This window comes from Streptomyces sp. CNP082, assembly GCF_059570535.1.
The window spans coordinates 57,340-146,319 of the sequence record NZ_JCANSZ010000013.1 but is presented as its reverse complement, the minus strand read 5'-3'; the positions used below and the strand labels follow the sequence as shown (position 1 = coordinate 146,319).

General features: G+C 72.4%; 90 protein-coding genes and 3 pseudogenes (1 of these 93 only partly in view). 44 read left to right on the top strand and 49 right to left on the bottom strand.

What is annotated here, in order from left to right:
• Positions 1 to 3 precede the first annotated feature (3 nt).
• From B124_RS14230 to B124_RS14205, 6 genes are read left to right on the top strand one after another with little or no spacing between them, the layout of a single operon-like run.
• Entirely contained in the window at positions 4 to 807 is an 804-nt protein-coding gene (locus B124_RS14230) for a class I SAM-dependent methyltransferase (RefSeq protein ID WP_496503176.1), read from the top strand.
• A 4-nt stretch (positions 808 to 811) separates the two neighbouring features.
• Positions 812 to 1,393: a hypothetical protein gene (locus tag B124_RS14225; protein WP_496503167.1), complete on the top strand. Its 582-nt coding sequence runs from the start codon at positions 812 to 814 to the stop codon at positions 1,391 to 1,393.
• The gene (locus tag B124_RS14220) at positions 1,390 to 2,703 is read left to right on the top strand and encodes an FAD-dependent monooxygenase (protein ID WP_496503166.1); all 1,314 of its coding nucleotides are present in this window, start codon (positions 1,390 to 1,392) and stop codon (positions 2,701 to 2,703) included. The genes B124_RS14225 and B124_RS14220 overlap by 4 nt, the downstream gene beginning before the upstream one ends.
• The gene (locus B124_RS14215; RefSeq protein ID WP_496503165.1) at positions 2,700 to 3,611 is read left to right on the top strand and encodes a UbiA family prenyltransferase; all 912 of its coding nucleotides are present in this window, start codon (positions 2,700 to 2,702) and stop codon (positions 3,609 to 3,611) included. The genes B124_RS14220 and B124_RS14215 overlap by 4 nt, the downstream gene beginning before the upstream one ends.
• Positions 3,612 to 3,664: 53 nt before the next feature.
• Positions 3,665 to 4,000, top strand: coding sequence for an ArsR/SmtB family transcription factor (locus B124_RS14210; protein ID WP_496503164.1), 336 nt, complete (start codon positions 3,665 to 3,667; stop codon positions 3,998 to 4,000).
• 2 nt (positions 4,001 to 4,002) lie between these two features.
• Positions 4,003 to 4,719 carry a cation efflux transmembrane domain-containing protein gene (locus B124_RS14205; protein ID WP_496503163.1) on the top strand — a complete coding sequence of 239 codons (717 nt, stop codon included), beginning with the start codon at positions 4,003 to 4,005 and terminating at the stop codon, positions 4,717 to 4,719.
• A 93-nt stretch (positions 4,720 to 4,812) separates the two neighbouring features.
• On the opposite strand, the gene B124_RS14200 is transcribed toward B124_RS14205, so the two are convergent.
• The 6 genes from B124_RS14200 to rpmB all read right to left on the bottom strand — a co-directional run bounded on the left by B124_RS14200 (position 4,813) and on the right by rpmB (position 8,890).
• Positions 4,813 to 5,277, bottom strand: a complete 465-nt coding sequence (locus tag B124_RS14200) for a hypothetical protein (protein ID WP_496503162.1) — start codon at positions 5,275 to 5,277, stop codon at positions 4,813 to 4,815.
• Between the two features lie 96 nt (positions 5,278 to 5,373).
• Positions 5,374 to 6,117, bottom strand: coding sequence for a Crp/Fnr family transcriptional regulator (locus B124_RS14195; protein ID WP_496503161.1), 744 nt, complete (start codon positions 6,115 to 6,117; stop codon positions 5,374 to 5,376).
• Between the two features lie 1,153 nt (positions 6,118 to 7,270).
• Entirely contained in the window at positions 7,271 to 8,131 is an 861-nt protein-coding gene (locus B124_RS14190; protein WP_496503160.1) for a class I SAM-dependent methyltransferase, read from the bottom strand.
• A 28-nt stretch (positions 8,132 to 8,159) separates the two neighbouring features.
• On the bottom strand, positions 8,160 to 8,336 hold the full coding sequence (gene rpmF, locus B124_RS14185) for a 50S ribosomal protein L32 (protein ID WP_496503159.1): 177 nt from the start codon (positions 8,334 to 8,336) through the stop codon (positions 8,160 to 8,162).
• Positions 8,337 to 8,348: 12 nt separating this feature from the next.
• Positions 8,349 to 8,654 carry a 30S ribosomal protein S14 gene (rpsN, locus tag B124_RS14180; RefSeq protein ID WP_496503158.1) on the bottom strand — a complete coding sequence of 102 codons (306 nt, stop codon included), beginning with the start codon at positions 8,652 to 8,654 and terminating at the stop codon, positions 8,349 to 8,351.
• Entirely contained in the window at positions 8,654 to 8,890 is a 237-nt protein-coding gene (gene rpmB / locus B124_RS14175; RefSeq protein WP_026277004.1) for a 50S ribosomal protein L28, read from the bottom strand. Before rpmB ends, rpsN begins: the two co-directional genes overlap by 1 nt.
• A gap of 88 nt (positions 8,891 to 8,978) precedes the next feature.
• Between rpmB and rpmG the strand changes: the two genes are divergently transcribed.
• The 4 genes from rpmG to B124_RS14155 all read left to right on the top strand — a co-directional run bounded on the left by rpmG (position 8,979) and on the right by B124_RS14155 (position 12,470).
• Positions 8,979 to 9,143, top strand: coding sequence for a 50S ribosomal protein L33 (rpmG, locus tag B124_RS14170; RefSeq protein ID WP_496503157.1), 165 nt, complete (start codon positions 8,979 to 8,981; stop codon positions 9,141 to 9,143).
• Positions 9,144 to 9,217: 74 nt separating this feature from the next.
• The gene (locus B124_RS14165; protein ID WP_496503156.1) at positions 9,218 to 9,472 is read left to right on the top strand and encodes a type B 50S ribosomal protein L31; all 255 of its coding nucleotides are present in this window, start codon (positions 9,218 to 9,220) and stop codon (positions 9,470 to 9,472) included.
• Positions 9,473 to 9,518: 46 nt separating this feature from the next.
• Positions 9,519 to 10,631 (top strand): CobW family GTP-binding protein, encoded by a 1,113-nt coding sequence (locus B124_RS14160; RefSeq protein ID WP_496503175.1) that lies wholly within the window; start codon positions 9,519 to 9,521, stop codon positions 10,629 to 10,631.
• A 633-nt stretch (positions 10,632 to 11,264) separates the two neighbouring features.
• Complete coding sequence (locus B124_RS14155) at positions 11,265 to 12,470, top strand: SMI1/KNR4 family protein (protein ID WP_496503155.1); 1,206 nt, start codon at positions 11,265 to 11,267, stop codon at positions 12,468 to 12,470.
• Positions 12,471 to 12,473: 3 nt separating this feature from the next.
• On the opposite strand, the gene B124_RS14150 is transcribed toward B124_RS14155, so the two are convergent.
• Entirely contained in the window at positions 12,474 to 12,674 is a 201-nt protein-coding gene (locus tag B124_RS14150) for a DUF305 domain-containing protein (RefSeq protein ID WP_496503154.1), read from the bottom strand.
• A gap of 370 nt (positions 12,675 to 13,044) precedes the next feature.
• Between B124_RS14150 and B124_RS14145 the strand changes: the two genes are divergently transcribed.
• The 3 genes from B124_RS14145 (at position 13,045) to B124_RS14135 (ending at position 15,888) form a co-directional block, all read left to right on the top strand.
• Positions 13,045 to 14,067, top strand: coding sequence for an arsenic resistance protein (locus tag B124_RS14145; RefSeq protein ID WP_496503153.1), 1,023 nt, complete (start codon positions 13,045 to 13,047; stop codon positions 14,065 to 14,067).
• Positions 14,068 to 14,183: 116 nt separating this feature from the next.
• The gene (locus B124_RS14140; RefSeq protein ID WP_496503152.1) at positions 14,184 to 14,621 is read left to right on the top strand and encodes an NfeD family protein; all 438 of its coding nucleotides are present in this window, start codon (positions 14,184 to 14,186) and stop codon (positions 14,619 to 14,621) included.
• Between the two features lie 100 nt (positions 14,622 to 14,721).
• On the top strand, positions 14,722 to 15,888 hold the full coding sequence (locus B124_RS14135) for an SPFH domain-containing protein (protein WP_496503151.1): 1,167 nt from the start codon (positions 14,722 to 14,724) through the stop codon (positions 15,886 to 15,888).
• A gap of 102 nt (positions 15,889 to 15,990) precedes the next feature.
• On the opposite strand, the gene B124_RS14130 is transcribed toward B124_RS14135, so the two are convergent.
• The 13 genes from B124_RS14130 to B124_RS14070 form a co-directional block, all read right to left on the bottom strand.
• Positions 15,991 to 16,140: a hypothetical protein gene (locus tag B124_RS14130; protein WP_496503174.1), complete on the bottom strand. Its 150-nt coding sequence runs from the start codon at positions 16,138 to 16,140 to the stop codon at positions 15,991 to 15,993.
• Between the two features lie 251 nt (positions 16,141 to 16,391).
• Entirely contained in the window at positions 16,392 to 17,465 is a 1,074-nt protein-coding gene (locus B124_RS14125) for an ABC transporter ATP-binding protein (protein WP_496503150.1), read from the bottom strand.
• A gap of 122 nt (positions 17,466 to 17,587) precedes the next feature.
• The gene (gene modB, locus B124_RS14120) at positions 17,588 to 18,442 is read right to left on the bottom strand and encodes a molybdate ABC transporter permease subunit (protein ID WP_496503149.1); all 855 of its coding nucleotides are present in this window, start codon (positions 18,440 to 18,442) and stop codon (positions 17,588 to 17,590) included.
• Positions 18,439 to 19,260 carry a molybdate ABC transporter substrate-binding protein gene (gene modA / locus B124_RS14115; RefSeq protein ID WP_496503148.1) on the bottom strand — a complete coding sequence of 274 codons (822 nt, stop codon included), beginning with the start codon at positions 19,258 to 19,260 and terminating at the stop codon, positions 18,439 to 18,441. The genes modB and modA overlap by 4 nt, the downstream gene beginning before the upstream one ends.
• Positions 19,261 to 19,277: 17 nt before the next feature.
• Positions 19,278 to 19,664 (bottom strand): TOBE domain-containing protein, encoded by a 387-nt coding sequence (locus B124_RS14110; RefSeq protein ID WP_496503147.1) that lies wholly within the window; start codon positions 19,662 to 19,664, stop codon positions 19,278 to 19,280.
• Between the two features lie 109 nt (positions 19,665 to 19,773).
• The gene (locus tag B124_RS14105; protein ID WP_496503146.1) at positions 19,774 to 21,417 is read right to left on the bottom strand and encodes a substrate-binding domain-containing protein; all 1,644 of its coding nucleotides are present in this window, start codon (positions 21,415 to 21,417) and stop codon (positions 19,774 to 19,776) included.
• 176 nt (positions 21,418 to 21,593) lie between these two features.
• Complete coding sequence (locus B124_RS14100; RefSeq protein WP_496503145.1) at positions 21,594 to 22,313, bottom strand: SDR family oxidoreductase; 720 nt, start codon at positions 22,311 to 22,313, stop codon at positions 21,594 to 21,596.
• Between the two features lie 10 nt (positions 22,314 to 22,323).
• Positions 22,324 to 23,145 carry a helix-turn-helix transcriptional regulator gene (locus B124_RS14095; protein ID WP_496503144.1) on the bottom strand — a complete coding sequence of 274 codons (822 nt, stop codon included), beginning with the start codon at positions 23,143 to 23,145 and terminating at the stop codon, positions 22,324 to 22,326.
• A 203-nt stretch (positions 23,146 to 23,348) separates the two neighbouring features.
• On the bottom strand, positions 23,349 to 23,822 hold the full coding sequence (gene haaN, locus B124_RS14090) for a cyclophane-containing RiPP N-acetyltransferase HaaN (protein WP_496503143.1): 474 nt from the start codon (positions 23,820 to 23,822) through the stop codon (positions 23,349 to 23,351).
• A 41-nt stretch (positions 23,823 to 23,863) separates the two neighbouring features.
• A complete protein-coding gene (locus B124_RS14085; protein ID WP_496503142.1) occupies positions 23,864 to 25,018 on the bottom strand; it encodes an FxsB family cyclophane-forming radical SAM/SPASM peptide maturase in 1,155 nt (384 codons plus the stop codon).
• Between the two features lie 13 nt (positions 25,019 to 25,031).
• The gene (gene haaA / locus B124_RS14080; RefSeq protein WP_496503141.1) at positions 25,032 to 25,229 is read right to left on the bottom strand and encodes a HaaA family cyclophane-containing RiPP peptide; all 198 of its coding nucleotides are present in this window, start codon (positions 25,227 to 25,229) and stop codon (positions 25,032 to 25,034) included.
• A 172-nt stretch (positions 25,230 to 25,401) separates the two neighbouring features.
• Positions 25,402 to 28,203, bottom strand: coding sequence for a cyclophane-containing RiPP biosynthesis TPR protein HaaT (gene haaT, locus B124_RS14075; RefSeq protein WP_496503140.1), 2,802 nt, complete (start codon positions 28,201 to 28,203; stop codon positions 25,402 to 25,404).
• Positions 28,204 to 28,386: 183 nt separating this feature from the next.
• Entirely contained in the window at positions 28,387 to 28,785 is a 399-nt protein-coding gene (locus B124_RS14070; protein WP_496503139.1) for an ATP-binding protein, read from the bottom strand.
• Between the two features lie 123 nt (positions 28,786 to 28,908).
• On the opposite strand from B124_RS14070, the gene B124_RS14065 reads away from it, so the two are divergent.
• The 4 genes from B124_RS14065 to B124_RS14050 all read left to right on the top strand — a co-directional run bounded on the left by B124_RS14065 (position 28,909) and on the right by B124_RS14050 (position 33,508).
• A complete protein-coding gene (locus B124_RS14065) occupies positions 28,909 to 29,757 on the top strand; it encodes a helix-turn-helix domain-containing protein (RefSeq protein ID WP_496503138.1) in 849 nt (282 codons plus the stop codon).
• Positions 29,732 to 29,944 (top strand): DUF397 domain-containing protein, encoded by a 213-nt coding sequence (locus B124_RS14060; RefSeq protein WP_496503137.1) that lies wholly within the window; start codon positions 29,732 to 29,734, stop codon positions 29,942 to 29,944. The genes B124_RS14065 and B124_RS14060 overlap by 26 nt, the downstream gene beginning before the upstream one ends.
• 183 nt (positions 29,945 to 30,127) lie before the next feature.
• Complete coding sequence (locus B124_RS14055) at positions 30,128 to 32,659, top strand: discoidin domain-containing protein (protein WP_496503136.1); 2,532 nt, start codon at positions 30,128 to 30,130, stop codon at positions 32,657 to 32,659.
• A gap of 267 nt (positions 32,660 to 32,926) precedes the next feature.
• A complete protein-coding gene (locus tag B124_RS14050; RefSeq protein WP_496503135.1) occupies positions 32,927 to 33,508 on the top strand; it encodes a Uma2 family endonuclease in 582 nt (193 codons plus the stop codon).
• Positions 33,509 to 33,573: 65 nt separating this feature from the next.
• Here the strand turns inward: B124_RS14050 and B124_RS14045 are convergent, their stop codons facing one another.
• On the bottom strand, positions 33,574 to 34,530 hold the full coding sequence (locus B124_RS14045; protein WP_496503134.1) for an NmrA/HSCARG family protein: 957 nt from the start codon (positions 34,528 to 34,530) through the stop codon (positions 33,574 to 33,576).
• 278 nt (positions 34,531 to 34,808) lie between these two features.
• On the opposite strand from B124_RS14045, the gene B124_RS14040 reads away from it, so the two are divergent.
• The 5 genes from B124_RS14040 to B124_RS14020 all read left to right on the top strand — a co-directional run bounded on the left by B124_RS14040 (position 34,809) and on the right by B124_RS14020 (position 39,237).
• A complete protein-coding gene (locus B124_RS14040; protein WP_369696871.1) occupies positions 34,809 to 35,057 on the top strand; it encodes an ArsR/SmtB family transcription factor in 249 nt (82 codons plus the stop codon).
• 250 nt (positions 35,058 to 35,307) lie between these two features.
• Complete coding sequence (locus B124_RS14035) at positions 35,308 to 35,886, top strand: hypothetical protein (protein ID WP_496503133.1); 579 nt, start codon at positions 35,308 to 35,310, stop codon at positions 35,884 to 35,886.
• Positions 35,887 to 35,943: 57 nt separating this feature from the next.
• Entirely contained in the window at positions 35,944 to 36,387 is a 444-nt protein-coding gene (locus B124_RS14030; protein ID WP_496503132.1) for a GNAT family N-acetyltransferase, read from the top strand.
• Positions 36,388 to 36,662: 275 nt separating this feature from the next.
• Positions 36,663 to 37,766, top strand: coding sequence for a hypothetical protein (locus tag B124_RS14025; protein WP_496503131.1), 1,104 nt, complete (start codon positions 36,663 to 36,665; stop codon positions 37,764 to 37,766).
• 271 nt (positions 37,767 to 38,037) lie between these two features.
• Positions 38,038 to 39,237: an acyl-CoA dehydrogenase family protein gene (locus tag B124_RS14020; protein ID WP_496503130.1), complete on the top strand. Its 1,200-nt coding sequence runs from the start codon at positions 38,038 to 38,040 to the stop codon at positions 39,235 to 39,237.
• A gap of 271 nt (positions 39,238 to 39,508) precedes the next feature.
• Here the strand turns inward: B124_RS14020 and B124_RS14015 are convergent, their stop codons facing one another.
• The 6 genes from B124_RS14015 to B124_RS13990 all read right to left on the bottom strand — a co-directional run bounded on the left by B124_RS14015 (position 39,509) and on the right by B124_RS13990 (position 45,548).
• Entirely contained in the window at positions 39,509 to 40,117 is a 609-nt protein-coding gene (locus B124_RS14015) for a GAF domain-containing protein (protein WP_496503129.1), read from the bottom strand.
• Positions 40,114 to 40,791 carry a GTP-binding protein gene (locus tag B124_RS14010; protein WP_496503128.1) on the bottom strand — a complete coding sequence of 226 codons (678 nt, stop codon included), beginning with the start codon at positions 40,789 to 40,791 and terminating at the stop codon, positions 40,114 to 40,116. The genes B124_RS14015 and B124_RS14010 overlap by 4 nt, the downstream gene beginning before the upstream one ends.
• Complete coding sequence (locus B124_RS14005) at positions 40,769 to 41,110, bottom strand: DUF742 domain-containing protein (protein ID WP_496503127.1); 342 nt, start codon at positions 41,108 to 41,110, stop codon at positions 40,769 to 40,771. The genes B124_RS14010 and B124_RS14005 overlap by 23 nt, the downstream gene beginning before the upstream one ends.
• A gap of 28 nt (positions 41,111 to 41,138) precedes the next feature.
• Positions 41,139 to 41,543 carry a roadblock/LC7 domain-containing protein gene (locus B124_RS14000; protein WP_496503126.1) on the bottom strand — a complete coding sequence of 135 codons (405 nt, stop codon included), beginning with the start codon at positions 41,541 to 41,543 and terminating at the stop codon, positions 41,139 to 41,141.
• Complete coding sequence (locus B124_RS13995; RefSeq protein ID WP_496503125.1) at positions 41,540 to 43,543, bottom strand: sensor histidine kinase; 2,004 nt, start codon at positions 43,541 to 43,543, stop codon at positions 41,540 to 41,542. The genes B124_RS14000 and B124_RS13995 overlap by 4 nt, the downstream gene beginning before the upstream one ends.
• A 247-nt stretch (positions 43,544 to 43,790) precedes the next feature.
• On the bottom strand, positions 43,791 to 45,548 hold the full coding sequence (locus B124_RS13990) for a hypothetical protein (RefSeq protein WP_496503124.1): 1,758 nt from the start codon (positions 45,546 to 45,548) through the stop codon (positions 43,791 to 43,793).
• A 207-nt stretch (positions 45,549 to 45,755) separates the two neighbouring features.
• Here B124_RS13990 and B124_RS13985 point away from each other — a divergent pair.
• Positions 45,756 to 45,983 (top strand): annotated as a pseudogene (locus tag B124_RS13985) (helix-turn-helix domain-containing protein); the annotation flags it as partial.
• Between the two features lie 159 nt (positions 45,984 to 46,142).
• The gene (locus tag B124_RS13980) at positions 46,143 to 47,603 is read left to right on the top strand and encodes an NsdA family TPR-like regulatory protein (protein ID WP_496503173.1); all 1,461 of its coding nucleotides are present in this window, start codon (positions 46,143 to 46,145) and stop codon (positions 47,601 to 47,603) included.
• A gap of 27 nt (positions 47,604 to 47,630) precedes the next feature.
• On the opposite strand, the gene B124_RS13975 is transcribed toward B124_RS13980, so the two are convergent.
• The gene (locus B124_RS13975; protein WP_496503123.1) at positions 47,631 to 48,875 is read right to left on the bottom strand and encodes an NAD(P)/FAD-dependent oxidoreductase; all 1,245 of its coding nucleotides are present in this window, start codon (positions 48,873 to 48,875) and stop codon (positions 47,631 to 47,633) included.
• Between the two features lie 188 nt (positions 48,876 to 49,063).
• On the opposite strand from B124_RS13975, the gene B124_RS13970 reads away from it, so the two are divergent.
• Positions 49,064 to 49,495, top strand: a complete 432-nt coding sequence (locus tag B124_RS13970; RefSeq protein WP_496503122.1) for a RidA family protein — start codon at positions 49,064 to 49,066, stop codon at positions 49,493 to 49,495.
• On the opposite strand, the gene B124_RS13965 is transcribed toward B124_RS13970, so the two are convergent.
• Positions 49,490 to 50,701, bottom strand: coding sequence for an MFS transporter (locus tag B124_RS13965; RefSeq protein ID WP_496503121.1), 1,212 nt, complete (start codon positions 50,699 to 50,701; stop codon positions 49,490 to 49,492). The genes B124_RS13970 and B124_RS13965 overlap by 6 nt on opposite strands.
• A 91-nt stretch (positions 50,702 to 50,792) precedes the next feature.
• Between B124_RS13965 and B124_RS13960 the strand changes: the two genes are divergently transcribed.
• Positions 50,793 to 51,419 (top strand): helix-turn-helix domain-containing protein, encoded by a 627-nt coding sequence (locus tag B124_RS13960; RefSeq protein WP_496503120.1) that lies wholly within the window; start codon positions 50,793 to 50,795, stop codon positions 51,417 to 51,419.
• Between the two features lie 27 nt (positions 51,420 to 51,446).
• Here the strand turns inward: B124_RS13960 and B124_RS13955 are convergent, their stop codons facing one another.
• A complete protein-coding gene (locus tag B124_RS13955; protein ID WP_496503119.1) occupies positions 51,447 to 52,004 on the bottom strand; it encodes a CGNR zinc finger domain-containing protein in 558 nt (185 codons plus the stop codon).
• A gap of 26 nt (positions 52,005 to 52,030) precedes the next feature.
• On the opposite strand from B124_RS13955, the gene B124_RS13950 reads away from it, so the two are divergent.
• Positions 52,031 to 53,290, top strand: coding sequence for an MFS transporter (locus B124_RS13950; protein ID WP_496503118.1), 1,260 nt, complete (start codon positions 52,031 to 52,033; stop codon positions 53,288 to 53,290).
• A gap of 75 nt (positions 53,291 to 53,365) precedes the next feature.
• Here the strand turns inward: B124_RS13950 and B124_RS13945 are convergent, their stop codons facing one another.
• Positions 53,366 to 54,007, bottom strand: a complete 642-nt coding sequence (locus B124_RS13945; protein ID WP_496503117.1) for a gamma carbonic anhydrase family protein — start codon at positions 54,005 to 54,007, stop codon at positions 53,366 to 53,368.
• Between the two features lie 209 nt (positions 54,008 to 54,216).
• Between B124_RS13945 and B124_RS13940 the strand changes: the two genes are divergently transcribed.
• The 4 genes and pseudogenes from B124_RS13940 to B124_RS13925 all read left to right on the top strand — a co-directional run bounded on the left by B124_RS13940 (position 54,217) and on the right by B124_RS13925 (position 58,271).
• Positions 54,217 to 54,720, top strand: a complete 504-nt coding sequence (locus B124_RS13940) for an MBL fold metallo-hydrolase (protein ID WP_496503116.1) — start codon at positions 54,217 to 54,219, stop codon at positions 54,718 to 54,720.
• Between the two features lie 358 nt (positions 54,721 to 55,078).
• Positions 55,079 to 55,510, top strand: coding sequence for a nuclear transport factor 2 family protein (locus tag B124_RS13935; RefSeq protein WP_496503115.1), 432 nt, complete (start codon positions 55,079 to 55,081; stop codon positions 55,508 to 55,510).
• 1,179 nt (positions 55,511 to 56,689) lie between these two features.
• Positions 56,690 to 56,836 (top strand): annotated as a pseudogene (locus tag B124_RS13930) (NF041680 family putative transposase); the annotation flags it as partial.
• A 106-nt stretch (positions 56,837 to 56,942) separates the two neighbouring features.
• Positions 56,943 to 58,271, top strand: coding sequence for an alkaline phosphatase family protein (locus B124_RS13925; protein WP_496503114.1), 1,329 nt, complete (start codon positions 56,943 to 56,945; stop codon positions 58,269 to 58,271).
• Between the two features lie 300 nt (positions 58,272 to 58,571).
• Here B124_RS13925 and B124_RS13920 read toward each other — a convergent pair whose 3' ends face one another.
• Positions 58,572 to 58,973 carry an ATP-binding protein gene (locus tag B124_RS13920; protein ID WP_496503113.1) on the bottom strand — a complete coding sequence of 134 codons (402 nt, stop codon included), beginning with the start codon at positions 58,971 to 58,973 and terminating at the stop codon, positions 58,572 to 58,574.
• 159 nt (positions 58,974 to 59,132) lie between these two features.
• Here B124_RS13920 and B124_RS13915 point away from each other — a divergent pair, with 159 nt between their 5' ends.
• From B124_RS13915 to B124_RS13905, 3 genes are all read left to right on the top strand, one after another.
• The gene (locus B124_RS13915) at positions 59,133 to 59,963 is read left to right on the top strand and encodes a Scr1 family TA system antitoxin-like transcriptional regulator (protein ID WP_496503112.1); all 831 of its coding nucleotides are present in this window, start codon (positions 59,133 to 59,135) and stop codon (positions 59,961 to 59,963) included.
• Entirely contained in the window at positions 59,960 to 60,181 is a 222-nt protein-coding gene (locus B124_RS13910; protein ID WP_496503111.1) for a DUF397 domain-containing protein, read from the top strand. Before B124_RS13915 ends, B124_RS13910 begins: the two co-directional genes overlap by 4 nt.
• Positions 60,182 to 60,417: 236 nt before the next feature.
• The gene (locus B124_RS13905) at positions 60,418 to 60,894 is read left to right on the top strand and encodes an SAM-dependent methyltransferase (protein ID WP_496503110.1); all 477 of its coding nucleotides are present in this window, start codon (positions 60,418 to 60,420) and stop codon (positions 60,892 to 60,894) included.
• Positions 60,895 to 61,003: 109 nt separating this feature from the next.
• On the opposite strand, the gene B124_RS13900 is transcribed toward B124_RS13905, so the two are convergent.
• The 3 genes from B124_RS13900 to B124_RS13890 form a co-directional block, all read right to left on the bottom strand.
• A complete protein-coding gene (locus tag B124_RS13900; RefSeq protein ID WP_496503109.1) occupies positions 61,004 to 62,161 on the bottom strand; it encodes a cytochrome P450 in 1,158 nt (385 codons plus the stop codon).
• A 1,096-nt stretch (positions 62,162 to 63,257) separates the two neighbouring features.
• A complete protein-coding gene (locus B124_RS13895) occupies positions 63,258 to 64,565 on the bottom strand; it encodes an MFS transporter (protein WP_496503108.1) in 1,308 nt (435 codons plus the stop codon).
• Complete coding sequence (locus tag B124_RS13890) at positions 64,546 to 65,166, bottom strand: mycothiol-dependent nitroreductase Rv2466c family protein (protein ID WP_496503107.1); 621 nt, start codon at positions 65,164 to 65,166, stop codon at positions 64,546 to 64,548. Before B124_RS13890 ends, B124_RS13895 begins: the two co-directional genes overlap by 20 nt.
• A 40-nt stretch (positions 65,167 to 65,206) precedes the next feature.
• On the opposite strand from B124_RS13890, the gene B124_RS13885 reads away from it, so the two are divergent.
• From B124_RS13885 to B124_RS13875, 3 genes and pseudogenes are all read left to right on the top strand, one after another.
• Positions 65,207 to 65,716: a MarR family winged helix-turn-helix transcriptional regulator gene (locus B124_RS13885; protein ID WP_496503106.1), complete on the top strand. Its 510-nt coding sequence runs from the start codon at positions 65,207 to 65,209 to the stop codon at positions 65,714 to 65,716.
• Between the two features lie 244 nt (positions 65,717 to 65,960).
• Entirely contained in the window at positions 65,961 to 66,167 is a 207-nt protein-coding gene (locus tag B124_RS13880) for a hypothetical protein (protein ID WP_496503105.1), read from the top strand.
• A gap of 1,918 nt (positions 66,168 to 68,085) precedes the next feature.
• Positions 68,086 to 69,789, top strand: a pseudogene (locus B124_RS13875) (ATP-binding SpoIIE family protein phosphatase); the annotation flags it as partial.
• A 90-nt stretch (positions 69,790 to 69,879) separates the two neighbouring features.
• On the opposite strand, the gene B124_RS13870 reads toward B124_RS13875, so the two are convergent.
• From B124_RS13870 to B124_RS13855, 4 genes are read right to left on the bottom strand one after another with little or no spacing between them, the layout of a single operon-like run.
• On the bottom strand, positions 69,880 to 70,413 hold the full coding sequence (locus B124_RS13870) for an FAD-dependent oxidoreductase (RefSeq protein ID WP_496503104.1): 534 nt from the start codon (positions 70,411 to 70,413) through the stop codon (positions 69,880 to 69,882).
• Entirely contained in the window at positions 70,403 to 71,209 is an 807-nt protein-coding gene (gene fabI / locus B124_RS13865; protein WP_496503103.1) for an enoyl-ACP reductase FabI, read from the bottom strand. The genes B124_RS13870 and fabI overlap by 11 nt, the downstream gene beginning before the upstream one ends.
• Before the next feature lie 8 nt (positions 71,210 to 71,217).
• Positions 71,218 to 71,781 (bottom strand): hypothetical protein, encoded by a 564-nt coding sequence (locus tag B124_RS13860; RefSeq protein WP_496503102.1) that lies wholly within the window; start codon positions 71,779 to 71,781, stop codon positions 71,218 to 71,220.
• A 48-nt stretch (positions 71,782 to 71,829) separates the two neighbouring features.
• Complete coding sequence (locus tag B124_RS13855) at positions 71,830 to 72,216, bottom strand: hypothetical protein (RefSeq protein WP_496503101.1); 387 nt, start codon at positions 72,214 to 72,216, stop codon at positions 71,830 to 71,832.
• A 315-nt stretch (positions 72,217 to 72,531) separates the two neighbouring features.
• On the opposite strand from B124_RS13855, the gene B124_RS13850 reads away from it, so the two are divergent.
• Together B124_RS13850 and B124_RS13845 are read left to right on the top strand one after the other, a co-directional pair.
• Positions 72,532 to 73,395, top strand: a complete 864-nt coding sequence (locus B124_RS13850) for a helix-turn-helix domain-containing protein (protein WP_496503100.1) — start codon at positions 72,532 to 72,534, stop codon at positions 73,393 to 73,395.
• 33 nt (positions 73,396 to 73,428) lie between these two features.
• On the top strand, positions 73,429 to 73,623 hold the full coding sequence (locus B124_RS13845; RefSeq protein WP_496503099.1) for a DUF397 domain-containing protein: 195 nt from the start codon (positions 73,429 to 73,431) through the stop codon (positions 73,621 to 73,623).
• Positions 73,624 to 73,832: 209 nt separating this feature from the next.
• Here B124_RS13845 and sigJ read toward each other — a convergent pair whose 3' ends face one another.
• Entirely contained in the window at positions 73,833 to 74,714 is an 882-nt protein-coding gene (gene sigJ / locus B124_RS13840) for an RNA polymerase sigma factor SigJ (RefSeq protein ID WP_496503098.1), read from the bottom strand.
• Between the two features lie 231 nt (positions 74,715 to 74,945).
• Positions 74,946 to 75,848, bottom strand: coding sequence for an NAD(P)-dependent oxidoreductase (locus B124_RS13835; RefSeq protein ID WP_496503097.1), 903 nt, complete (start codon positions 75,846 to 75,848; stop codon positions 74,946 to 74,948).
• Between the two features lie 59 nt (positions 75,849 to 75,907).
• On the opposite strand from B124_RS13835, the gene B124_RS13830 reads away from it, so the two are divergent.
• Positions 75,908 to 76,258 (top strand): winged helix-turn-helix transcriptional regulator, encoded by a 351-nt coding sequence (locus B124_RS13830; RefSeq protein ID WP_496503096.1) that lies wholly within the window; start codon positions 75,908 to 75,910, stop codon positions 76,256 to 76,258.
• A gap of 145 nt (positions 76,259 to 76,403) precedes the next feature.
• Here the strand turns inward: B124_RS13830 and B124_RS13825 are convergent, their stop codons facing one another.
• From B124_RS13825 to B124_RS13810, 4 genes are all read right to left on the bottom strand, one after another.
• Entirely contained in the window at positions 76,404 to 77,051 is a 648-nt protein-coding gene (locus B124_RS13825) for a hypothetical protein (RefSeq protein ID WP_496503095.1), read from the bottom strand.
• A gap of 169 nt (positions 77,052 to 77,220) precedes the next feature.
• Entirely contained in the window at positions 77,221 to 80,190 is a 2,970-nt protein-coding gene (locus tag B124_RS13820) for a helix-turn-helix transcriptional regulator (protein WP_496503094.1), read from the bottom strand.
• A gap of 382 nt (positions 80,191 to 80,572) precedes the next feature.
• Positions 80,573 to 81,523, bottom strand: coding sequence for a sigma-70 family RNA polymerase sigma factor family protein (locus B124_RS13815; protein WP_496503093.1), 951 nt, complete (start codon positions 81,521 to 81,523; stop codon positions 80,573 to 80,575).
• A gap of 141 nt (positions 81,524 to 81,664) precedes the next feature.
• A complete protein-coding gene (locus B124_RS13810; protein ID WP_496503092.1) occupies positions 81,665 to 82,300 on the bottom strand; it encodes a hemerythrin domain-containing protein in 636 nt (211 codons plus the stop codon).
• A 116-nt stretch (positions 82,301 to 82,416) separates the two neighbouring features.
• Between B124_RS13810 and B124_RS13805 the strand changes: the two genes are divergently transcribed.
• Together B124_RS13805 and B124_RS13800 are read left to right on the top strand one after the other, a co-directional pair.
• A complete protein-coding gene (locus B124_RS13805; protein ID WP_496503091.1) occupies positions 82,417 to 83,004 on the top strand; it encodes a short chain dehydrogenase in 588 nt (195 codons plus the stop codon).
• A gap of 43 nt (positions 83,005 to 83,047) precedes the next feature.
• Positions 83,048 to 84,001, top strand: a complete 954-nt coding sequence (locus B124_RS13800; protein ID WP_496503090.1) for an aminoglycoside phosphotransferase — start codon at positions 83,048 to 83,050, stop codon at positions 83,999 to 84,001.
• A 114-nt stretch (positions 84,002 to 84,115) separates the two neighbouring features.
• Here B124_RS13800 and B124_RS13795 read toward each other — a convergent pair whose 3' ends face one another.
• The gene (locus B124_RS13795) at positions 84,116 to 85,207 is read right to left on the bottom strand and encodes a methyltransferase domain-containing protein (protein WP_496503089.1); all 1,092 of its coding nucleotides are present in this window, start codon (positions 85,205 to 85,207) and stop codon (positions 84,116 to 84,118) included.
• Between the two features lie 281 nt (positions 85,208 to 85,488).
• A complete protein-coding gene (locus B124_RS13790) occupies positions 85,489 to 85,920 on the bottom strand; it encodes an ATP-binding protein (protein ID WP_496503088.1) in 432 nt (143 codons plus the stop codon).
• A gap of 353 nt (positions 85,921 to 86,273) precedes the next feature.
• Between B124_RS13790 and B124_RS13785 the strand changes: the two genes are divergently transcribed.
• Complete coding sequence (locus tag B124_RS13785; protein WP_496503087.1) at positions 86,274 to 86,828, top strand: NsdA family TPR-like regulatory protein; 555 nt, start codon at positions 86,274 to 86,276, stop codon at positions 86,826 to 86,828.
• 1 nt (position 86,829) lies between these two features.
• On the opposite strand, the gene cutA is transcribed toward B124_RS13785, so the two are convergent.
• Complete coding sequence (gene cutA / locus B124_RS13780; protein ID WP_496503086.1) at positions 86,830 to 87,171, bottom strand: divalent-cation tolerance protein CutA; 342 nt, start codon at positions 87,169 to 87,171, stop codon at positions 86,830 to 86,832.
• A gap of 606 nt (positions 87,172 to 87,777) precedes the next feature.
• On the opposite strand from cutA, the gene B124_RS13775 reads away from it, so the two are divergent.
• Positions 87,778 to 88,674 carry a thiopeptide-type bacteriocin biosynthesis protein gene (locus B124_RS13775; RefSeq protein WP_496503085.1) on the top strand — a complete coding sequence of 299 codons (897 nt, stop codon included), beginning with the start codon at positions 87,778 to 87,780 and terminating at the stop codon, positions 88,672 to 88,674.
• Between the two features lie 127 nt (positions 88,675 to 88,801).
• Here B124_RS13775 and B124_RS13770 read toward each other — a convergent pair whose 3' ends face one another.
• Positions 88,802 to 88,980, bottom strand: partial view of a glycoside hydrolase family 19 protein gene (locus tag B124_RS13770; protein WP_496503172.1) — the 3' end only. Its footprint extends 724 nt past the window's final position; only the last 179 of its 903 coding nucleotides appear in the window; its start codon lies beyond the right edge, outside the window — the gene reads right to left on this strand; it ends in the stop codon at positions 88,802 to 88,804.

The window sequence follows — 88,980 nt, the reverse complement described above, 5'->3', positions numbered from 1 at the left end:
CCCGTGAACCCGAACCCCCCGCCCCCCGGCCCCCCCTCCCCCCTCGTCATGCCCCGCGGCGGACCCGCCGCCTCCCGCTGGGACCGGCTCTACGAGACCGGCAAAGACGAGTACATCGACCGCCCCGACGCCCCTGCGAAAACCCGCCGCGTCCTGCGCGGTCTCGACCGGTTCCAGCGCCTCACCCTCGGCTACCGCACCTGCGCCCGCCTGACCGCCGCCCAGTTCGGCGGCACCCCGCAGCCCCGGGTCCTCGAACTCGGCGCCGGCTGCGGGCGCTTGGCGTACGGGATCCTCCGGGCCCACCCCACCGCCCTGGTCACCGCCAGCGACGTCAACCAGCGGGTCGTCGAGGAGCTGCGCGCCGGGCCGCTGGGCCGGCATCCGCGGGCCGGGTGCGCGGTGCTCGACGCCACCGCGATCGACGCCCCGGCCGGCGCGTACGACGTGGCGGTGATGGCGATGTCGCTGCACCACCTGCCGCCCGCCGGGGTGGTGGCGCTGCTGCGCGAGGGCACGCGGGTGGCGCGGACGCTGCTGCTCGTGGACGGGTGGCGGCATCCGCTGTGTCTGGCAGCGGTGCCCGTGATGTTCCTCACTGGCGGCCCGGCGCAGGCGCACGACGGGCTGATCAGTCTGCGCAAGGTCTACAGCGCCGCCGCCGTCCACGCCCTCGCGGGGATGTGCGGAGAGCCACTGCGGGTGCACACTCGGTTCGCACTGCCGGGGTACCTCGTCGTCACCGCAAGCCGGTCGTCGAGCGCCCCGGCAACTGCCGTTCCGTTCCGTACCCGCACCCGAAAGTGAGCTCATGCCCACGAAGACCCAGCTCCGCCCCGCAGCCCACGACGACGGCTTCGACGACCTCGGCCCCGACTCCGCCCGCTCGGCCATCGGCCGGTTCCGTGCCCCGCAGACGCGGATGCTGCTCAGCGGCGACGGCCTGACGACCACCCTCCTGGAGTCGTGGGCGGGAGCGCCGCTGCACGTCGGTGACGTGACGCTCAGGTTCGTACGGCCCGACGCTGCCCCGCACGGCGCCGCCGCTCTGCTCGGCGCCGAAGGCGACGTGCTCGTACGGCACTCGACGCTCACCGACAGCCGGGGCCGGCTGTGGTCGTGGAACCAGACCGTCGCGGCCCCGGCCGGCGACCCCGCGCTGCGGCGCTGCCTCACCGACGCCTCGGCGCCGCTGGGCCCGGCGCTGCGGGCGGCGGGCGCGGCGCTGACGCGGACCGTCGTACGCGCCGGGGTCACCCCGTGGCCGCCGGACCCGCGGGAGGCGGCGGCGTTCCGGACATACCGGCTGTGGTGCGGGGACGACGTGCTGGCCGCCATCCACGAGGTGTTCAACCCCGCCCACGTACCGGCGGATCTGCGGGAGACAGCATGAGCAGCACGAACGGCGGGAACGGCATGAGCAGCATGAACGGCATGAGCAGCGGGGCACGGGCACCGCGGCGGGTGCGTACGCAGGTCGCGATCGTCGGCGCGGGACCAGCCGGCCTGGTGCTGGCGAACGTCCTGTTACGAGCCGGCGTCGGCGTCGCCGTCGTGGAGCGCCGCTCGCGCGCCGAGTGCGAACGCCGCGCGCGGGCGGGCCTGGTGGAGCACCGGATCGTCGAGTACCTGCGCGCGCACGGCCTGGCCGACCGGCTGCTCGCGGAGGGCACCCGGCACGGCTGGTGCGACTTCCTGTGTACGGGCCGGCTGCTGCGCTTCGACTACGCCGCGCAGTCCGGGGGCGTACGGCACTGGGTGTACCCGCAGCAGCTCCTCGTCCGCGACCTCATCAACGCCCTCGACAAGGCGGGCCACACCCCGGAGTTCTCCCTTCCGGCGACCCGCGTGCACGTGGACGGCGCCGGCCGGGCGCGGGTGGAGTGCCCCGGTCTTGACGTCGACTGCGACTACGTCGTCGGCTGCGACGGCCCGCACGGCGTCACCCCGCAGGCGCTGCCCCCCGATGCCGTGCCGCGCGGCGAGCTGGACGAGAGGTACCCGTACGACTGGCTCACGCTCCTCGCGGAGGTCGACCGCGGGGTGCCGGGCGTGGTGTACGCCGTGCACGAGGACGGCTTCGCCGGCGTCATGCCGCGTACGTCCCGTATCGCCCGGTGCTATCTGGGGATCCCCGCCGGCGACGCCACCGCGCGCTGGACCCCGGCCCGCGCGCACGAGCGGCTGCGCACCCGGCTGGCGGGCGCGGGCGCGGCGGTGCCGCGGCTGGGGCGCATCGTGGAGACGGGCGTGCTGCGGATGCGCAGCAGCGTGCGGCAGCGCTTCCAGCACGGGCGGCTCTTCCTGGCGGGGGACGCGGCGCACGTGCTGACGCCCTCGGGGGCCAAGGGCATGAACCTCGCCGTCGCGGACGCCGCCGACCTGGCCGACGCGCTGATCCGCCGCTACCGGGACGGCGACGAGGCGCACCTGTCCGGCTACACGGACCGCCGGCTCCCCGAGGTGCTGCGCACCCGGGACCTGGCCGCCGGCTTCCTGGACCTGCTGCATCCGCAGGGGCACCACCCGGCCGACCGCCGGGCGGAGCTGGCCCGGCGGCTGGAGCGGATGCGGGAGCTGGCGGAACCGGGCGCCGCGGGGGCCGCGTTCGCGCACTGGTACGTCGGCGCGGGCCCCGACCTCCCCTTCCCCCACAGTCCGGCCGGTTCAGCCGGTCCAGCCCCCAGGGAGTCCACTCGATGAGTCTTGCGGTCCAGGCGCGGGCGTTGTACGGCTTCTCGCGCGGCAACCAGGCGCTGTTGAGCATCGCCCAGCCCCTGGTCGGCGCGCTGCTGGCCACCGACAACCCCGCGCCGGGCCGCCTGACCGCCGCCGTACTCGCCACCGCCGCGGCGTTCTTCGCGGTCTTCGCGGCGAACGACCTGTTCGACGCCCGTCTCGACCGGCGCAGCGCGGCGCTGGCCCACACCCGCGCGGCGCCGGACCTCGACAGCGCGGGCGGCCGGCACCCGCTGGCGCAGGGCAGGCTGCGCTTCGCGGCGGGGCTGGCGTGGGTGCTGCTGCTGGGCGGGGTCGCGCTGGCGGTGGCGGTGGCGCTGAGCTGGGTGTGCGCGGTTTTGTTCCTCTGCGCGGCGCTGCTGGAGGCGGTGTACTGCCGGCTGGCCACGGTCACGGCGTACAAGTTCCTGCTCAGCGGGGCGATGGTCGCAATCGGCGCGTGCGCGGGCTGGTTCGCCTTCTCCGACCGCATCGACCCGCTGCGGCTGGGGCTGCTGGCGGTGTGGATGGCGGCGTGGGAGATCGGCGGCCGGAACATCCCCAACGACCTGGCCGACGTGGACGAGGACACCCCGCTGGGCATCAAGACGGTGCCGATCGTCTACGGCCCCCGCACCGCCGCCCGCCTCGCGGCGGCCCTGCTCCTGACCACCGCGGCGGCGGCCTGCGCGCTGGCCGCCGCCGCGTGGCCGTCGTACGGCGCGGTGGGCCTGACCGTCACGGCCCTCACCGCGGTGCCCACCCTCGTCCTCCCGGCCGCACGCCTGCTGCGCCGCCCCGAAGGACCGACGGCGCTGGCGGTCTTCAACCGCGCGTCGTTCCACCCGCTGGGGGTGCTGGCGGCTTTCGCGGCAGGCGCGCTGACGCTCTGACCCGACTCAGTTCACCATTCCCTGAATCCAGGATCCTCTGTACTATCCTGAGGGTGCTGACCACCGCCACGGACATCGACGTGCTGGCCCGCTTCGGCCGCGCCCTCGCCGACCCCATCCGCTGCCGCGTCCTGCTCGCCCTGCGCGACGCGCCCGCGTACCCCGCCGAGTTGGCGGAGACGCTGGGCATCTCCCGCACCCGGCTCTCCAACCACCTGGCGTGCCTGCGCGACTGCGGGCTCGTCACCGTCTCGCCCGACGGCCGGCGGATGCGCTACGCCCTGGCCGACCCCCGCCTCGCCCACGCGCTGGACGACCTGCGCACCGCGGTCATCGCGGTCGCGAACGACCGGACCTGCCCGGACGCCGCCACGGAAGGGTGCTGCTGACGATGACCGCGAACGTTGCCCTCAGCCCGGGTCCGGTCCGGGCGGCCCTTCTCACCCGGCGGATACGGCTGCTGGTCGCGGCGACGATCGCGTACAACGTCGTCGAGGCCGCCGTGGCGCTGACCGCCGGGGCTCTCGCCTCCTCCGCCGCGCTGATCGGCTTCGGGCTGGACTCCGTCGTCGAGGTCTCGTCCGCCGCGGCCCTCGCCTGGCAGTTCTCCGCGTCCGACCCCGCCGCCCGGCAGGCCCGCGAGGGCCGGACGCTGCGGATCACCGCGGTGTCGTTCTTCGCCCTCGCCGCGTACGTCACCGCCGACGCCGTACGCACCCTGGCCGGCGGCGCCGAGGCGGAGCCGTCCGTACCCGGCATCGTGCTGGCCGCGCTGTCGCTGGCGCTCATGCCGTTCCTGTCCGCCGCGCAGCGCCGCGCGGGCCGCGAACTCGGCTCCGCCAGCGCCGTGGCCGACTCCAAGCAGACCCTGCTGTGCACGTACCTGTCGGCCGTCCTGCTGCTCGGCCTCGTCCTCAACGCGACCGCCGGCTGGGCCTTCGCCGACCCGGTCGCCGCCCTCGCCATCGCCGCCGTCGCCGTCAGGGAGGGCCGCAACGCCTGGCGCGGCGAAGCCTGCTGCACCGTCCCGCCCACCGCCGCCGACCCCGCCCCCGACGCCCCCGCCGCGGACGACTGCTGCGCCGCAGACCGGGGAGGCCGGGGATGACCGGGTGGGCGTGGGCCGCGCTCGGCCTGTACGCGGCGTGGGCCGCAAGTCGGCCTGAGACGGCCGGCGCAGGACGGGATGCTCCCGGCGGGGTCACGGCCTGCGGAGCGTACGGACCTGCTGCTGGGCGCTGCTCACCGCCGTGGAGAGCCGGGTGCGGGCCTGCTCCTGCTTCATCGCAGCCGCCATCAGCGCCGCCCTGGAGCCGGACAAGGGCGACGTGAGCGCCGTGCCGAGGTAGGCGTCGCAGTGGGCCACGATGTCCTGCAGTTCGGTGCGCAGCGCACCGGACTGCGGGGCACAGGTCTCTAGCAGGTTGCGCAGGGTGCGCAGGCGATCGAAGTCGGCGACCGTGCCGGGCTTCTGGGCGTACCGGCACAGCAACTCGCGGACGCCCTTGAGGTAGTCGTCGACATCGTCCAGGTCCTTGGCGGCGTCGTCCGTGCGCCGGGTCCTCCTGCTCCAGGCGAAGACCCGGCGGTTGTGGCGCGCGTTGACGACGCCGATGGTGCCGATCACGATGATGCTGCAGATCGCCACGGTGATGCTGAGGTTCATCGAACCCATCCGTTCGTCGGTGCACGCGGCCTCGGCTCCCCTGGGGACCGGAGCCGCGCGAGGGGGGTGATGGCGGGTGGCAGGGCCGGGAGGGGGCTACGGGGTGCGGGCCAGGCGCTCAAGGGCGCGCAGGTCGGTCACCACCAGCTCCCGGTACCCGCTGTCGACGGCCCGGTGGCCGGTCCGCAGGTGGCGCAGGGCGTTCTCGACCGTGGACGTGCCGAGGAGGAGGGCGCCGGAGATGTCGTCCTGCCGCAGCCCCTTGACCGTGATCCGGTCGGGATCGACGGGGTCCTTGGCGCCGGCGGTGCGGGCCAGGTGCACAAGGAGGGTGGTCACGCGGGCGAGGGGGGACCGGCGGGTCATGCCGTAGACCCGCTCGTCGCTGCGGCTGCGGTCCTCCAGGCTGCGCAGGAGCGCGAGTTGCATGGGCGGGTGCTGCTTGAGCAGGACGTTCACCCGCTGCGCGGTGCAGGGCATCACCCACGTGTTGCCGACGCAGACCGTCTTCACCTGCGACCGGGGCTCGATGAGCTTCGCCTCGCCCAGGAACTCCCCGGCGCCGCGGAATCGGGCGATCACATCCGCCCCCTCGCCCATCGGGTAGCGCTTCTGGAGGACGCAGCCGCCCAGCACGATGAAGCAGGTGCGGTCGTCCTCGCCGAGCGGGAGTCGGCAACCGGACTCGAAGGTACGGGCGTCCGGGCCCCATGCCTGTATCAGCAACGGCCATATGTCGCGCGGCAGGTGGTGGAGGAAGCTGCCCGGGGGCATGGGCTGACGCCCTGCGAGTATTTCGGTGGGGTTGAAGCCGTCGGTCTTCGACGGAAGCGAGCCCATCTCTACCCCTGGCCTCCCGGTTGAGCGGGAGCGCCGGCGCGGTCGCCGGCCGCCGCGGGAGCCGCGGCAGGGAGGTGGTGCGGTGGGCGGGGCGGCAGCGCAGTACGATGGCGCGCCCGCGGTACGCGGGTGGCCTGTGCTGCGACGCCGTCCGGGACGGCGCGGTTCAACGGTCCGGGCCTCCTTCTGTTCCAGAACGGGAAGTTGTGGTGGGTCCAGCACCTCCCACCGCGCCTGTCCGGTGGTGAGTCCGGCGTGCGGCGCGGCGACGAGCGAGGCCCCCACGTTACCCCGTTGAGGGGCGGACGGCGCAGCTACACCGGACCGATTCTGCGGCATCACGAAGATCCCCCACCGGTGGGGATTGAAATTCCATTCTGCGGGGTGCACCGGGTGCCACCAGTCGCGGATCATCGGCGGCCCATTGTTAACTCAACAAGGTTTCGAATATTACCGGTGTCCGGCATCCGGGATTTCCGGCAGGTAAACGCCGTCGGGCGATTACGCGCAAGCCGCCTCTTACGCACCGGAGGCCCCAGGGAACCACCCTGGAGCCTCCGGGAAGAGGTCTGGACCCACCAAGGCTCAGACCGAGTGCCTATTTAACACCACGACATGCAAGTGCAGCACCTCCACCCTCCCGTCCACCGAACGCTTCCCCCATGGAGAGGGCTTTCGGCACTCGGATCGGGCGCCGCGACGCACACTGAACGTAACGGGGGCCGCACCACACATCTGTCCACTTTGAACCTATTCGCCGTGGTTCACTTCCGCGAAAGACCGGGTGAACTCGCCGGCCCGACGCCGGAGCGTACGAGCGTGAGCACTCAGCAGATTCGATGCACAGTTGCACATGGCGACCCGCTCCTTCCCGGCAGGCACACAGCGCACGGGCACAAGCAGCGTTTCCCACGCCCCACGGCCGAGTCGCCACGGCGAAAGTCCGGCGGTCGAGAATGGCTGGAGAAGGGGCGGGAATTACCCTCCGGAAACTGACAGTCAATGCCAGAAGAGGTATGTCGACTATCCGTGAGGCAATGGCCCGCACATGCCCGCGCGCACCCTTTATCTGAGAGCCCGTCAGCCCCCGCGCCCGGGCGCCCGGGCACTGCATGCCGGACCCGGACGGCCCGGTTCGGCTGACCGCGGCGCCTCAGCCGTGACCGTGACTATGGTCACTCGGGTGCGGGAGCCGGATGAGGTTCATGCGGTACTCCTCGACCTGCGGGAGGCGTTGTCCGGCGAGTCCGGTGAGCATCTCCCGGTACGCCGCGGGCAGCTCCCGGCGCATCGGCGGCGGCAGGCTGGTGAGCGTGTGCGAGGCGAGGACCCGGGTGCCGGGGTGGCGGTCGGCCACCTCCGCCGGGTCTGCGCACGCCCACCGCATCCGGGCCTCGACTCTGCTCAGCGCGTCGTGCGTGTCCTGCGCGGCGAGGAAACCCGGGCCCGTGGTGTCCAAGGCCAGCAGGGAGCCGGGGAATCGGGTGGCGGCCAGGTCCAGCACCCGGTGCACCTCCGCCTCCGTGAGGAACGGCAGCACCGCCTCGGCGGCGAGGAAGTACGGGCCCTTGCCGCCCAGCGCGACCGCCTCGTCCGCCCAGGACCCGGCGGTCACCGACGCGGCGAGCGCCCTGCGGCGGCCGGTGTCGGCGAAGAGCGTGCTGCGCAGCGCGATCACGTCGGGCAGGTCGAACTCCAGCCAGCGCGCGGTGCCGTTGTCGACGCGCTCGAAGCGCGTGTTGAGTCCGGCGCCGATCTCGACCACGGTGCCGCCCGGGTGGACGGAGAGGAACTCCCGTACCCACCGGTCGAAAAGGGCGGTGCGCAGCACCGAGCCGACCAGGCTCGGCAGGTCGTCGAACCGGGCGAAGTCGTAGGAGAGCGAGGCGACGATCTCCTCGGCCCGCGGGTCCCGCAGGGCGGGTTCGGCCTTGCGGTTCTCCACGGCGCGTCCGTACAGCGGGATCAGCAGCGTCTCCTGGACCGTGCCCAGGTCCACCGGGTGCCGGGTCATCGGCGCCTCCTGCATGCGCGGCGGCGGGTCATCGCTGGTCCTCGAAGCGCAGCAGGCCGCGCTCGTAGGCCCGTAGCAGATGCCGCGGCACGCGGTGGGTGACACCGTCGACGGTCACGGGCACCAACTGGGGTGCTGCGGCCTGCCACTGCGCGCGGCGGTGGCGGGTGCGGCTGCGGGAGAGCTTGCGCTTGGGTACGGCCACGGCGTCTTCTCCTCACCAGCTCGACTTGCGGACGCCGGGCAGGTGCCCGGCGTGGGCGTGGGTGCGGACGTTGATGCGGGACAGGCCGAAGGTGCGCAGGTAGCCGCGGGGGCGGCCATCGACGCTGTCGCGGTTGCGTACGCGGGTGGGGCTGGCGTCGCGCGGCTGGGCCCGCAACTCGCGCTGCGCGGCCTCGCGTACGTCCGGCGGGGTGGTGGGCCTGCGGATGAGTTCCTTCAGCTCCGCGCGGCGGGCGGCGTAGCGGGCGACGACGGCCCGGCGCCGCTCGTTCTTCGCGATCTTGCTTGCCTTCGCCATCAGATCCGCTCCCCTCGCGCGCGCATCCGTGCCACCGCGCTCTCGATGCCCATGGCGTCGATGGCCTTGATGCCCTTGGCGCTCAGCGTCAGGCGGATGTGCCGGCCCTCGCTGGGCAGCCAGTAGCGCTTGCGCTGGATGTTGGGGTCGAAGCGCCTGCGGGTGCGGCGGTGGGAGTGGGAGATGCGGTTGCCGAAGCCGGGCGTGCGGCCGGTCATCTGGCATCGGGCCGACATGGGCGGTCCCTTTCGGTCGGGTGGGTCCTGCGGTCGCGAGTGGGAGCGTACATGAAAATGACAACCGTTACGATGTATACTGCCGGGCATGGCCAGCAACGAAGTCCGTCCCGTGATCAAACTCCGCTCCACCGCGGGCACGGGCTACACCTACGTCACCCGCAAGAACCGCCGGAACGACCCGGACCGGCTGCACCTGCGCAAGTACGACCCGGTCGCCCGCCGTCACGTGCTCTTCCGCGAAGAACGCTGACGGAACGCTGAATCGCTGAATCGCCGAAGAACGCCGAAGAACGCCGAAGAACGCTGAGAAAGGAGCCCGCCGAGATGAAGCCCGGCATCCACCCCTCCTACGGCCCCGTCGTCTTCCGCGACCGGGCCGCCGAGTTCGCCTTCCTCACCCGGTCCACCGCCACCAGCGAGCAGACCGTCACCTGGGCGGACGGCAACACCTACCCCGTCGTCGACGTGGAGGTCTCCTCCGCCAGCCACCCCTTCTACACCGGCCGCACGAAGGTGCTGGACACCGCCGGCCGGGTCGAGCGGTTCGAGCGCCGCTACGGACGCCACCAGGAGCGCTGAGGTGGCGGGAGAGCGGACGCCGCTGCCGGTGGTCGTCGTCGCCGGAATGCACCGGGAGGCGCGCACGGCGGCCGTCGAGACGCTGCTGCGCGCCGTGCCCGGCGCCGTCGCGGTCCACCACGACCTCGGCGGCACCGAGGACGGGCGGGTGCTGCGCACCGTCCGGGACGCGGCCGGGGTACGCGACCGGGGCCGCCCCCGCATGTCCGCGCCCTGCGGCTGCTGTGCGGTCCGCGACGACCTCGTACCCACACTCCTGTCACTGGCCGTCGGCGGCGCGTACCCGCTGGCGGTGGTCGAGCTGTGGGACTCGGTCGAGCCCCGCGCCATCGCCGAGCTGATCGCCGCCGGGCCGAAGGAGGCCGTCGAACTCACCGGCGTGCTCACCGCCGTCGACATCGACTCCCTGCTGCCGTTCCTCACCTGCTGCGAGGACCTGGCGGAACAGGGCCTGGCGGTGGCGCCAGAAGACCAGCGCACCACCGCCGACACCTTCGCCCGCCAACTGGAGTACGCGCCGCTGCTCGCCCTCACCTGCACCGGCGCCCCCGAACCTGCCGACCTCGCCCTGCTCGGCCAGCTCCACCACACCTCCCGGCGGCTGCCCGCCGGTTCGGCGGAGCTGGCCCGCGCGGCCCTGGCCGGCTTCGACGTCCACGCCGCCGCGGGGCGCCATCACCCCGCCTGCGCCCTGCTCCCGCAGGAGGCGGACGAGCACGGCGTGGCCACCTTCGTCTGGCGCCGCTCCCGCCCCCTGCACCCCGGCCGGCTGTACGCGGCCCTGGAGGACATCACCTGCGCCGCCGTACGCAGCCGGGGCCGGCTGTGGCTGGCCGACCGCCCGGACACGCTGCTGTCCTGGGACGCCACCGGCGGCGCGCTGTGCATCGAGCACGCCGGGCCCTGGCTGGCCGCGCTGCCGGAGGCCGCGTGGGAGCTGGAGCCCGCCGCCCGGCGGGTGGCCGCCGCCCTCGACTGGCACCCCGCACACGGCGACCGCGGCCAGTACCTCACCTTCACCGGCCCCGGCCTGGAGCGCGACGCACTGCGCCGGACACTCGACGCGTGCCTGCTCACCGACGCCGAGTACGCCACCGGGCAGGCCGCCTGGCGCACGCTGTCGACGGCGTTCGACGCCGTGCTGGGCACACCCGCCTGACCGGCCGCACAGCCCCGGCCCCCGTCCGCCCCCACCGGCCCCGCCGGCCCGGCCTCCCCTGCCGCGGGCGCGCGGGGGCCGGTCCGGCGGGACACCGGCGGCCGGGGGGGTCGCGGTGCTCGTCAGGCTGCGGTCGACGCCCGCCTTCCGGATACGTACCACCGGATACCGCGGGACACGGACCGCGCACTGACGCCCACGGACGCGCCCGTACGCCCTTCACGCCCACACTCGCCGCCGGCTGCGTGCTGCTGCCGCAGCTCGGCTCGGCGCGGCTGCGGCTGCGCGCGCCCCCGGCGTACGGCCCGACCCCCGCCCGGCCACCGGCCCCGGGCCGTCAGCCTGAACAACAAGAAGCACCTCTCCGCCACCGCGGTCATCGCCGCCGTCTTCGTCGCGGTCCTCGCCCTCGCCGCCGCCTTCCTGCCCGGCGACGACTCCCCCACCGGCGCCACGCCCGCCGCCGACCGTCCAGACACGCCGGCGTTCTTCCTCGGCGGCGAGAAGATCTCCAACCCGCAGACGTACGAGGACTTCGCCGCCGCCCTCGACGAAGCACTCGCCCGCTGACGGCTCCCGACCTGCCCGGACGGCAGAATCGGACGCGCAGCCGGCCCACGGAAGGCACGTCAATTGACAACAGGCATAAGCACGTACACCACCCCCTCCGCGGAGCGTCCGCCCGTCCCCGTACCCATCGACTGGGCGGCAGTCGAGGAGTGGCTCGGGCTGCGGCTGCCGGCCGACTACAAGCGCCTCGCCGACCGGTACGGGCCGCTGGACTTCGGTGAGTGGGTGTGGATCCACGTGCCGTCCGCCCAGGTGGGGGCCGAGGTGGGACGCCCCTTCGACTACGGCGAGTGGCTGCGCGTGACGCACCGGAAGGCGCGCATCGAGGCGCGGGAGCTGCCCGAGGCCGCGCGGCCCGTGCTCCACCCCGAGCCCGGTGGCCTGCTGGCCTGGGGCTGCACGCGGGGCAACGACGTACTGTTCTGGGACACCTCGGTCTCCGCCGACCCCGACGAGTGGACCGTGGTGGTACAGGGCTCGGGGGAGAGGCGGGGGGAGAGGCCGGGCCGGCGCTGGCACCCGTACGGCCTGACGCTCACCGGCTTCCTGCGCCACACCGTCCGCGGCGTCCGGGCACTCCCTTCCCACCCCAGCCCCCTCCCGGGCACCGTCGCCCGGACCGCCTTCCTGTTCGACGCCGGGCCGTGGACCCCGCCCGCGCATGTCCCGCCCCGGCTCACCGCGGCCGAGCGCCGGGTCGCGCTGGAGACCGGCACCGGGCTGAACGCGCTGCGGCTGCTGACGCCGCCGCCCGCGCGGCCGTACCTCGGCGACGGCACCTGGGCGGGGCTGTGGGCAGACCTGGGCATCCGGCTGCCCGGAGAGTATGTACGGCTGATGGACGAGTACGGCGCCGGCCAGTGGAGCGAGTGGCTGGATTTCCACACCCCCCTCAGGACCGGCGAGCTGCGCTTCCGTACGCACGTCGAGCAGGCCGCGGAGAGCTACCGGGAACTCAAGGCCGGCTTCCCGGAGCGGTATCCGCTGGCGGTCTGGCCCGAGCCCGGCGGCTTCCTCCCCTTCGCCTCCTCCATCGACGGCGACTACCTCGGCTGGCTCACCGAGGGCCCGGATCCCGGCACCTGGCCGCTGATCTTCTGGCCCCGGCAGACGGACCAGGGCCCGCCGCTGGCGGGCGGCCTGCTCGACACCCTCCTCGCCCTGCAGCGCGGCACGCTGGCCACGCCCGGGTTCGCCGGCCTGGACGAGGACGACGACCCGGTCGAGTACGCCACCTTCCAGCCGTGGGACGACAACGCGACCTGGTGAGCCCTACGGCCCCCTCGTGGCGCCGCGCTCCGCCAGCATGTCCTCCATCAGCCTGATCTCCGACTGCTGCCCGCGCAGCGTGGTCTCCGCCAGCCGCCGCACCACCGGCGTCCCGGCCACGGGCCGCGCCATCTGCGACATCTGCACCCCGCCCCGGTGGTGCGCGGTCATCAGCTTCAGGTACAGCACCTCCCCGGCGGGCACCCCCGGCCGCCTCACGTGCGCCTCACCGGTACAAACTCCCGGCAACACCCCCGCCAAACCAGACCAAATCACCCACCGACGCCGACTTTTGCCCAACGACACGCACCACTCGGGCCACGGGGCAGGACCCGAGGCCCGCACCACCACCTCGGCCTCGCCCGCCCGCCTCACCCACCGGCCCCGACAGCCGCCTCGACCCCGCAGCCCCACCGGCCCGGCAGCCGCCCGATCCCGCAGCCACGCCACCCCCGACAGACCCGACAGACCCGACAGACCCGACAGACCCGCAGCCACCCACCCCCGGCAGCCGCCCCACCCCCGTTACCGTCGAAAGCGCAACGTCGATCACCCCGCCCCCCAGGAGCACCCCATGGCGCAGTCGGACGGTCCCGTCGCTGCCATGGAGCGGCATCAGGTCGCCGTCTACCTCGGCGCCCTCGCCGCCGGCGGCGTCCTCGGGTGGGTCGTGCCCGGGGCCGGGACCGGGCTGGAGCGCGCCATCAGCCCCGTGCTCGCCGCGCTGCTCTACGTGACGTTCCTCCAGGTGCCCGCCGCCCAACTGCTCCGGTCCCTGCGCGCCGGGCGGTTCCTCGCCGCCGCGCTCGTCGTCAACTTCGTCGTCGTCCCGCTGGTCGTCGCGGCGGTGTTCGCGTTCCTCCCCGACGAGCGGGCCGTCCGCATCGGCGTCCTGCTCGTCCTGCTCACCCCCTGCGTCGACTACGTGATCGTCTTCAGCGGCCTCGCCGGCGCCAGCAGCCACCGGCTCCTCGCCGCCACCCCCCTGCTGCTCCTCGCGCAGATGGTCCTGCTGCCCGGCTACCTGTACCTCTTCATGGGCTCCGGCCTCGCCGACACCGTCGAAGCCGGGCCGTTCGTCGAGGCGTTCGCCGTCCTCATCGTGATCCCGCTCGCCCTCGCCTGGCTCACCCAGGCGTGGGCCGCCCGCCGCCCCGCCGGGCAGCGCGCCGCCCGCGCCGCGGGCACCGCGATGGTGCCGCTGATGGCCGCGACCCTGGCGACCGTCGTCGCCTCCCAGGTGCCCAAGCTCGACGGCAGCGAGGGCGACGTGGCCCGCGTGGTGCCGTTCTACGTGCTCTTCCTCGCCGTGATGGCCGTCGCCGGACTCGGCGTCGCCCGGCTGTTCCGCCTCGACGCCCCCGCCGGCCGCGCGATCGTCTTCACCGGCGCGACCCGCAACTCCCTCGTCGTCCTCCCCCTGGCCCTCGCGCTGCCCGACCGGCTGGCCGCCGCCGCGGTGGTGGTCGTCGCCCAGACCCTGGTCGAGGTCGTCGGCATGGTGATCTACGTACGCCTCATCCCCCGGCTGCTCCCCGACGCCGAACGCTCCGAACGCTCCGAACGCGCCGCACGCTCCGCACCCCCCGGCGCGTAACCGCCCGCCCCGTCCGCGTACCGCATCACGAATCCGCCACCTCGAACTCGCCTGTTCTGCCCGGCTTTTCGGGAGAGTAACTTGGAGGGCGAGTCCCCCCGAGGGAGGCTGACGCGATGCCGTGGATCGTCTGGCTGCTCGCCGCAGCGGCGCTCGGTGCCGCCGAGTTCTTCACGATGACGCTCGTCTTCGGGCTGCTCGCCGGCGCCGCGATGGTCGCCGCCGTGGTGGCCGGAGTGGGCGTCGGCGCGCTCGGGCAGTTCGTGGCGCTCGGGGCGGCGGCGGCAGCGGGGCTCGTCGTCGTACGTCCCGTCGCGCTGAAGCACATGGCGCAGACCCCGCTCGCCCGCGACGGCAGCGACGCGCTGCTCGGCAAGCGGGCCGAGGTCGTGCAGGAGGTCACCGCGACCCGGGGGCTGATCAAGCTCTCCGGCGAGGAGTGGTCCGCCCGCGCCTTCGACGAGACCACGGTGATCCCGGTGGGGGCGCTGGTGGAGGTCATGGAGATCGAAGGCGCGACCGCCGTCGTCTACCCCCGCGAGCTCCTTCCCTGAACCGCCGAACCGCCGAACCGCCGAACCGCCCGCCCCCGCCCCCGCCCCCGCTCCCGCCCCCGAATCCTGCTGAACCGCCGAACTGCCCAACGGAGGAAGTGTGGACCCGCTCGTCATCCCGATTCTCCTGGCGGCGCTGGCCGTCGTCTTCCTCGTGTCCTCCAGCGTGCGGGTCGTCCCCCAGGCCCGCCGCTACAACATCGAGCGCTTCGGCCGCTACCGCCGCACCCTCCAGCCCGGCCTGAACTTCGTCCTGCCGGTGGCCGACCGCGTCAACACCAAGCTGGACGTACGCGAGCAGGTGTACTCCTCCGACCCCAAGCCGGTGATCACCGAGGACAACCTGGTCGTCAACATCGACACGGTGCTCTACTACCAGATCACCGACCCGCGGAAGGCCGCGTACGAGGTCTCCGACTACCTCCAGGCCATCGACCAGCTCACCGTCACCACCCTGCGCAACGTCATCGGCGGCATGGACCTGGAGGAGACCCTCACCTCGCGCGAGGAGATCAACGCCCGGCTCCGTACCGTCCTCGACGACGCCACCGGCAAGTGGGGCATCCGGGTCAACCGCGTCGAGATCAAGGCCATCGACCCGCCGCACAGCATCAAGGAGGCGATGGAGAAGCAGATGCGGGCCGAGCGCGACAAGCGCGCGGCGATCCTGCACGCCGAGGGCGAGCGGCAGGCGAAGATCCTCACCGCGGAGGGGACGAAGCAGAAGGACATCCTGGAGGCGCAGGGCGCTCAGCAGGCCATGATCCTGCGGGCCGACGGCGAGGCGCAGGCCGTGGAGCGCGTCTTCCAGGCCGTCCACCGCAACAACGCCGACCCGAAGATCCTGGCGTACAAGTACCTGGAGACGCTGCCGCACCTGGCGAAGAGCGACAACAACACCTTCTGGGTGATCCCGGGCGAGCTGACCGAGGCGGTACGCACCGTCACCACCGCCTTCGGCGACAAGTCGGCACCCGGCCTGCCCCAGTCCGTACCGGCGAACGCAGCGGCGAACGAAGCGGCGAACGCAGCGGCGAACGCAGCGGCGGCGCAGGACGGGAGGCCGGCTGCGGTGGAAGCGGCCGGGAGCGGGGGCGGGACGCCGGAGCTGGAGAAGGCGCCGCAGCCCGCGCTCGACGCGGTGGCGGCGGCCGTGGAGGCGGCGAAGGTGGCCGAGTCGGCGGTGAGCGAGGCCAAGGCGGAGGCGGAGGCTGCGAGTTCGCCGCAGCCGCCGAAGGCGAACCGGAAGAAGCAGGCCGAGGGCTAGGCCGCCCAAGGCTAGGGCGCAGAAGACCTGGCCGCCGAAGGCTCGGTTGCCGAAGGCCAGGCCGCCGGGATCGCGGTGCGAGCGGCCGGCGGTGTCCCTGTGTCACCGGCCGGGGTCCGACAGCAGGCCGGCCAGGAAGAGGGTGAGGGAGCATTCGAGCGTGGCGGTGAAGGGCTCGCAGGGGGACGTGAGGTCCGGGTCGGCGTCGTAGACCGCGCGGACGGCAGGTGCCGGATGGCTGTGCGTCCACAGCGAGCCGGCGAGACCGGGAGTCTTTTACGGAGGAAGAGACCGCCGGTCCGTTCACCGGGAGCAGTGCCCGGCACACGGCACGGCGCTTCGGAAAGGAACGAAAATGACTCACCGAGTAGCTCTGGCCACCGGCGCCTCGCCCTCCTGACCGGCAACGGCCCCCAGTCCGTCGACGAGCAGGCCGCCCGCCTCGCCGGGATCGTCCGCGACCGGGCGGACCGCACCCGGCCGAGGCGGGCCCCGGGCCCGGTTCAGGCGGGGTAGGCGCGGGTCTGGGTCGCCTTGACGGACGCCCAGACCGCGGCGCCCGGGTGGAGGTCGAGTTCGGCGGCTGCGGCGGTGGTCAGGTCGGCGGCCAGGGGGAGTTCACCGGTGAGGTCGGCGCGGATCTGGTCGGCGTGGGTGTCGAGCCCCGCGACCGTACAGCGCCAGAGGTTGCGGGCGCTGGAGCCGGTCGGGCGGTCCCGGTGCAGGGTCACGGCGCTGGGCGGGAACGCGACGAAGACCGGCCCCGTGAGGTCGTCGGCGGTCGTGATCTCCGGGCCGCCGCCGAGGTCGACGGCGTGGCCGCGGGCCCGTCCCCGGTAGAGGTTGAGGCCCACCAGGCGGGCGATGTAGTCGGTACGGGGATGGCGGGCGACGTCCGCGGGGGCGCCCTCCTGCACGACGCGGCCGTCCTCGACGACCACGAGCCGGTCGGCCAGCACCATCGCGTCCAGCGGGTCGTGGGTGACGAGCACGGCGACGGCCTCGAAGCCGGCGAGGTGGCGGCGGAGCTGGGCGCGGACGTCGAGGCGGGTACGGGCGTCGAGGGCGGCCAGCGGCTCGTCGAGGAGCAGCAGCCGCGGGCGGGTGGCCAGGGCGCGGGCGAGGGCGACGCGCTGGGCCTGGCCGCCGGAGAGCCGGCGGGGCTTGGCGGCGGCGTGGCCGGCGAGGTCCATCCGCGACAGCCAGGCGGCGGCTTCGGCGCGGGCCTCGGCCTTGGTGGCGCCGTGGCAGCGGGGCCCGAAGGCGACGTTGTCCAGGGCGCTGAGGTGCGGGAAGAGCAGATAGTCCTGGAAGACGACCCCGACGGGGCGGTGCTCAGGTGGCGTACGGGCCAGGTCGGCGGCGTCGAGGCGCAGATGCCCGCCGGTGAGCGGGACGAGGCCGGCGAGGGCGCGCAGGGCGGTGGTCTTGCCGGCGCCGTTGGGGCCGAGGAGGGCGACGACGTCGCCGGGGCGGGCGGCGAGGGCGACGTCGAGGCGGAAGGTGCCGCGGTCGACGACGAGCCGGGCGTCGAGCCCTTCCTCTCCCGCGTCCGTACGCGCCGATCCCACGTCCATACGCGCCGATCCCGCCTCCGTACGCGCCGATCCCGCCTCCGTACCTGCCGATCCCCCGCCCGTACGCGCCCATCCCCCGCCCGTACGCACCGATCCCGCCTCCCTACCCGCCGATTCCCCGCTCACGCCGACGTCACCCACCGGTCCCGCAGCCCCGCCAGCACCGCCACCGACACCGCCAGCAGCACCAGGCTCAGCGCGATCGCCGCCGCCGGATCGCGCTGCAGCGCGAGATACACCGACAGCGGCATCGTCTGCGTACGCCCCGGGAAGTTGCCCGCGAACGTGATCGTGGCCCCGAACTCCCCCAGCGCCCGCGCCCACGCCAGCACCGCCCCGGCCGCGATACCGGGTGCGACGAGCGGCAGGGTGACGCGGCGGAAGGCGGTGAAGCGGGAGGCGCCGAGCGTGCTGGCGGCCTCCTCGTAGCGGGGGTCCGCGGCCCGTAGCGTGCCCTCGACGGCGATGACGAGGAACGGCATCGCCACGAACGCCTCGGCGAGCACCACCCCCGCGGTCGTGAAAGGCAGCGTGACCCCGAACCAGTCGTCCAGCCACCGCCCCACGACCCCGTTGCGCCCCAGCGCCATCAGCAGCGCCACGCCGCCGACCACCGGCGGCAGCACCAACGGCAGTGTCACCAGCGCCCGTACGAGCCCCCGCCCCGGGAACTCCACCCGCGCCAGCAGCCACGCCAGCGGCACCCCGACGACCAGGCTGAGCGCCGTCGCCGCCGTCGCGCACACCAGCGAGAGCCGCAGCGCCTGCCACACCTCTGCGCTGGTCAGCAGCTCCGGCATGCTGCGCCACGGGGCGCGGAGCAGCAGGGCGACGAGCGGCAGGACGAGGAACGCGAGGCCGAGCAGCGCCGGTACGAGCAGGGGCAGCGGCGCGCCCGCGCGGCCGGGGGCGCGGGGGGCGGGACCGGGGCGGCGTCCGGTCCGTACGGCCTTGCCCGGGGCGGTGCGGAACGTCATGGCTTGAGGAACCCGGCCTCGCCCAGCACCTTCTGCCCCGCCGCAGACTGCACCAGCTCGGCGAACGCCTCGCCGGCGGCGGCGTTCGGCGCGTCTTTGAGCAGGGTGATCGGGTAGTCGTTGACGGCGTCGGCCGACTCGGGGAAGTCGACGCCCTCGACCTTGCCGCCCGCGGCCCGCACGTCGGTCTTGTAGACGACGGCGGCGTCGGCCTCGTTCAGCACCACCTTGTTGAGGGCGGACTTGACGTCCTCCTCGTACGACACGGGGGTGAGCTCCAGCCCGCCGGCGTCCAGCGCCTTCTGCGCGGCGGCGCCGCAGGGCACCGCCTCGTCGCAGAGCACGACCTTCAGCCCGTGGCCGGTGAGGTCCTTCAGGGAGGCGATACCGGCCGGGTTGCCGGGCAGGGTGGCGATCTCCAGTCGGTTGCGTACGAAGGTGGCGGGGGTGCCGGCGGCGGCGCCGGCGTCCGTGACGATGTCCATCGTCGTGGGGCTGGCGGAGGCGAAGACGTCGGCGGGGGCGCCGCCGGTGATGCTCGCGGCGAGTGCGTCGCTGCCGCCGAAGCTGAACGTCACCTTCGTACCGGGGTGGTCCTTCTCGAACTGCGCGCCGAGCTTCTCGAAGCTGTCGGTGAGCGAGGCGGCGGCGAAGACGGTGACGTCACCGGAGACCTCGCCGGATACGGAGTCGGAATCCCCGCCGGACCCGGAGTCGGACCCGGAGTCGGAGCAGGCGCTCAGGGCCAGCAGGGCGGCGGCGAGCGCGCCGGCCGCCCGCAGCGGGCGACGGGCAGGGCGGTTGCTACGGATCCTCATCGGCCACTCCCCGGTCTCTACGGCCGTTCGACGACCACGTTGGTCGACTTGATCACGGCCACCGCCGGCACCCCCGGCGCAAGCTCCAGCTCCTCGGCCGACTCCCGGCTGATCATGGACACCACCCGGAACGGCCCCGCCTGGATCTCCACCTGCGCCGAGACGTCCCCCAGGTGCACCTCGGTGACGATCCCGGCGAAGCGGTTGCGCGCGGACGACCCGGTGGCCTCCCGCTCCGCCGAGCGCATCTCCCGCGCGTACGCCGCGAGCGCCGCCCCGGGGATGATCCGCCGCCCCGCCTCGTCGCGGGTGGCGGTCAGCTTCCCGGCGTCGACCAGGCGCCTGACGGTGTCGGCGCTGACACCGAGCAGGGCGGCGGCGTCTCCTATCCGGTACGTGTGCATGCGCCGATAATAGCGCCGCATCTGCGAGCCGGAACCAGCGAGCCCCTTAGCAGTCACCCGCTGTATCAGGCGGTGGCCTGGCACATGCGGAATCGGTGGCTGGGCTCGCTCACACCGGGCGGCACTCGCCCGTGTTCTGCGCCTCGGAGCACAGCCCGTGGCCCTGGTCGCGGAGGATGTCGCGACCGGTCTGCTGGGTGAGGAAGTTCAGGAAGGCCGCGGCGATGGAGCCGGCCGGGGGCTCGCCGTAGGTGTACGCGAACTCGGTCTGCCAGTACGGGTAGTTGGCGTCCTCTACGCCCGCCGCGGTCGGCTCCCTGCCGTCGATCTTCAGCTTGACGAGCCGGCCGGCGTCCCGGTGTCCGGCCACGACGGCGGCTTCGCTGTAGCCGACCGCGCCGGCGTCGGCGGCGGTCGCGTCCAGCATCGTGTCCGTACCGCCGACCTCGCAGCGCCCGTACGTCCTCGCGCCGAGCGCGGCGCAGTCGGTCTCGGTGAACTGCGGCGGCTCCTTGCCCTTCAGGACCTTCTCGACGAGGGTGCTGCGGGTGCCGGAGCCGGGTTCGCGGTTGATCAGGTGGACGGGCACGTCGTTGCCGCCCAGCTCGGTCCAGTTCCGGACCCGGCCGGCGAAGAGGTCGCGTATCTCCGCCGGCGTCAGGTTCTCCACACCGGCCTTCTTGTTGACGACGAGGGTGAACACCGAGATCGCGACCGGCCGCGGTATCAGCCGCGGGTGGCCGGTGGAGGCGAGGCCGTCGGTGAAGGCGAGGTGGTCGCGGAGGCCCTCGCCGACCGGGATCTTCGCCTGCGCACCGGCCTCGTCCAGGTCGGTCACGCCTTCGGTGCTGCCCCCGAAGGTGTCGTCGGCCAACGGGACCGACACGTCCGCCCCCTCGCAGCGATCGACGTAGTTGCTGGCGGCGGCCCGTACGGCGGGCTCGAAGGCGGTGGAGCCGTGCAGATACAGCGTGCCGTCGACGCAGCCCAGCGGGGGCCGCCGGTCGTCGCGGAGGAAGAGCGTGAAGCCCGCCTGCACGACGACGGCGGCGATCAGGACCCAGATGGCCCACCAGGCGGGCCGCGAGGCGAACACGTGGCTCTCGGTCCTGGTCGCCCGCAGCCGCAGGAACCGCGCCAGCGGGTCGTACCAGCGGTCCATCCCGTCGGTCCCCTGCACGACCGGCGCGGGGAAGCGGTCGGTGCCGGTGTCGCCGGGCCAGCGCTCCAGCACGACGAGCACCTTGTACTCGGCCCCGCGGGGCAGGGTCACCTTGGGCAGTTGGATGGTGCCCGTACGGTCCGCGGCGTTGTTGTGGCGCCGGAAGCCGGGTTTGGCGACGACCTCGCGCACCGTGTCGCCTTCGGTCCGTACCTCGAAGAAGAAGTCGCGCAGCACCTCGTCGCTCGGGTCGGTGAGCACGACGGCCGTGACCCGGCGGTCCCGGAAGGTGACCTTTATCCCGTGGTGGTCGGCGGGGTCGGCGAGATAGTCCTCCGAGACGATCTTCGCGGACCCGGCGTTCTCGATCCGCAGCAGGACGAACGAGGGGTCCCTGAGCTGATGCCCGTCGTGCTGCATGTCGCCCAGGACCCCGGCATACGGCTTGTTGGCGGCGTCGGCGGCCAGGGTGTCCATCTGTACGCGGTAGCCGAGCCGCTTGCGGCCGATGACGGCGAACTCCCACAGGAACGCCACCACGGGAAACGCGAGGCTGAGAATCGCGATCCACTGCTCGACCCGTTCGCCCACGGCCTGGCCCCCTGAATCCCTTGTGAAGGAGACCAGGGTGCTGAGTGACTACGACAGACCGCCGGAGATGCCGAGGCTGTCCGGCCAATGTTCATTCGGCATCCATTTACGCCATGTTGTGTTCGCTCAGCGTCGCTCGGATTCGCTGAGGTTCGCTGAGGTTCGCTGAGGTTCGCTCAGACCAGCAGGCCGCCCGTGGCACGGAGGTTCTGGCCCGTGAGCCACGCCGCGTCCGGCCCCGCCAGGAACGCCACCACCGCCGCGATGTCCTCCGGCCGGCCCAGGCGCTGGAGCGCCGTCATGGCCGCCGACTGGGCCAGCGCCTCCGGGGGGTTCACGGCGCGGAGGAAGTCGGTTTCCGTGGCGCCGGGGGAGACCGTGTTGACCGTGATGCCGCGGGGGCCCAGCTCGCGGGACGCCACCTGCGTGAACTGCTCAAGCACCGCCTTGCTCGCGCAGTACAGCGCGTGGCCGGGGGCCGGGACCACGGTGTTGAGGCTGGAGATGTTGACGATCCGGCCGCCGTCCGGCATCAGGGCCGCCGCCTCGCGCATCGCCAGCACGCCGAACCGCGCGTTCGCCGTCATCACCCGGTCGAACTCCTCCGCCGTCAGCTCCGCCAGCGGCATCCGCGGGTTGACGGCCGCGTTGTTGACCAGGATGTCGAGCCCGTCGCGTACGGGAGCGAAGGCGCGGTCGAGGGCGTCGGGCTGCTCCTGATCCGCACGGACCGCTTCCGCGCCGGGGACCTCGCGGACGACCTCGCCGGCCGCCTCCTCGTTCTCCTTGTACGTGAAGACCACCCGCGCGCCGTCGCGGGCCAGCCGGGTCACGATCGCCCGGCCGATGCCCCGCGAACCGCCCGTCACCAGTGCCGTCTTACCGTTCAGCAGCATGCGCCGGACGCTATCCGGCGGCCGGCTCCCGGTATTGAAGGTTTGCGCACAGCGCGGTGGGCGTCAGCCCCGTCAGCTCCCGTACGTCCCGGGTGAAGTGCGGCTGGTCGGCGTAGCCGCAGGCGGCGGCGACGGCGGCGAGGTCGTACGAGGGGTCGGCCAGCCGGCCGACCGCGTGCTGGAGGCGCGCGATACGGGCCACGCGCCCCGGCGGCAGCCCGATCTCACGCTGGAAGCCCAGCTCCAGGTAGCGCCGGCTGACCCCGAGCCGTTCCGCCAGCGCCGGCACGGCGATCCGGGGCCCGGGGCGCTGGAGCCGCCGCCACGCCGCACCGGCCGCGGTGTCCGCACCCCGGTCCGGCGCCCGGCACGCGCCCAGCCGCTCCGCGGCCCACCCCTCCACCACCCCCAACCGCGCCCGGCCGCCCGGCGCTTGGGCCAGCCGCTCCGCCAGCTCCGCGTCCCGCCCCCGCCCCAGGACGTCCGCCAGATCCACGGTCTCCCCGACGAACTCCCGCGCCGGAACCCCCAGCAGCGCCGCGGTCCCCGCGGGGGTCAGCCCGAGCGTGACGCCTTCGCGCCAGCGCTGCGTGGCGTGGATCCCGTACGCGGAGCGCGCCCCGGTGACGAGGCGGTCGGCACCGGTGACGTCGATGACCAGCACCGTGACGTTGACGGGTAGCAACCGGTGCCGCACGGCGGCCCCGCCCCCGGCACGGAACGCGGACCAGCCGACGAGGTATGGCGCGAGGCGGGGCGGGGGCGTACGGGCGAGGGACTCGCACGGGGCGGGCGGCGCCTGCGCCGGGATGGAGTGCACGTTCACGCTCACCCCACGATGATGGCGCGGCACCGGGCGGGCGGAGGAATCCTGCCGTAACTCGCGGTAACACACCCTTCAAATCAGCCTAAATCGCCCACGCAATCCGACTTTCGCCCGCCGCCGCGCCTTCGACAGCCAGGACCCCGAGTTGTCAGAGGCATCACACATCGTGATCCGAGGTGCTCCGTTAGGAACGAGGTCCGTCCGTATGCCTAAGCAGTCGGCATCCGATAGAAGATCTTGCCGTCGAACTCCTCGAATCCGAGCGAACGGTAGAAGGCGCGAGCGTCGGGGTTGCGGGTGTCCGTGGTCCATTCCACGCGGCTGCAGCCGGGGCGCGCCCGGGCGATGGCCTTGATTTCCTCCATGACCCGGACGCCGATGCCCTGGCGGCGGAGACTGTCGCGTACGTACAGCTCCTTGAGGTAGAGGGAGTGCGTGGAGCCGGCACTGGGCCAGAGGAAGGAGTAGGCAGCGAGGCCGGCAAGGTCACCGGCCTCGTCCTCGACGACGAGTGCGTAAACGAGCGGCGGAGAACCGAAGAGCGCTTGCTCGGTCTGTGTCCGGCGATCTTCCACCGGCTGAATCTCGTCCTCGGGAACCTCATAGAATCGCTCGATCTCCGCGATCAGATCGGCCAGAGCTTCGATGTCCCGTTTGTCGACGGGCCGGATGGTGGCGCTCATCGGCTTCTACTCCCGTTGGTGTCACAGATTGCTCGTACGACTCAGCCACGCGCGTGGGCAGTTGACTGCAAGGTCCACCCGTGCTGCCGAAGCGAGGCCTGGATGTGGCGGATCAGGTGCGCCAGATCCTCGCAGTACACAGAGGGGTTGCGGTAGCCCTGCGCTGCGCTGAAGCGGTGGGGGAGATAGCCACCGCCGCAGATCTCCACCAGCTCACAACCTCTGCACTCCTCGGCAAGAGCCCCCTTGCCCTGATCACGATAGTGGAGCTTGGGATGATCAAGGGTCTCGTCCAGGGTGTGGCTGTGGACGCTCAGTCCCAGCCACGAGGCGCCCTCCTCGACCGTCCGCAAGGTGTCCAGGCCCTCGATCAGGCCGTCGGATTCGATCACGACACTGGCCGAGGGGGCGAGGCCCACGCTCTCCACCGCACCGTGCACGCCGGAACTCAGGGCGATGATGTCCTCAAGGAGGCGGATGCTGTGCTGCCATCGGGGGCGGTCGAGCCAGGTGTCGTACAAACGGCTCAGCCACCGGCCGTACTCGGGCACCGACGGATCCGTGCGGGGCGGGGGCACGTCGTGCGTGCCGTGGGGAAGGTTGAACTCGATGGTCGGCGGTTCGAATGATGCCAGGTAGTCATGGACCTCGACCGGGTCGTTGGCCAGGTCAACTACCGCCAGCAAGCCGGCGAACAGATGAGGCCTCGTACGGAGGAGTTCGATGCCGTGTACCGCCGAGCCGGCGGTGGAGCGGCCGACCATGGACAGTCGGTGGCGGTCATTCGCCCTGGGTGGCCCGTCCAGGCTCACACCTACGGTGATCTTGTGCTCCTCGAACAGATCCAGCCATTTCTCCGACAGCAGCGTGCCGTTGGTCTGGAGCTCGAAGCGGACAGTGAGCTCGGCAGAGGTCTCCGCACGCACGACGCTCAGGAGATCGGACAAGTGACGCGGCCCGGCGAGTAGCGGCTCGCCACCATGCAGGATCACATCCACGGTCTCCAGGCCGTGGTGAGTGGCGTGCTCACGTATGCGCCGGGCCGCCACTCGGGCCACCTCCAGGCTCATCCTCACCGGCAGGGTCCGCGACACCTGGTCTTCGGAGTTGAAGACGTAGCAGTAGTCGCAGTCGATGTTGCAACGGTTGGCCACCTTGAGGATGAACGCCCGGAACGGGCGTCGAGACGGTGCCATCAACGGCGTGCCGTCAGAGCGGGAGCGGCCAGATCAGCGATGCCGGATGCGGTGCATCGCCGACATCGTTCTGCTCCGCCATCTCGACGTCGAGCCGATGCTGAACGCGCTGAGCCACACGGTCCAGAACCGCGGACCCCTTCCCTGCCTGCTGACCCGGGTGATGAGCGACGGCGGCTTGCCGCCCAAGACCTGTGCTCGATGACGTCATTCAACACTCCTCTGTGGTAGCCCTCCCGAGGGGGCACGGTGCTGCAGCGGGTGGAGCGTGATCAGTCGGCAACATAACAGTCCGGCAGGCGGCCGGAGCACAGGAAATCTGGCCATATGGCCGGAGGCGCCCGGTGGGCGGGGCGGTCTCCCCTCGCACTCGCCGACGACGATCAGGTGCGGAGAAGTTGCTCCAGATCCTCAGCCGATGTACGCAGTCCGAGCCGCTGATAAATCCCCTGTGCCTCACGCAGCGGTCCGGCCGCGGTCTCGGGTCCCTCGTCCTGGCGAGCGCGGCGCCCGATCCCTTCAAGGGCCCGAGCAGCTTCCAGGGGGCAATCCACGTCACGGGCCAGCGCAAGGGCTTGTTCGAAGTGCCGGCGCCCACGGTCTTCCCGGCCGTCGGCGAGCTGCAGGTTTCCCCAGTGGTTGAGCAATCCGGCCTCGCCACAGCGATCACCGAGCGCGCGCAGAATTGACAAGCCCTGCTCAAAGGCTTCGGTGGCGGCTTCCCGTCGCCCGAGCAGGCCACGGGTCACCCCGAGGTCGCTCAGGGTAGCGGCTTGGCCACCCCGGCTGCCCAGGTCGCGGTACAGGTCAAGGGCTTCCTCCAGCCGCTGGAGAGAACCGGGGTAGTCCCCGGTGAGGCGGTCGAGCGCACCCAGGTGGCGGATGCTGTTCGCCTTGCCGAAATGATCTCCCAGCTCCGTGTAGGTATCGAGGGCCTGGGTATGCCCTTCGCGCGCGGCGGTGTAATCGCCGGTGAACCGGCGGACGGCAGCCAGCTCGTTGATGGCATACGCCTGGTGAACGCGATCACCAAGACTGCGGTAGATGTCGTACGCCTCCTGCTGCTGTCCCGCGGCCTGCTCGTACCGACCCATCAAGCAGTGAACCTGTCCCAGGTCGCGCAGTGCATTGGCCTCGCCGTAGCTGTCTCCCAGCTCGCGATAGATGACCAGCGCCTCGTTCTGAGCCTCGACAGCGGCGTCGAACCGGCTGGTCTGGCGACGCACCATCCCCAAGTCTGCGAGCGCATTCGCCTGACCGAGCCTGTCACCCAGTTCCCTGCAGATCTCCAGCGCCTCGCTCTGGGCCTGAGCAGCCTCGTCATTGTCCGCCGTCAGATACCAGACGATGCCCAACTGGTTCAGAGCCGCTGCCTTGCCACGGCGATCGCCGACGTCGCCGTAGAGGTCGACCGCGTCAGTCAGCGCCCGTGCCGCCTGCGGATAGTCGGCCATGAACCGTCGTACGACACCGAGCTCGGCGAGGGCATCGGCCCTGCTCTGGCGATCACCGGTGATGCGGGCCGAGTCGGCCGCGATGCGGTGAACACCCACGGCCTGGTCCCAGGGGCCCGCCTGGCGCAAGAAAGGGGCCATCGCTGCCGCCAGTTGGATGACCGTGCTGTCGAGAGACAGACTGCTGGCACGCTCGATGCAGGCGAGAACGTTGGCGCGCTCGTCCTCCAACCAGCTCAGGGCCCGCGCCCGGGTGTCCAGGGCCGGCAGGTCTGCCGGCTGCCCTCCTGTGGCGTTTTGCCGCGATGGCGTGTCATGGGATGCATCGCGACGTGCAAGATGTCCATTCGCACGGGTCAGGGCCGCGAGGTAGTAGCCGCTGACCCGTTCGACCGCCCGAACCTGATTCATGCCCTCCCCCTCGTCGGCGAGGGCCCGGGCGTAATCACGGAGCAGATCATGCAGCCGATAGCGGTTGCTCGGGTGCTCGTCGATCAGATGGTCGTCGTAGAGCGCGTCCAGGTGGCGACGCGCCTGTGCCACTGAAATGGTGTCCAGGGCCGCGGCGACGTAAGCATCGATGTCCGTACCCGGAAAGAGTCCGAGATCCCGGAAGAAGCGCTGCCGCTCGGTGGGCAGGTCGCGGTAGGAGAGCTCGAAGGTGGCGTCCACAGCGCGTTCCCCAGCACGCAGCTCTCCTAACCGGTCACGAGTTTGCGTCAACCGGTCACGCAGGTCTTCCACTTCCCATGCCGGGTGGTTTCGCAGCCGTGCGGCGAGGAGGGAGACCCCCAGCGGAAGATACCCGCACAGTCTCACCAACTCGGCCAGCACCGCCTGGTCGAGGCTCGCTTCCGGACGGCCGCTCAGACGGGTGAACAGGTCGATCGCGTAGCGTGCTGGCAACGCCTCCACCGATACGAGGACCTCCTCGTGCGCGGCCAGGCGACGACGGCTGGTCACGAGCACCAGGCAACCGCTGCCTCCGGGCAGCAGCGGCTCGAACTGTCGATAGCTGGCGGCATTGTCGAGAATCAGCAGTACCTTGCGGTCCGCCAGTTGCCCACGCCACAGCGCCGCCCGCGCCTCGGTAACCGCCCCGGCGTCGTCTCCGACCGGGATCTGCTGCGTCGGTACACCGGTGGCGGCCAGCAACGAGGCGAGAGCTTCGGAAGGCTGGACGGGGCTTCGGCCCGGGGTGTGTCCGTTGAGATTGACGAAGAGTTGACCGTCAGGGAACCGCTCGGCGAGCGCATAACCTGCATGCACGGCAAATGCCGTCTTGCCGACGCCGGGCATGCCATCGATGACGTGCACGGGGAGGGGCTGGCCGGCTTGCAACGCGGTCTCGACCGCACGGATCAGGCGATCAAGTTCCGCGGTGCGGTTGGTGAAGGCGCCCGTATCGCGAGGCAGCGAACGCAGTACCAACGCGGCGCCGGGAAGACGTGAGGCGGCCTCTGGCCGGACGAGCGGCTCGGAACCGGCGCTGCCGGCAGTCGCGGTCCCGGACGAGTCGCCGCCCCCCAGAGCGGCCAGCAGCGCCGTGAAGCCGACCAGCACCGCCCCCAGGATCACGAACGACAGCCAGGGGTGGTCCTGTAACCAACCCAGCCACGAGGGCCATTGCTCGGTTTCCGACACCGCGTTGGTGACCAGGCCGATCAGCAGGGTTACGGCGGCACCGCCGCCCGCAATGACGCCCAGTCGTACTTCGCGACGCGATCTCATCGGCACATCGCCTCGATCACGGCGCCCTGCTGATCAATGCCACTCAGCTACTCCCGAAGATGACAGACCTCTCCCCGCCCCCACCTGGCCTGCGGATATGCGGTGATGGGCACCGGCCTTCGATGACGCATGGCAAATCTAGCGCGCGCCTTGACCGCCGGGAAGAAGATCAGTCCAGGAGCCCTATGGATCCAGAACGCCGGGGAGCTTGAACGACGCCCAGACGAGCTTGCCGAGGCCGTCGCGGTCCCCGGCGCCCCACTCGTCGGCGAGGGCGTCGACCAGGTGGAGGCCGCGGCCGTGGTCGTCGGTGGCGGCGGGGCGGCGCAGGTGCGGGGGTGCGCCGCTGGCGTCGTGGACTTCGATGCGGACGGCGTCGTCCTCGACGGTGACGTGCACCCGGAACTGGCGGCCCCGCGGGGTGCCGTGCACCAGGGCGTTGGTCACCAGCTCGGAGACGCACACGCGGATGTCGTCGGCACGGTCGGGATCCACAGCCGTGTCTACGCGGGCCGCGACGAAGTCACGCGCCTGACCGACCGAACGGGGACTCCGGACGAACTGGCGCGCATACGTGGTCATGGTTCTTGCCTCGTTCCGGGTGGGGCAGTTCGTGAGTTCCCTCACACCTTGGCGGGGCTGTGCGTAGTCTCGAAAGGGCTTGGGGCATTCCAAGCAATACGGCAAGAAAGGGGAATTGCACACGTGAGCGAAAGGGTGGGACAGGAGCGAAGCTACGCGAACGGTGCCGCGTATTTCGGCCACGAGACGCGGGCGTTACGGGATTCCCTGGGGCTTTCCCAGGAGCAGTTCGCAGAACAGTTGCACTACCAGCCGCCGCAGGTCAGCAAGGTGGAGAACGGCATCGTCCTGGCGTCCGAAGCCTTCGCGGAGGCCATGGACCGGGTGGCCGGTACGCCGGGCGTCTACGCGCGGCTGCGCGACAAGCTGAGCAAGCAGGGGCATCCGGAGTGGTTCATCCCCTACGTCGAGTTGGAGCGGACCGCGGCGAAGATCGAGGATTACTCGAACGCGTTCGTCATGGGTCCGCTGCAGACCGCGGCGTACGCCGAGGCGGTCTACCGGGCAGCGAACCCGCGCGAGACAGACGACCAGATCAAGCAGCGGGTTGAACTCCGGCTGCGCCGACGCGAGGTGCTTGAGCGTAAGGACCCTCCCCTGCTGTGGGTGATTCTCCACGAGTCGGCGCTGCGTACCGTCGTCGGCAGCAGTGCCGTCATGGTCGAGCAAATGGAGCACCTGCTCGCGATGGCTGCCAGCCCTCATGTCGCCTTGCAGGTCCTCCGGTTCACGGCGGGTACCCCCGCGTCGGGATTGCCGTTTATCCTGCTTGCGCAAGCCGACGGAGCAGCGGTCCTGTATTCGGAGACGACCGGGCACGGGTACGTGAACGACTCCACGACGGCCGTACGCGAGTGGACGGACACGTACGAGCGGCTGCGCGCCTCGGCCGAGTCAGAGACCCGGTCACTGCGCTTCATCCACTCGATCATGGAGGAGCACGCGAATGAGCAGGACGCCAAACCCGCGTGACATGCGTTGGATCAGCAGCACGTACAGCGACGGTCAGGGCGGCAACTGCGTCCAGTGGGCACCCGACCACGCGCGCGCCACGGGCGAGTACCTGGTCCGCGACAGCAAGGACCCCCACGGCCCCCACCTGACCCTCACCCGCGAAGCCTTCACCAGCCTCGTGGAGTTCGCCAAACACCACGGCTGACCCGCCCCCACCCGACCCCGAGTGATCGGCCCTCGCCACCCGGCGGGGGCCGTGCCGTACCCGGAGCGCGCCCCCGTGACGAGGCGGTCGGCGCTCGTGCCCCCGCCCCGGCGCGATCTATACCGCCAGGGACAGTAAGCGGTTACAGTCGGGGGTCCGGACCCTGGCGACGGGAGGCATATGGTGACGACTCCCTTTGGCCGCAGGACTTTTCTCCTGGCGGGCGGCGGCACCGCCGCCGGGCTCGTGCTCGCCGGGGCGGGGGGCGGCGTCGCTGCCGCTCCCGCCGGGGAGAGTCCCGAGGCGCTCCTCTACCACCGGCTGCTCCTGCGGCACACCCGCTGGGTCGAGACGCAGTGGGACGCCGCCGCCGGCCGCTACCCGCTCGCCGACTTCCGCTTCGTCAGCGTCCTCGGCAACGCGGTGCTGCTCACCCACGGCACGTACGACGCGGACCTCGCGGGCGTCGACCGGGAGACGCTCGCCGATCACACGGTACGGACCATCCGGCACTTCGCCGCCACCAACTTCTGGGCCACCGACGCCACCTGGGGCGGCGGCGGGTACGACTGGGGCGGGCGGGTCTTCTGGGACGGGACGTTCGAGTCGTACTTCGTCGCCGCCGCCCGGCTGCTGTGGGACGACCTCGACGCCGGCACCCGCGCGCACGTCGACGCCATCGCCGTCCGCGGCGCGCAGTACGTCGCGGGCCTCGGCGCCGGCGAGGATCCGCGCAGCGGCGGGTGGTCGTCCAACGGGCTCGCCGGCGGCTACCGCGGGGACTCGAAGATCGAGGAGATGGGCGCGAAGTCGATGCCCCTGGCCACGGGGCTCGCGTACCACCCGGACCACCCGGACGCCGCCGCCTGGCGGGAGTGGCTGACCAGGTGGCTGTCGAACATGACCGGCCTGCCCTCCGCCGACCGCGAGAACGGCAGCCTGCTCGACGGCCGTCCGGTGTCCGAATGGAACACCGCGCAGAACATGTACGAGGGCCACCTCGTAGAGAACCACGGCACCTACGCGCCCATGTACCAGCAGTCCACCGGCGCGTACCCCGGGCGCAACGCCCTCCACTTCCTCATCGTCGGCGCCCCGCTGCCCGACGTGCTCGCCGAGCAGCCGAACGCCGCCGGCCTCTGGCACACGTTGACCCGCCTCGGTACCGCCGCCGGGCTGTCCGCACACCCCATGGTCAACGACCGCTACCACCTCTACGGCCGCGACGTACTCCCCCTGACCTGGCGCCGGATGGGCCAGGCGGACCCGTACACCGCCCGCTCCGAGCTGATGCTCGCCGCGCATCTGGAGCCGTACCTCGCCTACCCGCCGGAGAACCGGCTGACGAAGTTCAGCGGCGAGCCGAAGTACGAGCCGGAGGCGCGCGCGGAGGTGGCCATCGCGTACCTGCTGCACGCCTGGCGCGACGGGCTGCACGGCGACGTCCGGCCGGTGAGCGAGACCCGGTACTGGGCGAGTGTGGCCGGGGCCACGGACTACGGCCCCGAAGTCGGCCTGGTCGCCCACCAGTCGGCGCAGGCGCTGGCGCTGGCGGTGAGCAAGGCGGGGCACGTGAAGTTCGCGTTCCTGCCAGAGCACGACGACTGGCTCTTCGACGTCACGGGCGCGGCGCCCGCGTTCCTGCCGGGCACGGCGCTCGCGGTCACCGGCCGCCGGGTCGCCCGCTACACGCGGGCCGACGACGGCTTCGACGGCTCGGCCACGGTGCTGCGCTTCGCGGCGGGTGCCGCCGGCTACGCGACGCTGCCCACCGGCGCGGCTGTGTACGCCACGTCCGGCCTCGCCCCCGACGAGGGGCGGCTGCGGCTGCACACGCTGGCCATGCCGGGCGTACGCGGCCTCGACGGCGACCGGACGTTCCACGGCCCGGGCGGCGCGGTCACGCTGGCGCCGGACGGCGGCGACGGCGGGGTGGACGAGGTCCGCTTCCCGGCGGTCGCGGCGCGGCACATACGGATCCTCGGCGTCCGGCCCGCGACGCAGTACGGCTACTCTCTCTGGCACGTCGAGGCGTACGCCCCCGGCACCGGACCCGGCACAGACCCCGGCTCCGGCACCGGCTCCGACCTCGCCCGCGGCCGTCCCGTCGCCGCCTCGTCGGCCGACCCCGTCTACCCGCCGCTGCACGCCACCGACGGCGACCCCGCCACCCGCTGGGCGGTGGCCCGCGAGGAGCGGCCCCGGGCGGACAGTTGGCTGGCGGTGGACCTGGGTGCGGAGCACCAGGTGGACCGGGTACGGCTCGGGTGGGAGGCCGCGTACGGTGCGGAGTACCGCGTGCAGGTGTCCGCCGACGGCACCGACTGGCGCGACGTGGCGGCGGTGCCGACGGCGCACGCCTTCGCGGGGAACTGGGTGAACGTCGACGACCGGGCCGGCTTCGTCGTACACGGCACAGGCAACCCGGTGCGCGTGACGGCCGCGTCCGTCACGCTCGCCGCCGGTCCGGCCGGCCCGCTGACGGCCGTGGCCTACCCCGCCCAGCCGGCCTCCCGCACCCGCGCCCTGGCCGCCGCCCCGCCCCCGGCCACCGACACCCCCGGCGTGACCGCCGCCCTCGCGGACGGCTACCTCGCCGTCTTCAACCTCACGGACACCGCGGTCCGGGCACGGGTCCGCACCCCCGACCGCACCGCGACCGTCGACCTGCCCGCCGCCGCGGCCACGATCCTGCGGCCGGAGGAGGACGCGTAGGGCGCTGCCGACGTGCGGGGCGGTTTCCACCCGGTTGCGCGAGGCGCCGGGGTTCGGCGGTCTGCTTTCTCGTCAGCCTGGGTGGACGCGTGTCGTTCGGGTGGGTGGGCGGCGGACGCCCCAGCATGGTGACCGAGGACCTGACCCGCGCCGCGCGAGAGGGGCCGTCACCTTCGATCACTCAAAAGTGTGACTCGTCACCTCATGTGACCCATCGGTGTCCGGGACCGGCGAAGCTGACGCTCGCCTGGAAGGGGGCAGACGGTTATGGCCGAACGCGCCACGTCACACATGCTGGTGGAGGACTTCGAGGAGATCGCTTCCGCGGCACCCGAGACCGTCACGCTGGAGTTCCTCAACGGACGGATCGAGGAGAAGTGCGCATCGGACGGGAATCATTGCGAGATCGTCGTGTGGCTGCAGAAGCGCTGTATGCAGCAACGTCCGGATCTCTGGCTCTACCCGACCGGGCGCGGGCTGAAGGTCGAGGAGTACCGCAAAGGACGCGCCCGCCCCGACGGGGCTCTGGCGCCGGAGGGGCACTTCGCCGGCGCCGGTGAGTGGTCGGACTCCGACGGCGTACTGATGGCCGTCGAGGTCACCTCGTCCCACGGAGACACCGACCGTCGTGACCGCCAGGACAAGCCGACCGCCTACGCGGCAGCCGACATCCCCGTCTACCTCCTCGTCGACCGCGAGGAAGGCACGGTCGTCGTGCACACCAACCCCGACGCTGGGCGCGGGCGCTATCTGGACATCCACCGGGCTCCCTTCGGCGAGGAGGTCACCCTCCCCGACCCGGTGGGCATCACACTCGACACGGAGATCCTGAAGAACTACGTCGGCTGACGGACGGGTGCCGAATCGCCGTACGGGTCCGGAACGGCGCGTGTCCGGTTTCGTCGGCGATGGGCCTAGTGGCCGAAGGTGACCGGTTCGCCGTGCCAGTTGGTCTTGCGAAGGAACTGTTCCCAGCTCAGCGTGTGGGGATCGATGCGTCGGCTCCACGTCGTGTCGCGGTCGTCTCGGAAGTATCCGAGGTCGACCGCGTACTGGACCATGCCGAGGGTCTCGTCGACCAGCAGAGGGTTCTCTCCCAGCGCGGGGAAGTAGGTCAGCAGGTCTGCGCGAGAGTAGGCGCTGCGGTATTCGGCTTTGAGTCCGGTGACGCGGGAGAACGCTTCGACCATCTCGGCCGGGGAGATGACGTCCCCGACGACCGGCAGGCGGGCGCCGTGGTAGGTGTCGGGGTTGGAGAACACCTCAAGGACGGCCGGCCCGGTCGCGGTGAGTGGGTCCACGAACGGGGCACGGAAGTCTTCGGGGAGGTAGAAGGGCATGAGCACCGTGTCACCGTCGATGCGCGGGGTGTAGTACTCCAGCGCGTTGGTGTAGAAGAACGAGAGCATGACGAAGGTGTGCGTGATCGGCAAAGTCCGAATGTGCTCCGCGATGAGCGCCTTGTCGGTGAAGTGCGGAGCGTACTTGGTGCCCGACGACCTCTCGTAGACGTTCTCCAGCGCGCTGAAGACGACGTGACCCACGCCGGCCTCGGCCGCCGCATCGGCGAGCTGGCAGCCGAGGGGGAACTCGTCGGTGGATGGCGGAGATATGGGCGGGGTCATGAGGAAGGCCCCCTCGGCCGATCCGAACGCGTCGGCGAACTCGCGCTGGTGACCCAGCGCAAGGGGAACCTCGGCGATCTCCGCTCCCAGCCCCGCCAGGCTCCGGGCCTGGGCGGAGCCGGCGTCCCGGGTCAGGGCTCGCACCCGGAACCTGCCGCTCTCCAGCAAGGAGGTGGCGACGCTCCTTCCCTGCTTGCTGGTGGCGCCTGCGACGACGATCAACGGCTTGCCGGTCTCGGACATCATGTCCTTCCTCTCGTGCATACCCGGTGTTCGCGGCGTTGCGCGGCGGACGCCGGAGGGGCGTGAAGACCTCGATCATATCGCGACATCGCGATATGTAAATGTGTCTGCCGGGAGGGAGATCAGTTCGTCACATCGGGATACGATGGTGTGTACCGGGCGAGGAGGTGACCGTGGCGACGTCGCAGGCGACGAGCCAAGGGGGCGACGCGGAGAACGGGCCCCCGCTGGCTGCGGTCGAGGCATTGAAGGCGCTGGCGAACCCTGCACGGCTGCAGATCATGGACTGGCTGCGGGACCCTCACGGCGAGTTCGCCCAGTGGGAGCCGATAGCCGACCGGGACGAGGTCGGGGTCTGCGTCAGCCATCTGCAGGCCAAGTCGGGGCTCGCGCAATCGACGGTCTCCTCGTACATGGCAACCCTTGAGCGGGCTGGTCTGGTACAGGCCACCCGGGTCGGCAAGTGGATCCACTACAAACGCAACGAGGGCACGCTGTCGCGACTCGCGGAGATGCTCCGCGGCACGTAGCGACGATCACGCAGGGCCCGGTAAGCGAGGAAACCTCCAGCGGGCGCGGCGGGCAACGGTCCCGATGCCCACCAGGGCGAAGAGCGGCGGGTCGCGGTGGCGGCGCAGATACTGGCGTACGCGGGCCTCAGCCGCGGGCCGGGGACGTGACGTCCGCTGCTACGGGACTTGCGCGGTCGGGGCAGAATCGTCCGGAGTGGGATCGGGGGCAGGGATGGGGAGGTCCGGGGTGCGTCGGGGTGCGGGTGTCGTGGTCGCCGTGTGTCTGGGTGCGGTCGTTGCCGCCGGGTGCGGCGAGGAGAGCGGGGCGGGGGCCGGTACGCCGTCGGGCAGCGGGTCACCGTCGACCGCGGAGGAGTACAACCGGGCCGCGCAGAAGGAGCACGACCGCGACTGGCCGGACATCGCCGCGAAGTGCCGCGACGTACAGCCGGAGCCGTCCGCAGAGCCGAGCGGTGACGGCGGCGACGGTCCCGGACCCGAGAACCCCAGGTACGCCGAGAACAACGCCTACAAGCAGACCACCGACGTCTCCCCCGCCGAGCAGTGCCGCGGCGAGGGCCACGCCGCTCTCATCAACGCCGCGCTCAAGGACGTCCCGCCCGCTGGCCTGAAGGACGAGCGGCGGCTCCAGGGCGTACTCGAAGACCTCGGCTACCCCGCGGACCGCATCCATGTGCAGCAGGCCGGCCCGTCCGCCGTCGGGTGGGACGTCTGGGTGGCCGGCGCCGGGCCGTGCATCAGCGGCAACACCGACTGGCCCGGCGAGATCGACGTGCACGGCGTGTACATGGAGGGCGGCTGCACCGAGCCCGTCGGCGGCCACTGAGCTCCGCCGCGGTCAGCGCGGTTGACGCGCGGGGCGTCCGCACGGTTGGCTTCCGGGGTGTCCGATCTACGTTTCGTGCAGCCGGTCGACGACGACGCGCTGCGGGACTGGTGCCACGTCCACAACGTGACCATCCCGACGCATCACCTGTCCCTGGACGACGTACGGGAGCGTGCGCGCCGTCACCATCTTGAGGTCGCCTATCTCGGCGACGAGCTCGTCGGCTCCAGCACCGTGCGCCCGCCCGAGGACGGCTCGCGCACCGCCACCGTCATCGCCCGCGTCCTCGACCCCTACCGCTGCCGGGGCATCGGCGAGGAGTTGTTCGTGCGGGGGCTGTACAAGGCGTGGGAGCTGGACGCCGTGGAGGTCCAGACGGTGGTGCTGTCGTCGAACAAGAGCGGGCTGCGGTTCGCGCGCAAGCACGGCTTCGTCGAGACCGAGCGCTACGTGCTGCCGGGCGAGACCGTCCCCTGGGTCGACATGAAGCTCGTGTCCTAGCCTCTGCCCCGACGAGCCGGGCTGCCTTCCGTACGGGCCGGGCCCCGCCTCTCACCGCCGTGAGCGCAGGTGTACGCGGACATCCCACACCCGCCCCCGCCCCCCGGTCCGCTTCGGCCCGGCCACCGTGACCGCCCCTCCCGCCGCCCGACGTGAGATGTCCGCACCACGGAACGTACGCGCGTCCTTCGGGGAGGGGTCCCCGGTCACTGCCGGCGCCGATGCCGGCGCCGGCAGCCGTGCCGTTGTCAGTGGCGGCGTGCAGACTTGGGCCCATGGAGACGGTGTACAGCGGCGAACTCCCCGTCAGCTACATGCAGTTCTACGTGGACAGCAGACGGGACGACGTGGAAACGCCGTGGGACGCGCGCGCCGGGCAGCGCAACGGGCTGTGCGGGGCCGCCGTGCCCGGGTATCTGTTCCTGACCACCGGGCTGCACACCGGCCGGGTGGGGCTGACCGTCGAGGTGCACGAGGAGGAGCCGCCCGTAGCGCAGGAGTGGGAGGAGGTCGTCGAGGTCTCCTTCCGGCCCGCCTCGCCGACGGTGTCGGTGATCCCCTGGGGCGACGGGGAGCTGTGCGCGGCGCAGTTGGCGCAGACGGACCACCGGGTGCGGTACTGCGCGCGCGGCATGGACGTGGACCCCGACGCGGAGACGGCCGTCCTCGACGGCGGCCCGCCCGTCGACTACTACCTGCTCCAGTTCTGGCCCGCCCCGCCCGCCCCGGAGCGGATCGTCCGCCAGACCTCCCGCACCGCCGCGTACTGGCACGAGTGCGCCCGCAAGCAACCCCCGCCGCCCACGCCCGAGGAGCAGGCCTCGGCCGAGCGCCGCAAACGGGAGGCGAAGTTGCGCGCTCGCGCGGAAGCCCGCGAGGAGGTGGAGCGGCAGCGGTGGGGCGGGCGGATACCCAGCGAGCGAGTACGGGCCGCCGGGGGCAACGTGATGCTGCTCGTCAGGCTCGACCGCGACCTCATCGACGATGTCGACGCCGCGGGCCCCGCGGCGCAGCGGGACCTCGCCCGATGGGCCGCGCGCCGGGCGCTGACCGCGGCCGGGCTCGACCGCGTCGGGTGGATAGCCGCCGGTCTCGACGCCCTGGACCGGGGGGAGGACCTGCCCGTGCCGCTCGACGCCCTGGACCGGGCCTTCGAACTGCTCTTCGCCGACCCCGACGTCCCGCAGACGCTCGTGGACTCCTATGACGGCCGGCACGACAACGTGCTGCAGCAGGCCATGGCGCTCCCCGCGCTCTTCGGCGCCGCGGAGGCGAATCCGCTCCGGGCGGCGCTGGACGCCCTCTCGCACGCGGCCGTGACCTGGGGCAGCGCGTACCCGGAGCTGTTCGCCGAGGCCCGCGCCCGGCTGTCGCCCTGACGCCCGGTCGCTGCCGGCCGACAGGGGGCCGTTAGGGGGGCGTTCGGGCCTGCCGGGCTGCCGGACGAATGGCCCGTAGCGCGCATACGAGGCGGGTGCGGAGCGCGACGGAGCGTGCACGGGGAGGTGAACGACCCGTAAGCGAGTGTTTCGCGGTGCTGCGGCGATGGCGATGAATCACCACCGTGGGTAGGGGCCCTACCCGGCTCTGTCACCACAGGCCCACGCCGACCTGCTCACCCCACCCTGCACGCGAGAAGGCGAGACTCAGATGGACGGATACTTCCTCACGGAGCGTCATATACGGCTCAGGGAGGAGGTCCGCACCTACGCGGAGCGCGAGGTCCGGCCCCGTATCGCGGGCATGGAGGAGTCGCGGAGCGTGCAGTACGAGCTCTCCCGCGACATCGCCCGGCAGGGCTGGCTCGGCGTCACCATCGAGGCCGAGTACGGCGGGATGGAGCTGGGGCACCTCGCCAAAACGATCGTGATCGAAGAGCTGTCGCGCGTGAACGCCGCCATGGGCGCGATGGTGCAGGCATCGCAGCTCGGCGTCGCGAAGATCGTGCACTATGGCAGCCCCGTGCAGAAGAAGACGTGGCTCCCGCTGATCTGCGCCGGCGTCTGCATGCCGACCATAGCCGTCACCGAGCCCACCTCCGGCAGCTACGTGCTGGGGATGTCGGCGCACGCGGAGCGGGTCGGCGACGACTACATCGTCAACGGCCGCAAGGTCTTCGTCGGCAACAGCCACGTCGGCGATCTCCACGGCGTCGTCGTACGCACCGGTCCCGGCTCCCAGGGCCTGTCCGCACTGCTCGTGGAGGCCGACCGCCCCGGCTGCACGCTCGGCCCGCACCGGCCCTCCATGGGCCTGCACGGCTTCAGCTTCGGCGAGGTGATCTTCGACAACTGCCGGGTGCCGGCGGCGAACCTGCTGGGGCGGGAGGGCGACGGGCTGTCGGTCGCGTACTCCTCCAGCGTCCTGTACGGCAGGCCCAACCTCACCGCCGTCGCGCTGGGCATCCACCGGGCGCTGGTGGAGGAGACCACCGCCTTCGCCGCCCGGCAGATACGCTACGGCCGGCCGCTGGCGGAGCTGGGCACCGTCAAGCAGCGGCTGGGGGAGATGCAGTCGCGGCTGATGACCGCCCGGCTGGCCGCGTACCACGCGACGCACCTGCTGGACCGGGGGCTGCCGTGCGACGCGGAGCTGCAGAACGCCAAGCTGGTCAACGTCGAGTCCGCGCTCGACTCGGCCCGTACGGCGATGGAGGTGCACGGCGCCTGCGGGCTCTACCCGGAGATGGCCGTGGAGCGGTATCTGCGCGACGCGTACCACGTGTTGCCGCCGGCGGGCACGTCCGACGTGCAGCGGCTGCGGCTGGCGGAGGTGGCGCTCGGCGACGACCACGAGCCGTGGTCGTCGCGCCTGGCGCCGGACACGATGGCGTCCCGCCAGGTGGTGTGAGGGATCGGGGCCCCGGGGCGCGCAGGCCGGGGGGAGCGCCCTCGGCGTGGGCCTCGTAACAGAACGGGAAGCCCGCGATCCGCGCGCACGGGAGGAGACACCGGCGATCGGGGCGCCGGGCCTCTCCGAGGAGGCCGTGATCGGCGCGCACGGGGGCGCACGCCCCCGGACCGTCCGGTCAGCCTGAGCGCGGGGAGCGCCGGGAGCGCGGGCGCAGGTGCGCGGGGGCCCGGGGGGCGCGCCAGCCCCCCGGACGGCCCCCGCGGGGCGGTCAGCTCGCCCCGCGGCTGCGCTCCTCAAGGATGTCCATCAGCGAACGGGCCTGGGTCTTGATGAACTCCAGCCCCTCCTGCGCCTGCCGCCCCCACGGGCGCGGCTCGGTGTCCACCACGCACACCGTGCCCAGCGTCACGTCGGTCACCGGGTCGATGAGCGGCGCGCCCATGTAGGTGCGGATGCCGATCTGGTCCACCACCGGGTTGCCCGCGAAGCGGGGGTACGCGCACACGTCGGGCAGCACGAGCGCGGTGCGCCGGCCGACGACGTGCGGGCAGTAGCCGTGGTCGCGGTCCATGATCCGGCTGACCTCCGGCTTGCCCTGCTGGTCCGCGAGGGTGGGGTCGGCCAGGTCGGCGGGCGGCGCGTACAGGCCGGAGAAGTACTGGTGGTCGGTGATGAGGTTGACCATCGCGTACGGGGTCCCGCCCAGCTGGGCCAGCGAGGCGGCACCCTCGGCGAGGCGGGCGGCGAAGGCGTCGAACTCCGGGTCCGGGCGGTCGCCGAGGCCGAGTTCGTGCAGCCGCTGCTTGCGCTGCTCCAGCTCCGGGTCCTGCTCCTCGTCGGTCAGAATGCGGGAGGTGTGGTAGTCGAAGGTCGTCATGCGGGGCTCCTCGGTGGGGAGGTGGGCACGGGCTGTGCGGGCTCGGCCGCGGACGCTGCCGCGGCCTCGGGCTCCGGTGCTGCCGGGGCCCCGGCCCTGGCCGCCACGGAGCGGGCGTGCGCGTGCTCGACCAGCTTGATGAGCAGGTGGCGCGCCGAGCTGGTGGCGCGGGCGTCGCAGCACAACACCGGGGTGTCGCTGCGCAGATGGAGCGCGGCCTTCACCTCGTCCGGGGTGTAGTGGTAGGCGTCGTCGAACTCGTTGACGCCCACCACGAAGGGCAGGCCGCGCCGTTCGAAGTACTCGACGGCCGCGAAGCAGTCGGCGAGCCGCCGGGTGTCGGCGAGGACGACGGCGCCGATGGCGCCGCTGGCGAGGTGGTCCCACATGAACCAGAACCGCTTCTGGCCCGGCGTGCCGAACAGCAGCAGCATCAGGTGGTGGGCGCTGAGGGTGATGCGGCCGAAGTCCATGGCGACCGTGGTCGCCTCTTTCTCCGGCACCCCGTCCAGGCTGTCGTGATTGACGCTCGCGGCGGTCAGCGTCTCCTCGGTCGTCAGCGGCGGGATCTCGCTCACCGCACCGACCAGCGTGGTCTTGCCGACGCCGAACCCGCCGGCTATCACGATCTTCAGCGGGACGAAGGAGTCGTCAGAGATTGCGTAGTCCGACAAGGACCTTCTCCAGTAGGTATGGGTCGGTGGGGTCGGGCGGGCCCGCGGGCGCCGTCAGGATGAGCGCGCAGGTGTCGAGCAGGTCGCACAGCAGGATCTTGGTCACCGCCACCGGCAGCCCCAGCCGGCCGGCCACCTCCGCCACCGAGCGCGGGCCGGCGCGGCACTCCCGCAGCGTCTCGTCGTGCTCCGGCGTCAGCGCCACCCGGGGCAGTGTCCGGGCGGCGATGACCAGGGTCTCCAGGGCCAGGCTGCGGGTCGGCGCGGTACGCCCGCCGGTGACCGCGTACGGGCGTAACCGCGGGGCTCCGTCCTCCACCCAGGGAGCGTCGTCGTACGACGTCATGTCACCGGGCGGGGCCGGGGGCCGCGGTCGCGGCGAGCCGCGCGGGCGAGGTGAGGTGGGTGGGCACGCGTTTGACCAACTGGCCCATCTCGTAGCCGATCACGCCCAGGTCCGCATCCGGCTCGGCGAGCACCGCCAGGACGGCGCCGGGGCCGGCGGCCATCACGCACAGCACGACGTCCTCGTGCTCCACTAGCACTTGGCGCACGCCGCGCGCGGTGCCGGTGCCGATGCCCCCGCCGAGCGAGAAGAGCCCGGTGGCCACCGCGGCGAGCCGGTCGGCGGCGGCGGTGTCGAGGTCGTGGGCGTGCATGCGCACGCCGTCGGTCGAGGCGACGACGGCGCTGCGGGCGCTGGCGACCTGCTGGACGAAGTTGGCCAGAAGCCAGTCGAGGCTTTCGCTCACGAAGACGGGCCTTCCGTGGATCGGTGCTGGTGCGTGGGGGCGGAACCGGTCTGTTCTGCGACGTGACCGGCGGGGGGCTCGCCGTCCTCCGCGGCGCGGGAGCCGGCGGCGAAGCTGGCCATGAGGCCGGTGTTGAGGGGGCTGACGGTGGGTGCGGAGCTGCCGGTGGCGGCGGCGGGAGTGGGGGCGGCGGGTTCACGGCGCAGCTCGGGCACGAGGTGGCTGCCGGAGCGCTCGGGCAGCGGGGGGCGCTGCCCGGCGGGGGGCGCCGCCGGCGCGGGGGCGGCGGCGTGGCGGGGGGTGTAGCCGGAGGTGGGCGCGGGGGTGTGCGCGGCGGCGTCGGGGTGGGCGGAGGCGGGCGCCGGGTGGGCGGGGGTGCGCTCGTGGGCGGCGGTGCGCTCGTACGGGGCGGTGGTCTCGTACTCCGTGCCGTCGTAGGCGGGGGTGGAGTCGTACGCGGCGAGGGGGTCGGGGGCGCCGGGGGTCTCGTGGGCGCCGGTGCGCCGGTGGGCGCCGGGGGTCTCGTGGGCGCCCTGCTGCCGTTGCCGTGCCACGCCGTTGACGGACCCGGACCCGGACCCGGACGCGGACCCGGATACGGACCCGGCGGACAGCGGCGCCGCGGCGGCGCTCGCGACGGCGGCCGGGCGGCGCTCGGCGGCATCGGCGGCGACGGCCGCGGGCTGCGGCTGCCGCTGCGGCTGCTGCGACTGCGGCTGTGACTGCGGCTGCTGCTGCGGCGACGCGGCCACCGCGGGCTGCTGCTCGCGGGCCGGGGCGGCGGCGCGGTCGCCCTTCTCCCCCGGGTCCATCAGCAGCGCGTTGGGCAGCAGCACGGTGGCGCGGGCGCCACCGTAGACGTTGCGCTGCAACTGGACGGGGATCCGGTGCCGGCGCGCGAGGTGGGCGACGACGAGCAGGCCGATGCGCCCGTCCTTGATCTGCTCGTCCACGACCTGCGGGGTGTTCCGGCTCAGCAGCGCGTTCATCCGGTCCTGCGTGTCGGGCTGGAGGCCAAGACCGCGGTCGTCGATCTCCACGACGAGACCCGCCGCGGCCGGCTCGACGCGCAGCTCGACCTTGGTCTCGGGCGGGGAGAACCCGGCGGCGTTCTCGACGAGTTCGGCGATCAGGTGGATGACGTCGGGGGCGACGGCACCCTCCAGGACGCCGGTCATCGGCGGCACCAGCTTGACCCGCCCGTAGTCCTCGACCTCCGAGACCGCCGAGCGCAGCACGGCGTTCACCGGCATCGGCCGGCTGATGCGGCGCGGCACGGCGCCGCCGAGGATCGCCAGGCTCTCCACCTGGCGGCGCAGCCGGGTGACGAGGTGGTCGAGCTGGAAGAGGCCGTGCAGCAGGTCCGGGTCCTCGACCCGCTTCTCCAGCCCGTCCAGCTCGTCCAGGGAGCGGATGACGAGGTTCTGCAGCCGGCGGGCGAGGTTGACGAAGACCTCGATGCGCCCGCGGGACGAGACGTCCACGACGGCCTTGAGGGCGGCGTGCACGGTGGCGTGCACCAGCCGCTCCACCGTCTCGGGGGTGACGTCTGCGCCGGTGCGGGCCGCAGGGGCAGCGGATGAGAGCGACAGCGCGTCGGGCTCGGGGCGTTCGCCGCGCTGCGCCTGGTCGACCAGGCGCAGCAGCTCGCCCTGCGCGGCTTCGAGGAGGGCGGTCAGTTCCAGGTTGCGGTCGGTGCGGGCGGCGTCTTCGGCGTCCAGGGCGTCGGCGAGCGCGCCGATGCGGAGTATCGCCAGGACCGTGATGCCCACCACGGCCAGCACTCCGGCACCGATGATCATGCGGGTCTCGGCGCTCGTCGACCCGCCTATGAGCGCGCCGTACGTCGTGGCGCCGCCCACCAGCAGCGCGGCAGTCACCGGCAGCAGCGTGACCCGCCAGAGCCGGGCGCGCAGGGCGCGGCCCGCGCGGCGCCGCCGGGAGGGGAGCCGGCCCTGGCGGGGGCCGGTGTTCCCGGCGCGAGCGGGGTGGTCGGACATGGGCTTCCTCGCTGGATGGGCCGTACGGGGACAGCGCTGTCAGCATCTGGCTGCGCTGTCGCACGGCGTCGTGCGGCGTTTCTTCCGGCCGTCTGCCGGGCAGTGCGCACGCGGCGCACACACATCGGATGGTCACCGTGGTCTCAACGGCACCGTGAGCCACACCTACATTGCTCAGCGGCGGGTGTCGTTGCCACCGGTCCCGGGGGTCGTTTGGGGGTCGCTTCCCGGGGGTTCGCACAGGCGTTCATCTTCGCCCGCCACGCGGCCGGCCGGGCCGGAACTGCGTTCGGTTTCCGCCGGTCACGGCGCCGACGAGGGCGCCGAGGCGGCCGTCAGCCAGGTCGCTCCCGACGGGATCGCCCGGCCCCAGAGAACCGACGTAGCGCAGCACGCCGTCGAGTTCCTCCAGGCCGATCAGCCGGCTGCGCGGCCGGAGCATACCGGCGCTGCCGTAGCGCCCCAGCTCCGCGCACCGGGCGGTCAGCCAGGCCCAGTCGAGGTCCAGGTGGTCCGCGAGCCGGCGCAGCCGCTCCGCCGCCGTGGCGCCGTCGGTGACGCTGCGCGTGCGCGCGTGCCGTACGGAGTCGGCGTACGCGCGCAGCCGCGCCCAGTGGCTGGTGGTGTCGACCTGCCAGATGCCGTCCGTACGCAGCCAGTTGGCGATGGCGGCCCGCTCGCCCGGCAGCAGGGCGAACCCGTCCACCTGCGCGTACTCCGGCTCCGTGCACACCCACGTGGTCAGCCCGTGCTGCTCCAGCAGCGCCAGCGCCAGGAACAGCAGCGTGCGCTCGTAGCGCTCGCTGGTCTTGACAGCGTTGTCCGGCAGGCAGAAGACGTACCCGTACGGGCCGCCGGCGTCCGCAAGCGTGTCGCGCAGCGCGTGCAGGAAGTCGTGCTTGTGCCGGAAGAACAGCCACGCGGCGGCCTCTTCGCCGTACTGCTCGCGGGCCCAGAACACCGGCGGCTCACCGGCGCCTGCGGCGCGCAGCTCGCGCAGGATGTGCTGGTCGCAGACGTACGAGCCGAGCCACGCGGTGCCGACGTCGGACAGCTCCGGCATCGCCGAGCGGGCCACGGCCGAGCGCTCGCGGGTCAGGAAGTCGTCCAGCCCGGCGCGCTCCGCCTCCAGCACGGCGTCGTCGGCGAGGAGGCCGTCGTCGAGGTTGAGCACGGCCCACAGGACGGCGTACGTCAGGTCGTCGAGCCGGTACGCGCGCGGGATCGGCAGCACGTCCACCGGGTCGGCGGCGACGGGCTGCCGGGCGCGTACCGCGTCGAGCACGAACAGCCCCTCGCCGCGCCGCGCGCCGAGCGCGGCGAGCAGGAGCGCCCGGCGCGCGGGGCGGATGAAGTCGCGCAGGTGCGGGTGGTCGTCGGGCCCGATGACGACGCTGTCCGGGCCGGCCTCCGCCTCGTACAACTGGACGGCTACGGAGGTGCCGTCGAAGACGCGGTGGCCGTCGAACTGCCAGACCCCGCCGCCGCCGGGGGCCGGGGCGGTGGGCGAGAGGAAGGACGTGGACCAGGTGACGTCGAGCGCGCGGGCGGTGGCGAGGGAGGCGTCGTCGGGGAGGCGGGGCGTGGTGAACGTCCGCGTGGGCGCCGGGCCGAGGAGCGCGTCCACGTCGATGCCGAGCATGTGCTCCAGGACGGTGCCGGCGTTGCCGCGCGGGATCTGCTCCCCGGCGAGCCACCGCTTGAAGGTGGTGCTGGAGATGGTGAGTCTGGCGAGCCGCGGGTCGCCGTACTCGGCGGCGGCCTTGCGGGCGGCGTGCGTGTAGTGGACTTCGAACGTCGAGAATCTGGCCCAGCCGCGCTTGGCCAGCTCGACGCGGAGCAGCGTCGGCGGCGGTGGCGGTACGGGGCCGGGCTCCGGCTCCCGTAGAGCGTCCTCGGCATCGCCCGACACCTCGCCCGCGGCGGCGCCCGGGGCGGCGCCCCGGGTGGTGTCGACCGCGGAGTGGGGGGTGTGGCCGTCGGCGGGTGGTCCCGTCGTGGTCATATATGCGCTACCTCGATCTGCCGGCTCAGACCGGAACTTTACGCTCCGTAGCCTGCCGAATGGCATGTGCCAACAGTAAGTTCCGGGGGTATGCAGTGCGTTCACCGAAACGATGTTCATTAAATCGGGTGAACTTCCAGGTCGTTCCGGGGTCGTCCGGCGCCGAGCGCGCGGGGGTGCACGCCGTACGGGCAATAATCCGCGACCATGACGCGAGGCAGGCCCACGACTCGGTTGACATTAACGGACCGGGAACTCCACTTCCTCGAACACCTGGTCGCACAGAGCGCGACCCCGCCGAGGAGGCGGCTCCACTGCCGCATCGTGCTCGCGTGCGCCGCGGGGGAGACGAACGGGGAGGTGGCGGCACGATTCGGGATCACTCCCACGACGGTGTGCCGGTGGCGCAACCGGTTCGCGCGGGAGCGGCTGGGGGCGGTGCGGGGGGCCGTTCCCCGGGCCGCCGCCGGGGAGGGACCGGGCGGCGCGGAACGGGATCGGGGGATACGGGACCGGGCCCCGCGGGAACCGGACGGTCCGGCGGCGGGGGTACGGGCCGGGGCTCAGGCCGGGGCCGGCGCCGGGGGTGAACGCGTGCGTGTCAACATCCGGCTGGCCGCCCTCCTGCGCGAGTCGGGGCTCACCCCGACCTCCCTCGCCGCCCAGGTACGCGAGCTGGGCCGGCGCCGCGGCCTCGAACTGCGCTGCACGCACACCTACGTCAAGCGCTGGCTGCGCGGCAGCTTCGGCTCCTCCGTACCGCCCGAGCTGATCGCCGCCGTGTTCTCCCGCCGGCTCGGCCGGGACATCACCCCCGCCGACATCGCCGCCCCCGCCCCGGTCCCCGCCGGCTACGCCCTCTCCCCCACCGGCTACGCCCTCACTGGCGGGGGTGCCCCCATTGGCGGCGGCGCCCCCTCCCCCACCCGCTACGCCCCCGCCGGCGGGGGCGCCCCGACCCGCAGCCCCCTCCTCCCCGACGACATCGGACTGCGCGGCCCCTCGACGCCCCTCGGCGCCGTCCGCACCGCCGCCCGGCTCTGGGACGCCGACCCGCGCTACGCCCTGCCGCCGGTGACCGCCGCCGCCCTGCGGGACTCCGTCCGCCGGTGGCGCGGCGCCACCCCGCACGCGCCGCCGCAGCGCGCCCTCGGCTCGTACCGCGTCGGACAGCCCGACATCGCGCGGATCCACGCGCTGACCGAGCACCTGGCCATGCTCGACAACCGCTACGGCGGCGGCGCAGCCCGGTCGATCGCGATGACCCACCTGCGTACCGACGTACTGCCGATGCTCGAAGGCAGCTACACCGGCGCGGTCGGCCGCAACCTGTTCCGCGCCGCGGCCCTCGTCACCCACCACACCGCCCACCTGCTCTACGACACCCGGCGGCACGGCGCCGCCAGACGCTATCTGCGGCTCGCGCTCGACATGGCGTACCACGGCCACGACCGCGCGTTCGCCGCCAAGATCCTCGCGACCCTCGCCCACCAGGCCGTCCACCTCGGCGACTACCGCGAAGCCGTCGAACTCTCCGAAGCCGGCCTCGCCGAACCCGGGCTGACCCCCACCGGCCGGGCCGTGCTGCACGCGATGGCCGCCCGCGCGCACGCCCGGCTGCGCGACTCGCGGGCGAGCACGATCTCCCTCTCCCGCGCGGAGAGTTCCCTGTCCGCCGCCAGCCCCGCCCAGGAGCCGGTCTGGCTGCGCTACTTCAACGGCGCGGAGCTGCACGACGAGATCGCGCACTGCCTCGTCGACCTGCGGCAGGCGCGTGCGGCCCGGCCGCACGCGGAGCACGGCATCGCGGCCCGCACGGACCGGTACGCGCGGAGCATCGCGTTCACGCGCGTGGTGCTGGCCACGGCCTGGCTCCAGCAGCGGGAGGTCGAGCACGCCTGCCAGGTGGCGACGGGCGCGCTGCGGGCGGCGGAGGACATCCAGTCGGAGCGGATACGGGGCTATCTCGCCGGGTTCCGGGAGCGGCTGCGGCCGTTCAGGAACGTGGCGGCGGCGCGGGAGTTCTCGTACAAGGCGGCGCTGAAGCTGCGGTGACGAGTGGCTGCCGGACCTGCTCGGCGCTCACCGTACGAACCGGGCGGGCCGGTACGGCGCCAGCTCCGGCGCCTCCCGCCCGGTCAGCAACTCCCGCGCCACCAGCTCCCCCAGCCGCAGCGACAGGGTCATGCCGCTGTGTGTCACCACGGTGTAAAGACCCTCGGCCTCCGCGTGCCGGCCGACGATGGAGTTGTCGTCCGGCGGCAGCGGGCGCGTGCACACCCGGGCCCCGACGAGGCGGGCCGTCGTCGCGAGGGCGGGCAGCATGTCGCGGGCGCGGGCGTGGAGTTCGCGGGCGAGCGCGGCGACGCGGTCGGCGGGCGTGAGCCGGTCCACCTCCTCGTTGAGGTCCAGCGCCTCCAGGTAGACGCGCCCGCCGGCGAGCGGGCGGGCGTGCAGGCGCGGGCTGAGCACCATCCGGGTCAGCGGCGGTCCGGCGGCGGCGGCCGGCCGGAGGTGGGCCAGCAGCGTCGGCGCCGCGGAGCCCGGCGCGTCGCCGGGCACCAGCGGCACGTACGCGCCGGCCAGCGCGGCGAGCGCCGGGGTGCGCCAGCCGGCGCAGCACACCGCGACGTCCGCCGGCACCGTCTCGCCCCCGGCGCACCGCACGCCGCGCACCCGGCCGCCGGCGGTGTCGATGGCCACGACGCGGGCGGCCTCGCCGGTACGGACGTGGACGCCGCCGGCGCGGGCGGTCGCGAGGAGGTGGGCGACGAGCGGTCGCGGGTCGACGGCGGCCTCGTCGGGGAAGTACGCGACCTGGGCGGCGTCGTCGATACGCAGCACGGGCTCCAGCTCCCGGGCCCGGGGCACGGGGATCCACTCCGCGGCGTACCCCCAGTCCTGCAGCCGGGCGACGGTCTGGTGGAGCTGGTCGAGCCCGGCCCCGCCGGAGGCCCACCGCAGCGCACCCCCGGGCCGGTACCACCCGGCGCCGCCTCTGCCGCCGGCGCCGGGTCTGCCGCCGGCGCCGGGTCCGCCGCTGTCGTCGGGTCCGCCGCTGTCGTCGGCGTACGCGGCCGGGCCGGTCGCCCGCGCGAGGGCGGCGTGGGCACGCATGCCCGAGACCGCCAACTCGTGGTAGTGCCGCGGGCTCTTGGAGTGGGCGTTGATCCACGCCATGGAGCTGGCCGTGGTCCCGGCCCCCGGCTGCCCGCCGTCCAGCAGCCACACCTGCGCGGCTCTGCCCGTGCTCTCTCCCCCGCTGCCTCCCCCGCTGCCGAGCCGCGCCGCCAGCGCCGTACCGATCACGCCTGCACCGATCACCACAATGCGCACGATCAATTCGCCCCCGTTTCGCTCGTGCACCCCGTCTTTCCAGGTTGCCACCGAGGGGGCCGTAGCGCGGGGACAGAAAATGACGTGTCCGGATATCACCCGTGCCGTTCGAGAACGCAGGGTTCGCGCGGCAGGTAGTTTCGGGGGCGCGACCGCTGATCGAGAAGGGGAGCACGCGCATGCCGCAGCACATCGTCCGACCCGAGGGTTCTCCGCCGGTCAACGGCTACAGTCACACGGTGACGTTCACCGGCACCATGATCGCCGTCTCCGGCCAGGTGCCGCTGGACGAGGCCGGCCGCCTGGTGGGCGAGAACGACGCGGAGGCGCAGGTCCGCCAGGTGTTCGCGAACCTCACGACGGCACTGGAAGCGGCCGGTTCCGACCTGGCGCACGTGGTGAAGCTGACGGTCTACCTCACGGACCTCGCCGACCTGCCGGCGTTCCGCCGCGTACGCGACGAACTCCAGGACGCGGCACGCGCGCCGGCCAGCTCACTTGTCCAGGTGGCGGGGCTGGTGAACCCGGAGTTCCGGGTGGAGGTGGACGCGCTGGCGGTGGTGCCGGGTGAGACGGGGACGGTGGCGCCCCCGCCCGCCCGCGCGTCATGACGCGCGGCCCCGCTGTGCCCGGTCGACGAGGATCAGCGGCACCGAGCTGACGGCGAGGACGGCTCCGACGACACACACAGCGGTCAGTGCGGCTCCCTGGCCGAGCACGACGCCGGCGAGGGCGGGGGTGATGCTGATGCCCAGTTGGAACGCCGAGACCGTCGTGGCGCCGGCGAGGGTGGGCGCGTGCGCGGCGAGGGCGAACACGCGGCCGTAGACGGCCGGGTTCAGCACGAAGGCCGCGATGCCGAGCAGGAACGCCGTGGGCGCCGCCGCCCAGCTCCGCTCGATGGCGGGCACCATCACGAGCGACAGGACCCCGATGGCCGCGGCCCCGGTCAGCAGCGCGGTGTGGGGCCGCCTGTCGGAGATCCGGCCGCCGATGGACAGGCCGATGAACGCACCGGCCCCGAAGAGCGCGAGGACGGCCGGGATCCAGGCTTCGGGGAGGGCGGTGATGTCGGCGAGCATGGCGGCGAGGTAGTTGAAGGTGATCATGTATCCCGCGGTGGTGAGGATGGTGACCGCCCAGATCCCCCAGAGCCGCGGGTTGCGGATGCCGGCCAGCTCCTGCGTCACCCCCGGGCCGGCGGCCGAGGCATCTCCCGGGTCCACCTTCGGGATGACGAGCAGGCAGCCGGCGGCGCCGGCGAGAGTGAGCGCCACCACCGCCCAGAACCCCCCGCGCCACTGGGTGAAGTGGCTCACCAGCATGCCCGCGGGCCCGCCGGCGACCATGGCCACACTGAGGCCGCTGACCACGACCCCCGAGGCGCGGGCGTTCCGGTCCGGGGTGACGAGGCTGATGGCGGTCACCGTGGCGACGGCGAAGAAACCGGCGTACGCGACACCTGCGACCACCCTGGTGAGCAGCAGAACCGGGTAGTTGCCCAGCAGGCCGGCGGCGATGCTGGCCGCGAAAACCCCCTGGGCCGTCACCAGCGCGGTGCGCCGGGGCCAGCGCAGGCTGAGCACGGCGAAGGGCGGACCGCCGATCACGACGCCGAGAGCGAACCCGGTGATCAGGTATCCGGCCGAGGAGAGCGAGACGTCCAGGTCGGCTGCCACCGCCGGGAGGACCCCGGCCAGCAGGAACTCCGCGCTTCCCATGGCGAACAGGCAGAAGCCGAGCAGGTACACGCCTACGGGCAGGGCGCCGGCCCTCGGCCGCGGGGCCGCTTCGGCGGCCGTACCGGTTGTGTCCATGTGGATCACCTCCGACCAAAGAATCCGAAGGAGGCGCCGGAAACAGCAACTTTCGTTGCCATTTCCGGGACGGATTGCGAGACTGCCGGCCGTGGATGACCAGCCGACCGTCGGCGCCGTGATCGAGCAGATCGCTCCCCGGCTCCGCGACGCACGCGAGAAGAAGAACCTCAGCCTGGCCGGCCTCGCCCGCGCCACCGGCATCTCGACCAGCACCCTGTCCCGGCTCGAATCCGGCCAGCGCAAGCCCAGCCTGGAGCTGCTGCTCCCGGTCACGGCCGCGCTGGGTGTCCCGCTCGACGAGATCGTCGCCGCGCCGCGCGTCCTCGACCCGCGCGTACCGCAGCAAGCCACGAGGAGAGACGGCCGCGTGCTGATCCCGCTGTCGCGGCAGCAGGGCGAACCCCGCGCGTACAAGCTGGTGATCCCGGCCCACGACGAGGATCCGCACCTGCGGACGCACGCGGGCCACGAATGGCTCTACGTCCTGCGGGGGCGGCTGCGCGTACGGCTGGGCGACCAGGACTTCGTCATGGGCGCAGGTGAGGCGGCCGAGTTCGACTGCCGGATCCCGCACTGGTTCGGTGCGGCGGGAGGAGGGACCGTGGAGGTGCTCAGCCTCTTCGGGAAGTCAGGCGAACGGATCCACCTCCGGACGCCGCGCCGCCCGCCGACCGGCTCCGCTCGGGCGGAGGAATCCGGCCGTAACCCGCGGTAACCCGCCGCCAAAACCAACCCAAATCACCTACGCGGTCCGACTTTTGCCCACCGCCGCACGCCCACCGGCCACAGCCCGCGCCCGATGCCTGCGGACGGCGTCGCGGTTGGCGCAGCGCTGGGAGCAGTAGCGCTGCCGTCCGGTCCGTGAGGTGTCGGCGAAGGCCGTGTCGCACTCCGCCGTCTCGCAGCGCCGCAGCCGGTGCATGCCCCGGCCCGCGAGATGGAAGGCCGTACCGACCGCGAACAGCGTGAACAGTACGGAGCCGAGCGGCTGTTCCGCGTCGCGGTAGTGCAGGTGCCAGCCGGCGCCGGTGTGGGAGGTCAGCCGCGGGTAGGCGGCGGCCTCGGCCAGCATCCGGTTCAGCAGGCCGGCGCGCTCCTCCTCCCCGTCGGCGTCGACGACCCGCTCCCAGGCGTCGAGTGCGGACTGGGCGCGGCCGAGATCGTCCGCTGTTACGGGGCGCTCCAGTACGAGCCCGGCAGCCCGGCAGCGGTCCGCCAGCTCGTCCGCGCTCTCGGGCCGGTGGCTGGCCAGGTCTGCGGCCAGGTTCACCGCGTCTTCACCGTAAGGGTTGAGCAGCATAAGACCATTACAACAGGGTGGTCGGCATGACACAACAAACCGCCGGCCGCGCCGGCTCGCAGGCCCGCGACCCGTGGCGCTATCGCTGGATCGTGCTGGGCATCGCCACCTTCACCCAGGCCGCGTCCGGCTTCTTCACCGGCGGCATCGGAGCGCTCGGCGTCCACTTCCAGAGCGCCCTGGACCTGAGCGCGGCGCAGCTGGGTCTGCTGATCTCGGCGGCCCAGCTCGTACCGCTGGCCGGGCTGCTGGTGGCCGGCGAGCTGCTGGACCGCTGCAACGAGCGCTGGGTGGTCGGGATCGGGGCCGGCGTGGTCGGGCTTGCCCTGAGCGCGGGGAGCCTGGCGCCGGGATACCCGGCCCTGCTGGTCGCCCTGCTGGTGGTCGGCACGGGATACAGCACCGTCCAGCCGGGCGGGAGCAAGTCGGTGGCGTCGTGGTTCGACGCGTCACAGCGCGGCTTCGCCATGGGCATCCGGCAGGCCGGGCTCCCGCTGGGAGCGGCGCTCGCCTCGGCCGTACTGCCTCTCGTCGCCGAGGCGTACGGCTGGCGGGCGACGCTGCTGACCGGCGGCGTCGTCGCGCTGCTGGGAGCCGGCCTCTTCATGGCCTGCTACCGCCGGCCGCCCGCATCGCCAGCCCAACGGGAGAAGAAACCCCCGACCCCGCTCGGGGCGCAGCTCCGCGCCCGGCTGGGCATGATCCGTGAACCGTCCACGGTGAAGCTCCTGCTGTCGGGAACCAGCCTGATCTCGGTGCAGTACGGCGTGAGCATCCTGACGGTGCTCCACCTCCACCAGGCGGCATCGGTCGGCGCCGGAAAGGCGGCCCTGGTCCTGGTGGCCGCCCAGGGTGCGGGCGTCGCGGGCCGGATCTGCCTGGCGGCGTGGAGCGACCGGAGCAGGTTCGGACGCTACGCCGTCGTGCTGGTCTGCCTGGCCGCCGTGATCGCCGGGCTGGTCGTGCTGATGACACCGGCCGGGAGGACACCGGCCGTCGCCTCCGGCGTCTTCGTGTGGCTCGGTTTCTTCGGCTTCGGCTGGTACGGCCCGTGGGTCGTCTGCGTCACCGAAGCGGCCCCGCCGGGCAAGACCGGATTCGCGCTGGGCCTGGTCATGTCCGTCAACCAGCTCGCGATCGTCACGGTGCCGCCCGTGCTCGGCGCGCTGGTCGACCTCACCGGCAGCTTCACCCCGGCCTGGGCACTGCTGTCCCTGCTGGCGGCCGTCGCCTTGGGGGTCACGGGCCCGGGGCGTCCCCACTCCGGGGGAGGAATCCGGTCGTAACTCGCGGTAACCCGCCGCCAAAACCAACCCAAATCGCCCACGCAGCCCGACTTCCGCTCACCGCCGGACGAGGCGCTAGCCGAGATCCAGCACCTCGTCGTCCGCGTGCGCGCCGAACTCGGCAACGCGCACCTCCGCGACGCGCTCGTACCGGTTGATCCGGTCGGTCCACTCCGCATCGACACCGAACGCCACCTGCGCGAAACCCACCCGGCCGACGGCCTCGGCCAACCCCGGATCGCCAGCGGCCAGCAGCCGCACGGGCGCGTCAAGCGCCACGGTGTGCGGCGGCACGAAGTACTCGTCCGGCAGCACGGTGCGCGCGTGGACGAGCGCGGATACCGCGACAACCGAGCCGACCCCCAACCGCGCGCGCTGGAGCACCGTCGCCGCGGTCGCCACGTAGACGCACCTGCCGACTTCGCAACCCAGCAGCGTGGCATGCGGCCCCACGAAGACATGGTCCCCGACGAGCACCGGCTGATCGCCGGCGACGGCAGACCCGCGCAACACCGCGTTCTCGCAGATCACCGCCGCTTCCCCGACCTCGATCCGGGACCCCTCGGCATCGAGCACCGCTCCGTACATCACCCGCGCCCTCGGTCCCACGCGGACATCACCGACCAGCGTGGCCGTCGGGGCGACGTAGGCGGTGGGATGGACCTGCGGTTCACGCCCGCGATGCCGGATACGGATTCCCTGCGTTTCAGCGGTCATGAGCGGATTCTCGCCCGGCCGACGGCGGGCGTGCTGGCGGGTTTCCGACGTGGCGTTTCGTCGAGACCTGCGGGAAACCGGACGCAGGTTGACTCCACGGCTACTTCCGCCCGCTAGGCGACGATCGCTAGAAGGGCCCGCCTGGGGCTGCCAGCCGAGGCGGACACGTTGCCGGCGGCCTGCCCGACTTCCCCGGCGCCGACGTCCACGTGCTGGCGGCCGAACTCGCCGCGGCGCGCGCCGAAGCGCCCAGCTTCCGCTACCGCCCGGCTCACTGGGCACACGAACCCCGCTGGGTCACCCACGACCACGAGGCGGGCGGCGAGGAGTGGTTCGGTTTCACCGCGCTGGAGCCGAAGGGGCTGCCGCCGGTGATCAGACTCGTCCCCCTCGGCGGTCACACCGCCGGCCACACCGGGGTAGCGGTGCAGAACGGCGACCGGTGGCTCCTCCACTGCGGTGACGCGTACTACTACCACCGCGAAATCGGGGAACTGAAGGAACTCCACCCGGTATTAAACATCGTCCCGACGCACTCACAGGTGCACCGCGACCTGCGGCTCGGAACGCAGGCCAGGCTGCGGGAACTGGTCCGCGACCACGGTGACGAGGTGGAGGTCTTCTCCGCACACGACCCGTGGGAACTGGCCCGCTACCGCACCGGGGGTGTGCCGGGCGATGTCACGGAGGCCGGGAGGCCCCGGACTCGGTGACGGAGCGGTCCACGGGCTCGAAGCCGGCACGGCCCCGCGCGCACCGGGCCTGCCCGGGCAGGCCGGGCGGCCCGGCCTGCCCGGAACGCCCGAGACCGCAGAGACGCCCGCCGCCGGGACAAACTCGCGGTAACCCACCCCCTGAAGCGCCCCAAATCGCCCACACGACCCGACTTTCGCCCACCGCCACGCACCCATCCGACCCCGGAAGGGCGGACCACCACCCCGGCCACCCCGGCCCGACGGCGCGGCGGGCGGCCTGCCTTACTCCGGAAGTAATCGCCTCGGCCCGGCCGCATGGGCAAGCTTGCTGGTCTCTCCGCGTTGCCGTGACGCGGACCGGGAGGAAGGGGCAGCCGTGGCCGAGAGCACGCGCGCGGTGGTCGAGGAAGTGCTGCGGCGGATCGGCGAGGGCGATCCCGAGCGCATCGCCGAGCTGTACGCCGAGGAGGCCGACTGGAAGCTGGACTGGCCGGAAGCCGAGCACGACCGCCCCGCCACGCCGTGGATCCGGCACCGTGCCAGCCGTGCCGACGCCGCCGCCCACTACCGCGAGATCGCCGAGCACCACGTGCCGGAGGACGTGGCGACCGAGGTGGAGCGCATCCTCGTCGACGGAAACGACGCGGTGGTGCTAGGGGAGATCCGCCAGACGGCCCGGCCCACGGGCCGGGCGTATCGCGCCCGGTTCGCCCTGCACCTGACGGTCGAGGACGGCCTTGTCACGCGGCACCACGTCTACGAGGACAGCCTCGCGGTGGCCCAGGCGTTCGAGGCGGAGGACCGGTAAGACCGCCCGGGCTACCGCTGGTCACGGCGGTATAGGCGACGGGCAGGGCCCAGGTACGGGGCAGGCCCGGGGGTGGGGGGCAGGGCCCAGGTACGGGGCAGGGCCCAGGTACGGGGCAGGGCCGGGGGTGGGGGGCCCGGCGTGGGGCGGGCCCGGCGGGGCGAGCCCCCTGGCCGTACGGGCGGCGCCGGTGCGGGACAGGCCCGCCTCGGAGCGGGCCCGGGCGCCGGGGCGGGGGTGGGGGCCCGGCAAGGCGAGCCCCCGCGGCCGGAGCCTCGCCCCACGTCCCCCTCACACCCACCCAAGGGTATGCGCCCCCACCGACAACGCCGGCTGACCACGGCAGCCGGGGGCGGCAACCCGGTACGGGGCAGGCCGGCGAGACGGGCCGCTGGCGTCCGGGCGGTGGGCCGGTCCGGGGTGGGCCGGCTGGTGGTGGGGTTGTCGGTTCCGGGGGTGCGGTGTCGGGGTATGGCTACGCCAGCCGGCTCCCAAAAGCACACCGGTCTCCGACGAGGGCGGCGCCGATCCAGAACCACCAGCCCCGAAGCGAGGCCCACCCCCGCGCCACACGCCCATGCCGAGCCCAGCGGTGACGAGTTCGGCCCCGGCCCGGGGGCGTACGTGGGGAATCCGGCGCAATTCGTCACCCGAAGGCCGACTTTCGCCTCGCCACGCGCACCCGCCCGGCCGTAACCATGCCGACGGCCACCCGGCAGGCCCCAAGTGCACGCCACGGAGACAAACTCCGGGCAACCCCCAAGCCAAACACGGACAAACCGCTCACGCGGCCCGACTTTTGCTCACCGACGCGCACCCAACCGCCTCCAGGAGTGGCGGTGTCGGCGCGGCACAGGCCGGAACGGAAGCCTGTGGTGCGGTTGCGTTCGGCCGTCAGGTCTCGCTTCGGGGTTGGTGGTTCGGGATCAGCGCCGTTCGCGTCGGAGACCGGTGGGCTTCTGGGAGGCGGCTGGCGTTCGAGGTGGGCCCCATGCTCCAACGAGCCCGTCGAGCCGCTCCCCGCCGGCCGGACCTGCCCGGGGCCGGGCAGTCGCCCGTACGACGAGCGGCAAGCCTCGCCGGCCTACCCCGCGCTGGGCTGCCGCCCGTATGGCCAGGGGCACGTCTCGCCGGGCCTGCCCCACGCCGGGTTCCCGCCCCGGCGCCCGGGCCCGCCCCTGCCCGGCCCGTGAGCCGAAACCCAACCGGCCCGGTCCCGGACGCCCGCCCGGCTCGAAGAACCGGCACCCCGCCACCCGCTCAGACGTGGGCAAAACGACCAGACGCCCCGCCACCATCATCGAACGCGACCAGACCAGACCATAAGGCACAAGATCAGAGGGTGTCGGGCAGATCAACGGCTGCCTGTTGCATGAGCAGATGTCGGCTGAAGGACCTGGGGATTTCACCACAATCTTGAATGCTCTTGATCATGAACGAACCAAGACCCAGCCCTACGTCCGTCCGCCCGGTCAGCCGCCGTGCCGTGCTCGGTGCCGGCGTCGGGGCCGCCGCTCTCGCCGCCGTCCCCCGCGATGCCTGGGCCCGCACCTCCGGGGTCGGACCGCGCGCCAAGCACGTCGTCCTCGTTGGCTGGGACGGCTTCGATCCGGCCTATCTGGATCTGGTCGAGACGCCGTACCTCGACCAGTTGGCCCGCCAAGGAAGCCTCGGCACCACGACCGGATGCTTCCCGTCGATCACCAACAGCTCCTGGGCAACCGTCGCGACCGGCGCCTGGCCGCGCACGCACCTCAACACCCCGTACTACCTCGACCCTTCGTCCGGGAAGGCGACCAGCCAGGCCCGCACCCTGGAAGCCCAGAGCATCGCCGAGGCCGTGACCGCCGCTGGCGGGACCGTCGCCTCGGTGCAGTTCTTCATCGTGCAAAACCACGGGGCGGTGTTCGGTGACCCTCGTGCCCTGTACGTCCAGCCGGGCGGCTCCATGTCCGTCCGGACTGACGTGGCGATCGACGTCCTGCACGGCCGTCCGGTGCAGTCGGGACCGCAGACGGTCACCGTCGAGAAACCCCCGACGCTCCTGGCCGTATACGGCGACGCGCTCGACGCGTTGGGCCACGCCGAGGGCGCGGAGGCACCGGGCATGGGCGCCACGCTGGCCGCCTTGGACGCGGAACTCGGCAGACTCGTGCAGGCGACGAAGGACGTCGGCATCTACGGAGAGACCGCGTTCGTGCTGCAGGGTGACCATGGCATGACGACGTTCACCCGCGGTTTCGGCGGACTCGCGCTCGCCGCGTTGCGCGGCGCGGGCTTCACTGCCGAGTTCGTCGCACCGGGCCAGGTCCCGTCCCCGCAGACCGACATTGCGATGGTCGTCGGCGGTGTCGCCAACGTCAACCTGCTCGGTGCCGCTCGAACGGGCGAGAACATCGCGCGGGCGCGGGCCGCTCTCGAATCCGTCGAACAGGTGCAGCGAGTCTATGACCGTGCTGACCTCGACGCGTTCCACGCCAGCCCCTGGCTCGGCGATCTGGTGGCCGAGCCCGTGGCCGGCTGGTCGTTCGCCGAGACCGACCCGGCCGGCCCTCGCGGCTACCACGGCCGGACAGGTGAGATGCAGGCCAGCCTTCTCCTCGCCGGCCGGGGAGTGCGCAACGGCGTGCAGCCCCGGCAGGCGCGGCACGTTGACATTGCGCCGACGATTGCCGCCCTGCTGGGCATCCCCGCTCCGGCCCAGGCCGAGGGAAGGGTGCTCACCGAGGCCCTGGACGAGCGGATCGCAACCGGAGACTGAAGGGTGCGTTTTGCCCCTGACCGTTCCTGACCAGAATCGTGTCCCCTGTCGTGGTGTACCGGGTGGTCGTCCCGCGCTGGCTGGCACCCCCGTTGGCCCGGTTGCCCCGTTCCCGCCGGTGTCGTCCCTGCGCTGGGAGTCGGCGTTGTCGGTGGGGGCGCATACCCTTGGGTGGGTGTGAGGGGGAGATGGGCAGGGGCAGTGGGCCGCGGTGGGCCTGGGAGGCCGGGGGCGGAGGGCTCGCGGACCGGGGCGGGGGCTCACGGACCGGGGCGGGGGTTCGCGGACCTGGGTGCGGGGTCATGGGGTTGCCGGGTTCAGGGGGTTCGCCTGCGGGACCTTGAACGTTGCCCAGACCGCCTTTCCCGGGCCGTTGCGCACCGACGTGCCCCAGTCGTCGGCCAGGGCCTCGACCAGGAGCAGCCCCCGGCCGCGGTCGTCGGTGGCCGCGGGAGCGCACACATGCGGCTCGCCGCCCCCGGCGTCGTGCACCTCCACGTGGACGACGTGCTCCTGCACGTCGACCCGTACGAGGAAGAAGCGACCAGCGGGGGTGTGCCGGAGCGCGTTGGCCGCCAACTCGGAGACGCAGACGCGGATGTCGTCCGCCCGCTCCGACGCGTCCACGACGGCGGTGACGAAGTCGCGTGCCTTGCCGACCGACCGGGCACTCCGGGCGAACGTGCGCGCCTGCGTGGTCATGATGCCTACCTCGTTCCGGATCGAGCTGGGTCAATTCGTCAGTTCGTCTGATGCACTGACCGGGGATCTACTACGGTGCGTGAGTAAAGAGTTGCCCTCCGTGCTGGCGGGCAACAGGTCTTTATGTCCCCCGCTTTTGCTGGAGATCGGAGCCGCACCGTGCCCGCACGTCCCCGCGAACTGACCCCCGATCGAAGCGCCCGTCACCTCTTCGGCGCGAAGATGCGCGCCCACCGCATGCGCGCCGGGATGAGCCTTGAGGCGCTGAACGACGTCGTGAACATCAGCCGCAGCCATCTGGCCCGCATCGAGACTGCGGAAGCCATGCCACCGCCGGATCTCCCGCCGCGGCTGGACGCCGCGTTCGGCACGGACGGGATCTTCCAGGAGCTGTACCGGCTCGCGGCGAAGGAGATCCACCCCGACCAGTTCAAGCGCGTCATGGAACTTCAAGCCCGAGCGCAAGTGCTCGGGGAGTACGGCGGTCAGATCGTGCCGGGGATCTTGCAGACGGAGGACTATGCCCGTGCCCAGTTCAGGACGGCCAACCCATGGGCACCGAACGACAAAATCGAGGAACTGGTCACCGCTCGTCTGAGTCGGCAGTCGGTGTTTTCCTCCGACACGTTGATGGACTATTCGGCGGTGCTGGACGAGGCCATGCTCCGCCGGGGCTACGGCGGGCCGGAGGTGATGCGGGCGCAGCTCGCGCGCCTCGAAGAGTTGACGCTCACTCAGAAGACCATGGTCCAGGTCGTCCCGTTCGAGGTCGGGGGACATGGGTTGGCTGGAGCCACACTCGTGCTGATGACCATGGAAAACGGTGCGCGCTTCGCCTACGAAGAAGGCGCCACCACAGGCACGTTGATGGAGGATTTGGAAAGCGTCATCGAACGGCAGCGGGTATACGATCTGTTAAGGGCATCCGCCCTGTCGCCGCGTGATTCGGCGGCCTTTATCCGGTCCGTCATGGAGGAGTTTCCGACATGAGCACCACGCCCGATCTCTCCCGCGCGGAGTGGGTCAAGTCGAGCTACAGCGGCAACGGCGGCAGTAGTTGTGTCGAGTGGGCACCCGCCTACGCCACCTCCGGCGTCATCCCCGTCCGCGACAGCAAGGACCCCCACGGCCCCGCGCTCACCTTCGAGCCCGCCGCCTGGACGTCCTTCGTCGCCGCCGTCCAGCGCGACGAGTTCGGCACCGCCTGACGTGCCCCGCGCCTCCGAGCGGCCTCTGCCCCACCGGGGCAGAGGCCGCTCCCCGTGACCGCGAGGCCCCCCTGCGGTGACGCCGATGCCGAACTGTCCGGGGGAAGGTCAAGGACGATTCCCGCGGAAAACGCGCCAGCGCGCCACGAGAGCACGGCATCGTCCGCGCCGAATCCGAACGCGCGGGCGTACGCCCGGTGAGGCGCCGGTGCGGGAGACGGGGATAGCCTCTGCCCATGCCGAGCTTCGAGATCACACCGATTGGCACGGTCCGGAACGACCGGACGGACGTCCAGCACACGGACAACTGGGGTGCCGTGCGCAGCACGATCACCGTCGACGAACGCTTCGGCGAGGCGTGCCTGCAAGGGCTGGAGGGCTTCTCCCACGTGGAGGTCCTCTTCCTCTTCGACCTGTTCCCGGAAGCCGACGACGACCGCGGCTACCGCGAACCCCGCCCCTACCGAGGCCGCTCCGACCTCCCGCCCATGGGCATCTTCGCCGGCCGCGGCCCCCGCAGACCGAATCGGATCGGGGTGACGTCGTGCGCCGTCGAGTCCGTCCGGGGCCGCGAACTGACGGTGACGGGCCTCGACGCGGTCTCGGGCACCCCGGTCGTCGATCTGAAGCCGACGATGGCGGAGTTCCGCCCGGTGGACGTCAGGCAGCCGGAGTGGGTCAGCGGCATGATGGCGGAGTACTTCAAGCCGTAGGCCCGGACGCCGGGGGCGTCCGGGCCCGTGGGGCTCGGTGTCAGTACCAGTACCAGCGGCGGGCTGGCTTGTTGGTGAAGATGCGTCGCATCGTCGCGGCCATGGCTGATCACCTCCGTCTCGTGTCGTGGGCGGGCGGGTGGTCCGGGGTGCGGTGCAGGACGAACGGTCGCGGGACGTTGCCCTCCGACATCGCGGCGCGGGTGTCGGCGCCGGTGACGGCCAGGCGGGCGCGGTCGGTGAGGGCGGTCAGCGACTCGGTGAGCAGCGTGTGTGCCACCGCCGTGCCGGCGCAGCTGAAGGGCCCGGTGCCGAAGGGGATGTAGGGGCCGTGCCCGCCGTTGCCGGTCCAGCGTTCGGGCTGGAAGACGTCAGGGGAGTCCCAGTGGCGTTCGTCGTGGTGCAGCAGGTACGGGCAGACGGAGACCAGCTCGCCGGGCGGGAGGGCGGTGCCGCCGAGTTCCACCGCGTACGGGAGGGTGCGGCCGAGCATCCAGGGCACCGGGCGGTGCCGCATCGCCTCGCGCACGACGTGATCGACCGGCCAGGGCCACGGTGCGGTCCCGGTGTGGTGCAGGCAGGCCAGCAGCAGCGACCAGGCCAGCGAGGCGCTGACGGGGGCCATGATCGCCCGGAACATCATCAGATGCAGGGCGGCCACCGTCCGGCCGGATGTCTCCGGCTCCGGGCACACCGTGAGCACCGCGTCCAGCATGTCCCGCGGCTCGCCGGCAGGCAGCCGCCGGCGGCGGTGCGCCTCCTCGGTCACGGCGGTCAGCAGCCTGGCCCGTAGCAGCTCCGCACGGGCCCGCCGCCACACGTGCGGCGAGCGCACCGCCACGCCTTCGAGGGCGGCCCGCCGCATCAGCTCAGGGCTGCCGCCCGGGGTGCCGGGGTGCAGCAGCACGTCCGCCAGGCAGCGGTAGACCAGCCGCGTGCCGGCGTCCGGCCACCGGCTGGCCGGCGGCAGGGCGGCGACCGCCGCGGGCAGCGCGGCGCGGTAGCGCGGCACGGCGGCTCGCAGGAGGCCGCGTACCGCACGGCCCAGTTCCGTCTGCGCACCGCGGTCTCGCAGCAGTTCGCCGAAGAAGACCGAACCGCCCGTGTGGTACTCCGGATCCCGCAGCAGTGTCTGCGCCAGCTCCGTGTCGCGGACGCACCAGCCGCCCCAGGGGAGCCGGATCACCCCCGCCGTGCTGCCGCGGCTCAGCTCCTCGATGCAGGCGAGGGGGTCGCGCCGCAAGCGGATCCGGTACCCCAGGCTCATCCCCCACCTCCGGTGACCCTTCGCGCATGACCAAGCGATTGCTTTCAAATGGGTACTTCCACACCATCGTTGAGATATGTGCAAACTAATCCTGTTGTGTAGGCGCACGCCGGGCGTGCACCCTTCATCAGCCCCGGCCGGTACGCGAGACTGGTGGCAGGCGGACGTCGGGGAGCCGGGGGCGGCTTTGGACGAGACGGCGGTGGGGCGGGAGCGGTCGCGGGCCGTGCGGCGGGCCGAGCGGTGGCTGCGGCGCGCCGGGAGTTCGGACGGGTCAGGGCGCGCGTTCCGGGCCTGGCACCGGCTGACGGAGAAGGCGCGGCGCGGGGATCCGGTGGCGCTGGCGGTGCTGGTCCGCGTCGCCCGTGACCCGGGGCACCCGCGGATGCGCCAGGCCGGAACGGTCCTCGCCGACCGGTGGATCGCCACCCTCGACCCACCCGTACGGGCCGTCGTGCTCGAGACCGGCGCTGTCTCCTCACATCCGGTCGGGCGGTTCCGTACGGCCGCGCTGCACGGGCCCGAGCGGCTGCGCGCCACCGGCGGGGGATGGGCCCAGTACGCGTACATGCTGCTGCACGACCGCGACGACGTACGGAAGGCCACCGCCGAGCTGTGCCGCACGGCGGGCGCCTGGGAGACGAAGATGCTGTGGCCCCAGGCGCTTCGCCGTGCGTCCTGGGACCTCCCCCCGGAGGTGACGGACGAGTTCCTGCTCGACACCCTGCGGACGCGGTCCCGGTGCCGGAGCTGGCCGCCGTGTCCGTCGCGCCTCGCCCGACGGCGGGCTGCTCGCCGCGGGCTACGCGGGCGGCATCACGGACCTGTACGACGTACGCCACGGGGAGACCCCGTCCCTCGCCGCCCGCCCGCTCGCGTACGCGCGGCCCGCCCACGCGGACGCCCTGACGGCCGCACTCGACGTACCGGGAACGGCGGGGCCGGTACGCGAGGTGCTGCGACTGCTGCTGGCGCTGCTGTCGCACCGCTTCCCACGCGACGGCGACGCGACGACGCTGAGCACGGGCGGCTACGACATCGCGTTGTGAACCGGGGAGAGAGACACGGGTCCACGGAGTCGGCGTGCTGCGCTCCTTTACGGAGCTGCCAACCCGGTGGCCTGTCGCGGCAGCGTGTGCTCGGTGCGCAGCAGGGCCGCCGCGCCCGACAGGACCATCAGTGCCAGGACCGTCCACAGTTGCCAGGGCCCGGCCTCCAGCAGGAATCCCAGCAGCAGCGGCGCGATGGTGCGGCACAGCGACCAGGAGAGCTGGTAGACGGAGAGGTACCGCCCGCGGAGGTGGTCGGGGGCGGCGTGCACCGACAGGCTCTGCGCGGGGCCGGAGTGCATCAGTTCGCCGGCGGTGTAGAGCACCGCGACCGCCAGCACGGGGACAAGGGCCCGCGGGCCGCTGACCACCTGGGGGAGCAGCGCGAACGCGGCGAAGGACAGCGCGAAGACGGCCGCGCCGAGTGCGGCATTGCGGGGGCGCCTGCCGCGCAGGGTCAGGCGGGCGGCCAGGACGCCGAGCGCGGCGACCAGGGCCGTGTTGACCGCGAACACGGCCCCCGCCAGGGCACCGGGCAGGCCGACGTCGCGGGTGAGGAAGACCGGCAGGGCCATGGCCTGGGCGGTGTAGCCGAAGGCGATCAGGAAGTTGGCGGCGGTGATGAGGAGATAGGGGCGGTCGGCCAGCACCTGCCGGTATCCGTCCCGCGTCGCCTCCGGCCGCCGGGCGTCGCCGCGGACGGCGGAGATGCGGGACACCAGTGCGGCGGCGAGCGTGAACAGCACCGCCAGGGCGACGGCGGCGGTGGTGAAACCGGTGTTGCCGTCGAGTGCCAGCAGGCCCGCCGCCGCCAGGCTGCCCGCCCCCATCCCCCCGTTGCGCAGGCTGCGGTCCCACGCCAGCAGCCGGTCGCGCTCGGCGCCTTGGGCGATCTCCCCGATCAGAGCCTGCTGGCTGGGCGAGGAGGCCCACATCCCCAACGCCACCACCAGGGCGACCCCCAGGAAGGCGGGATAGGAGTCGGCGAAGGGGTACGCGGCGAAGCCCGCCGCTCGCAGCAGCAGCGCGCCCATCACCACACCCTTGGCGCCGAATCGGTCGATGACCACGCCCACCGCCGGCATGACCGCCAGCGCGCACAGTCCGGCCAGGGTCAGGCCGGCGCCTATGGACGTCAGGGACAAGCTGGTGAGGGCGTGGACGAACAGCATCGTCAACGGGACGTAGATACCGTCACCGAGCGAGCCGACCAGGCTCGCGGCGATGAGGCGACGCCGGGCGGACGCGCCGGAGTCCGCGGCGTCAGCTGGGGTCGCGGTGTCGCCGGCGTCAGCGGCGTCAGCAGGGGCAGCGGCGTCAGCAGGGGCAGCGGCGTCAGCCGAAGTCGAGCGCACCGCGTCCGCGCTTCAGCTCCGCGAACTCCCCCGTCCCGGCCAGGGTCCGTACCGCGTCGAACAGCCGCACCGCCTCCTCGCCCCTCGGCGCGGCGGTCAGGACCGGGCCGAAGAAGGCCGCGCCGTCCAGGACGACGACAGGCGTGCCGGACTCCTCCCCGACGGCGTCCTGCGCCGCCTGGTGGCTGGCGCGCAGGGCCGCGTCGTACTCGTCGGTGGCGGCGGCCTTGGCCAGGGATGCCGGCAGGTCCAGTTCGGCCAGGGCTTCGGCGATGGCCGCGTCGTAGTCCTTGGTGCGCTGTACGTGGATGCGGTTGCCGAGCGCGGTGTACAGCGGGCGCAGGACCGCGTTGCCGTGGCGGGCCCCGGCCGCCGTGCACACCCGGGTCGGGCCCCAGGCGCGGTCGTTGAACTCGCGGTACCAGGGTTCGAGGTCGCGGTGCTCGTTGAGCACCGACAGGCTCATGATCCGGAAGCTCACGTCGACCGGTCGCAGTCGTTCGACTTCGAGCAGCCAGCGGGAGGTGAGCCAGGCGAAAGGGCAGGTGGGATCGACGTAGCAGACAACGGGTACCGGGGGCCGGACGTGATTATCTTCCATGGAAGAGAATTTAACTTCCATGGAAGGTATGGTCAAGGGCATGCTGAGTGACGCCACCGACACCACCGCCGCCATCGTCGACCAGTGGAAACGCGAGCGCCCCGATCTGGACGCGGCGCCGATGCTCGTCGTCGGCCGGCTCTTCGCCCTCACGGCCGCGCTCGACCGCCGCCTCCGGCCGCCCTTCGCCGCCGCGGACCTGGGCAACGGCGACTTCGACGTCCTCGCGGCACTCCGGCGGTCCGGCGAGCCCTACGCGCTGTCGGCGGGAGAGCTCAGCCGCACCGTGCTGGTCACCACCGGCGCGATCACCAAACGGGTCGACCGGCTCGCCACCCGCGGTCTGGTGAGCCGGTCGGTCGCGGACAACGACTCGCGCGGGCGGCTCATCACCCTCACCGCCGAGGGCGTCCGGCTGACCGACCAGCTCATCGCCGTCCACCTGGACAACCAGCGCGGCCTGCTCGCCGGGCTCAGCGGGGAGGAGCAGGCCCAGCTCGCCGGCCTGCTCGGACGGCTCGCCGGCACCCTTGCCGCAGCGGACGGGTGAGCGCCGGGTCCCGAAGGTCCCGAAGCGGACCAGGGCGGTGTCTTCACAGGGGTGGATGCCCAGAGCGGGCTGTTGTCCTGCAAGGGGAGCAGGAGTGGGTGTGTTGGTCTTCGATGACGCAGCGGGCTGCCGATAGCGTCTTGGGGCGGCATTGGTGCGGGCACGGCGGTGTCGGCGGCCGTGATCCGGCGCTGGACACACCTGGGTGCGTGGCGAGGCGTGACATGGGGTTGTGGAGGCAGCCGTGGCGGAGTCACGAGACAACGAGCGGCTGGCCGGGCGCCTGGCGGCCGTGGGGGCGTTGGGGTTCGTGCTGGTTGTGCCACCGCTGCTGGCGCAGTTCGACCACATGGACCGGATCTTCGGTGTCCCGGTTCTCTGGGCCTACCTGTATCTCGTCTGGGCGATCGTGATCGGCCTGGTCGCCGTCATCGGCGCCAGATCAAGGTAGTGCTGTGCTCCAAGCCTGGGTCATCGTCGCTGTTTCGGTGGTGTACCTCGGCCTGCTCTTCGGTGTGGCCTTCTACGCCGATCGGAGGGCAGACGCCGGCCGGAGCCTGATCAACAACGGCACGGTCTACGCCCTGTCCCTCGCGGTGTACGAAACCGCATGGGCGCTCTACGGCAACGTGGGCGGGGCCGCCGTGACCGGTGTCGGCTTCCTGGGCCTCTATCTGGGGCCAGTGATCATGCTCGCGCTCGGCTGGGCGGTGTTGCGCAGGATCATCCGGATCAGCCGTCGGCATCGGGTCACGTCGCTGGCCGACTTCGTCTCCGCCCGCTATGGCAAGAGCGCGGTGCTGGGCGGTCTGGTCACGATCATCGCCGTGGTCGGGGTTGTTCCCTACATCTCACTCCAGCTCAAAGCGGTCTCCGACACCTTCGAGATCATTCGCCGGTATCCCGAGATCACCGCTCCCTCGGAGATGGGCCAGGTCCCGCTGCTCCAGGACACCGGGCTGTACGCGGCGCTGCTGCTCGCCGCGTTCACCGTCCTCTTCGGCACCCGCCACCTGGACACCGCCGAACGCCACGAGGGTCTGGTCGCTGCCGTCGCGTTCGAGTCCGTCATCAAGCTCGCAGCGCTCCTCACGGTCGGGATTTTTGTGACCTTCTGGATGTTCCGGGGCTTCGACGACCTGTTCTCCCAGGCGGCGCAGGCCGACCTCACCCAGTTGTTCACACTGCAAGAGCACACCAGCTACGGCACGTGGGTCTGGCTCATCGTGCTGTCCATGCTGTCGATCGTGCTGCTGCCCCGGCAGTGGCAGGTCACCTTTGTCGAGAACGTCGACGAGAAGCACCTCAAACGCGCGATGTGGCTGTTCCCGCTGTACCTGCTCGCGAACACCTTCTTCGTGCTTCCGCTCGCAGCCGGCGGGCTGCTGCGGCTCGGAGAGGCCACCGACGCCGACACCTACGTGCTGGCCCTCCCGATGGCCGAAGGCCAGCAGGCACTCGCGCTGTTCGTCTTCATCGGCGGCCTCAGCGCGGGCACCGCCATGATCGCCGTCGAGACCATCGCACTCAGCACCATGGTGTCCAACTCACTCGTGATGCCGCTGCTGCTGCGCGGCAAGTCCCGGCTGGCCCATCGGGACGATCTCACCGGCCTGGTACTGGGCATCCGCCGAACGGCCATCGTGGCGATTCTGCTGCTCGGCTACGCGTACTTCCGGCTCGCGGGCGAGGGGCGGGCGCTGACGTCGTTCGGACTGGTGTCGTTCGCGGCCGTAGCACAGTTCGCGCCCGCGATCCTCGGCGGCCTGTTCTGGAAGGGCGGTACCCGGTGGGGTGTGCTTGCGGGGCTTGTGGCGGGGTTCGTCATGTGGGCGTACACCTTGCTGCTGCCCAGCTTTGCCGAGTCCGGGCTGCTGCCCGCCTCCTTCCTGCGTGAGGGCCCGCTCGGCATCGAGCTGCTCCGGCCGCAGCAGTTGTTCGGCCTGTCGGGAATGGACCCGGTCAGCCATGCGATGTTCTGGAGCGCGCTGCTGAACATCGGCGGGTACGTCGCCGTCTCACTCGCCGGCCGGCCGAATGCCGCCGAGCGGGCGCAGGCGGTGCAGTTCGTCGACATCCTCGCGGAGCCTGCCAGAGAACGGCGCTGGCAGGCCCGTGCCACGGTCGGCGCCGTGCAGACGATGCTGGAGCGCTTCCTCGGGCGGGAGGGCGCCGAGCGGGCGGTGCGCGCCTACCCGGAGACGAAGCCCGACTCACCGGAAGCCGAGGCGCCCCCGGAGCTGATCCATCACGCGGAAGCCCAGCTCTCCGGCTCTGTCGGCGCGGCGTCCGCGCGGCTCGCGGTCGACGCCGTGGTCGGACAGGAACCGGTCCGCACCGATGAGGTGATGGAGATGCTCGGCGAGGCGTCGCAGAGGGTCGAGCTGGTCCGGCGACGGCTGGAGTTCCTCTACGACGCGACCAGCAGCATCGGAACCACCCTCGATGTGACTCATACGGCCGAGGAGTTGACCCAGGCCGCGGTTCCGGGCTTCGCCGACTACGTCACCGTCGACCTGCCCGAGGCCGTGGTGCGCGGTGACGAACCGGGGTTGAACGGCAGCATCAGCGACATCGGCCCACGGATACAGCGCATGGCCGTCAGCGGTATCCGTGACGACACTCCCTTCTTCCCCATCGGCGACCTGATCACTTACGCGCCGTCCTCGCCGCCCGCCCGCAGCATCGAGACAGGGCAGGCGATCCTGGTGCCCCGGCTGCGTGACTCCCCGGGGTGGCAGGAGATGGATCACGCACGGGCCGCACGCATCCTGGACTACGGAGTTCACTCGCTCATCACGGCGCCGCTGGGCGCCCGCGGTGTGCTGCTGGGTGTCGTCAACTTCTGGCGCTCGGAGAAACCCGAGCCCTTCGAGCAGGACGATCTCTCCCTCGCGGCCGAACTGGCCGCCCACGCCGCCGTATCCCTCGACAACGCCCGCCGCTACACCCGCGAGCACGGCATGGCCGTGGCCCTCCAGCGCAGCCTGCTGCCCCGCACCCTGCCCGAACAGCACGCCGTCGAAGTCGCCTACCGCTACCTCCCCGCACAGGAAGGCGTCGGCGGCGACTGGTTCGACGTGATCCCCCTGTCCGGCGCCCGCGTCGCCCTGGTGATGGGCGACGTCGTCGGACACGGGCTGCACGCCGCCGCCACCATGGGGCGGCTGCGCACCGCCGTACACAGCTTCTCCTCCCTCGATCCACCACCCCACGAACTCCTCGGCCACCTCGACGAACTGGTCACCCGCACCGACCAGGAAGCCGTCGCCGCCGGCTTCGAGACCACCATCACCGGCGCCACCTGCCTGTACGCCGTCTACGACTCCGTGACCCACCGCTGCGCCATCGCCAGAGCCGGCCACCCGGCACCCGCCCTCGCACACCCCGACGGCGCCGTGGAATTCCTGGACGTACCCTCGGGCCTCCCCCTCGGCATCGGCGGACTGCCCTTCGAATCCGTCGAACTGCACCTGCCCGAGGACAGCAGACTCGTCCTGTTCACCGACGGCCTCGTCGAACGCCGCGACCAGGACATCGATACCGGACTCGACATCCTCCGCCAGACCCTCGCACGCGCCGATCAGACCCCCGAGGAGACCTGCGACGCCGTACTCGACGCACTCCTCCCGCCCGTCCAGAGCGACGACATCGCACTGCTCGTCGCCCGCACACGGGTACTGGGGAGCGGACAGGTCGCGCAGTGGGACATCGAGTCCGACCCCGCAGCCGTCCACCGCGTACGCGCCGCCGTCTCCGCACTCCTCGCGGAATGGGAACTGGAGACCCTCCAGGAGACCACCGAGCTGATCCTCAGCGAACTGCTCACCAACGCCATCCGCTACGGCGTCGGGCCCCTCAAGGTACGGCTGCTGCGCGACCACATGCTCACCTGCGAGGTCTACGACCACAGCCTCACCTCACCACACCTGCGCTACGCCGCCACCATGGACGAAGGCGGACGGGGTCTCTTCCTCGTCGCCCAGCTCACCGCACGCTGGGGAACCCGCTACACCACAGACGGCAAAGTCATCTGGGCCGAACAGACCACACCGAAGCCACCCGGCAACTGACCGGCCCGGCCGTCGCCACCAGCCGCGCACAGCGGAGAAGGCTGCCGGGGCCGGCTGACTACCGGACCCGGCCCACGAGCACGGACACTCTCAGCCCGCCGGCGGGTGCCGGGTCTCCTGGGCCAGCCGGCGGGTGAGCAGCCGGCGCGGGCCCGCCGTGTCGCCCGCCGCGAACACCTCCGGCAGCGCCCGCAGCCACTCGTCCACCGGCACCCGGCCGAGGTGGTCGAGGCCGCCGGGGTCGGCCACGAGCTGCCGGGTCAGTTCCTGGGCCCGCATCCCGACCGACCACACGACCGCGTCCGCGTCAACCCGTTCACCGCCGGAGAGCACCGCGTACCCGTCGCCGACCTCCGTCACCGTCGTCCCGAGCCGCCGCTCGACGCCCAGTTCGTCCAGCGCCGCCTCGGTCGCCGCCCGCGGCCCAGGACCGAGCGGCTCGCCGACCGTCTCCGCGGTGTCCACCAGCAGCACCCGGCCGCGCGCCGCCAGCTCCGTGGCCGCCTCCAGGCCGACGAACCCGGCGCCGACGACCACGGCGGCGCAGCCGTCGCGTCCGCGCAGATGGGCGCGGAGGGCTGCCCGTGGGCGGCCCTCCACGGCGTGCCGTGCGTCACTCTGCATCGGTTGGGCGTGTCAGAGGAGCGCCCATGGCGTGATAACCGCCGTCGACGTGCAGGATGCTGCCGGTCATGCCCCGGGACAGGTCGCTGAAGAGGAAGCTGGCGGTGCCGGCGACCACGTCGGGGTCCCGGACGTCCCAGCCGAGGGGTGCTTGTTCCTGCCAGGGGCCGGCCAGGGTGTCGAAGCCGGGGATGGACTTGCCGGCCATGGTGAAGAGAGGGCCGGCGGAGATGGTGTTGACGCGGATGTTGGCGGGGCCGAAGTCGCGGGCGAGGTAGCGGTTCACGGATTCGAGTGCGGCCTTCGTCGGGCCCATCCAGTCGTAGATCGGCCAGGCGACTTGGGCGTCGAAGTCGAGCGAGACCACCGAGGCCCCTGCCGGTGCCTTCTCCATGAGGGGCTGGAGGGCTACGGCCATGGCCTTGAGGCTGTAGGCCGAGACGTGCATGGCGGTGGCGACGGACTCGAAGGGGGTGTTGAGGAAGTTGCCGCCGAGGGCGTCGCCGGGCGCGTAGGCGATGGCGTGCAGCATGCCGTCGACGTGGTCCCACTCGGCGGCGGTCTCGGCGGCGAGCCGGTCCATGTCGTCCGGCTGGGTGACGTCGGCCGACACCAGGGCGACCGGAGTGCGGGGGAGCCGCTTGGCGATGCGGCCCATGATCGATGACGGCCGTCCCGGCGCGTTCGTCAGGATGACCTCGGCGCCGTGTTCCATCGCCTGACGGGCGATGGCGAAGGCGATGCTGTCGCTGGTGAGGACACCGGAGATGACGAGGCGTTTGCCGTCGAGCAGCACGGGCTCTCCTAGGAGTTGAGGTGGTCGGTGCCGGCCAGGTACGTGTCCAGGCGGGCGGCCTCAACATAGCGGCCGTCGGGGGTGGTCAGCGGCAAGGAGAGGTCGGGCCGGAGGACGCAGCCGGCGGCTTTGAGGTCGGGGGTGATGCGGATGCCGCAGCCCATCCATCCCTCCAGGCATGCGTCTTTGACCTGGCAGGTCTGGCAGACCGGTGCGGTGTGCTGGGTGCGCGGGTAGTTCAGGTTCGTCTCGATCGAGGCGCCGCCGCATAGCCACCACACGATGTTGACGCGGCCGGGCAGTGCGTAGGTCCACACGGTGATCCGCTCGGTGCGGCCGGCCCAGAGCTGGGTGATCTCCTGCCAGGAGATGTGATTGCGCAGCCACTGCTCGTCTTGGCGCGGCATCCACATCACGTCATAGAGGCGGACCCGCAGTCGGCGGTGGTCGATCCAGTCGAGGAAGTCGGGGATGTCGTCGTGGAAGCCCCGTAGCAGTACCCGGTTGTACGAAGGCCGCCCGCGGACCGTGGTCCCGCCGCAGAGCAGTGACCCCCGCAGCGAAGCGGTCACGAAGACCGGGCACGGCCGCCGAGTGGGCAACTGCAGGACGCAGGAGGTTCATGCAGCCCTCGTCTCGGACAGCCAGGCCAGGCCCCGGTGCGCCAGGGTGGCGGCGACGGCCTCGCAGAGGGCATCGGCGTCGGTGTGCGGCAGCGCGGCCGACGCCGGCGGAACCAGCCAACGCCGGCCGCTCAAGCGCCGGCCCGACGACGGCCAGCGCGTAGCGCAGGCACGAACGCACGTCGTCTCCGGCAGCGCCGGCCACGACCCGGCAGTCCCCGCGGGTACGACGAACTCGACCGCCTGTCGGGGAGCGGTGAAGGCTACCGGGCCCAGCGGCACTCGGCCTCGCAGTAAGCGATCCAGCACGTCCAGCCCTACGGGCTGCGTCATACGCAGAACGTCAAGCTGGATCACGCCAGTCTTGTCCGTGCTGGTGCTCATCGCCATCGCCTCCGGTCTTGGACATAAAGGGAGGAAGGGCGTGGCCGTGCGGGGGGTGCCGTGGTTGCCCTTCTCGATCCCGGGCATGCACGTTGCCGCGTGGAGCAACTGCCGTGCCCGCTACCAGTCGTGACGCATCGGTAGCAGGACTAGCGTGGTGCTTGCGAAACCAAAGGCGCAATGGAACACGAAATTTTCACCAGAGATGGCATATGCGATCACATGCGCTATGGGCTGTGCAAGGTGGGACTGCCGCTGTCAGAATCGACACCAGCACCGATGCTCCGCTCGCTCGACCATCCGGGAGGCACACTCGTGGCAGCACCCACCGGGCCCACGGTCCGGCGCATGCAACTCGGCTGGGAACTCAGACGGTTGCGGGAGAAGGCCGGGTTCACCCTCGCGGACGCGGTCGCGGGGTTGACGTTCTCCGTCTCCAAGCTCTATCGCATGGAGAACGGGCTGACGGCCCTGAAGTCTGCGGCTGACCTTCGCAGCCTGCTGGAGCGCTACGGCGTCACGGACGAGGAAGACATGGACTTCCTCGTTGAGATCCAGCGTGACTCACTGAACCGGGGCTGGTGGGCTCCGTACCGCAGCACCATGCCTTCCGGCATGGCCACGTTCGTCGGTCTGGAAAGCGGCGCCCGCACGATTCGGGCCTGGCAGCCCAACGTGGTCTACGGCCTGTTGCAGACCGAGCGCTACACCCGCGAGATGCTGCTGACGGCGAAGCTGGTCGAGGAGACCACCACGGAGTTCATCGAACGCACCACTCAGCTCCGTATGGAACGCAGGGATCTGCTCACCCGCGAGGACAGCAAGCTGGAGCTGTGGGCCATCCTGGACGAAGCGGTGCTGCGAAGGGTGGTGGGCAGCCCGGACGTCATGCGCGAGCAGTATGACGAGATCATCAGACTGTCCAAGCTCGACAACGTGACGATCCAGGTCCTCCCGACGACAACAGCCACCTACCGCTCCAGCTTCGATTTCGCCTTGCTGGATTTCGACGACCCACTGCCCACGGTCGTCCAGAGTGACGTTCCGGAGGGATCGACCGTCAGCGACAAAGACACCACCGTCTGGGCATTCTCCCGCAGGTTCGACGCACTGCGGGCGGGCGCACTGGCTCCGACCGAAACGCCTACTTTCCTGCACCGACTAGGACGAGAGATCTGAGACTCCATGACTCATCGCACACCAGCAGTCTCCGTGGAAGGCGACTGGTTCAAGTCGTCGTACAGCTCTGAGACCGGCGGCAACTGTGTGGAAGTCGCCAACCTCACCAGCACTGGCCAGATTGGCATCCGTGACTCCAAGGACCCCAAGGGCCCGGCACTGCTGCTGACGCCTGAGCAGTTCGCCACGTTCATCGCCGATGTGCGCGAGGGACGTTACGACATCTGACGAGAAAACGACCTGGCAACCGGTTAGCTGAAGTCCTGATCCACTCAGGCAACCGGAGGGCAGGCCCCGCTCGGGGGGCCTGCCCTCCTTCGGTTGTGTCCAGTGTGCTCGGCGTGTGCTCGCTAAGACGCTGACCGGGTGGCCGTTCCCCTTTCCGGCTGCTCGGCGCCCGGCAGGTGCGGGGATCCGAAGGAGACAAACCAGGAGGTTCAGAGGTGACCGAGGGAGCCGAGAGAGGCGAGCTTGTCGGGGTTGACGAGCCGGCGGTACGCGGTGAGCCGGCCGTCCGCGACGTCCACGGTGTCCAGCCACACGGGCACGCCGTCGCGGTACGTCACGAGCGCGGGCTCCCCGTTGATCTCGATGATCCGCGCGGGGCCGGGGCGCGCGATCCGTACCGAACGGACCATGAGCTGCGCGATCGCCTCCACCCCCCGCACCGGCCGGCGGGCGGCGACCTGCTTGCCGCCGCCGTCGCCGACGTACACGGCGTCGGGGTGCAGCAGCGAGACCAGCGCTTCCATGTCACCGGCGTCGGCGGCGGCCTTGAACGCCCTGAGCACGCGCTCGGTCTCCGCCCGCGAGGCCCTGGGCTGCTGCCCCTCCTCCCGCACCCGGGCGCGCGCCCGGGACGCCTGCTTGCGGGCGGCGGCGGGGGTGGCGCCCAGCACGTCGGCGATGCGGTCGAAGGGGAAACCGAAGACGTCGTGCAGTACGAACGCGACCCGCTCGGCGGGCGACAGCCGCTCCATCAGCACGAGCATCGCGGTGCCGACGGACTCGTCCACGAGCACCTGCGCGGCGGCGTCGGGCCCGGTCGGCAGCGGCTCCGGCAGCCAGGGGCCGACGTACGACTCGCGCCGGACGCGGGCGGACTTCAGCACGTTGTACGCGGTCCGGGCGGCCACCGTCACCAGCCAGGCGCGCAGGTCCCGCACGTCGGACAGATCGGCGGCGGCGGCGCGCAGCCACACGTCCTGCGTGACGTCCTCGGCCTCGGCGACACTGCCGAGGATGCGGTACGCGGCGCCGAAGACGGCGGGGCGGTGGGCGGTCCAGTCCGCCTCGTTCAGCGCGCGGGTCTGCTTCACGGCCGCGACCTCCTCACACCGACGACACGCCTACGACACACCGACGTCGCTGTGCAGTGTAAGCAGGTGCCGGACCAGGACGTACGCGGCGAACGTCCGGGACGTACGCGGCGCAGGCACGGGGCGCCGCGGGGCAGGCGCCGGGGGCCGGCCGGGCACCGCCCCGACGGCCCCCGGCGCCCCGCCGGTCACCCCTTCCCGGCCCCGTCAGACCGACCGCCGGCCGGCCCGTCAGACCCGCTCGGCCGCCCCCGGCAGCCGGCCCGCGACCAGTTCCGTGACGCGGGTGAACCCGTCCGTCCCGTACCCCAGCCCGATGACCCGTTCCGCCTGTCCCGCCGCCGCCCTCATCACCCCGGCGTCGATGCCGTGGCGCTCCGACGTGCTGATGATGTGCCGCATGGACGACGCGGACGACGTGATCGGGTTGTCCAGACCGGAGAAGTCCTCCGCGGCCACCCCCGCGGCCATCGTCCCGATGATGTCCGGCAGGATCGCGCCGATGCCCTGGGCGAACGGCGCCAGTTCGGCCGGTGTGACGCCCTCGGCGCGGGCGACGGCCAGGGCGTGCGCGGTGCCCGCCATCGCGGTCCAGAAGATGTCGAGCAGGGCCACGTCGTACGCGGCGGCCCGGCCGGGGTCCTCGCCGAGGTGGGTGTGGGTGCCGCCCAGCGCGGAGAGGACCGGCCGGTGTGCGTCGTAGAGGTCCTCCGGGCCGCTGTGGAGGAACACCGCGGCCGGGGTGCCGATGGTGGCGGCCGGGGTCATGATCGCGCCGTCGAGGTAGCGCACCCCGTGGTCCGCCGCCCAGGCGGCGGCGTCGCGGGCCCGTGTGGGGGTATCGGCGCTGAGGTTCACGACCGTACGGCCCTTCAGCGCGCCGGCGACGTCCGGCCGCCGCAGCACCGAGTCGGCGGCGTCGTAGTCGACGACGCACACGACGGTCAGGTCGCTCGCGGCCACCGCCTCCGCGGCCGACGCCGCACGCAGCGCGCCCTGCCCGGCCAGTTCGACATCGCGGCCGGGGGTGCGGTTCCAGACCGTGGTGCGTACCCCGGCGGCGGTGAACGCCCCGGCCAGGGCCCGTCCCATCGGGCCCAGGCCGAGGACCGTGACGGCATTGTCTGCGGACATGGCTAACCTCCATAAGAGAAGAGAGTGGAAAAAAGACACGTGGGGACCATGGAGGTGCCATGACACGCAAGCTCGCTCAGCGCACGGACGTCTGCGGGGTGACCGCCGCGATCGCCGTGATCGACGGCAAGTGGAAGACGGCCCTGCTCTGGCTGCTGGAGACCCGCCCCCACCGCCCCGGCGAACTGCTCCGCCAGTTGCCCGGCCTCAGCGAGAAGGTGCTGACGCAGGCGCTGCGCGAGATGGAGGGCGACGGCCTGGTGCACCGCGAGGTGCACGAAGGGCTGCCGCTGAAGACGGTGTACTCGCTCACCGGCTTCGGCCGCGACCTCTCCGTGGCGCTGACCCCGCTGTCCGACTGGGGCCACCGCCGTCTGGACAACCTCACCGGAGCCGGCTCGGCTCCCTGACCACCTCCGTGTTCCGCGTCTGCCTCCAGCCTCGCCCGGGAGGGGCGGCCTGCCAAGTACCCACAAAAAGGTGGGTACGGCCGGGCAGCCGGGGTGCCGCGGGGGCGTCCGCCGTCCTGACGCCCCCGCGGCACCGGGGGGTGCGTCAGTCGATGCGGACCGGGCCGCTCCTGGCCTCGTCGCCGCCCGCGAAGTTGCATATCGACGGTGCCATCACGTGCGACGGGCTGGACCAGCCGGCGCACTGGTAGCTGGAGTGGCCGTACCAGTCGTGGCCGAACTCGTGCGCCGCCAGCAGCGCGTCGTCGTTCACGCCGCCCAGGTACAGCGCGATGCGCTGGCCCTGGCCCCAGTTGCAGCCGACGATGTTGCCGCCGCCACCGCAGTCGGTGATGTAGCTGTTGCGGCACTCGACGGGGGTGTCGCTGCCGGAGGTCTGGTTCAGGTTGGCCCAGGCCGCGGCGCCCTGGCCGATCACGCCCGCGGCCCCGCTGCACGACGAGGTGAGGTGGTACGCGCGGTCGGTCGGGACCGGCCAGGCGGTGGCTCCGAAGTCGTCGCCTTGCGGGCCCTCGGCTACCAGCGCCTCGAACTCCTCCGCGGTGATGCCGTGGCCCTCGCCGAGCCCGCCTTCGGCACCGGTGGCGTGGGCGGCGTGGTCGTGCGCGAACGCCTCGACGGCGGCGCTCGGGGCCTCGGGCGCGGGCGCCGCCTGCGCGCCGGGGCCGACGACCGCGGCGGCCAGGGCCGCCACGCCTACGAGTACGGATCTCAGGAGTACCTTGCTCCGCATGGAGTGCTCCTCGGTTGGTGGGGGATGGGGCGGCGCGCCGCCCGTTCACACAGATCGCATGTCTGCGGACCGAGAACAATCCGGGAAACGGTACGTAGGGACCACGTATTAATTGCCCGTGTACTGACAGGCGGCATACCGATGAGCCGATGGGCCGGTGGGCCGTGCGTCAACTGCCCGGGTGCGGCTGCCCCGTGGCGTCCGCCACCTCCGACCGCGAGCCGACGTGCAGCTTGCGCAGCAGCTTCGCCACATGCTGCTCGACGGTGCGCGGGGAGAGGTACAGCACGTCGGCGATCTGCCGGTTGGTGTGGCCGAGCGCCACGAGCCGGGCGACCTCGCGCTCGCGCGGGGAGAGCTGGTCACCGTAGCCGCGCCGGCCGCGGCGGGAGGGGAGGGGGACGTTGTTGCCGCGCAGTACGCGGCGGCAGCGGGCGGCGTCGCGGACGGCGCCGAGGTCGGCGAAGTGCTGGGCGACCCGGGCGAGTTCGCGGGCGGGGCCGGGGTCGGGGGTGCCGGAGACGGTGACGCCGCTGCCGCCCGCCGCCAGGCGGCAGCGGGCCGCCGCCTCGGCCGCCCGCGCCGCCGAGTACGGCTGCGGCAGCGCCCCGTACGCCCGTTGCGCCGCCGTGAACAGCCCCGCCGCCTCCGCCATCCGCTCCTGTGCCATCCGCCCCTCCTTCTGCCCCCGCCCCGCCGCGACGATCCCCCGGCACGCCAGCAGCGCCGCCGCCGCCAGCGGCGCGTCCCGGCCCGCGATGCCCGCCGCCAGTTGAGCCGTGACCTCCTCCGCCGCCCGCAGCTCCCCGCCCCGTACGAGCGCCGTGACCGCCGGCGGCGCCAGGTCGCCCGCCCACGGCCAGATGTCCTTGCGCCGGATCCGCGCGAGCCCCCGCTCCGCCTCCGCGCGCGCCCGCGCCGGCTCGCCGCGGGCCGCCAGCAGGCGGGTCATGGCGCCGGCGGCGGTGGCGAGTATCGGCGCGGGCGCGTTGCGCGGGTCGGCGAGCCCGGCCGCCGCCAGCTCCGCCGCCGCCTCGTCCCACTCGCCCAGCGCCGACGCCAGCAGCCCCAGCACCAGGTGCGCGTCGGCGGCGATGCTGGAGGCGCCCTGCACCGCGTCGAGGGTGTGCCGGGCCCGCGCCGCCAGCCCCCGCCAGCGGCCCGCGTACCAGTCAAGACGCAGCGCCGTGCCCGCCACGATGCCTTCGAGGTACGCCGCCCCGCACTCCGCCGCCAGCCGCCGCCCCTCGCCGCGGTAGCGCTGCGCGGCCGGGTAGTGGCCGAGGCAGGCGGCGGCGTCGGCGAAGTTGCCGCAGGCGCGGGCGACCTGGCGGCGGTGGGTGCCGGGTCCTGGGCGGCGGATGAGGCGGTCGGCCTCCGCCCAGACGGCCGGGTCGCCGAGGCTCATGCGCAGGGCCAGGTGGTTGCCGCGTACGGCGGTGCGCACCGCGGGGTCCCGCTCGCGCGCCACCAGCTCCTCGGCCCGTTCGATCCACCGCTCGTAGACCTGCCGCGGATGGTCGCCCCACGTCGGCATGGCCAGCGCCGCCATGCCGCGGGCGGCGAGCGCGGGACGGGCGCGCAACTCCGCCACGGCGACCTCGGTCTGGGCGCGGCCCTCCTCGTAGCGGCCGGCCTGGTTGTGGAGGAGCAGGCCGAGGTTGAGGCGGATCTCGCCGCGTACGCCGGCCGGGATGTGGCCGTCGCGGACGATGTCGTGCAGCAGCTCGGTGGCCCGGTGGTGGGTGAGCCCGACGACGGCGTCGCGGCTGAGGTCGACGGCGATACGGGCTGCCCCTCTGCGATCAGACCGCCCGAGGCGCCCGTCCGACAGCAGCTCCTCCAGCACCCCCACGGCGAGCGCCAGGTCGCCCATCTCGCGCGCGGAGCCGGCGGCGGCCTCGGCGTAGCGCTGCCACTGGGCCAGTTCGCCGCCGTGGTGCGCGTGGTACGCGAGCTGCATGAGGGGCTGGGGGTCTTCGGCGGCCAGGGCCCGCATCGCCTTCAGGTGCAGCCGGCGGCGGTCGGGGCCGAGGAGAGCGGCGTAGACGGCCTGCTGGGCCAGCGCGTGGCGGAAGCCGTAGCGGTCCTCGCCCCACTCGTACAGCACGCCGGCGAGCAGCGCCTCGCGTACGGCGGCGGAGTCGGCGGGCGCGGCGGGCTGCGCGGGGGTGCCGCGTACGACGGCGGCGATCAGCGCCTCACCGGCGGGTACGCGCAGGACGGAGGCGGCGCGCACGGCCTCGGCGGCGGCGGGGGAGAGCACGCTCATGCGGTCGGCGACGGCCTCCTGGAGGCGGGTGGGGACGGGCATACGGGCGAACGCGCCGTGTTCGACGCCGTGTTCCGCGCCGTGTTCTGCATCGCGTTCGGGGAGGGCGCGTACGACCTCCTCGACAACGAAGGGGATGCCGGCGGTGCGGCGGTGCAGCTCGGCGGTGAAGGCGTCGGACGGCCCGGCCGTCCCGGTCAGGGCGGCGAACATGCCGCGTACGCCGTGGACGTCCAGGGGCCGCAGCGGGAGGACGACGGCGGTGGTGCCGGGCGGCTGGCGGTAGGCACGGCCCAGCGGAAGGCCGCTGCCGGGCAGGTCCTCGCGGCGGTAACTGAGCACGGCCGACAGCCCGTCGGGGGGATCGTCGACGAGGAAGCGCAGCAGGTCGCGGGTGCCGTCGTCCATCCAGTGCAGATCCTCGACGACCATCACGGTCTCGCCGGCCGCGTCGAGCAGCGCCCGTACGGCACGGAACAGCCGGTGCCGCCCGGCCCGTAAGTCGCTGAGCAGCTCCGGCGCCGGCGGCAGCCGGTCGGCCAGCTCCGGCAGATACGCGCGCAGCGCACCGCACACCGGGCTGAGCGCCGGCGGCAGCCCGCCGGCGAGATGCCGCAGCAGATCGAACACGGGCCCGTACGGAAACGGCTCCCGCAACGGCCGGCAGCCCCCGAGCAGCACCCGCCGCCCGCGTACGGCGGGATGCCGCAGCGCTTCACGGATCAGCCGCGTCTTGCCGACCCCGGCCTCGCCCTCGACCATCGCCACCGACGGCGGCTGCGCCACGGCATCCACCAGCGCGCCCAGCTCCCGCGCCCGGCCGACCAGCACGGGCGCCTCCGCAGGGCGCACAACGGTCACGGGCATGAGCGCCTCCGGCCGGTGGGGTCCAGCGGCGCGCCGGGGGCGTGCAGGGGGGCGCGTCGCAGGCGGCGACAGCGTGAAGGTAAGCCTCAGCGCGAAGGTAAGCCTCAGCGCGCGCCCTGGGCAAGACCGGCCCGACTCGTTGACCGGGGCGCGTCACATCGCGGGGCGCTGCGTTGTCATACGTGTGGCGGCCGCTTCACCGACCACCGGGACCGCGGGTGGTGGGACCCTCCGCCGGGGCGCCCACCACCCGCCCCGGCCGGCTCCGGCCCGCCGGGCGGGCCGTAGCGGAGGCCGAGGGGGCGCACAGACCGAGTGGCGTGGCACCTTCCCCCGGGGTGTCACGCCACTCCTGCCGCTCCCGGCTGCGGGCCGGGGCGGTCTAGTACACGATGCTGAGGTCCGCCAGGTCGGTTTCCAGTTCCGTGGCGGTGATCTCGCCGTCCTGGACCGTGAAGCGGAAGGCGAGCTGGGGCAGGCCGTTGCGGAGCCAGACCAGGCCCGCGGCGCCATCGATCAGGGCGGGGATCGGGGCCCAGGTGCGTACCGTGCAGACGCGGGTGACGGACTCCGGGCCGCGGACCTCCGTGGTGCCGATGACGGCGTCGCCGCCGCGGCGTTCGGCAGGGGCCGGCTGAGGGGCGGTGTCGTCCGGAGGGCCGGCCGGGTTCCGGCCGTTCGGGGGTGTCGGCGGCTGCGGCGGGTGGGCGCCGTGGTCCCGGCGGTTCGGGTCCAGTGCCGTCAGCATCGCCTCGAAGTCGCCCCCGCGGGCCGCCGCCAGGAACGCGCCCGCGATGTCCGCGCCCGTCTGCGCCGCGAGGTTCGGGGCGCTGCCGTACGGGGTCCGTTCGCAGCCGCCCGCGCCGCCCCCGCCGGCCCCTTCGTCGGGCGCCGCGCCCGGCCCGTGGGCGCTGCCGGCCAGTTGCCGGGTCGTCCGCGCCGCCAGCGCCGCGACCTCCTCGAACGACGCCGCGAACATGTCCTGCAGCGCGTACGCCAGCCGCTCCGGCGGCGTCAGCGCGTCGAGTACGACCTGCAGCACCAGGTGTACGGAGCCGGCATGCACCACCGGGAGCGGGTTCTTGCCGGGTGCTTCCACGGCCGTACGGGACCGGAGCAGGTGCAGCGTGACCTGCGCGACCGTCGTGCGCAGGCAGCCGTCGAGGTCGTCCGAGCCGGCGCGGTCCGCGCGGCTGAGCCTCGTCCAGCTCCCCCCGCCGGCCGCACCGGACCCCTCGGCCGGGTCCGCCGGGTCGAGCAGCCGGTAGGCCAGGGGGCGCAGGCCAAGGCGGTCGGTCTCGAATCGTTCGGCCAGCCAGTCGTGTTCGTCCATCTGGTCGAGTCCTCTCGGCGACACCTCCGTCCAGATAATGACCGCGGCGGGCCGTCGAATGTGACGGCACCCGATGAATTTCCTGAAAACAGGGCCGTACGGACCGGACTCGTGCGGTCCGTACGGCCACGGACGACGCGCTCAGGCGCCCTTGCCCCACCAGTCCTTCGCCAGGAACGCCGGCCGCCACTCGGCGGCGTAGGCCGCCTTGACCGGGTCCGGCAGGATCCCCAGCACCGCGGCCGACATCTTCTCGTCCGCGCCCTCCAGCATCCACGCCGTCAGCACCGGCCCGTCGGCGGCGCCCTTGGCGGCGTGCACCGCGCCGAAGTTCTGCAACTGCGGCATCGTCAGAGTGCGTTCGATCAGCGGCAGCGTGACGTCCTCCTCGTGCGTGAGGTGCCCCTTGAGCTTCACGGCCAGCTCGTCGGCCAGCCCGGCGAGCCGCTCCGGGCCGCTCTCGCGGTCGACCAGTGCGGCGTCGACCGCGTCGAGGAGGGGGTCTATCTGCGCGTGCTCGTCCTCCATCGCGTCCACGACCGCGAGGTCGTCGGGGCGGGTCTCCAGCGCCTCGCGGAGCGGCGGCCACAGGGCCTCGTCCTCGGAGGTGTGGTGGATGTGCAGGATCTTCTTGAACAGCTCCCAGCCGCCCGCGGTGGCGAGGATCTTCTTCGGGTCGTCGCCGGCGCGTGCTGCCGCGCCCGCGATGTGCTCCAGGTCGCGGCGGAGCGCGTCGTGCATCGCGTACATCAGGGTGAAATCGACTTTGTTGCTCATGGTGGCTTCTCCCTTGTTCACTCCTACTGACGGAACAGCCCCGCGGAATGTGAGGGAGGTACGGGCACGGCGTACCAGCGGGCGCGCTGTCGGTGGGCAGTTGAGATGATCGACGCATGAAGATCGTGGTGATCGGAGCGACCGGAACGATCGGCAGCGCGGTGGCGGGCGTGCTGGAGGAGGCTTCCCACGACGTCGTGAGGGCGTCGCGCAACGGCCCGGTGACGGTGGATCTGGCCGACCCCGCCACCCTGGACAGGCTCTTCGACGACGTGCCGGACCTCGATGCGGTGGTGTGCTGCGCGGCCAGCGGCCCGCTGGTGGACCTGGCGTCGGTGACCGACGACGAGTTCGCCGCGGGCCTGCAGGCAAAGCTCCTCGGACAGGTCGCGCTGGCCCGCCGGGCGGTGCGCCGGCTCCGGGAGGGCGGTTCCGTCACGCTGACCGGCGGCACCTTCTCCGCTCCGCTGGCCGGCGGGTCGCTGGGGGCGCTCGTCAACGCCGGCCTGGAGGGCTTCGTGCGCAACGCGGCCGACGAGATGCCGCGGAGTCTGCGGATCAACGTCATCAGCCCGGGGTGGATCCGGGAGACCCTGGAGCGCCTGGGCATGGACCCTGCCGACGGCACGCCCGTCGCCGAGGTGGCCCGTGCGTACGCGGAGGCCGTGGAGGGCACGGCGCGGGGCCGGACGATCCGGCCGTAGCCCGGGGCCGCCCGCGGGGCGGGTGATCCGTACGATCGGTGCCATGCTGACGCCGCCCGCATCCGTGACCGACCAGGACGTCCTGAAGGCCGTCGCCGAGCACTGGCTGCCCGGCGCGGAGCAGGCGGAGCACCTGCCGTGGGGGTTCGGGGCGCACCACTGGCGGGTGGCGGGCGGCGGGACGGTGCTGTTCGCGACGCTGGACGCGCTGGCGCCGCGGCACACGGCGGCGTCGCTGGAGGCGGCGTACGCGGGGGCGGCGGCGCTGGCGGCGGCGGGGCTGGAGCCGGTGTGCGCACCGCTGCCGTCAGGACCCGGATCGCGGTTCACGGTGCCGTTCGGGGACGGGGCGTTGAGCGTCACGCCGTGGGTCGAGGGCCGTACGCCGACGGAGGCGGAAGCGGCGGAACCGGCACACGCGGCCCAGGTCGTACGCGCCCTGCGTGCCCTGCACGGCACCGCCGGCCTGGCGCCGGGGCTGCCGGAATGGGCGCCGCGCGTGGGCCCCGGGTTCGCGGCCGGCCTGCGGGCCCGTACCGCAGAGCCCTGGACGTCAGGCCCGCTCGCCGAGGAGGCGCGCACCGCCCTCGCCGCACACGGCGAGGCCATCGCCCGCTGGACGGACCGCTGCCTCCGCCTCGCCGGCACCGCCCGCACCCGCCGCGCTTCATGGGTCCCCACCCATGGCGAACCGCACCACGCCAACCAGCTCCTCACCCCCGACGGCCTGCGCTTCGTCGACTGGGAATCGCTGTCCCTGGCCCCACGCGAACGCGACTACGCCGACGTCCCACCGGCCCTGCGGGACGCACTGGAGCCCGACCCGGAGATGCTGGAGCTCTTCGCACTGGACTGGCGGCTCTCCGAACTCGACGAGTACGCCCGCTGGTTCAGCGCACCGCACACGGGCACGGAGGACGACACCACGGCACTGGAGGGCCTGCACGAGGAACTCGCGGACGGGGACGCGGCGGACGCCGGGGAAGCGGCGGGCTGATCCGCGGCCCCGCACGGCGGGCCCGTCCGGAGGGCGGGCCCGCCGTCCTCGGGACGGGGCAGAGGTCACCAGCTCGGCAGGGCACATGGTCATCAGCTCCTTCCTCGCGTTAGTTCACCCCCTGCGGGGCACGGCGTGGTCCGGGCGGTCCAGCCATGCCAGGTGTTCACCGTCGGTCGCATCGACGGTCAGTCCGAAGCAGTCGCTGGGGGGACGGTCCTGGCTGTTCCACCAGTCCAGGCCGAATTCGACCTCCGTCCACAGCTCCCGCTTGCCGTGCTGGCAGACCCGGCCCAGCCCGCCGTTCGCGCTCCACGACACCGCGGCCCACGAGCGATCCCTCTCGGCCAGGCTGTAGAACCAGGCGTCCACGCGGCCGTCCGGCCGACGGGTCACGGTGTGCGTCGCGGCTGGTACTACGAGGCCGAGTACAAAGGCCCCGGCGGTCAGATCCTGGGGGCTCAGGTCGGTACTCGACTCGCGCACGCCAGAGGGCCAGGGATCGGGCACGTAATCCGCGTGCTCGGGCCACTGGCCGCGCTGCGCACGGGCCTTCATGAACTCCGCCGGCCGCCGGAAGTCGCCGGACGCAGACGTGCCGTCGGCGGCCACGATCAGCTTCACCAAGGCATCCTGGTTGCTGTAGCGGGTGCCATAGGGCGCGAGAATGATCCCACCCGGCTTGACCTGTCCGATCCACGCGGACGGGATGGCACGCAGTCCGCAGGTCGCCACGATCCGATCGTACGGCGCACCGGACGGGTCGCCTTCCAGCCCGTCACGGGCGAAGACGGCGGGCCGCGGCCCGGCCCCGGACAGCCGCCTCCGGGCAGCCTCGGCCACCTCCGCGTCAACGTCGATGGTCACGACGTTCTTGCCGCCCAGTCGGTGCGTGAGCAGACCGGCGGTCCAGCCGGTGCCGGTGCCTATCTCCAGCACCCGCATGCCCGGCTCGACTTCGAGGTCGCGGAGCATCGCCATCACCAGCGACGGCTGCGACGACGAACTGGTCGCTACGGTGCCGGCGGCGCGGCCGGTGTACGCGCCGTCGTCCCACTGGGTGACGATCGCCGCGTCGCTGTCGGCGTAGTGGATCCACAGCCGCGGGTCGACGGCGCGCGAAACAGCGTCGCGGGTCGTGCCGGTGACGTGGTCGTACGGCCAGATCCAGTCAGGCAGGAAGGACGCGCGGTCGACGGCGGCCACGCAGGCGCCCACTCGGAAGCCATAGCCCGGCAGTCGATCAGGGCGCGGCCCAACTCCTCCCAGCCGGGCCGCACCTCGCAGCTCGCGCACTTCACTTGCGATGGCCTCCATCACCGGGCGGCGGGCCGCTGTCCGGGGACGGCGGGGGCGGCGGCGCCGGCGGCTGGATCGGGGCGGGGTTACCACCGTGTCCTCCGTCATCAGCCGTGATCATCGTGCATCCCTCCTCGGTATCGATGTACGGGTCTCTCCCACCCGACTCGGTGACGTGCGGCACATCCTCAGCAGGATCGCCCCGCGCGCACGCCGGCTCGACCACCACCGCCCACACCGTCTTGCCGACCGCACGCTCCGACACCCCCCCACCGGTCCGCGAACTCCTCAACCAAGTGCAGCCCGAAACCGCCGGAGTCATCCGGCACACGCGGCACCGGATGCCCGCCGGAGGCGTCATCCACCTCGATACGCACCCCACCCGCCAACCGGACAAACCGCGTCGCCACCTCCCGCCCCGGCGGCACACACGCATGAACGACGGCATTCGTGACCAACTCCGAGACCACCAGCACAGCCGGCCCCTCGATCCCACCCAGCCCCCACCGGGCCAATGCCTTACGCAACTGCGCCCGCGCCAGCGCCACACACCGCGGATGCCGACGCCACTGCCACGTCATCACCGCGTGTTCGTCCGTGTTCAGCTGCTGAAGCCGCATGACCGACAGGATGGGTGAAGAGGTACCGATCTCGATTCCCAGCGAGGGGGATACCCATGATGGGTACACTCCGGGGACGGATGGCTGCTGATCCCGACGCTGCGCTACTCACCTGCTGATACGCGAGGAAGGCAAGGGCATTGCCTTCAAGGGCCGTGTCCTTCGCCTCTCTGGCAGCCTCGTGCGCTCGCCGGTAGAGGGCGGACGCCTCCCGCTGGTCTCCGGCATCGAATGCGGCCCAACCCGCCTGCTGCGCTTGTTCGGCGACAATCCTCAGCAACTGCCTTCCGGTCGCCTCCGGGTAACTGGCGCGGTGCATCAGGCGCACTGTGCCGTCCAGCTCGGCGCGGTAGATGTGGCGTGTGTCCGCCCCGCCCAGAACAGTCGCAACTGCGGTCGCGTCGTGGGAGGCCGCGGGATCCGAGGTGCCGCCCACCGTCCGAGGTCTGCTGTACGAGCGCCGGGCCTGGGCTCACGCCCGTGCCGGAGAGGCGAAAGAGACGGAACACGCACTCGCTCAGGCAGAGGACGCTCTGAACAGCAGCGCCAACGACCCGGGGCCCGAGTGGGCATCATGGGTCGACGGGCGTGAATTGCAGATCATGAAGGGCCGCTGCTGGACGGAGCTGCGCCGCCCGCTGCGCGCCGTACCCGAACTCGAAGCCGCGCTTGCCGACTTCGACGACGCACACGCCCGCGACAAGGCTCTCTACCTCTCCTGGCTCGCGCACGCCTATCTGGACGCCGGGGAGGTCGAGCAGTCTGCGAAGGTGATCGGCAGGGCGATCGATCTCTCGGCTGGAGTCGGCTCCGTCCGTCCCCGGCAGCGCGCCCGCACCTTCTTGACCCTCTTGCACCCTCACCGGTCGCTGGAGGCCGTCGCCGAGGTGCTGCGCCGGGCCGCATAACTCAGGCCGATCCGTTGCCTCGTTCCTCTGCCACCGACTGACGTACCCAGTCCAGGCACCCCTGCGCCCCGGCGACAATCGGGACAGCCATGATCTCCGGGTTGTCCCACGGGTGGTGCTCCAGCAGGTGCGTTTCAAGCTCCCTGTAGCGGTCCGCCGTGGTCTTGAAGATCACCTGCCATTCCTCACCCTCGCCGAACTCCCCCAGATGCCAGAACAGCGAGACCACGGGGCCGACCACCTGCACGCCAGCCGCCAACCGCGCCTGCGTCGCGCTCCGGCCGAGCGCCACGGCTGCTTCCCGGGTCTCCGTCGCCGTGTAGACCTGCACAAAGTCACTCATGTCCCGAGGCTAACGACCCATTGAGCACTGATTCGCGCCCAGGCACTCATGCGGGTGCGCGCAGAGGGGCGAAACTCGGGTCGCGTGGGCGACTTGTGCGTATTTGGCTTGAGGGTTACCGGGAGTTTGTCCCCGTGGCGTCCACTCGGTGCGGCCGTAATCGTCGCCCAGGGCGCGCTTCGGGGCTGGCACTTCGGGACTGGCACTCGGGGGGGCATCGCCGCTCTCGTCGGAGCCCGGTGGGGCTCCGTCCGAGGTCGGCCGCATTCGCGCATGTGGCGTAAGGAGTGCTTCGCACCGGCTCCCCCGCCGAAGTAATTCCGCATGTCCGGCTTGCAAACGCCCCCACGTCGCACGAAATATGGGAGCGTTCCTGGGCGGTCGTGGCCGAGGGGGACCACCTCCTGCCGCTCGATCTCGACAACGTGCTGTGCGTGGAGACGCTGGCGCACCTGGCCCGGAACCGCTCGGGCCTTTCGCTGGTGGAGTCGTTCCACGACCCCGACCAGGCGCTGGTCACCGGGCCCGAGGGCCGTTACGTGCACGAGATCGTGCTTCCGTTCCTGCGCACGGAGACCACGCCTGCACGGCCTGAGCCCTCCCTCCGTGCCGCCCGCACGCGTACCGCTGCCGGCGCCTGCCGTCCAGCGCACCTTCCGCCCGGGCTCGGAGTGGCTCTACGCCAAGCTGTACACGGGCACCGCCGGGGCGGACACCGTGCTGCGGCGGACCGTACGTCCGCTCGTTGCCCGCCTCCGGGACAGCGGAGCCGTGAGGCAGTGGTTCTTCGTCCGCTACTCGGACCCCGACTGGCACATCCGGCTGCGTATGCAGGGCGAACCCTCCCGCCTGCTGAACGAGGTGCTGCCGCTGCTGCACGACGCGGTGGCCGGAACGGGGGGCGACGGGCTGGTCCGAACGCTGCAACTGGACACGTACGAGCGGGAGATCGAGCGCTACGGCGGCGCCGTCCGCCTCGCGGAACGGCTCTTCCACGCGGACAGCGATGCTGCCCTGGCCATCGTCGGCTCCGTGCCTCCCGACGACCGCTGGCGCACGGTGCTTGCCGGCTGGGACCGGCTGCTGACCGACTTCGGCCTCACCCCGGCCGGCAAACGTGCCGTGGTGGGGGCCGCGCGCGACCGGCTGAGCGTGGAGTTCGCACTGGACGGCCAGTCCCGGCGCAGGCTCGGTGCGCGCTACCGCGCGGAACGCGCCGGGCTGTGGGCACTGCTGGAGCCCGGCACGGCAGCGACACCCCCACATTCCTCACTGGCGGCCCGGTCCCGCGCCGTCCGCCCCTTGGCCGAACGCCTGCGCACCGAGGCAGAACAGGGACGGCTCACCCGGCCCCTGCCCGTACTGGCGAGCACGTTCCTGCACATGCACGCGAACCGGGTGCTGCGGTCCGGCGCCCGTTGGCAAGAACTGCTGATCTGTGACTTCCTGTGCCGGCTCTACGATGCCTCGGTCCAGCTTTCACATCCACCAGGAACCGGGTGAGGCTCGCGTCGCACCACGCGGCGGACGGGGGCGCGGCGGGCTGAGCCGCCCTCCGCACCCCCGGCGCCCGCGCGGCGGGCCCGCCGTGGGGGTGTGCGGGCCCGCCGTTCTCGGGGTGGGGCCGGGGTCAGCAGCTCAGCCGGTCGCCCGGGGTGACGCCGAGGATCTCCGTGAAGCGCAGGTAGTTGTTGATACGGCTCTGGACCTGCGCGGGGTTGCCGCCGTCGCACTCCAGGGCACCGTTGATCGAGCGGATCGACTCACCGAAGCCCGCGCCGGTGGTCATCGCCGTGTGGCCGGACATGG

Bases quoted from the DNA above. Each gene is read 5' to 3' on its own strand.
- B124_RS13990 (WP_496503124.1), bottom strand. From the start codon at position 45,548: ATGACCACGACGGGACCACCCGCCGACGGCCACACCCCCCACTCCGCG.
- B124_RS13820 (WP_496503094.1), bottom strand. From the start codon at position 80,190: ATGCCCGTGACCGTTGTGCGCCCTGCGGAGGCGCCCGTGCTGGTCGGC.
- haaA (WP_496503141.1), bottom strand. From the start codon at position 25,229: ATGACGTCATCGAGCACAGGTCTTGGGCGGCAAGCCGCCGTCGCTCAT.
- B124_RS13810 (WP_496503092.1), bottom strand. From the start codon at position 82,300: ATGAGCAACAAAGTCGATTTCACCCTGATGTACGCGATGCACGACGCG.
- B124_RS13905 (WP_496503110.1), top strand. From the start codon at position 60,418: ATGCCGAGCTTCGAGATCACACCGATTGGCACGGTCCGGAACGACCGG.
- B124_RS13805 (WP_496503091.1), top strand. From the start codon at position 82,417: ATGAAGATCGTGGTGATCGGAGCGACCGGAACGATCGGCAGCGCGGTG.
- B124_RS13870 (WP_496503104.1), bottom strand. From the start codon at position 70,413: ATGCAGAGTGACGCACGGCACGCCGTGGAGGGCCGCCCACGGGCAGCC.
- B124_RS13815 (WP_496503093.1), bottom strand. From the start codon at position 81,523: ATGGACGAACACGACTGGCTGGCCGAACGATTCGAGACCGACCGCCTT.
- haaT (WP_496503140.1), bottom strand. From the start codon at position 28,203: ATGAGATCGCGTCGCGAAGTACGACTGGGCGTCATTGCGGGCGGCGGT.
- B124_RS14220 (WP_496503166.1), top strand. From the start codon at position 1,390: ATGAGCAGCACGAACGGCGGGAACGGCATGAGCAGCATGAACGGCATG.
- B124_RS13900 (WP_496503109.1), bottom strand. From the start codon at position 62,161: ATGAGCCTGGGGTACCGGATCCGCTTGCGGCGCGACCCCCTCGCCTGC.
- B124_RS14215 (WP_496503165.1), top strand. From the start codon at position 2,700: ATGAGTCTTGCGGTCCAGGCGCGGGCGTTGTACGGCTTCTCGCGCGGC.
- rpsN (WP_496503158.1), bottom strand. From the start codon at position 8,654: ATGGCGAAGGCAAGCAAGATCGCGAAGAACGAGCGGCGCCGGGCCGTC.
- B124_RS14195 (WP_496503161.1), bottom strand. From the start codon at position 6,117: ATGGGCTCGCTTCCGTCGAAGACCGACGGCTTCAACCCCACCGAAATA.
- B124_RS13835 (WP_496503097.1), bottom strand. From the start codon at position 75,848: ATGTCCGCAGACAATGCCGTCACGGTCCTCGGCCTGGGCCCGATGGGA.
- B124_RS14190 (WP_496503160.1), bottom strand. From the start codon at position 8,131: ATGACCCGGCACCCGGTGGACCTGGGCACGGTCCAGGAGACGCTGCTG.
- B124_RS13785 (WP_496503087.1), top strand. From the start codon at position 86,274: ATGTGGCGTGTGTCCGCCCCGCCCAGAACAGTCGCAACTGCGGTCGCG.
- B124_RS14045 (WP_496503134.1), bottom strand. From the start codon at position 34,530: ATGATGTCCGAGACCGGCAAGCCGTTGATCGTCGTCGCAGGCGCCACC.
- B124_RS14165 (WP_496503156.1), top strand. From the start codon at position 9,218: ATGAAGCCCGGCATCCACCCCTCCTACGGCCCCGTCGTCTTCCGCGAC.
- B124_RS14070 (WP_496503139.1), bottom strand. From the start codon at position 28,785: ATGACCACGTATGCGCGCCAGTTCGTCCGGAGTCCCCGTTCGGTCGGT.
- modA (WP_496503148.1), bottom strand. From the start codon at position 19,260: ATGAGGATCCGTAGCAACCGCCCTGCCCGTCGCCCGCTGCGGGCGGCC.
- B124_RS14085 (WP_496503142.1), bottom strand. From the start codon at position 25,018: ATGGCACCGTCTCGACGCCCGTTCCGGGCGTTCATCCTCAAGGTGGCC.
- rpmG (WP_496503157.1), top strand. From the start codon at position 8,979: ATGGCCAGCAACGAAGTCCGTCCCGTGATCAAACTCCGCTCCACCGCG.
- B124_RS13955 (WP_496503119.1), bottom strand. From the start codon at position 52,004: ATGCTGCTCAACCCTTACGGTGAAGACGCGGTGAACCTGGCCGCAGAC.
- B124_RS13885 (WP_496503106.1), top strand. From the start codon at position 65,207: ATGCTGAGTGACGCCACCGACACCACCGCCGCCATCGTCGACCAGTGG.
- B124_RS14015 (WP_496503129.1), bottom strand. From the start codon at position 40,117: ATGACGACCTTCGACTACCACACCTCCCGCATTCTGACCGACGAGGAG.
- B124_RS14145 (WP_496503153.1), top strand. From the start codon at position 13,045: ATGGCGCAGTCGGACGGTCCCGTCGCTGCCATGGAGCGGCATCAGGTC.
- modB (WP_496503149.1), bottom strand. From the start codon at position 18,442: ATGACGTTCCGCACCGCCCCGGGCAAGGCCGTACGGACCGGACGCCGC.
- B124_RS14205 (WP_496503163.1), top strand. From the start codon at position 4,003: ATGACCGCGAACGTTGCCCTCAGCCCGGGTCCGGTCCGGGCGGCCCTT.
- cutA (WP_496503086.1), bottom strand. From the start codon at position 87,171: ATGAGTGACTTTGTGCAGGTCTACACGGCGACGGAGACCCGGGAAGCA.
- B124_RS13965 (WP_496503121.1), bottom strand. From the start codon at position 50,701: ATGGACACAACCGGTACGGCCGCCGAAGCGGCCCCGCGGCCGAGGGCC.
- B124_RS14225 (WP_496503167.1), top strand. From the start codon at position 812: ATGCCCACGAAGACCCAGCTCCGCCCCGCAGCCCACGACGACGGCTTC.
- B124_RS14160 (WP_496503175.1), top strand. From the start codon at position 9,519: ATGCACCGGGAGGCGCGCACGGCGGCCGTCGAGACGCTGCTGCGCGCC.
- rpmB (WP_026277004.1), bottom strand. From the start codon at position 8,890: ATGTCGGCCCGATGCCAGATGACCGGCCGCACGCCCGGCTTCGGCAAC.
- B124_RS13920 (WP_496503113.1), bottom strand. From the start codon at position 58,973: ATGACCACGCAGGCGCGCACGTTCGCCCGGAGTGCCCGGTCGGTCGGC.
- B124_RS13825 (WP_496503095.1), bottom strand. From the start codon at position 77,051: ATGCGGAGCAAGGTACTCCTGAGATCCGTACTCGTAGGCGTGGCGGCC.
- B124_RS13945 (WP_496503117.1), bottom strand. From the start codon at position 54,007: ATGACCGCTGAAACGCAGGGAATCCGTATCCGGCATCGCGGGCGTGAA.
- B124_RS14100 (WP_496503145.1), bottom strand. From the start codon at position 22,313: ATGCTGCTGAACGGTAAGACGGCACTGGTGACGGGCGGTTCGCGGGGC.
- B124_RS13890 (WP_496503107.1), bottom strand. From the start codon at position 65,166: ATGGAAGATAATCACGTCCGGCCCCCGGTACCCGTTGTCTGCTACGTC.
- B124_RS14025 (WP_496503131.1), top strand. From the start codon at position 36,663: ATGGAGACGGTGTACAGCGGCGAACTCCCCGTCAGCTACATGCAGTTC.
- B124_RS14040 (WP_369696871.1), top strand. From the start codon at position 34,809: ATGGACTGGCTGCGGGACCCTCACGGCGAGTTCGCCCAGTGGGAGCCG.
- B124_RS13830 (WP_496503096.1), top strand. From the start codon at position 75,908: ATGACACGCAAGCTCGCTCAGCGCACGGACGTCTGCGGGGTGACCGCC.
- B124_RS13950 (WP_496503118.1), top strand. From the start codon at position 52,031: ATGACACAACAAACCGCCGGCCGCGCCGGCTCGCAGGCCCGCGACCCG.
- B124_RS13925 (WP_496503114.1), top strand. From the start codon at position 56,943: ATGAACGAACCAAGACCCAGCCCTACGTCCGTCCGCCCGGTCAGCCGC.
- B124_RS13995 (WP_496503125.1), bottom strand. From the start codon at position 43,543: ATGTCCGACCACCCCGCTCGCGCCGGGAACACCGGCCCCCGCCAGGGC.
- B124_RS14125 (WP_496503150.1), bottom strand. From the start codon at position 17,465: ATGGACGTGGGATCGGCGCGTACGGACGCGGGAGAGGAAGGGCTCGAC.
- B124_RS14060 (WP_496503137.1), top strand. From the start codon at position 29,732: ATGAGCAGGACGCCAAACCCGCGTGACATGCGTTGGATCAGCAGCACG.
- B124_RS13970 (WP_496503122.1), top strand. From the start codon at position 49,064: ATGCCGCAGCACATCGTCCGACCCGAGGGTTCTCCGCCGGTCAACGGC.
- haaN (WP_496503143.1), bottom strand. From the start codon at position 23,822: ATGAGCGCCACCATCCGGCCCGTCGACAAACGGGACATCGAAGCTCTG.
- B124_RS13790 (WP_496503088.1), bottom strand. From the start codon at position 85,920: ATGCGGCTTCAGCAGCTGAACACGGACGAACACGCGGTGATGACGTGG.
- B124_RS14200 (WP_496503162.1), bottom strand. From the start codon at position 5,277: ATGAACCTCAGCATCACCGTGGCGATCTGCAGCATCATCGTGATCGGC.
- B124_RS13855 (WP_496503101.1), bottom strand. From the start codon at position 72,216: ATGAGCACCAGCACGGACAAGACTGGCGTGATCCAGCTTGACGTTCTG.
- B124_RS13800 (WP_496503090.1), top strand. From the start codon at position 83,048: ATGCTGACGCCGCCCGCATCCGTGACCGACCAGGACGTCCTGAAGGCC.
- B124_RS14050 (WP_496503135.1), top strand. From the start codon at position 32,927: ATGGCCGAACGCGCCACGTCACACATGCTGGTGGAGGACTTCGAGGAG.
- B124_RS14110 (WP_496503147.1), bottom strand. From the start codon at position 19,664: ATGCACACGTACCGGATAGGAGACGCCGCCGCCCTGCTCGGTGTCAGC.
- B124_RS14020 (WP_496503130.1), top strand. From the start codon at position 38,038: ATGGACGGATACTTCCTCACGGAGCGTCATATACGGCTCAGGGAGGAG.
- B124_RS13910 (WP_496503111.1), top strand. From the start codon at position 59,960: ATGAGCACCACGCCCGATCTCTCCCGCGCGGAGTGGGTCAAGTCGAGC.
- B124_RS14140 (WP_496503152.1), top strand. From the start codon at position 14,184: ATGCCGTGGATCGTCTGGCTGCTCGCCGCAGCGGCGCTCGGTGCCGCC.